The sequence below is a fragment of the Bacillus sp. NPDC077027 genome, from assembly GCF_050269555.1.
Taxonomy (GTDB): domain Bacteria; phylum Bacillota; class Bacilli; order Bacillales; family Bacillaceae; genus Bacillus.
Window position 1 is genome coordinate 115,344 of the sequence record NZ_JBNNIO010000004.1, and the last position, 115,343, is coordinate 230,686.

Annotated in this window: 104 protein-coding genes (2 of these 104 cut by a window edge); 66 read left to right on the forward strand and 38 right to left on the reverse strand. The window is 39.0% G+C overall.

Annotated features, from left to right (window positions below; genetic code table 11):
• The 4 genes from ACQKEZ_RS15135 to ACQKEZ_RS15150 form a co-directional block, all read left to right on the forward strand.
• On the forward strand, window positions 1-51 hold the final stretch of the coding sequence (locus tag ACQKEZ_RS15135) for a hypothetical protein (protein WP_427302169.1). Its footprint begins 684 nt before the window's first position; 51 of the gene's 735 nt are visible here — the last part of the coding sequence; the start codon falls outside the window, past its left edge; it ends in the stop codon at window positions 49-51.
• A gap of 127 nt (window positions 52-178) precedes the next feature.
• Window positions 179-838 (forward strand): DUF2705 family protein, encoded by a 660-nt coding sequence (locus ACQKEZ_RS15140; protein WP_427302414.1) that lies wholly within the window; start codon window positions 179-181, stop codon window positions 836-838.
• Between the two features lie 14 nt (window positions 839-852).
• Window positions 853-1,500, forward strand: coding sequence for an ATP-binding cassette domain-containing protein (locus ACQKEZ_RS15145; protein ID WP_427302171.1), 648 nt, complete (start codon window positions 853-855; stop codon window positions 1,498-1,500).
• The gene (locus ACQKEZ_RS15150; protein WP_427302173.1) at window positions 1,497-2,198 is read left to right on the forward strand and encodes a hypothetical protein; all 702 of its coding nucleotides are present in this window, start codon (window positions 1,497-1,499) and stop codon (window positions 2,196-2,198) included. The genes ACQKEZ_RS15145 and ACQKEZ_RS15150 overlap by 4 nt, the downstream gene beginning before the upstream one ends.
• A gap of 409 nt (window positions 2,199-2,607) precedes the next feature.
• Here ACQKEZ_RS15150 and ACQKEZ_RS15155 read toward each other — a convergent pair whose 3' ends face one another.
• Both ACQKEZ_RS15155 and ACQKEZ_RS15160 read right to left on the reverse strand, forming a co-directional pair.
• Window positions 2,608-3,852, reverse strand: coding sequence for an HAD-IIA family hydrolase (locus ACQKEZ_RS15155; protein WP_427302174.1), 1,245 nt, complete (start codon window positions 3,850-3,852; stop codon window positions 2,608-2,610).
• Between the two features lie 87 nt (window positions 3,853-3,939).
• Complete coding sequence (locus tag ACQKEZ_RS15160) at window positions 3,940-5,268, reverse strand: 6-phospho-beta-glucosidase (RefSeq protein WP_427302176.1); 1,329 nt, start codon at window positions 5,266-5,268, stop codon at window positions 3,940-3,942.
• Between the two features lie 198 nt (window positions 5,269-5,466).
• Here ACQKEZ_RS15160 and ACQKEZ_RS15165 point away from each other — a divergent pair, with 198 nt between their 5' ends.
• A complete protein-coding gene (locus ACQKEZ_RS15165) occupies window positions 5,467-6,213 on the forward strand; it encodes a MurR/RpiR family transcriptional regulator (RefSeq protein WP_427302178.1) in 747 nt (248 codons plus the stop codon).
• Between the two features lie 5 nt (window positions 6,214-6,218).
• On the opposite strand, the gene ACQKEZ_RS15170 is transcribed toward ACQKEZ_RS15165, so the two are convergent.
• Complete coding sequence (locus tag ACQKEZ_RS15170) at window positions 6,219-7,430, reverse strand: MFS transporter (RefSeq protein WP_427302179.1); 1,212 nt, start codon at window positions 7,428-7,430, stop codon at window positions 6,219-6,221.
• A gap of 148 nt (window positions 7,431-7,578) precedes the next feature.
• Here ACQKEZ_RS15170 and ACQKEZ_RS15175 point away from each other — a divergent pair, with 148 nt between their 5' ends.
• Window positions 7,579-8,055, forward strand: coding sequence for an aminoacyl-tRNA deacylase (locus ACQKEZ_RS15175; RefSeq protein WP_427302181.1), 477 nt, complete (start codon window positions 7,579-7,581; stop codon window positions 8,053-8,055).
• 36 nt (window positions 8,056-8,091) lie between these two features.
• Here ACQKEZ_RS15175 and ACQKEZ_RS15180 read toward each other — a convergent pair whose 3' ends face one another.
• Complete coding sequence (locus ACQKEZ_RS15180) at window positions 8,092-9,000, reverse strand: LysR family transcriptional regulator (protein WP_427302182.1); 909 nt, start codon at window positions 8,998-9,000, stop codon at window positions 8,092-8,094.
• A gap of 103 nt (window positions 9,001-9,103) precedes the next feature.
• Here ACQKEZ_RS15180 and ACQKEZ_RS15185 point away from each other — a divergent pair, with 103 nt between their 5' ends.
• The gene (locus ACQKEZ_RS15185; RefSeq protein ID WP_427302184.1) at window positions 9,104-10,309 is read left to right on the forward strand and encodes an MFS transporter; all 1,206 of its coding nucleotides are present in this window, start codon (window positions 9,104-9,106) and stop codon (window positions 10,307-10,309) included.
• 127 nt (window positions 10,310-10,436) lie between these two features.
• On the opposite strand, the gene ACQKEZ_RS15190 is transcribed toward ACQKEZ_RS15185, so the two are convergent.
• Together ACQKEZ_RS15190 and ACQKEZ_RS15195 are read right to left on the reverse strand one after the other, a co-directional pair.
• Window positions 10,437-11,513 (reverse strand): DUF3900 domain-containing protein, encoded by a 1,077-nt coding sequence (locus tag ACQKEZ_RS15190; protein ID WP_427302186.1) that lies wholly within the window; start codon window positions 11,511-11,513, stop codon window positions 10,437-10,439.
• A 199-nt stretch (window positions 11,514-11,712) separates the two neighbouring features.
• Window positions 11,713-11,862 (reverse strand): DUF1540 domain-containing protein, encoded by a 150-nt coding sequence (locus tag ACQKEZ_RS15195; protein WP_427302188.1) that lies wholly within the window; start codon window positions 11,860-11,862, stop codon window positions 11,713-11,715.
• A 346-nt stretch (window positions 11,863-12,208) separates the two neighbouring features.
• Here ACQKEZ_RS15195 and rfbF point away from each other — a divergent pair, with 346 nt between their 5' ends.
• The 5 genes from rfbF to ACQKEZ_RS15220 are packed head-to-tail and all read left to right on the forward strand — an operon-like array spanning window position 12,209 to window position 16,993.
• Window positions 12,209-12,973, forward strand: coding sequence for a glucose-1-phosphate cytidylyltransferase (rfbF, locus tag ACQKEZ_RS15200; protein ID WP_427302190.1), 765 nt, complete (start codon window positions 12,209-12,211; stop codon window positions 12,971-12,973).
• A gap of 4 nt (window positions 12,974-12,977) precedes the next feature.
• Complete coding sequence (locus tag ACQKEZ_RS15205) at window positions 12,978-13,949, forward strand: GDP-mannose 4,6-dehydratase (protein WP_427302192.1); 972 nt, start codon at window positions 12,978-12,980, stop codon at window positions 13,947-13,949.
• A gap of 15 nt (window positions 13,950-13,964) precedes the next feature.
• Window positions 13,965-14,876: a putative nucleotide-diphospho-sugar transferase gene (locus tag ACQKEZ_RS15210; RefSeq protein ID WP_427302193.1), complete on the forward strand. Its 912-nt coding sequence runs from the start codon at window positions 13,965-13,967 to the stop codon at window positions 14,874-14,876.
• Window positions 14,873-16,063 carry a glycosyltransferase family 2 protein gene (locus ACQKEZ_RS15215; RefSeq protein WP_427302195.1) on the forward strand — a complete coding sequence of 397 codons (1,191 nt, stop codon included), beginning with the start codon at window positions 14,873-14,875 and terminating at the stop codon, window positions 16,061-16,063. The genes ACQKEZ_RS15210 and ACQKEZ_RS15215 overlap by 4 nt, the downstream gene beginning before the upstream one ends.
• Window positions 16,064-16,993, forward strand: a complete 930-nt coding sequence (locus ACQKEZ_RS15220) for a hypothetical protein (protein WP_427302197.1) — start codon at window positions 16,064-16,066, stop codon at window positions 16,991-16,993.
• Window positions 16,994-17,022: 29 nt separating this feature from the next.
• On the opposite strand, the gene ACQKEZ_RS15225 is transcribed toward ACQKEZ_RS15220, so the two are convergent.
• Window positions 17,023-18,168: an MFS transporter gene (locus tag ACQKEZ_RS15225; RefSeq protein WP_427302416.1), complete on the reverse strand. Its 1,146-nt coding sequence runs from the start codon at window positions 18,166-18,168 to the stop codon at window positions 17,023-17,025.
• A gap of 240 nt (window positions 18,169-18,408) precedes the next feature.
• Window positions 18,409-20,448: a penicillin-binding transpeptidase domain-containing protein gene (locus ACQKEZ_RS15230; RefSeq protein WP_427302198.1), complete on the reverse strand. Its 2,040-nt coding sequence runs from the start codon at window positions 20,446-20,448 to the stop codon at window positions 18,409-18,411.
• A 275-nt stretch (window positions 20,449-20,723) separates the two neighbouring features.
• Between ACQKEZ_RS15230 and ACQKEZ_RS15235 the strand changes: the two genes are divergently transcribed.
• Window positions 20,724-22,106, forward strand: a complete 1,383-nt coding sequence (locus ACQKEZ_RS15235) for an SLC13 family permease (protein WP_427302418.1) — start codon at window positions 20,724-20,726, stop codon at window positions 22,104-22,106.
• Between the two features lie 23 nt (window positions 22,107-22,129).
• On the opposite strand, the gene ACQKEZ_RS15240 is transcribed toward ACQKEZ_RS15235, so the two are convergent.
• Window positions 22,130-22,465: a hypothetical protein gene (locus ACQKEZ_RS15240; RefSeq protein ID WP_427302200.1), complete on the reverse strand. Its 336-nt coding sequence runs from the start codon at window positions 22,463-22,465 to the stop codon at window positions 22,130-22,132.
• Window positions 22,466-22,548: 83 nt separating this feature from the next.
• On the opposite strand from ACQKEZ_RS15240, the gene ACQKEZ_RS15245 reads away from it, so the two are divergent.
• A complete protein-coding gene (locus tag ACQKEZ_RS15245; protein WP_427302202.1) occupies window positions 22,549-22,779 on the forward strand; it encodes a hypothetical protein in 231 nt (76 codons plus the stop codon).
• Here ACQKEZ_RS15245 and ACQKEZ_RS15250 read toward each other — a convergent pair.
• A complete protein-coding gene (locus ACQKEZ_RS15250; protein ID WP_427302204.1) occupies window positions 22,763-23,233 on the reverse strand; it encodes an Hsp20/alpha crystallin family protein in 471 nt (156 codons plus the stop codon). The genes ACQKEZ_RS15245 and ACQKEZ_RS15250 overlap by 17 nt on opposite strands.
• Window positions 23,234-23,300: 67 nt before the next feature.
• On the opposite strand from ACQKEZ_RS15250, the gene ACQKEZ_RS15255 reads away from it, so the two are divergent.
• Together ACQKEZ_RS15255 and ACQKEZ_RS15260 are read left to right on the forward strand one after the other, a co-directional pair.
• Window positions 23,301-23,561, forward strand: a complete 261-nt coding sequence (locus ACQKEZ_RS15255; RefSeq protein ID WP_427302206.1) for a hypothetical protein — start codon at window positions 23,301-23,303, stop codon at window positions 23,559-23,561.
• A 4-nt stretch (window positions 23,562-23,565) separates the two neighbouring features.
• Complete coding sequence (locus ACQKEZ_RS15260) at window positions 23,566-23,799, forward strand: hypothetical protein (protein ID WP_427302208.1); 234 nt, start codon at window positions 23,566-23,568, stop codon at window positions 23,797-23,799.
• 38 nt (window positions 23,800-23,837) lie between these two features.
• Here ACQKEZ_RS15260 and ACQKEZ_RS15265 read toward each other — a convergent pair whose 3' ends face one another.
• Both ACQKEZ_RS15265 and ACQKEZ_RS15270 read right to left on the reverse strand, forming a co-directional pair.
• Window positions 23,838-25,232 carry an amino acid permease gene (locus ACQKEZ_RS15265; protein WP_427302209.1) on the reverse strand — a complete coding sequence of 465 codons (1,395 nt, stop codon included), beginning with the start codon at window positions 25,230-25,232 and terminating at the stop codon, window positions 23,838-23,840.
• Between the two features lie 148 nt (window positions 25,233-25,380).
• Window positions 25,381-26,457 carry a tetratricopeptide repeat-containing glycosyltransferase family 2 protein gene (locus ACQKEZ_RS15270; RefSeq protein WP_427302211.1) on the reverse strand — a complete coding sequence of 359 codons (1,077 nt, stop codon included), beginning with the start codon at window positions 26,455-26,457 and terminating at the stop codon, window positions 25,381-25,383.
• Between the two features lie 133 nt (window positions 26,458-26,590).
• Here ACQKEZ_RS15270 and ACQKEZ_RS15275 point away from each other — a divergent pair, with 133 nt between their 5' ends.
• Complete coding sequence (locus tag ACQKEZ_RS15275) at window positions 26,591-28,477, forward strand: ABC-F family ATP-binding cassette domain-containing protein (RefSeq protein ID WP_427302213.1); 1,887 nt, start codon at window positions 26,591-26,593, stop codon at window positions 28,475-28,477.
• Window positions 28,478-28,832: 355 nt separating this feature from the next.
• Here the strand turns inward: ACQKEZ_RS15275 and ACQKEZ_RS15280 are convergent, their stop codons facing one another.
• Window positions 28,833-30,386 carry an ABC-F family ATP-binding cassette domain-containing protein gene (locus ACQKEZ_RS15280; RefSeq protein WP_427302215.1) on the reverse strand — a complete coding sequence of 518 codons (1,554 nt, stop codon included), beginning with the start codon at window positions 30,384-30,386 and terminating at the stop codon, window positions 28,833-28,835.
• Window positions 30,387-30,539: 153 nt separating this feature from the next.
• On the opposite strand from ACQKEZ_RS15280, the gene ACQKEZ_RS15285 reads away from it, so the two are divergent.
• Entirely contained in the window at window positions 30,540-31,682 is a 1,143-nt protein-coding gene (locus ACQKEZ_RS15285; RefSeq protein WP_427302217.1) for a DEAD/DEAH box helicase, read from the forward strand.
• Between the two features lie 46 nt (window positions 31,683-31,728).
• Here ACQKEZ_RS15285 and ACQKEZ_RS15290 read toward each other — a convergent pair whose 3' ends face one another.
• Window positions 31,729-32,739: an NADP-dependent oxidoreductase gene (locus ACQKEZ_RS15290; protein WP_427302219.1), complete on the reverse strand. Its 1,011-nt coding sequence runs from the start codon at window positions 32,737-32,739 to the stop codon at window positions 31,729-31,731.
• Between the two features lie 120 nt (window positions 32,740-32,859).
• Complete coding sequence (locus ACQKEZ_RS15295; protein WP_427302420.1) at window positions 32,860-33,048, reverse strand: DUF3212 family protein; 189 nt, start codon at window positions 33,046-33,048, stop codon at window positions 32,860-32,862.
• Window positions 33,049-34,414: 1,366 nt separating this feature from the next.
• Between ACQKEZ_RS15295 and ACQKEZ_RS15300 the strand changes: the two genes are divergently transcribed.
• The 11 genes from ACQKEZ_RS15300 (at window position 34,415) to ACQKEZ_RS15350 (ending at window position 49,891) form a co-directional block, all read left to right on the forward strand.
• The gene (locus tag ACQKEZ_RS15300) at window positions 34,415-35,074 is read left to right on the forward strand and encodes a class I SAM-dependent methyltransferase (protein WP_427302221.1); all 660 of its coding nucleotides are present in this window, start codon (window positions 34,415-34,417) and stop codon (window positions 35,072-35,074) included.
• A gap of 94 nt (window positions 35,075-35,168) precedes the next feature.
• The gene (locus ACQKEZ_RS15305; RefSeq protein WP_427302222.1) at window positions 35,169-35,894 is read left to right on the forward strand and encodes a GTP cyclohydrolase II; all 726 of its coding nucleotides are present in this window, start codon (window positions 35,169-35,171) and stop codon (window positions 35,892-35,894) included.
• A 30-nt stretch (window positions 35,895-35,924) separates the two neighbouring features.
• Window positions 35,925-36,728 (forward strand): formylglycine-generating enzyme family protein, encoded by an 804-nt coding sequence (locus ACQKEZ_RS15310; RefSeq protein WP_427302224.1) that lies wholly within the window; start codon window positions 35,925-35,927, stop codon window positions 36,726-36,728.
• Between the two features lie 3 nt (window positions 36,729-36,731).
• Window positions 36,732-38,489: a WD40 repeat domain-containing protein gene (locus ACQKEZ_RS15315; RefSeq protein ID WP_427302226.1), complete on the forward strand. Its 1,758-nt coding sequence runs from the start codon at window positions 36,732-36,734 to the stop codon at window positions 38,487-38,489.
• A 288-nt stretch (window positions 38,490-38,777) separates the two neighbouring features.
• The gene (gene ribD, locus ACQKEZ_RS15320; RefSeq protein WP_427302228.1) at window positions 38,778-39,869 is read left to right on the forward strand and encodes a bifunctional diaminohydroxyphosphoribosylaminopyrimidine deaminase/5-amino-6-(5-phosphoribosylamino)uracil reductase RibD; all 1,092 of its coding nucleotides are present in this window, start codon (window positions 38,778-38,780) and stop codon (window positions 39,867-39,869) included.
• Between the two features lie 113 nt (window positions 39,870-39,982).
• A complete protein-coding gene (locus tag ACQKEZ_RS15325) occupies window positions 39,983-43,180 on the forward strand; it encodes an exosporium glycoprotein BclB-related protein (protein WP_427302229.1) in 3,198 nt (1,065 codons plus the stop codon).
• A gap of 154 nt (window positions 43,181-43,334) precedes the next feature.
• Window positions 43,335-44,945, forward strand: coding sequence for an ATP-binding protein (locus tag ACQKEZ_RS15330; protein WP_427302422.1), 1,611 nt, complete (start codon window positions 43,335-43,337; stop codon window positions 44,943-44,945).
• Window positions 44,938-45,627, forward strand: coding sequence for a response regulator (locus ACQKEZ_RS15335; RefSeq protein WP_427302231.1), 690 nt, complete (start codon window positions 44,938-44,940; stop codon window positions 45,625-45,627). Before ACQKEZ_RS15330 ends, ACQKEZ_RS15335 begins: the two co-directional genes overlap by 8 nt.
• Before the next feature lie 76 nt (window positions 45,628-45,703).
• Window positions 45,704-46,612: a tripartite tricarboxylate transporter substrate-binding protein gene (locus tag ACQKEZ_RS15340; RefSeq protein WP_427302232.1), complete on the forward strand. Its 909-nt coding sequence runs from the start codon at window positions 45,704-45,706 to the stop codon at window positions 46,610-46,612.
• Between the two features lie 190 nt (window positions 46,613-46,802).
• Window positions 46,803-48,101 (forward strand): citrate:proton symporter, encoded by a 1,299-nt coding sequence (locus ACQKEZ_RS15345; protein ID WP_427302234.1) that lies wholly within the window; start codon window positions 46,803-46,805, stop codon window positions 48,099-48,101.
• Window positions 48,102-48,253: 152 nt separating this feature from the next.
• Complete coding sequence (locus ACQKEZ_RS15350; protein WP_427302235.1) at window positions 48,254-49,891, forward strand: M14 family metallopeptidase; 1,638 nt, start codon at window positions 48,254-48,256, stop codon at window positions 49,889-49,891.
• A 72-nt stretch (window positions 49,892-49,963) separates the two neighbouring features.
• Here the strand turns inward: ACQKEZ_RS15350 and ACQKEZ_RS15355 are convergent, their stop codons facing one another.
• A complete protein-coding gene (locus tag ACQKEZ_RS15355; RefSeq protein WP_427302236.1) occupies window positions 49,964-50,086 on the reverse strand; it encodes a phenolic acid decarboxylase in 123 nt (40 codons plus the stop codon).
• A 227-nt stretch (window positions 50,087-50,313) separates the two neighbouring features.
• On the opposite strand from ACQKEZ_RS15355, the gene ACQKEZ_RS15360 reads away from it, so the two are divergent.
• Both ACQKEZ_RS15360 and ACQKEZ_RS15365 read left to right on the forward strand, forming a co-directional pair.
• The gene (locus tag ACQKEZ_RS15360; RefSeq protein WP_427302237.1) at window positions 50,314-51,420 is read left to right on the forward strand and encodes a nitric oxide synthase oxygenase; all 1,107 of its coding nucleotides are present in this window, start codon (window positions 50,314-50,316) and stop codon (window positions 51,418-51,420) included.
• A 104-nt stretch (window positions 51,421-51,524) separates the two neighbouring features.
• On the forward strand, window positions 51,525-51,953 hold the full coding sequence (locus ACQKEZ_RS15365) for a hypothetical protein (RefSeq protein WP_427302238.1): 429 nt from the start codon (window positions 51,525-51,527) through the stop codon (window positions 51,951-51,953).
• Between the two features lie 11 nt (window positions 51,954-51,964).
• Here the strand turns inward: ACQKEZ_RS15365 and ACQKEZ_RS15370 are convergent, their stop codons facing one another.
• On the reverse strand, window positions 51,965-52,237 hold the full coding sequence (locus ACQKEZ_RS15370) for an acylphosphatase (RefSeq protein ID WP_427302239.1): 273 nt from the start codon (window positions 52,235-52,237) through the stop codon (window positions 51,965-51,967).
• Window positions 52,238-52,339: 102 nt separating this feature from the next.
• Here ACQKEZ_RS15370 and ACQKEZ_RS15375 point away from each other — a divergent pair, with 102 nt between their 5' ends.
• Complete coding sequence (locus ACQKEZ_RS15375) at window positions 52,340-52,996, forward strand: MOSC domain-containing protein (RefSeq protein ID WP_427302240.1); 657 nt, start codon at window positions 52,340-52,342, stop codon at window positions 52,994-52,996.
• Window positions 52,997-53,034: 38 nt separating this feature from the next.
• Here ACQKEZ_RS15375 and ACQKEZ_RS15380 read toward each other — a convergent pair whose 3' ends face one another.
• From ACQKEZ_RS15380 to map, 3 genes are all read right to left on the reverse strand, one after another.
• Window positions 53,035-53,172: a YflJ family protein gene (locus tag ACQKEZ_RS15380; RefSeq protein ID WP_427302241.1), complete on the reverse strand. Its 138-nt coding sequence runs from the start codon at window positions 53,170-53,172 to the stop codon at window positions 53,035-53,037.
• Window positions 53,173-53,309: 137 nt separating this feature from the next.
• Window positions 53,310-53,468: a hypothetical protein gene (locus ACQKEZ_RS15385; protein ID WP_427302242.1), complete on the reverse strand. Its 159-nt coding sequence runs from the start codon at window positions 53,466-53,468 to the stop codon at window positions 53,310-53,312.
• A 126-nt stretch (window positions 53,469-53,594) separates the two neighbouring features.
• Window positions 53,595-54,344: a type I methionyl aminopeptidase gene (gene map, locus ACQKEZ_RS15390; protein WP_427302243.1), complete on the reverse strand. Its 750-nt coding sequence runs from the start codon at window positions 54,342-54,344 to the stop codon at window positions 53,595-53,597.
• Window positions 54,345-54,534: 190 nt separating this feature from the next.
• Here map and nagE point away from each other — a divergent pair, with 190 nt between their 5' ends.
• Complete coding sequence (gene nagE, locus ACQKEZ_RS15395; protein WP_427302424.1) at window positions 54,535-55,899, forward strand: N-acetylglucosamine-specific PTS transporter subunit IIBC; 1,365 nt, start codon at window positions 54,535-54,537, stop codon at window positions 55,897-55,899.
• Window positions 55,900-55,919: 20 nt separating this feature from the next.
• On the opposite strand, the gene ACQKEZ_RS15400 is transcribed toward nagE, so the two are convergent.
• Window positions 55,920-56,681 (reverse strand): DUF817 domain-containing protein, encoded by a 762-nt coding sequence (locus ACQKEZ_RS15400; RefSeq protein ID WP_427302425.1) that lies wholly within the window; start codon window positions 56,679-56,681, stop codon window positions 55,920-55,922.
• 194 nt (window positions 56,682-56,875) lie between these two features.
• On the opposite strand from ACQKEZ_RS15400, the gene ACQKEZ_RS15405 reads away from it, so the two are divergent.
• Window positions 56,876-57,382 (forward strand): DoxX family protein, encoded by a 507-nt coding sequence (locus tag ACQKEZ_RS15405; protein ID WP_427302244.1) that lies wholly within the window; start codon window positions 56,876-56,878, stop codon window positions 57,380-57,382.
• A 318-nt stretch (window positions 57,383-57,700) separates the two neighbouring features.
• On the opposite strand, the gene ACQKEZ_RS15410 is transcribed toward ACQKEZ_RS15405, so the two are convergent.
• Window positions 57,701-59,677, reverse strand: coding sequence for an LTA synthase family protein (locus ACQKEZ_RS15410; RefSeq protein ID WP_427302245.1), 1,977 nt, complete (start codon window positions 59,675-59,677; stop codon window positions 57,701-57,703).
• A gap of 569 nt (window positions 59,678-60,246) precedes the next feature.
• Here ACQKEZ_RS15410 and ACQKEZ_RS15415 point away from each other — a divergent pair.
• From ACQKEZ_RS15415 to treR, 5 genes are all read left to right on the forward strand, one after another.
• Window positions 60,247-61,905, forward strand: coding sequence for a pyridoxal phosphate-dependent decarboxylase family protein (locus ACQKEZ_RS15415; protein ID WP_427302247.1), 1,659 nt, complete (start codon window positions 60,247-60,249; stop codon window positions 61,903-61,905).
• 31 nt (window positions 61,906-61,936) lie between these two features.
• A complete protein-coding gene (locus ACQKEZ_RS15420; protein ID WP_427302249.1) occupies window positions 61,937-63,661 on the forward strand; it encodes a methyl-accepting chemotaxis protein in 1,725 nt (574 codons plus the stop codon).
• A gap of 237 nt (window positions 63,662-63,898) precedes the next feature.
• The gene (gene treP / locus ACQKEZ_RS15425) at window positions 63,899-65,323 is read left to right on the forward strand and encodes a PTS system trehalose-specific EIIBC component (RefSeq protein ID WP_427302251.1); all 1,425 of its coding nucleotides are present in this window, start codon (window positions 63,899-63,901) and stop codon (window positions 65,321-65,323) included.
• Between the two features lie 34 nt (window positions 65,324-65,357).
• Window positions 65,358-67,061: an alpha,alpha-phosphotrehalase gene (gene treC / locus ACQKEZ_RS15430; protein WP_427302253.1), complete on the forward strand. Its 1,704-nt coding sequence runs from the start codon at window positions 65,358-65,360 to the stop codon at window positions 67,059-67,061.
• 20 nt (window positions 67,062-67,081) lie between these two features.
• Window positions 67,082-67,792: a trehalose operon repressor gene (gene treR, locus ACQKEZ_RS15435; RefSeq protein WP_427302255.1), complete on the forward strand. Its 711-nt coding sequence runs from the start codon at window positions 67,082-67,084 to the stop codon at window positions 67,790-67,792.
• 235 nt (window positions 67,793-68,027) lie between these two features.
• Here the strand turns inward: treR and ACQKEZ_RS15440 are convergent, their stop codons facing one another.
• Entirely contained in the window at window positions 68,028-72,314 is a 4,287-nt protein-coding gene (locus tag ACQKEZ_RS15440) for a multifunctional 2',3'-cyclic-nucleotide 2'-phosphodiesterase/3'-nucleotidase/5'-nucleotidase (RefSeq protein WP_427302256.1), read from the reverse strand.
• Between the two features lie 257 nt (window positions 72,315-72,571).
• Here ACQKEZ_RS15440 and ACQKEZ_RS15445 point away from each other — a divergent pair, with 257 nt between their 5' ends.
• Window positions 72,572-73,090, forward strand: coding sequence for a type 1 glutamine amidotransferase domain-containing protein (locus tag ACQKEZ_RS15445; protein ID WP_427302258.1), 519 nt, complete (start codon window positions 72,572-72,574; stop codon window positions 73,088-73,090).
• 45 nt (window positions 73,091-73,135) lie between these two features.
• Here the strand turns inward: ACQKEZ_RS15445 and ACQKEZ_RS15450 are convergent, their stop codons facing one another.
• Window positions 73,136-73,351, reverse strand: a complete 216-nt coding sequence (locus ACQKEZ_RS15450) for a DUF1128 domain-containing protein (RefSeq protein WP_427302260.1) — start codon at window positions 73,349-73,351, stop codon at window positions 73,136-73,138.
• A 69-nt stretch (window positions 73,352-73,420) separates the two neighbouring features.
• Window positions 73,421-74,776 (reverse strand): alanine/glycine:cation symporter family protein, encoded by a 1,356-nt coding sequence (locus ACQKEZ_RS15455; protein WP_427302262.1) that lies wholly within the window; start codon window positions 74,774-74,776, stop codon window positions 73,421-73,423.
• 173 nt (window positions 74,777-74,949) lie between these two features.
• Here ACQKEZ_RS15455 and ACQKEZ_RS15460 point away from each other — a divergent pair, with 173 nt between their 5' ends.
• The 3 genes from ACQKEZ_RS15460 to ACQKEZ_RS15470 are packed head-to-tail and all read left to right on the forward strand — an operon-like array spanning window position 74,950 to window position 76,610.
• Window positions 74,950-75,420, forward strand: a complete 471-nt coding sequence (locus tag ACQKEZ_RS15460; RefSeq protein ID WP_427302264.1) for a low molecular weight protein-tyrosine-phosphatase — start codon at window positions 74,950-74,952, stop codon at window positions 75,418-75,420.
• A 20-nt stretch (window positions 75,421-75,440) separates the two neighbouring features.
• The gene (locus ACQKEZ_RS15465; protein ID WP_427302266.1) at window positions 75,441-75,791 is read left to right on the forward strand and encodes a hypothetical protein; all 351 of its coding nucleotides are present in this window, start codon (window positions 75,441-75,443) and stop codon (window positions 75,789-75,791) included.
• Window positions 75,792-76,610 carry a YihY/virulence factor BrkB family protein gene (locus ACQKEZ_RS15470; protein WP_427302267.1) on the forward strand — a complete coding sequence of 273 codons (819 nt, stop codon included), beginning with the start codon at window positions 75,792-75,794 and terminating at the stop codon, window positions 76,608-76,610.
• Between the two features lie 240 nt (window positions 76,611-76,850).
• On the opposite strand, the gene ACQKEZ_RS15475 is transcribed toward ACQKEZ_RS15470, so the two are convergent.
• Window positions 76,851-78,014 carry an MFS transporter gene (locus tag ACQKEZ_RS15475; protein WP_427302269.1) on the reverse strand — a complete coding sequence of 388 codons (1,164 nt, stop codon included), beginning with the start codon at window positions 78,012-78,014 and terminating at the stop codon, window positions 76,851-76,853.
• A gap of 75 nt (window positions 78,015-78,089) precedes the next feature.
• On the opposite strand from ACQKEZ_RS15475, the gene ACQKEZ_RS15480 reads away from it, so the two are divergent.
• The 3 genes from ACQKEZ_RS15480 to ACQKEZ_RS15490 all read left to right on the forward strand — a co-directional run bounded on the left by ACQKEZ_RS15480 (window position 78,090) and on the right by ACQKEZ_RS15490 (window position 80,448).
• Window positions 78,090-78,467 (forward strand): OsmC family protein, encoded by a 378-nt coding sequence (locus tag ACQKEZ_RS15480; RefSeq protein ID WP_427302271.1) that lies wholly within the window; start codon window positions 78,090-78,092, stop codon window positions 78,465-78,467.
• 66 nt (window positions 78,468-78,533) lie between these two features.
• Window positions 78,534-79,598, forward strand: coding sequence for a calcium/proton exchanger (cax, locus tag ACQKEZ_RS15485; RefSeq protein ID WP_427302272.1), 1,065 nt, complete (start codon window positions 78,534-78,536; stop codon window positions 79,596-79,598).
• Between the two features lie 67 nt (window positions 79,599-79,665).
• Complete coding sequence (locus ACQKEZ_RS15490) at window positions 79,666-80,448, forward strand: YfkD family protein (protein WP_427302426.1); 783 nt, start codon at window positions 79,666-79,668, stop codon at window positions 80,446-80,448.
• Window positions 80,449-80,486: 38 nt separating this feature from the next.
• Here the strand turns inward: ACQKEZ_RS15490 and ACQKEZ_RS15495 are convergent, their stop codons facing one another.
• The 5 genes from ACQKEZ_RS15495 to yfkAB all read right to left on the reverse strand — a co-directional run bounded on the left by ACQKEZ_RS15495 (window position 80,487) and on the right by yfkAB (window position 84,079).
• Window positions 80,487-80,675: a hypothetical protein gene (locus tag ACQKEZ_RS15495; protein WP_427302274.1), complete on the reverse strand. Its 189-nt coding sequence runs from the start codon at window positions 80,673-80,675 to the stop codon at window positions 80,487-80,489.
• Between the two features lie 132 nt (window positions 80,676-80,807).
• Window positions 80,808-81,110: a protease inhibitor I42 family protein gene (locus ACQKEZ_RS15500; RefSeq protein ID WP_427302276.1), complete on the reverse strand. Its 303-nt coding sequence runs from the start codon at window positions 81,108-81,110 to the stop codon at window positions 80,808-80,810.
• A gap of 128 nt (window positions 81,111-81,238) precedes the next feature.
• Window positions 81,239-81,958: a YebC/PmpR family DNA-binding transcriptional regulator gene (locus ACQKEZ_RS15505; protein ID WP_427302278.1), complete on the reverse strand. Its 720-nt coding sequence runs from the start codon at window positions 81,956-81,958 to the stop codon at window positions 81,239-81,241.
• 155 nt (window positions 81,959-82,113) lie between these two features.
• Complete coding sequence (locus ACQKEZ_RS15510) at window positions 82,114-82,950, reverse strand: mechanosensitive ion channel family protein (RefSeq protein WP_427302280.1); 837 nt, start codon at window positions 82,948-82,950, stop codon at window positions 82,114-82,116.
• Between the two features lie 7 nt (window positions 82,951-82,957).
• A complete protein-coding gene (yfkAB, locus tag ACQKEZ_RS15515; protein ID WP_427302282.1) occupies window positions 82,958-84,079 on the reverse strand; it encodes a radical SAM/CxCxxxxC motif protein YfkAB in 1,122 nt (373 codons plus the stop codon).
• Between the two features lie 145 nt (window positions 84,080-84,224).
• Here yfkAB and ACQKEZ_RS15520 point away from each other — a divergent pair, with 145 nt between their 5' ends.
• Both ACQKEZ_RS15520 and pdaA read left to right on the forward strand, forming a co-directional pair.
• Window positions 84,225-84,416 (forward strand): SE1561 family protein, encoded by a 192-nt coding sequence (locus ACQKEZ_RS15520; RefSeq protein WP_427302284.1) that lies wholly within the window; start codon window positions 84,225-84,227, stop codon window positions 84,414-84,416.
• A gap of 110 nt (window positions 84,417-84,526) precedes the next feature.
• Window positions 84,527-85,318 carry a delta-lactam-biosynthetic de-N-acetylase gene (gene pdaA, locus ACQKEZ_RS15525; protein WP_427302286.1) on the forward strand — a complete coding sequence of 264 codons (792 nt, stop codon included), beginning with the start codon at window positions 84,527-84,529 and terminating at the stop codon, window positions 85,316-85,318.
• Between the two features lie 30 nt (window positions 85,319-85,348).
• Here the strand turns inward: pdaA and corA are convergent, their stop codons facing one another.
• Window positions 85,349-86,308, reverse strand: coding sequence for a magnesium/cobalt transporter CorA (gene corA / locus ACQKEZ_RS15530; RefSeq protein WP_427302288.1), 960 nt, complete (start codon window positions 86,306-86,308; stop codon window positions 85,349-85,351).
• 138 nt (window positions 86,309-86,446) lie between these two features.
• Window positions 86,447-86,953 (reverse strand): stress protein, encoded by a 507-nt coding sequence (locus ACQKEZ_RS15535; protein ID WP_427302290.1) that lies wholly within the window; start codon window positions 86,951-86,953, stop codon window positions 86,447-86,449.
• Between the two features lie 452 nt (window positions 86,954-87,405).
• On the opposite strand from ACQKEZ_RS15535, the gene ACQKEZ_RS15540 reads away from it, so the two are divergent.
• From ACQKEZ_RS15540 to ACQKEZ_RS15595, 12 genes are all read left to right on the forward strand, one after another.
• The gene (locus ACQKEZ_RS15540) at window positions 87,406-88,284 is read left to right on the forward strand and encodes a DNA-3-methyladenine glycosylase family protein (RefSeq protein ID WP_427302292.1); all 879 of its coding nucleotides are present in this window, start codon (window positions 87,406-87,408) and stop codon (window positions 88,282-88,284) included.
• A gap of 99 nt (window positions 88,285-88,383) precedes the next feature.
• Window positions 88,384-89,766 carry a 23S rRNA (uracil(1939)-C(5))-methyltransferase RlmD gene (rlmD, locus tag ACQKEZ_RS15545; RefSeq protein WP_427302294.1) on the forward strand — a complete coding sequence of 461 codons (1,383 nt, stop codon included), beginning with the start codon at window positions 88,384-88,386 and terminating at the stop codon, window positions 89,764-89,766.
• Between the two features lie 955 nt (window positions 89,767-90,721).
• On the forward strand, window positions 90,722-92,488 hold the full coding sequence (locus tag ACQKEZ_RS15550) for a hypothetical protein (RefSeq protein WP_427302295.1): 1,767 nt from the start codon (window positions 90,722-90,724) through the stop codon (window positions 92,486-92,488).
• The gene (locus ACQKEZ_RS15555) at window positions 92,472-93,065 is read left to right on the forward strand and encodes an NAD(P)H-dependent oxidoreductase (RefSeq protein ID WP_427302297.1); all 594 of its coding nucleotides are present in this window, start codon (window positions 92,472-92,474) and stop codon (window positions 93,063-93,065) included. Before ACQKEZ_RS15550 ends, ACQKEZ_RS15555 begins: the two co-directional genes overlap by 17 nt.
• Entirely contained in the window at window positions 93,065-93,745 is a 681-nt protein-coding gene (locus ACQKEZ_RS15560) for a class I SAM-dependent methyltransferase (RefSeq protein ID WP_427302299.1), read from the forward strand. Before ACQKEZ_RS15555 ends, ACQKEZ_RS15560 begins: the two co-directional genes overlap by 1 nt.
• A 4-nt stretch (window positions 93,746-93,749) precedes the next feature.
• Window positions 93,750-94,814 carry a pyridoxal phosphate-dependent aminotransferase gene (locus tag ACQKEZ_RS15565; protein WP_427302301.1) on the forward strand — a complete coding sequence of 355 codons (1,065 nt, stop codon included), beginning with the start codon at window positions 93,750-93,752 and terminating at the stop codon, window positions 94,812-94,814.
• Window positions 94,815-94,835: 21 nt separating this feature from the next.
• On the forward strand, window positions 94,836-95,744 hold the full coding sequence (locus tag ACQKEZ_RS15570; protein ID WP_427302302.1) for an NAD-dependent epimerase/dehydratase family protein: 909 nt from the start codon (window positions 94,836-94,838) through the stop codon (window positions 95,742-95,744).
• Window position 95,745: 1 nt separating this feature from the next.
• On the forward strand, window positions 95,746-97,857 hold the full coding sequence (locus ACQKEZ_RS15575) for a hypothetical protein (RefSeq protein WP_427302304.1): 2,112 nt from the start codon (window positions 95,746-95,748) through the stop codon (window positions 97,855-97,857).
• Between the two features lie 4 nt (window positions 97,858-97,861).
• Window positions 97,862-99,094, forward strand: coding sequence for an MFS transporter (locus ACQKEZ_RS15580; protein WP_427302306.1), 1,233 nt, complete (start codon window positions 97,862-97,864; stop codon window positions 99,092-99,094).
• Complete coding sequence (locus ACQKEZ_RS15585; protein ID WP_427302308.1) at window positions 99,091-99,642, forward strand: NADPH-dependent FMN reductase; 552 nt, start codon at window positions 99,091-99,093, stop codon at window positions 99,640-99,642. Before ACQKEZ_RS15580 ends, ACQKEZ_RS15585 begins: the two co-directional genes overlap by 4 nt.
• A 175-nt stretch (window positions 99,643-99,817) precedes the next feature.
• Window positions 99,818-100,648 carry a DNA alkylation repair protein gene (locus ACQKEZ_RS15590; protein WP_427302310.1) on the forward strand — a complete coding sequence of 277 codons (831 nt, stop codon included), beginning with the start codon at window positions 99,818-99,820 and terminating at the stop codon, window positions 100,646-100,648.
• A gap of 153 nt (window positions 100,649-100,801) precedes the next feature.
• Window positions 100,802-102,004, forward strand: a complete 1,203-nt coding sequence (locus ACQKEZ_RS15595; protein WP_427302312.1) for a DUF1835 domain-containing protein — start codon at window positions 100,802-100,804, stop codon at window positions 102,002-102,004.
• A gap of 176 nt (window positions 102,005-102,180) precedes the next feature.
• On the opposite strand, the gene ACQKEZ_RS15600 is transcribed toward ACQKEZ_RS15595, so the two are convergent.
• A complete protein-coding gene (locus ACQKEZ_RS15600; protein ID WP_427302314.1) occupies window positions 102,181-103,692 on the reverse strand; it encodes a helix-turn-helix domain-containing protein in 1,512 nt (503 codons plus the stop codon).
• Between the two features lie 683 nt (window positions 103,693-104,375).
• Between ACQKEZ_RS15600 and ACQKEZ_RS15605 the strand changes: the two genes are divergently transcribed.
• From ACQKEZ_RS15605 to ACQKEZ_RS15615, 3 genes are all read left to right on the forward strand, one after another.
• On the forward strand, window positions 104,376-110,558 hold the full coding sequence (locus tag ACQKEZ_RS15605) for a SpaA isopeptide-forming pilin-related protein (RefSeq protein WP_427302316.1): 6,183 nt from the start codon (window positions 104,376-104,378) through the stop codon (window positions 110,556-110,558).
• A gap of 18 nt (window positions 110,559-110,576) precedes the next feature.
• Window positions 110,577-111,179, forward strand: a complete 603-nt coding sequence (locus tag ACQKEZ_RS15610; protein ID WP_427302317.1) for a class D sortase — start codon at window positions 110,577-110,579, stop codon at window positions 111,177-111,179.
• A 67-nt stretch (window positions 111,180-111,246) separates the two neighbouring features.
• Window positions 111,247-111,513: a hypothetical protein gene (locus ACQKEZ_RS15615; RefSeq protein ID WP_427302428.1), complete on the forward strand. Its 267-nt coding sequence runs from the start codon at window positions 111,247-111,249 to the stop codon at window positions 111,511-111,513.
• Window positions 111,514-111,574: 61 nt separating this feature from the next.
• Here the strand turns inward: ACQKEZ_RS15615 and ACQKEZ_RS15620 are convergent, their stop codons facing one another.
• The 4 genes from ACQKEZ_RS15620 to ACQKEZ_RS15635 all read right to left on the reverse strand — a co-directional run bounded on the left by ACQKEZ_RS15620 (window position 111,575) and on the right by ACQKEZ_RS15635 (window position 113,559).
• Window positions 111,575-111,889, reverse strand: coding sequence for a DMT family transporter (locus ACQKEZ_RS15620; protein WP_427302319.1), 315 nt, complete (start codon window positions 111,887-111,889; stop codon window positions 111,575-111,577).
• Window positions 111,890-112,234 carry a DMT family transporter gene (locus ACQKEZ_RS15625; protein WP_427302320.1) on the reverse strand — a complete coding sequence of 115 codons (345 nt, stop codon included), beginning with the start codon at window positions 112,232-112,234 and terminating at the stop codon, window positions 111,890-111,892. It abuts the gene before it with no gap.
• Window positions 112,235-112,361: 127 nt separating this feature from the next.
• Complete coding sequence (locus ACQKEZ_RS15630; protein ID WP_427302322.1) at window positions 112,362-112,937, reverse strand: VanZ family protein; 576 nt, start codon at window positions 112,935-112,937, stop codon at window positions 112,362-112,364.
• A gap of 43 nt (window positions 112,938-112,980) precedes the next feature.
• Window positions 112,981-113,559, reverse strand: a complete 579-nt coding sequence (locus ACQKEZ_RS15635) for a TetR family transcriptional regulator (protein ID WP_427302324.1) — start codon at window positions 113,557-113,559, stop codon at window positions 112,981-112,983.
• 200 nt (window positions 113,560-113,759) lie between these two features.
• Here ACQKEZ_RS15635 and ACQKEZ_RS15640 point away from each other — a divergent pair, with 200 nt between their 5' ends.
• The 3 genes from ACQKEZ_RS15640 to ACQKEZ_RS15650 all read left to right on the forward strand — a co-directional run.
• Window positions 113,760-114,308 (forward strand): VanZ family protein, encoded by a 549-nt coding sequence (locus ACQKEZ_RS15640; protein WP_427302326.1) that lies wholly within the window; start codon window positions 113,760-113,762, stop codon window positions 114,306-114,308.
• Window positions 114,305-114,769 carry a DUF6884 domain-containing protein gene (locus ACQKEZ_RS15645; protein ID WP_427302328.1) on the forward strand — a complete coding sequence of 155 codons (465 nt, stop codon included), beginning with the start codon at window positions 114,305-114,307 and terminating at the stop codon, window positions 114,767-114,769. The genes ACQKEZ_RS15640 and ACQKEZ_RS15645 overlap by 4 nt, the downstream gene beginning before the upstream one ends.
• Window positions 114,770-114,915: 146 nt before the next feature.
• A protein-coding gene (locus tag ACQKEZ_RS15650; protein WP_427302330.1) for a rhamnogalacturonan acetylesterase crosses the window boundary here: on the forward strand, window positions 114,916-115,343 show its 5' portion. 202 nt of this gene lie beyond the right edge of the window; only the first 428 of its 630 coding nucleotides appear in the window; the start codon lies at window positions 114,916-114,918; the stop codon falls past the right edge of the window.

The window sequence follows — 115,343 nt, forward strand, 5'->3', positions numbered from 1 at the left end:
ATTTTCTATTTATGGAAAAGAAAAGACTTAACGCTAGAGAAGGTGAATTAACATCATTATTAAGTTTCCATTTAAAAATATAGCATTTGTATTTTTGGTTAGCTTGTTACTCATTTTATACCATTTTGACGGTTACCAATTCTATATTAATTCAGACAAAAGTATCGCTTATTTAACTATGCTCGTTTTAGGATATTTAGAACCTGATTCTATAATGCAGCTTGAAATCGTTCCTTTATTAGCATGGTTACTTCCACAATTTCTTTTCATCAGTATATTGGGTAATCATATTAGTAAAGAATTAGAAAAAAGCGCTGTTTATATATTTACAAGATCAAGCAAAAGGTATAATTGGTTAATTAAACGATACTCAGAGCTCTTTATATACATCATTTTATGTTACATAATATTCTTTGTGGCAATCATTTTATTTGGTTGTGTAATGCACTTGAATTTTAATTTTAATGATTTTTATGTTCTCTTATTAGTATTTATAATTCAAGTAGTTTCAACTTTTTGTGTTGTTTTAATCATTAATTCTATCAATTTATATCTTAAAATTACCTTCAGCTATATTGTTTTTTTTAGTGTCTATTTGTTTCAAACATTATTTATAGGAATGAATTTAAGTAACAAATCAATTATGATGACTTTACCTTTTCCTAGAACGATCATTGGTTGGCAAAATAATGATATTATTCGAGATATTCAAATGGAAAATAATTTTTTCTATATAAAAGAGTTAAATTTAAGTTCTTCTATACTCTATTTCTTTATTTTAAGCTTGATAATAATTTTTACGAATATAATTCTTTTTAAACGGAGAGATATAATTTAAAGGGAGGTTTTAAAATGATTGAAGTCAAAAGTTTAAGTAAAAGTATAAAAAAAACCAAAGTATTGAATGATATTAATTTAAAGTTAGAGAAAAATAAAATTTATGGTTTTTTAGGAAGTAATGGATCAGGTAAGACGATGTTATTTCGAGCTCTATGTGGTTTGATTCGTCCAAATACTGGGGAAATAAAAATTGACAATAAGATATTGTATAAAGAAATTGATGTTCCTCCAAGTGTAGGAGTTATTATTGAAAATCCTGGATTTTGGGATAATTTAAATGGTTTTGAAAATCTAAAGTTACTATCTAAAATAAAAAATAGTATCAATGATGAGGGAATTAAAGTTGCTATCGAGAGGGTGGGGCTTAATCCTGAAGATCACAGAACATATAAGAAATATTCATTAGGTATGAAGCAAAGGTTAGCAGTTGCACAGGCTATTATGGAGAAACCAGACCTATTGATACTTGATGAGCCAACTAATGCATTGGACGAAGATGGTGTCGAGTTAATTAGAAGTCTTCTTTTAGAAGAGAAAAAAAGGGGGGCAACGATATTAATAGCTAGTCATAATAAAGACGATATCAATATACTTTCTGATAAGATATTTAAAGTGAAAGCTGGATGTTTAAATGAAGTAGAGGGGGATACAATTTCATGAAATTTAAGGTGAAACTCTTATACTCGATTACATTTTTTTTATTTTTATTTAGCATAGTATACGGTTTTATTGTAAAGGCTTCTTTAAAAGATGATGTTCATATTCATAAGAGTTTAAAAGAGTTCGATTCTTTTATTGTATCTAATGATGATGCGTCCGAGTACACAGATATTTATTTTAATAATAATATAGTAAATGTAGACAATTTGTTTGCAAAATCAGAATTAGTAGTTGTGGGGAAAATAGCTGATAAGAGGCTTAATTATAATCAAGCAATTAAGTCGGAATTTAAAATCGAAAAAATTTTGAAGTCTGACTCTGATGAAAATAATCAACTTAAAAAAATTTTGGTTTTTGAACCAAGTTATTTTTCATTCGACACTTACAATGTACAATCGGGATATAATCTAATGGAATCAAACAGATCATATCTACTTTTTTTAAAACATTTAAAAACTCCTAAAGGGTATAAGTATAAAAAAGATGAGGAAATTACGTATATGCCTGTTTCGACTTTCTATAGTAAATATGTTTTTAAAACAAAAAAAGATAATACTAAATTAATTAGTGCTCAGGCTTTAAATAATTTGAAATATAGAGAAATTAAAGATTACGATCTTCTCACTAGCGATGCTGAAATTTTTAATATGTATAAAACTTTAAAAAATGAACTTTTAAAAAGAGGTATGGTTCATTAATATTGTCATGAATTGCTTGCTGAATCTCGTGAAGGAGTGTATTAATTTATCAATGCCGGGGCGACTCAGGCGTTTTTGAATCATTTCTCTTGTGGCACTTTGAAGCGGAAAAAGTGATTTTGGCAACAGGGCTAACAGATGTGTTAACTGACATTGAGGGAATACATGATTTTTACGAAAAGACGATGTTTAGTTGTCCGTTTTGTGATTCAAGATTTGATAAGTGAAGTGTTTGATGTTCAATGAATCTTATTGCTGTAATGGATTGATTATCTTGATGACATAACAGTTGGGCAAGTAGTCAAAAGGTGTTTTGGTCATTCGGCGAGCAATCGTACGTGTTAGATAAGGCGGCTAAGTGCGCATGATTAAAATAAAAAAAGCAATCGTCATATGACAATTGCTTTTTTTAACGAATAAATGCACTTTTTTGATTTGCCAAGGCATCCTTCAGCCAGTTAGGGTGCATCGTCATGAGGTTTTCAGGGAGAGCATCGACTTTGAAAAATGCGGCATCCAGGGTTTCATTTGTTTGTTTCAGTAACGTACCATCAGTAATCGTGCAGGCGAAATAAATCGTTACAAAATGGCTTTTTTGTCCGTTTGGATACGTGAAAATTTGTGAGGTGGGGTCTGAATAAACACCGATTAGGCGGTCAACTTTGACGGTTAATCCTGTTTCTTCTTTGATCTCGCGAATAATGGCTTCTTCAATGGATTCGCCTGGTTCGACGTGTCCTGAGGGAATGCCCCATTTGCCGTTGTCTGCTCGCTGTAAAAGCAACACAGATGAATGGGTGTCATCCATGATCCATCCTGCAACACCGGCTTTTAGTTGGTCTGCCCAAGGGTGACTTGGTGGGAGCCAATTACCGATTTGAATGGTGGAATCAAATAGTGAAGCCAAATTTGAGATGACGGCATCTGCGTGGCGAGCATCATGCCAAGATGGATACATTATTTGTTCTTGTTCAGCCGAGACGAGAATGGCAGGAATGCCCGCTTGATGAGCACCCATAATGTCTGTTAAGGGATTATCCCCAATCATGACACATTTGGCTTTCTGATTACATGTTGATATTGCTGTTTCAAACATTGCCGGTGCTGGTTTTCCGATGATGAGAGGCTCTTGCCCACATCCTGCTGTAATGGCTTTTGTGATTGCCCCAGCGCCTGGTGCAGGGCCATTTGGTGTTGGGAAATTCAAGTCAGCGCTTGCTGCAATAAATAAAGCGCCTTGATAAATGAACTCTACAGCCTGTCGGATGTCGGCAAACGTGATTTGGTCATCCCAACCGACAATCACCGCTTCTGGGTGGTCATTTGTTGCTTGAATGCCAGCTTGATGAAGCTCGTGATAGAGTGCATCATTGCCAAGTATGAATGCTGTTTTGATCTTCTGGTCTTTGAGATATTGAGCTGTAGCAACGCTAGCTGTTATAATTTCTTTTGTATAGGCTTCAAAGCCGAGGCGATTCAGGCGTTTTTGAATCATTTCTCTTGTGGCACATGGATCGTTTGTTAAAAATCGAAGTTGCTTGTTCTCACGACGAAGTCTGTCAAGTGCAGTCACTGCGTGATGGACGGGTTCGTCTCCGATATAAATGACGCCGTCCAAATCGAATAGAAATACGTCAAATTCATTTGCGATCAATGGTGGTGCCTCCTATATTTATTGTTAAGGTCATTATAGCAAAGAAAACCCACCATCTGCCGTTCATGGGCAATGGTGGGTTGTTTTTTATGCTTCTACTTTGTTGAAGAACTGTGGTAAGTGTTCTTTATGTGCTTCTAGCATTTCATCTAGGATGCTTTTTGCAGTGGCATCTGATGGCACAAGCGGATTAATGGTCATGGCAACAAGTGCTGTGTTGTAATCTCCAGTCACTGCTGCTTCCGCTGCTACTCGTTCAAACGATTTAATTTGAGTAATGAGCCCTTTGACGGCAACAGGCATTTCGCCAACAGCAATTGGTTTCGGACCGTCTTTTGTAATCACACAGTTGAGCTCAACGGCTGATTCATTAGGAATGTCGCTAATAGCACCATTATTGATCGTGTTGACTGGCTGAATATCATGCTTGTCATTATAAATCGAAGCGATTAAGTTACAAGCGGCATCACTATAGTAAGCACCACCACGTTTTTCAAGCTGAGGTGGTTTAATGTCTAGATCTGGGTCTTTATATAGTTCAAACAAATCATTTTCTAGTGCACGTACGACTTCTGCACGTGTGCCTTCATTTGCAGCTGCTTTTTTCTCTTCCGCAAGCATGTCGCTTGTTTTGTAGTAGTAGCGATGGTATGGACACGGAATGACGCCAAGTCCTTTTAAGAAATCTGCATCCCACGGTATCGCTTGAATGTTGTTCATCGACATTGTAGATTCTGGATTTGCCATATCTTCAATGACTTGATCCATAATGCTTTTGCCATCTAAGAAGACATTAAGTCCGAAGACCATATGATTTAATCCAGCAAAGCTCACTTCGACTCTGCTTGGATCCACATCAAGCCCTTTGGCAATTCCCATACGAATTCCGATCGGAACGTTACATAAACCAACGACTTTGCGGTGATTTGTGTAGCGAAGAATGGCTTCTGTCACCATACCTGCAGGGTTTGTGAAGTTGACAAGCCAAGCATCTGGGCAAAGCGTTTCAATGTCTTTAACGATGTCAAGAATGACTGGAATGGTTCGGAGTCCTTTGAACAGTCCACCAGGACCATTTGTTTCTTGACCAATGACATCATATTTTAATGGAATGCGTTCATCTTTCATACGTGCTTCAAGGAGACCTACACGGAATTGAGTTGTCACAAAGTCAGCGTCTACTAACGCTTTTTTGCGATCTAATGTTAAATGGATTTCGATTGGAAGACCTGCTTTTTTGATCATTCGTTTTGCAAGGTCTCCGACAATTTCGAGCTTCTCTTGTCCTTGTTCTATATCGACTAACCATAGCTCACTGATTGGGAATTCATCATAACGTTTAATAAATCCCTCGACAAGCTCTGGGGTATAGCTGGATCCTCCGCCGATTGTGACAACTTTTAATCCTTTTGCCATGTTCTGCACCTCCGAATATTGTAACGCACAATGTTATAATAGGGTGAAAGCTATTGTAAAAGCTATGTTCACTATTTAGCTTACATGGAAAGAAAGGCACTGTAAACGCTTTACGCATCTTTAGGGAACGGTGTCTGAATTTGGGATTTGTTACATAAATGAAACACCTTGTTTCATGCAGATATAGGGGGAAGCTGGATGTTTTCGAGTGAAGTCATTGCAAGCTTTAATGAGTTGGAAAGTTCTTTATACCGATATATCATGGAGAACAGTGAGAAGGTTGTTTATATGCGAATTCGTGATCTTGCCGATGCTGCCCATATGTCAACTTCTTCTGTGCTTCGCTTTTGTCGAAAAGTTCATTGTGATGGGTTTTCTGAATTTAAGGTGAAGCTCAAGATGTATTTAGAAACAGAGCATACTGCCTCCTTGAAAAGTACACAACATTTCCTGTATGAATTCATTGAGCGGACGCTCAAAGGGGACTTTGAGGATAAGATTAAGGAAGCGGCACAAATGATTGCAAAAGCGAAAAATGTGCTGTTTATTGGAACGGGAAGCTCTGGTATTTTAGCGCAATACGGAGCAAGGTATTTCTCCAGCCTTGAGAAGTTTTCGTTTTATATCAACGATCCGTTCTTTCCGATGAACATGCAGTACTTAGATCATAGTGTGACGATTGTGCTGTCAGTGTCAGGAGAAAATCGGATTACGATTGACCATATTAGCAAATTAAAAAGAGAAGGTAGTCAGATTATTAGTATCACAAATAACCAGCATTGTACGATTTCACGTATCTCTGATTTGAACATTGCGTATTATGTGACAGACGAACGTGTGCACAGGTCGAATATCACAACGCAAACACCGGTCGTGTATATATTAGAAACAATGGCAAGAGACATGTTTGCAATGCTAAAAGAAGAAAATGGAAGGAGCAACTGATTCATTCAGCTGCTCCCTTTTTGTGTGATGGATGCTTTTGCTAATAAATAAAGAATAGCAAAACTAGAACAAAGGAGTACAAAACTGCCTCCAAGGATGTACACAACCCTTACACCATAGATGTCTGCGATCACACCGACCATAAAAACAGAGAGTCCGACAGATACGGAAGAGAGTACATAATGTGCAGCATACACCTTTGATAATAGATGGACAGGTGCTTCCGTTTGAAGAATAGTTTGCTGAGACACATCTCGTATTTGGTAGGCAGGTCCCATGAGAATACAAAGGAAAATTGCTACCCAAGGTATGGCTGTAAAGCCATAGGTGATGGTCAGTATTGCATAAATGATTGAACCCATTGCCATATTGATTAGCAAATGTTTTTGAATCAATCGACTCAGAAGAGCGGCAACGACTCCCCCCAATATAGCTCCAACATAATAAGCCGCATTGATAAAGCCCCACCAGTCTTTTGTTTCGCCTAGCTCCTGTGTGACAAAGACGAGGGTGATGGCACCGATCCAGATGGCTCCTGCCATATTTTCGCAAAAATCCATGAAGGTGAGTGTGCGAATGGTTTTGTTTTGCCAAATAGCCATCCAACCTTCCTTCATACTTTGCCAGGCGTGAGCAGTCTGCTTCGTGTTCTCGCTTTTTAGCATTGGTAAGATAGGCAGTAAAAGAAGATACGAGGTCCCAGTGACGATTGCAGTCAATCCAAATGTGGGTGCAGGTCCAATGAACATGACTATCACACCAGTAAAGGAATATCCAGCAACTTGCACGATCTGATTAAGAATAGAACTGATACCATTTGCTTTGACCAACTGATCAGCAGGTATCAGAATAGGCATGATTGCTTGATTTAATGGGCTAACAATCCCGCCCGCAATGGATATGAGAATGAGTGCAACAAAAAGCAAGGAGGAGTGCTCCTGAAAAAGGTCAAATTGTATGGTAAAAAGGAATATCAATCCTAACCGAACAAGTGGAATCGAGTAAAGGAGCCGGTTTGCGCCAAAACGATCTGTCAAAACAGGTGAAACAAATCCAGACAGTAGCTGACAGAATGTTCTAATCAAAGGAAATAAGGCCGCATATGCAGCAGATTGTGTTTCTTCGTACATGAAGAATGTCATCGTCATGATAAATAAAATATCACTGAATATTAGTAAGCTTTTAGCGCTTATGTATAGCCAAAAAATCTTTCTCATCTATCGTAACTCCCCCCTATGAAAGCATGCTCAGTATAGCATGAAGACAGAATAGGAAGTAAGAACTAAAGCGAAAAATACATCTTAAGTATGAAGCGGATATGATAAAATGATTGAAGAAATCGTCAGTGAAAGGGGTGCTTTGGGATTGGAAAAACTACCAGCACACGAATACTTGGACAAGCATGGGATCGAATATGAAATGAGAGCATTCTCTTCTGAAACCGAAAAAGGTGCAGCAAATGTTGCAGATGCACTAGGGTTTAAAGAAAGACAGATGATCAAAACACTCATCTTTGAAACAGGGGAAGGCGAACAACTGCTAGTGATGGTCGGGGCTGATCAGCATATTAAATCAGGTAAGTTAAAGAAAGCCGTTGGCTCTCGTAATATCAAAATGGCATCACCTGAAACGGTAATTGAAGTGACGGGTTATCGCATTGGCTCGATCCCGCCATTTTGCTGGCAGCCAGAAGGTTTTCGAACCATTATTGAGGAGTCCTTGTTAGAAGAAGACATACTCGGCGTAGGTGCTGGTGTATGGGGAAATGAAATTTTAATCACACCTGACCGTTTGCTTAAAGCGGCAAAGGCTGTACCTTTTGATATTGTTCAACCTTCTTAATTCCCAAAGGTGCCTGAATCCTTGTTCAGGTACCTTTTATATAGGGGAAGGAGGCGTGAATGAATGGATGTTCTTCATATTTAAAAAAGCATTTACTGTCATACTTTCTTCAAGATCGTTGGCACGTTTACAAACGTAAATGGGGCGCACGACTTCAAGTCCTTCTACATGCACACGACCAATTTCTCCACGTTTAAGGCTCATACGAACTGCATCGTTTGGCACTAAGGCAATACCGTAGCCAGCTTTAATCATTTGAATGGCTTCATGCACCCCGCTAAATTGCAAATCAATGGTTGGCTTTGCGATCCCTTTAGAGGTAAATAAAGAAAATAATTTCTCTCTTGTGGAACTGCCTTCCTCTCTCATTAGAAACGGTTCATGCGCGAGGCGTTCTAGCGGAACGGTTCTTCCATTCAATGGATGCTGTGCTGGCACAATAAAATTGTAACTTAAATCGATTAAATGTGACGTTTGAATCCCCTCATGTTCTATATCTTCAATCACAGCAATCGCCACATCCGATTGATATTGTAAGAGATCATTTAATACCTTTGTGGAGTTACCACTGTTTAATTCAATTTCGGTATGAGGTGCTTTCATTTTGAAGACAGCGAGCCAGTTTGGAAGCAGAAAATTTAATGGCACATATGTAGCGGAAATTCTTAGTTTTCCTTTTTTGCCGTTTTGCAAAAGCTCAATTTGGTATTCTACTTCTTTTTCTGCTTCAAATACTTGTCTAGCATACGGATATAAGGTTTTTCCCATTTCCGTTAATGCGATGCCACGCCCGCTTCGTTTGATTAAAGGAAAACCAATGTCTCGTTCAATACTTCGCAATTGTGCAGTTACCGCGGGCTGTGTCAAGGATAGCTGTTCAGCCGTTTGTGTGACACTTCTTGTTTCTGCTACTTTCGAGAAAATTCTGAGCGCATGTAAATTCATCTTTCTTCCACCTATCAATTATTTTGATGATTCATTCAAAAACATTCATTAGATTTATTATAATTGATCCCTTATTGTAAAGATAGCTGGGGGGAATGTTTAAATGGATCGCCGTCGAAAGCAAGTCGTATTCATATCACTTATCACAGCACTATCAATGATTGGAGATTCAATGCTCTATATTGTGCTCCCCATTTATTGGAGAGAAATCGGTTTATCATCTATATGGGAAGTAGGCGTGCTACTGTCGATTAATCGTTTGATTCGCATTCCATTAAATCCTGTCGTTTGGTGGCTTTATCGGTATATGTCAATAAAAAAAGGAATTTTAATCGCCATTTTATTAGCCGCAAGTACAACGATGCTTTATGGAATAAGTGGATTTTGGCTGTTTTTACTCTGTCGTTGTACTTGGGGAATTTCATGGACTTTACTCAGAATGAGTGGAATGCGAATCATTGCAGAGATGGATGCAACATCACAGGGGCAATTTGCAGGGCTTTATAATGGATTGTATCGTTTAGGCAGCTTATTTGGGATGTTGTTTGGGGGAATACTTGCAAGTGTGATTGGGTTTCGAGAGGTTACGTTGTTTTTCGGACTGTTGACACTGACAGCTTTTATCTTCTATTTTCCATTAGCCGATGTTGAAAAGGATGGTCAGAAGATATCGAAAGTGAAAGCAAGGCAACGGGTGCTAGAACTTGATATGGTGAAATTACTTATAACAGGCATGCTTGTGGCACTTATAATACAAGGGCTGTTTGCTTCAACCTTAAGCAGTATCCTTGAAGAAAGGGTATCGGGAGGCGGGATTGTTCTATTTGGATATGTGTTGGGTGTTTCTGCTTTAAGTGGAGGCATTCAAGCGATGAGATGGGGATGGGAGCCATTTATTGCACCACGAACAGGGAAGTGGTTTGATCAATTAAAATCTAAACAGTTGGTGCTTTGTTGGATCTTTATTTTTTTTGGTATGATGAGTGGGTTCAGTATATTGCTCATGCCAATAGGTTGGTTCATTGTCATACTTTTGTTGCTTCAACTTCTTTCTACAATGCTTACCACCTTTGTTGATGCATTTGTATTAACGAAGATAGCATCAATGAAGACGAAGAATGGTTTGATTGCGAGTTATTCACTCGTTCAAGACGTTGGTGCAGCAATCGGTCCTCTATGTGGTTATTCATTGATTCAATTATATGGATCAAGCGGTGTGTTTTGGATGATGATCGTGATTTGTTTGCTGCTATTAGGTCTGTGGATGAAAAGGGGGCACGCTAAAGCTGTTTCTTCACCCTCACAATAATGACTACAACTAAACATGGAAGAATAACAGTACGAAACAGAGAGAGGCCCCTTTTAAAAAGTCTCTCTCTGTGAAACTGCCATGCCAACAAGCGATAAGTTTTAACAATTGGGAGGGCGGGTCATTTTTATTCATCTGTTTCGTATGCCTTTTGTGTGAGGTGGCTGACAACCTCTTTTAAGCCACTTGGTTTGTGGAATTCAACAGGGGTGCTTCCTTTTTCAAATAAGACTTGATCTGCTTCAACAAGCACAACATATCGATTATTGAGCTTTGCGATATGAATAGATTGACCGAAGTCAGCGAGAAGACCTTTGATTTCAGTTTCGCCAAGTCGCATTTTGATGGTGGCTTCTGGCGTTTGCTCAACAATATGTGCGGCTGCCATCGCAACTTGCTCTGTATCAAGTCTTTCTCTGATCTCTCTTTTTTCACTCGCTTCCCATATTTCTAAATCTTGCTCAAATTGTTTGAATTCCTCACTATTTTCTTCATAGGCTTCCACTACTTGCTCTTGTACCATGTTCATGACTTGTGTTTTCATGATTTCTGGCATGGACTCCCCATACTCGACAAACTTCAAAAAATCTTCAAAGTATCGTGCATGTGACGACTGATGAATCTTGACTTCAGCTTCCTCCGTCATTCCTTCTTCTGGCATGTATGGGTACTGAATGGACTTCATATTTTTCGTAGTGATGGCCATTTCAACTTTTTTAATTAACGTAGATGTATCTGAAATAGAGGCAACTTTTTGTTCAAAGTCACATTTCATGATAAAAACGAAAGACTCGTCGAAGTATTTTTTAGGAACGGCTGAAGCGACTAAAAAGACACCGCCTCTGACAGCACTTGTGTCTAAATATGTCCGAACAAAGAGCTCGCTGCATTCGTCAAAGTCTTCCTTTGTTTCAGCAAATCTTGTTTGATGAAATAAATTATAGTTAGGATTGGAATCAAACTCATGTCCAGGTTCCACGATAAAGCGCCCAATTTTGGTTGGCACTTGTTCTGATTTAGGATGTCTATCTACCTTCCGTTTGACGATTTTTTTTAGTTCACCGTCTAGAAAATCCTTTAGTTCACTTTGTTCAAATTCTTCTTGATCAAGAGTTTGGTAATGCTTAAATCTTTTATTTGCCTGCTCATCTTTTCCTTCAACTTCAATCACATAAAATGAAAGAAAACGTATTGTAAAATCCAATTAACTGTCACCACTTTTTCTTCGTCAGATATGTTGAGTATAGAAAAAGGAGCGAAACTCGTCAATGAAAGGGGAATGTTTTGTCATTATTTCCCGAGAAATGTTTATTGAAAACACTTGATAATAATTATCATTCTTGATAGAATGATAAAAGAAAAGAAGGAACCGGCAAGTTCCTTCATCTTTAGTAAGTATTAGATTATTTCGTTTCAAATGTTTCGCAGTCTGTATCTGCGTTACGAGTGACATCAGTGATTGTGCTTTTACCAATTTTAATGGTAGAAGCTGTACAGCTGTTCTCAGCCCAAAAACGGCAAGAGTTCACTTCACAAAGTACGTTTTGTGCCATAGGATTTCACCTCCGTTTTTCATATGAAGAATGAAGCAAGCTACCACTTGTATTCATTCAATTTAGTAGTCTCTTATTGCTAAGAGGCTGTTTGTTGTGCACATGCTTATCATACCACCTACCCTGAAAATATACAATTTAAACTTTTTAAGAGCGAGAGACGTATTTCTCGCTCTTTTTTGTTTGTCAAAAATAGTTGAATGCAAGGTTGCAGGTTCTCTCTCTTTTACATATGAATAGAGTAGATTCTAAAACCTGATGTCGGACAAAGTATGGAGAGATGTACTTGTTTTCTATAAATAAGAGGTTTTAAATCAAAATATTCATAGAGAGATGAGGGGAGAAGATGAAGGCAGTCATTCTCTGCGGAGGAAAGGGAACGAGAATGAGTGAGGTCACACAAGCGCTTCCTAAACCACTTGCTATGATTGGTAATCGGCCAATACTTTGGCACATTATGAAAATCTATCAGTATTACGGAGTAGACGAATTTATTCTACTGCTTGGATATAAAGGAGAAAAGATTAAAGAATATTTTCTGAATTATGATTGGCGGAATCATGATATGAAGCTTGACATGTCCAGCGGGGAGATGCAGCTTTTAGGGAAATCTGAGAATTGGAAGATCACGTTTTTAAATACAGGAGAGCACACGATGACTGGCGCACGGCTGAGGCAGGCAAAGGATTCTATTGGTGATGAGACGTTTATGATGACCTATGGCGATGGTCTTGCAAACATCAATATGTTTCATTTGCTCAAGCGACATCAAGACATCGGAGCGACTGCCACTGTGACAGGTATTGAAAAGATGTCACAGTACGGAACATTGAAGGTGTATAACGGGATGGCAGAATCTTTCTCTGAAAAGACGGAAAGTATTGGGATGATCAATGGAGGTTTTTTTGTTTTGTCTCCAAAGGTTTTTGATTATTTAACAGGTGATGAGGCGTGTGTGTTTGAGGAAAAACCCTTGCAACAGTTAGCAAAAGATGGTGAGCTTGCTGTTTATCATCATCATGGCTTTTGGACAGCGATTGACACGTATAAAAATTTAAAAGAAGTCAATGAGATGTGGGAGCAAGGAAAACAACCATGGAAGGTCTGGTGACGGAATGAGCGGATTTTGGAATGGTAAAAACGTTTTTGTAACAGGCTGTACGGGCTTACTTGGAAGTTATTTGGTGAAAGAGCTAGTGGATCAAGGGGCGAACGTGACAGGACTTGTACGTGATCAAGTGCCAAGGTCGAATTTGTATCAAGGTAGTCAATTTCAAAAAATAAATGTGGTGCACGGCTCACTAGAGGATATGCGGGTGATTGAACGCGCTCTAGGAGAGTATGAAATAGATACGGTGTTTCATTTAGCTGCACAGGCAATTGTAGGTGTAGCCAATCGCCATCCAATTTCGACGTTTGAGGCAAATATATTAGGTACGTGGAATGTTCTTGAGGCATGTAGACAGCATCCGTTGATTAAACGTGTGATCGTTGCATCAAGTGATAAGGCGTATGGAGATCAGGAGCAGCTGCCATATGATGAAAATATGCCACTTAACGGAAAACATCCGTACGATGTATCCAAAAGCTGTGCTGATTTGATTGCGCACACGTACTATAACACGTATGGACTTCCTGTTTGTATCACGAGGTGTGGCAACTTGTATGGGGGCGGTGATCTGAATTTTAACCGTATTATCCCACAAACCATTCAGCTTGTTTTAGAAGGTGAAGCACCTGAAATCAGAAGTGATGGGACGTTTATCCGTGATTATTTTTATATTGAAGATGCCGTAAAGGCGTATTTGCTGTTAGCTGAAAAGATGGAAGAGAAAGGGCTGATGGGTGAAGCCTTTAACTTTAGCAATGAGATCCAGCTTACGGTTCTTGAGCTCGTAGATAAGATTTTGAAGGCAATGGGAAGTGAGCTAAAGCCACGGATTTTAAATCAAGGAACACATGAGATTAAGCATCAATATTTATCAGCGGAAAAAGCAAGGAAACGACTCGATTGGAAGCCGGTGTATTCTATTGACGAGGGGTTAGAAAGGACAATTGAATGGTATCGAGAATTTCTTAAAAAGTAGAGGTGCAAAAGGCGGATGAACAGCATATTTTGTACGGTTCTATCAAGTGGAAGGCTGTATCAGGCGATTGCGTTTTTTTTATCATTAAAGCAAGTTGAAAAAGATGCTGTCATCATGACGCTCTGTATGGATGATGCGGCATTTGAACTACTAAACAAAATGAATTTTCCTCACGTTGAGCTTATTCATGTCAGTCAGCTTGAAACCCCTGAGCTGTTGCAAATAAAACAAGAACGCGACGATGCAGAGTATTGCTGGACGATGAAGCCAGTTTGGATTGAATGGTTATTTGAAAAGCATCGAGCAAGTGAGGTCACTTATTTGGATGCTGATCTGTTCTTTTATGAAAGCCCAATAGTTGTATTTCGACATCAGCCAACCGCTTCGGTTCTCATATCAAGAGGAGACATTGTGATCCCGAGCTTTGATCAAGAAGAAATTAGGATGTTACAGAAACTACTCGGAAGCTATAATTCTGGCTTCATTCATTTTAAAGGGGATGAGGCTGGAAGAGAATGTTTAAATTGGTGGAAGCAAGAGTGTGTCAAAGAGTGTAAAAATGCTCCAGGTGAGGGGAAATTCGGAGATCAAGGCTATCTTGATTATATGCCACAGCTTTTTAAAGGTGTGGAAGATATTCAAACAAAAGGTGTTAATATTGGACACTGGAATTATGGACAGTATACGTTTTCTGAAAAGAATGGACGCATTGTACTTGATAATGTATATCCACTAATTTGTTATCATTTCAGTGGTTTTCGTATCGTGAATCAGGATGAAATACACCAGATCCATGAAAAAGGGCGAACGGATCTTCCGTTTATACAAGAAGGATACAAACAGGTGATTCGTCATGTCATTGAGGCAGTAGAACAGACTGATCCAGCATTTGATGGTTATGCAAAAATGGAGGGGGATGGCGCATGAACAATCAACCAAAAGTAAGCGTCATTATTCCAAGCTACAATGCAAAGGAGCGCTTAGCGAAAAGCCTGCTTTCATTAGAGCTACAAGAAACGAATGTCACGTTTGAAGTCATTGTTGCAGATAACGGTTCTACCGATGGAACAATGGAAATGCTTGAAGAGTTAAACATGGCATTCCCATTCAAAAAAGTCCGCGTTCCTGTGAATCAAGGAATTGCTAAAGGACGAAATCGTGCCATTGTGGAGGCTGAGGGAGAACTACTGATTTTTCATGATAGTGATATGATTGCAGAACCGCAATTTATCCAAAAGCATGCAGATGCTCATGGCGAAAGCGATGATATCGTGATATGTGGTGTATGTTGGAAGCGAATCTATAGTCATTTTTATACCAAATTTGATTCAGACCATATGAATCGGATGAAACAGCAGGGACTCTATCATCAAAAATTGAAGGATTATGAGCCACTTTTAGCAGTGGAAGATATTAAAAATGGTTCGTTTTTAGAAAAAAGTTTTGATTTACAGTCAGATTTTATTGAAACATTGAAAGAGATTTTAACCGCATATGGCCATGATCTTAGTCGGTATGAATTGCCTTGGCGTTTTTTTATCACAAATCATTCTTCTGTCAAACGGAAGCATGTGATGGAGCTTGGGATGTTTGATGAAAACATTGTACGGTATGGATTTGAGGATTATGATCTAGGGATTCGTCTACATCAGCGAGGGCTGTCGTTTAAGCTGCGAGAGGATATCTTAAGTGTTCACCAAGAGCATCCAAGTAATTTAACTTCTTTTGAGGATATCAAATATAACATCATGTACATGTGTGAAAAATACAATCATATTGATGCCATTGATGTACACCTTGCGTTCTCAGGACCATTTACTCATACGGTGACAAATGATATTGTTGCAGAAATTCGCAAGTTACGTGGAAATTCAGAATATGATGGTTTGCTTTTGTATTTTTTAGAATTGCTTCACCTCGTGACCGAACGAAATGTAGGGATGATACGTGACAATAGAGAGCGTTTTTCTGCTGGAAAATTCCCATTAGCAAAGCTTGCAAAGGTGGCTGGAAAAGCAAGACAGGAGTATGGCTGTGCAGTATTTCTTGAGGCTGTTCAGGGATTAAGCAAAGAATTGTTGAACGTTGATTTTTTTAAAGCGGATGTGGTGTAGATGACGACTTATCACTTTACAACCATTGTGTCTAATACTCATGTGTTTAAGCTACTTGCAATGATCCATTCACTTGAACAAGTTTGTCGCTCTTTTCGTTTATCTGTTCTATGTGCTGATGAACTGGCTTTTCAAATATTGGGTGAGTTCAAAAATCCGTCCGTTCAATATGAGCAGGTATCATATGTAGAAGATGATGAGTTGCTGGAAGCTAAAAATAATCGCACGTTTCATGAGTATTGCTGGACATTAAAGCCTGTATTTTTATTAAAAGTGCTTGAAAGTTCTGATGCAGATTATCTAGCTCATTTAGATACTGATTTGTATTTTTATCATGATCCAAAGGTGATATTTGCTGAGAATCCACTAGCTCACTTGTTCTTGACGGATCATCATAATTCTGAGCGGTTTTATCACTATTACGATCTGTCTGGACAATTTAATACCGGCTTTGTTGGGTGCCGAAATACGGACATTGCCAAAAAGGCGGTAGCTGAGTGGCGAGATAACTGTATTGCTCGTTGTACAGTCGAAATGGATAAAGAAAAAATGACGTATGGCGATCAGCGTTATGTAGAAAGATGGGTTGAGAATTTTGAGGGTGTCCATATTATCCATTCACCAGGAGCCAATGCCGCTCTTTGGAATATTGAAAACTATGATATCACCTTACAGGATGGAGAGATTTATCTTCAAACACACCCACTGCTTTTTTATCATTTCTCTGGTTTTACGATCATTGATGAAACAACTTTTAACTTCAACTGGTATTTTTATATGGAGGATCAGAAACTAATTGATCATGTATACATCCCATATGCCAAGTTAATCGCAATGATTGTCAAACGTGTACAGCGTATTTTTCCAGAATTTAAACAAGGTTTTATTCCAAAAAAGTATGTGCCTGATACTCATTTTTATGAAGTGTAAGAAAACCGCTCATTTGAGCGGTTTTCTCTTTAATAACTGTTCCAACGAGTGACCGTTTGATCACTTGGGAGAAAGACAGCTAGGAGACCTAAAATCGGTAGAAGAGCAGCTCCAAACATCGTGGGTGTCAATCCAAAGGCATCAATAAAAGAGCCGAGTGCGACTGAACCAATTGCACCCATCCCGAAAGCGAGTCCAACGGTTAAACCTGACATTGTGCCAATTTTCCCGGGAAATAGTTCTTGTGCGTAAACAACTGTTACAGAAAAACTAGACATTAAGATGATTCCTATGAGTCCAAGAAGGACATATGCAAGAATTGGTCCAGCAAAAGGGAGAATAAGTGCAAATGGAAATGATGCAAGCAATGAAGTAAGGATGACATTCTTCTTGCCAAATCTGTCTGCAAGTGGACCACCTAAAAATGTCCCGACCGCACCTAGAATTAAAAATAAAAAGATATAGGTTTGTGATTCTTTAATCGTCAGCCCATATTTTTCAATGGCGTAAAACGCATAGAAATTCGAAATGGCATTGCCGTACCATGAACGTGCAAAAATGAGAAATACAATAATTCCAAGTGCTGTAAGAGCAGGTTTGCGATAGGCGGCAGGTCTAGTAGAGGTCGAGCCGCTCTTTTTATCCTGTGCTTTAACGATTTGTAATTTCTCTGCATACCATTTGGCAATGTATAAGAGGAAGCAGACAGCAACACCCCCAACAATCGTAAACCATGCAACACCTGATTGACCGAGTGGTACGAGCATTAAAGCGGCAATCAGTGGAGCAAAGGCTTGACCAGTATTGCCTCCAACCTGATAAATCGATTGGGCGAGTCCTCTTCTAGGACCAGCAGCCATATTCGCCACACGAGAACCTTCAGGATGAAAAATAGCAGATCCGAGTCCGATAAATAGAACGCAAAGCAAAATCATGCCAAAGGATGGTGCAAATGCAAGTCCATAGATGCCTATTGCACTTAAGAATAAAGCAATAGGAAGTGCATAAGGCATTGGACGTTTGTCTGTGTACCATCCAATCGCAGGTTGCATGACAGAGGAAACCATGTTTAAAGTGAAGGCAATAAAGCCTAACTGTGTAAAGGTCAGCCCCATTGAACGTTCTAAAATTGGAAACATCGCAGGAATAACTGCTTGTAGCGTATCGTTTAACATGTGACATATGCCAATAATCAATAAAATCGGATAAACTGTTTGCCCTGTTACGGATTTCTGGCGTTTATCCTTTGCTTCGACAGCGATACTCAATGAGACACCCTCCTTTAATTAAATGTTGTCATTTGACATTACTCTCATTTTATTCATAAGGTGAACAATGAATCAATAGGTATTCATAAATATCATGGAATAAAAACAGACACATTCCTTGCTAAATGAATGTGTCTGTTGATCCTATTATTGATAGAATGACGCAATAACTGGTTTCATTTTTTGAACGACAAGTCCGCTGCCGCCTCTGTCTTTTACGTCTTCAATCATACCGACTAATAAGTAATCTTCTTTTTTCGGATTGAATGCAAGTAAAAATCCATTTTCAGTTCCATCGGTTGCACCTTGTTTGCTTTTTAGTTCCGCAGTTCCTGTTTTTGCTGCAATGTCAGCTCCATTTATATTTAAAGAATGTGCAGTTCCATTCGGATTCGTCACTACTTGAACTAGGGCGTTTTTCACAGTATCAGCCGACGATTTTTTGATGATTTGCTTCGCTTCTGTTGTTTTTTGATCTTCCAATAGTTTTGGATAAACCAATTTGCCTCCTGAGGCAAAAGGGGAGTAAGCAAATGCTTGTTCAATTGGCGACATGAGCAATTCGCCCTGTCCGTAACCAGAATCGGCAAGTAAAATATCGGAGGTAATGCCATGATTTGATACCTGTGCTGTTTTCATGGTAAACGGCATGTTTAACTCTTCTCCAAAGCCGAATTTCTTCACTTCTTTTTCATACGCTGATTTTCCGATTTCAAGTGCTTCTTGGCCAAAATAAATATTGTCTGAGTAGACGAGCGCATCGACCATGTTGACAGTTTCTTTTTCGTGTACCCTCGTAATGCTATAATTCCCCCAAGATGAATCTTTCTGCCACTTTAATCCATTGATTGTGCGCACTTTATTAGGCTTGGTTACACCTGTTTCAAGTCCAATTGCGGCCGTCACTGTTTTAAATGTTGATCCGGGTGCATATCTGCTTGCATAACGTGCTTGGAAGGGCAAATTAGGATTTTCACTATACGATTTGTATTGCTTAGGCGTGATCCCATTTGTCATTAAATTCACATCATAGGAAGGTGTGCTGACAAGTGCTAGTAAATCTCCTGTTTTTGGGCTCAAAATGGTGACAGAACCTTTTTCATCTTTTAGCTGTTGATAGGCTTTCTTTTGCAAAGAGGCGTCAATTGTTAGCTTGATGGTTTTGCCGTCATTCCTCGCTGTTTTCTTTAAGGTTTGTTCAATTCCTGTTTCATCGTGAACAATGATGATGCTTCCACCATCTCGCCCTCTTAGCTCCTTGTCATACGTGAATTCTAGTCCTGTTTTTCCGATGATTTGATCGGCTTGTAGCGACGGGTTTCTTTTAATGTCATCGGCATTTGCTTTACCGACATAACCAGTTAATTGTGCGGCCGCTTCATTGTACGGATAATAGCGCATTTCCTTTGTTTGATAGGTCACGCCGCTCACATTACTTGGAATTTTGATCTGATCACGCATGACTTTAAGCGGTACAAACACGTCATCAGTCACCCATTTTTTGTTTAATAGATCATTAATTGAATCTTCGTCTAGGTCAAACGCTTGGCTGATTTTTTTGATATTGCTTGTTTTTTCCTCACCAGTGCCAAGCTTACTAGGAATGATTCCGAGCTCGCTTCCCTCGATGGTTTCTGCAATTGCCTGGTCGTTTCGATCGACAATGTTACCACGAACAGCAGGGTCTGTTTTGACTTTGAGTGTATCTCCCTTTTCCATTTGCGGAAAGATGAGATTTGGTTTCCATTCAACCTTCCATTGATCATTTTCTTCGGAGATGAGACCTTGATAGGATTGTTTTGATAATTTTCCAAGTGATGTCGTCAAGGTCATATCGTAGGTGAATGTATACTGATTTGATTTCTCTTGTTTTTCAACTTTCACATTTGATACGTTGATGTCCGTAGCACCGATTCCATTAAAAATGTTGTTATATTTCTCGGTTAGTTGTTTTTTTGTGAAATCATTTGTTTTTAATGAAGAGGCAGTCACGTTGTCTGCTAGTTTCGTATAGGACTTCTTCTCAATGTTCTGTGTAAATGACTTGACTGCATTGAGTGCACCCTTATCATTTGAAAAAATGGCGTCTTTAAAGATAAATAGAACGATAGCTGTCAGTACGGCAAATAAAAGAGGTAAGATGACTTTCTTTTGTTTGAGTAATGACTTACGTTGGCTTGTGTACAAGCAAAACACCTCAATTTGTATTAGATATCATATATTTTACAGTTTTCGAACGTGCTTTGTATAGTTTCTTTCCAACAGACAGCCTCGTTCTTCTCCCAAAACAGATCAAGAAAATCTGCATAGAATCATTCTTTTCTCCTAGTTTTTTGAAAAGGATATGCCTTTATTTCATCGAATGTTAAAAAATTAGAGAAAATTTTATTAAGCGTTTACACAATGGGGGGATTCTTATCGCTTACAACAAAGTGAAATTGACGGGATTACTGCTTGGACCTATGCTATTTTTCATGACGATGCTTCTCATACCAGAAGCAGAATTAGATCATGCACCAAAAGTGGTGCTTGGCATTACCGCTTGGACGGCGACATGGTGGGTCACAGAAGCACTACCTATACCAGTATCATCTCTTTTGCCCATTATTTTACTCCCGACACTTGGCGGTCTTGATATGGAACAAACGGCAAGGTCGTACGGAGATCCGATTGTCTTTATGTATATGGGTGGCTTCATGATTGCGATTGCGATTGAAAAATGGAATCTCCATAGAAGGATGGCCTTACATATTCTGAGGGTCATTGGTACGAGAAGTCACCGAATTGTACTAGGGATCATGATTTCGACCGCTTTTTTATCTATGTGGATATCTAATGCGGCCACTGCACTGATGATGCTACCAGTTGCACTTGCTGTGATCAAACAAGTAAAGGAGAATCAAATTTTAACCGGTGAGTCACTTGATCGGTTCAGCAAAAGTATTTTGCTCTCTGTTGCATATGCTGCGTCAATTGGTGGATTGGCAACGCTAGTCGGCTCTGTGCCAAATGCAGTGTTCGCCGCAATGTCAAAAAAACTATTAGACCGAGAAATCATGTTTTTTGAGTGGTTTTTATTCGGATTTCCTGTCGCTGTGATTTTGCTGATTTCACTATACTTCTACTTAACAAAGGTTCAATTTAAAGTGGAACACACGAGTGACATCGAGCCTGAATTTATCAAAAAGGATATGCAGCAGCTCGGAAAAATGAAACGAGAGGAAAAATGGGTGTTTACTGTTTTTTCGATGACCGCATTTTTGTGGATTTTTAAAGCCTTTCTATTTGGGCATTTTCAAGTATCCGATACATCGATTGCCATCTTTGGGGCAATGCTTTTGTTCCTCATCCCAGCTTCGTCTGGCGAGAGAATATTAGAGTGGAACGACATGAAACAATTGCCTTGGGGGCTTTTGCTGTTATTTGGCGGAGGGCTTTCCCTTGCGACCGGTTTTTCTGAAACAGATTTAACGGGCTGGATTGGTCAAAATCTTCAACACTTGCAAGGATTCTCTTACTTTATGATTTTGCTGATGTTAACGGGGGCTATTTTGTTTATGACTGAAATTATGTCTAATACTGCTGTCGCCAACATGATGATTCCGATTACGGTAGGCTTGGGGCTTGCCGTCGGTGTTGAGCCATATGGATTGATGGCTGCCGCTGCGCTTGCGTCTTCCTGTGCATTCATGCTACCGATTTCAACTCCGCCTAATGCGGCTGTATTTAGCGCAGATGTGTTAAAGATTTCGGATATGATCAAGGCAGGATTTTGGTTGAATGTCATCAGTATTGTGATTATTGTTCTCGCTGTTTTCTTTTGGCTACCTATTGTTTTAAACTGAATATGAAAATGAGTGAACGAAATTTACTCCGGCTTAGAACGAATGGAGACAATGGGGGATGAGGACTCCTTCGTTTTTGGCTTGGGCTTTTTTTGTTTTTCTTTTTTTGGCATATAGTAGGTCGCGCCAATATTGAGCCTGCCTTGTAGCTGATCAATAGATAATTCTCCGAATTCCACATGATAGTCAATCTTGTCAACATGAAGTGAGTCAATATGTATATGGGTATCTTCAGAAACCGGTGCGCTACATTTCTTTTCTAGTGCTGCTATTCTTTTTTCGATTGCAGCGAGTTTTTTGGCATCATCACGTCCAATTTTTTGGAAGAGTGATTGAATCATTTTTTTCAAGTACACCACGACCTTTTCTTACTCCTTCTTTTATTCTATGGAAAAGCTATCGGAAATATACTGTATAGATGACCATGAAAGGAGAGAAGGGTATGCTTCCAACACGAATCAACATCGCTTATGTGAAAAATAACTCCTTTGGTACTGGATCGACCATGACATTCGGTTCTACTGTTGTGAAAAACAGATGCTGTACAGTAAAAAGAAACAGTGGCTTTGGCGAGCAAAATGCAGATGGTGTGGTCACACTCCTCCCGATTGAAACCATTGATGATCGCGATCAAGTGGACGCTGTCAGTATTAAAATTAATCATCTATTATAATGGCGGTTGCCTTTCCTTCATCCTTTTGCATACGAATGTAAAGAACACCATCTTTAAATGCCGCATTCATTTTCCCGAGGACGATGTCTGGTAGACGAATTTTCTTTTCGAAGTTTCCGTATTTGCCTTGCTTTTGCCTGAAGTCTTGCTCATTAAAAAAAGAAATGCGTTGCCCTTTGATGACCAAATATTCTCCGTATGATAACACCTGTACATCCTCTTTCCGGTAACCAGGCAAATAAATTAAATATTGAAATTCCGAAGCGGTTTCGACAATGTCCATCATGGGAAAGGAGTCGGCACCTCTATGATCTTGTTGAGTAAAAGCAAATGGAGATTGTCCATTTGTCATAAAAGGCGATCTTTGTTCATCGTCAAAGATCATTTTCCAGAAATCATCACCATGCATTTGTTGGGCAATATCCATCCACTGTTTCATTTTTTCGAAGTCCATTTGAAGGCCTCCCGTTTTAACATACTTGATTGGTGCTGGCATATAACTATAAAAAGGAGGTTTATCTGTGGTTCAACCAACTCCGTATATCAATATTAATATTTTCATGTTGAAAATTAATTCCTTTGAAAATGCTTCGGCGGTCAATGTCGGGCAAAATTTATTAGCAGAATGGCATAACTCAGACAAAAAAAACCAAGGATACGGGCAGAATTTTGGAGATGGAAGCGGCTTTGTCGGAACGAAAAGTCATGTTGATGATAGAGATCAAGTGGATTCGCCTGCATCTTTTACACCAGCAACGAACAAACCAACTCAAAGGAAGTGATCTCATGTTATTTTCGCCCTCTGTCGTCAATGTCGGTGCTTTTAAAGTCAATGCAATGGATCGAGGGGCTTCACTGACACTTGGTCCATATCAGCAAGTCGATTATTTTTTATCGATGAAATTAAATCAGGGATTCGGTGAAGACAATGGGGATTGCTCCCCGCTTGTAATTCCGATTTCAAGTGTTTTAGATCCCGATTTAAACGACTCCAACTCAGCTAAAAACAGTATTATTTAATGAAAAAAAGACTAGGGGAAATGTCCTCTAGTCTCTTTTTAATGGTTCGCATCATTTAGATGGCTTTTACGTCTTGCATATGTGAAATAAACAACTACACCTATTGCAATCCAAATGAGGAACGCTATTTGGGTCATTGGCTGAAGCGTTGTTGCCAGTTTGATGCAAATTATTGCGCTAATGATAGGAAGTACTGGGACAAACGGTACTCTAAAAGCCGCTTTAATGTGCGGGTACTTCTTTCTTAACACGATGACAGAAATGGAGATGACCGTAAATGCGGCAAGTGTACCAATACTCACTAAGTTTGCAAGTGTTGACAGATTCACAAAACCAACAATACACGTCGCAATGAGTCCAGTGATCCAGGTGTTTGCAAATGGTGTTTTTGATTTTGGGTGAACCTTTGAAAAGATCCTTGGCATCAGCCCATCATGACTCATCGCAAAGGTTAAGCGTACTTGTGCGTAGACAAGTGCGATAAGTACAGTTGTAATACCAACTATTGCTCCTGCTGAAATAATACCAGCCACACCATTTAAGCCAACGACTTGCAGGGCATAAGCAACAGGATCACTTACATTTAGCTTCGTGTAATGAACCATTCCTGTTAGTACAAAGGAAACGCCGATGTACAAAATCGTACAAACACCAAGAGCAGTAATGATGCCAACTGGCATTGCTTTTTGAGGATTTTTCACTTCTTCAGAAGCGTTCGCAATGGCATCAAACCCAAGATACGCAAAAAACACGGTTGCTGCTCCAGCGATAACTCCATCAATGCCCATTGGCATAAACGGCGTCCAATTTTCCGGTTTCACATAAGCGATACCTGAAATGATAAAGAGAAGGACGATGGCAATTTTCAAAAGAACGATGATGTTGTTAAGGCGTGTACTTTCTTTCACACCTCTCGACACAATAAATGTAATCAGCAAAATAATGAGTGCCCCTGGTAAATTGAACATGGCACCATCAGCAGCTCCTGGTGCTGCCGATAAGGCTTTTGGAATATGAAGCCCAAATCCGCTGAGTAGCGATTGAAAATAAGATGACCATCCGCTTGCAACAGCTGAAAGTGCCACGACATACTCAAGCATCAAATCCCAGCCCATTAAAAAGGCAAGGAATTCACCAAGCGTTGCATAAGAGTAGGTGTAGACACTGCCTGAAACCGGAATAGACGATGAAAATTCAGCATAACAAAAAGCAGCGAGTGCACATGCGATTGCGGCGAGAATGAAAGATATAATAATCGCAGGCCCTGCATCTTTTGCAGCAGCAACCCCTGTTATGACAAAGATACCTGTCCCGACCACACAGCCGATCCCAAGTAATATTAGGTCAATCGTATTAAGTGAGCGACTGAGTCGGTTCGTTTGGCTTTCAAGCATGAGCTGGTCAAGGGACTTTTTTCGAAATAAAGAACTCATGAAGACCTCCTAATGGATAAAGCTTTTCTTAAGATGAGTGTTAGTATATGCGTAATTAATGATTTAGTCAATTGCTTGAACGATGCTTTAAATCACTAAAGTTTTAAAGGATATTGTCATGTAAAAGAAGAAAAGACCCCGTAAGGTCTCATTTCTCTTGATCTTTGAAAAATTCACCATTATGAATGACGCTAGGATGCGTCGGGTAGTGTTGTTCGGATTGCACATGATGCTTTTTCGCTTGGTCTAAGTTTCCAAGCTGCCAGTAGCAGTAGCACAATTGGAGGTGCGGATACCAAGTGGTATATTGGGTTAACGTAAATGCTGTATCATTTACGGGTACAGAAAGTGCAAGCTGATACCAGAAGATCGCTGCTTCATGTTTGCTTTTTTCTTTGAAATAATCACCAAGACGGCAGCAAAATTCAGGGCGTGGTTGGTCAAACAAAAATGATCTTAAAAGTGATTGCATTGCGCCCTCTTTGTAATCGACAGCCAAATAACAGTCAGCTAAATATTGACAGGCTCTAATCTCATCTTCGATCCAGCATTGCTTTGTCGCTAAGAACTCATTGTAAAAACGGATTGCTCTTAAATGTTGACCGTGATCCTTTAATTCATTTGCAAAATAAAAAAGGTCACGTGGCGTCATCTCTTCATTTCGTTCGAGCATGCTTTCATAAATACGAAGATTTCGTCCTGGCTCGGAAGGGGTCGTTTTCTTTCTTTTTTGGTGAGTGACGGCAATGTCCACAGGTATGATGTGTCCATATACATGAAGATATTCATGAACCGCCCCATGCCACTGAAAGTCTCGCTCACGCTTCACTAGTCGATTTCTTCTATATTTAAAGTTCACATTCCCTTCGGCATCAAAGCCAACATGATAAAACATCGACACTGCATCAATTGTTGTATTGAGCGTTTGTTTGAGTTGAATGAATTTTTCTTGATCTTCTTTGAGAAATACATCATCTGCATCCATCCATAAAATATACTCTTTCGTTGCATGAGAGAATGCGAAATTCCGAGCTTTGGCGAAATGATTGACCCACTCAAAGTCGATTACATGCTCTGTATATTTTTGAGCAATCGCTTTCGTTTGATCGGTTGAGCCTGTATCCACAATAATGATCTCATCTGCAATATCTTGAATGGAGGACAGGCAATCGTCCAACACTTCCTCTTCATTTTTGACAATCATACATACGCTGATACTGATCATCGTTTGATCACCTCTTTTTAGTGTATAAACACTTGAATGGAAACATTCTTTTTAAAGAGGTTTTTTTAAAACTAGTTTTCTGCCTGATGCTGATTTAAAATAAGGAAAGAACATAGGTAAGGGCTGATAAAAAATGAGTTTAATGAAAGTAGAAGGATTATTTAAAACTTACGGCGAAAAAACGTTGTTTGATCATATTTCATTTCATATTGAAGCGCAGGAACGAATTGGGTTAATCGGTCCAAATGGTACTGGTAAGTCAACATTGCTTAAGGCGATTGCGGGGCTTGAATCAGTTGAAGCGGGCGAGATAACGAAAGCAGGTACGCTTGACATTGAATTCTTGGAACAAGAGCCTGTGATGGACGGGGATGAAACCGTTCTATCCTATGTCTTTTCTGGAACTGCACCGATGATTCAAACGATGAAAGCATATGAACAGGCACTCCTTGATTTAGAGCTTGATCCCCAAAACGAAATGAAGCAGGAAGCACTGCTGCGCATGCAAAATCGTATGGATCAAGAAAGTGCTTGGGACACTAATTTAGCAGCAAAGACCATTTTGACAAAGCTCGGTGTTCAGGACATTCATCGACCTGTCAAAGCGCTGTCTGGTGGACAGAAAAAGAGAGTAGCCATTGCAAAAAACTTAATTCAACCAGCGGGTTTATTGATATTAGATGAGCCGACCAACCACCTTGATAATGCAACAATTGAATGGCTAGAGGGTTATTTAAGTCAATATCCAGGTGCAGTCATACTTGTAACGCATGATCGGTATTTTCTAAATCGAGTCGCTAACCGTATTTATGAGCTGAATCAAGGTCAGCTTTATACGTATAAAGGCAATTACGAGGTCTTTTTAGAAAAAAGGGCAGAGCGTGAAGAAGAAGCACAGGTAAAAGAAACGAAGCGCCAAAACTTACTTCGTCGTGAACTGGCATGGCTAAGAAGGGGTGCTAAGGCAAGAACAACAAAGCAAAAAGCAAGAATTGGGCGCGTTGAGGATCTGAAAGAACAGAAGGCGCCTGAAGCGAAAGGCGATCTTGATTTTGCTATCGGCTCGCATCGTCTTGGTAAACAGGTGATCGAGGCGGAAGATATCACGATTGCATTTGGTGGCAAAACATTGGTGCAGCAATTCAATGAATTGATTATGCCAGGAGATCGTATTGGCTTGATTGGGCCGAATGGTGTTGGAAAAACCACATTGCTCAATTGTCTTGCGGGCAAGATTGAACCAGCATTCGGTCATTTGACGATTGGACAAACGGTGAGAATCGGCTATTACACTCAGGATCATCGGGAAATGAACGATGAATTAAAAATGATTGACTATATAAAAGATACAGCTGAAATTGTCAAAACTGTTGATGGTGCAGTTGTGACTGCCGAGCAAATGCTAGAGCGGTTCTTATTCCCAAGGTCCATGCAAAGAACACTGATCCGCAAGCTATCAGGTGGAGAGAGACGCCGGCTTTATTTATTAAAGGTGCTCATGGAAGAGCCGAATGTGCTTTTCTTAGATGAACCGACAAATGATTTGGATACAGAAACCTTAAGTGTACTTGAAGATTATTTAGAACAGTTCCCAGGTGTTGTGATTACCGTATCGCATGATCGTTATTTCTTAGATCGTGTGGTTGATCGCTTGCTTGTGTTTGAAGGTGATGGACAAGTTTCTCATTTCCAAGGAGCATACAGCGATTATATCGAGCAGGAAAAGCATCAGAAAAAGGAAGAGGCAAAGCCTGTGGCGATAGAGCAAGTATCTGCGCCTAAAAAAAGAAAAAAATTATCGTATAAAGACCAGCTTGAATGGGATGGAATTGAAGATCGTATTTCAGCCCTAGAAGAGGAACACAGTCAGCTAGAATCACGTATAGCGGAAGCAGGAAGTGATTTTGGAGAAATTCAAGAACTAATGGAAAAGCAAACGGCAGTTAGTACAGCGCTTGAACAAGCGATGGAACGTTGGACAGAGCTATCCATGATCATTGAAGGATTAGAGAAAGAATGATGCAAGGCTGTAGACAAACGTTTTCAACATGATCGTTTGTCTACAGTTTTTTTATCTTTGTTTTTGATAAGTGAGCTTGGCAACGGCATCACGTAGGTGGATGGATTCCTCGTTTCGGGATTCGATTAGAGAGCCAGACCCGAGAATTCATGGTACACCGACTTGTTCAAGATCGACTGTTCTACGTTTTGGAAATCGGGCATTCTTTTTTTGGGGGAAATCATGATTTAACATCAAGTGCATAAAGGAAAAGCTTGTTTTACTTTTAGGTAGGAAGCATTTGATGGACATCCAACCAGAATACTAAAAAGGAAAAGCCTTAGTTCTCAACAAATGAGTTCTAAGGCTTTTTTGTTTATAGTACTTTTGTTGTCCAAGATTCACAATTCCATGTGTCTGTTGCGATATCTTGATAAAATTCTGGTTCATGGGATATGAGTAACACGCTACCTTTATATTCTTTGAGGGCACGCTTTAATTCTTCTTTTGCATCTACGTCTAAATGGTTTGTTGGCTCGTCAAGGATAAGAAGGTTGGTTTCTTGGTTAATGAGCTTACAGAGACGTACCTTTGCTTTTTCGCCACCACTTAGGACAGAGACACGGCTTTCAATGTGTTTTGTCGTCAGACCACATTTCGCAAGTGCTGCTCTGACTTCATATTGCGTGTAGGAAGGGAACGTATCCCATACTTCTTCAATGCAGGTATTGCTATTTTTCTCTTTTACTTCCTGTTCAAAATAGCCGATATGCTGAAATTCACCACGCTCTACATGACCAGATATTGGCGTAATTTCTCCAAGCAAACTTTTTAATAAGGTCGTCTTACCAATTCCATTTGCACCATAAAGAGCAATCTTTTGGCCGCGTTCCATTCGTAGATCCAGTGGACGCGATAATGGTGCGTCATAGCCAATGACAAGATCCTTTGTTTCAAAAATAAGCTTGCTAGATGTTCTCGCTGGCTTGAAATGAAATTCAGGTTTTGGCTTTTCAGCAGCCAATTCAATCATGTCCATTTTATCGAGCTTTTTCTGGCGGGACATCGCCATATTCCTTGTGCTAACACGCGCTTTGTTACGTGCCACGAAGTCCTTTAGTTCAGCCACTTCTTGTTGCTGACGTTTATAAGCGGATTCGAGCTGTTGCTTTTTCACTTCGTATACTTGCTTAAATTGATCATAGTCGCCAACGTAACGAGTCAGCTCTTGATTTTCCACATGGTAAATCAAGTTGATGACACTGTTTAAGAACGGAATGTCATGTGAGATCAGAATAAACGCATTTTCGTATTCCTGTAAATAACGCTTCAGCCATGCAATATGCTGTTCGTCTAAGTAGTTGGTCGGCTCATCCAAAAGAAGGATTTCGGGCTTTTCAAGCAATAGCTTAGCAAGCAGAACCTTCGTCCGTTGCCCACCGCTTAGCTCTGTTACATCTCGGTCAAGTCCAAGATCTGCTAGACCAAGACCTCTTGCAATCTCTTCTACCTTAGAATCAATGACATAAAAATCATTGTTAGTTAAAGCATCCTGAATGATTCCAACTTCCTCAAGCAACTTTTCTAGCTCATCTGGGTCAGCGTCACCCATCTTGCCGTAAATATCGTTCATTTCCGCTTCCATTGAAAATAGGTAATGAAAGGCATCCTGAAGGGCTTCACGGATGGTTTTCCCTTTTTCTAGGACCGTATGCTGATCAAGGTAGCCAACACGGACATTTTTTGCCCATTCGACTTTTCCTGCATCAGGTTCAAGCTTACCAGTAATAATATTCATAAACGTCGACTTACCTTCACCATTGGCTCCGATCAAACCGACATGCTCGCCCTTTAGTAAGCGGAAAGAGACTTCGTGAAAAATGGCTCTATCTCCGAAGCCATGGCTTAAATCTTTAACAGATAATATCATGTTTTCACACCTCAAATAGATTCAAAACGGCTAATGCCTCTCATGATTATATCGAACTGTTCGTCAGGATAAAAGCATCAAAAGAAAAATTGCGTTTCAAAGCTGATTTTGAGATACTTGGGAGTAGACTGAATGAGAATAAAGGAGAACGACATGAAGGAAACTTGGGCATTTTTCAATCAAGCAAAGCCATTTATTAAGGAAAACTTTGAAGCATCAGGCTTTGAGAAGCCAACAACAGTACAAGAGAAAACAGTAGAATGGATCATGAATAAACGAGATGTCGTTGCAGAGTCACCGACAGGGACTGGGAAAACACTTGCTTATGTACTGCCGTTATTAAATAACATACAACCTGATATTAAACATCCACAGGTGCTTATTTTGGCACCATCACGAGAGTTAGTGATGCAGATTTTTCAAGTGGTGCAGGACTTTAAACAAGGATCTGATGTAAAAGCCATTTCACTTATCGGCGGAGCGAATATCAAAAAGCAGCAAGAAAAACTAAAAAAGCATCCGCATATCATTGTTGCGACACCAGGACGTGTGCAGGAATTAATCAAGATCAAAAAGCTTAAAATGCATGAAATCAAGACAATTGTTTTAGATGAAGCAGATCAGCTTCTTGTGCCAGAGCATATCAAAACAATTCAAGCGATCATTAAATCGACATTAAAGGAAAGACAGCTTCTTTGTTTTTCAGCGACATTAAAAGAAGAAACCATTCAAATGATGAGAGAGCTTGCTTCTGAACCTGAGGTGCTTAAAATCGGCAGAAGCCAGGAAGAAGCAAAGAAGGTAAAGCATTATTATTTATTATGTGATCAACGTGATAAAGTAAAATTACTGCAAAAACTTTCTCGTTTTGAAGGTATGCAAGCACTCGTCTTTGTCCGTGATATTACGAATTTGAGTATTTATGCCGAAAAGCTTGTGTATCACCATGTTGATCTTGGTGTACTGCATAGTGAAGCGAAAAAGACAGATCGTGCGGTCATGTTACAGTCGTTTGAACAAAGAGAATTCCCACTCTTATTGGCAACAGATATTGCGGCACGAGGAATTGATATTGAGGACTTGCCTTATGTCATTCATGCTGATTTGCCAAACGAAGACGGCTATATCCATCGTTCAGGCAGAACAGGCCGAGCAGGGAAGGAAGGGACTGTCATTAGTCTTGTCACACCACAAGAAGAAACAAGGCTGAAGAAGATAGTGAAGAAGCTGAATGTGACAGTGGAAGAAATCATTTATAAACAAGGACAGCTTCAGCTTGCGATAGATACGAAGTAATCCAAAGCAAAGACCCAAAGTTATACTCTGGGTCTTTTGCTTTGGATTAAATCTTCACAAGTTGTTTCCCAATATTCTCTCCTTTAAATAAGCCGAGGAAAGCATCTGGAATCTTTTCAAAGCCTTCAACAATTGTTTCTTTGTATACGAGTTTGTCTTCTTTTACCCAATGCGCTAAATCCTTCGCTGCTTCTCCAAATCGATCAGCATAATTGCCGACGACAAAGCCTTGCATAAGCGCACTTGTTTTGATGAGTTTTGTTTGGACACGTGGACCGATATCTTCGTTCGCATTACTGACATTATAAGCAGAAATTGCACCACAAACTGGAATCCGTGCGAATTGATTGAGGTGGTTCATGACCGCATCGGAAATTTCTCCGCCAACGTTATCAAAATACACATCGACCCCATTTGGACATGCTTTTTCAATTGCCTCGTTCATGTCTGGGGTTGTTTTATAGTTAATGGTTTCGTCAAAGCCAAGCTCTTTTAAATAAGCGAGTTTATCATCTGAGCCAGCAATTCCTACGACATGTGCTCCTTTGATTTTCGCAATTTGTCCGACAACTGAACCTACAGCGCCTGCTGCACCTGATACGACAACCGTTTCTCCTTCTTTTGGCTGACCGATTGACAGTAAGCCAAAGTAGGCTGTTTGACCAGGCATTCCTAATAGACCTAAATAGTAGGATAGTGGTGCAATTGAGGGATCAATTTTGGTGAGTGAATCAGCACTTGCAGTTGAATATTCCTGCCACCCGAGAAAGCCGAGAACGAAATCACCAGTTTGTAGTTGATCTGATTTCGATTCTATGACTTCTCCAACGACGCCCCCCTTTATCACTTCATTTAGTTTAAAGGGCGCTGTATAAGATTTTGTGTCTTGCATTCTGCCTCTCATATAAGGATCGACGGAGACGTACTTTGTTTGAATAAGGACTTCTCCATCATTTGGAACCGGTATATCGACTGTTGTAAAGTGGAAAACCTCTTTCGTTGGCATACCCTTCGGACGAGATGCCAATTGAATTTGTTGTTGTTTTTGATCACCCATGTAAAATCCTCCCTTTCATTTGATCCTAGGATTACATTAACATGATGCTACTTATCATTCAAAACATACGGTCTTTTATGGACACATACAAAAAAGCAGCCTAAACGGGAGTTCGTCAGACTACTTCTTATGAATGGATACTGTTAAAAACGGCGGAAGTGATACGAACAACTTGTACATGTTCGCATCGCGCTTTTTTAGCAAATATTCGTTGGCATTTTCTATGGAGGCTGTCATCATATCGCAAGTCACAAAAGGAAAAAGAATATTCAAGTATGTGGACAACATGTCTTTAGGGTCTTGTTCAATCGTTTCGAATCCATGCTGTTAAGATGAACATTAGAAATGAAACGGTTCGATGGAGGCATTATCAGGTGACGTCCCTTTGCGGGATATCCTCATGATAATGCCTTTTGTTTTAACAGATTCCGATCTTCTAGTAAGTTTCTATTTTATATAATAGAAACTTACTAGAAGATCGCGGGTTGAATTGCTAATTGAAAATGTAGAAAGAACAAGGAATGGGGCTGTAAAACGAGGTTTTTTAGTTATATGGATACTGTTTTTGCATTGGGAAATAATTATTACATTTTTACTTTTTAAACCAAATACTTATTATGTTACATGTAAAATGAAAGATAAAAAAGTTGGTTATATTGGTTTAAGAAGATATTTTTGTGTGTTTTAAGGTCGGGAAATCTTGAAAACCCCACATTTTTTCAATTAAAAATTAAATTTAATGTTTAGGAAATAAATTTGTTGACAAAACAATAGTAAAATTTTATATTTGGTTGTAAATAAAACGATATGGAAGGAGTTGTTAATTTTGTTCGATCAAAATTGCCTGTTGCGAATCGAGTGTTTATCTCGCAAACAAGTAATGATTGGCTTTGATATGAGGGATTGACATCATGAAATTGAGTCTGGATTTTTACAAGATTCATTTTTCACCCGTAGTATCCAATGAAAAACGAGAAGCGAAAGATAATGAAATGGAGATGTTAAATTGAAAAAAAGAAGATGGAGGAACGGAAGGTGTTGTTGTTTTCCAAGAATATGAGAAAAGCATATTTACTGATTGGGGATCAATAAATATTGAAAGCGTTATCATATCATTCTTGTAGCAATGTTGCTAGACTTGACATGGTTTTTCGAATGAATCCGCTAGTTTTTTTATAGGCGTTTCTTCCGAATGCAAGGCTGATAGATTTTAAAAAAAACCTTTCGAACGATTAGTGATTGCGATTACAAAACAGAGGTGATATTTCCACGAAGGTCAGGACTAAGGGTGTTTATTACACTGTTGCTTGAAAGGGGGTGAAACACAATGTAAAAGGATGAAATAAACCAATCGCCGTATGGTTCAACTAGTTGGCTAATTTGTTCTATGCCTTTCTCTTTCTTATCCCAAATCATGAGAGGCAAGCTACTTTAAAAAACACAACGACCACATCATTCAATTAATTGGTTAAAGTGTCGTTCCAAAAATGGAGAGTTTTCAAGTGAGAGTGAAGGCTCTCCATTTTAAAAAATGAAGACAAATACGTAATCTAGCATAAACATTTTCCATCATATCATACGTTTATTTGATTTAAAACCCTAAAAAGCGAAAAAATACAAAGTTTATTCACATATTAGGAGAAGCTGACTTAAAACATGGCGAAGGAGGTCCCATATGATTAAAAAGGTTTTATACCATGAAAACAGTGTTTTGTATTTGGACAATATGCGTTTGGCGTTCGAGGAACACTATCAGAAGAATACAGATATGTGGTCAAATGATACGTCCTTAACGGAAGCTGCAGCTATCGCACTTTCTGCTTGGCGCTCAAAGCAAAAGGACACACTTCCTTCTGTTTTAGATATAGGCTGTGGTAATGGCAGGGGACTGAGCCGATTAGATAAGCTTTTGGCTTATACCGGTATTGATCTTTATCGACATGAAGGGTGGAGCCAATTAGAAAGAACTGCTGATTTTTCAGTGCGATTTATTCATGGAGATTTTCTGTCATGGGCTTTAGAGCAAGACGATAAGCCGTTGTTTGATCTAATTTTGGACCATGGCTGTTTTCATCACCAGCATCCAGATGACCATGAAACCTACTTACAGCAGGCGGCTTCTGTGTTACGTGAAGGCGGTGTGTTCTCTCTCGTTGTATGGGGAGAAGAGTGGAAGTCTGGTTTGATTGGAGAAGACGGCAGATTTCATTTTTCATTTTCAGATTCACAGATTGGCGAAAAAATATGTACATCAGGCCTTGAGCTTGTCTCTATTCATCAAATCAAGGCGAAGGCAGGGTTAAATCAACATCATGTTATCGCTGTGAAGGTTTAGTGCAAAGGAGGCGGTGAGTTATGACGCCATTTTTCTAGGCGCACATCCCATCCTGAACGGAGACTGCTGAATGGTTATGAAGAGGGGGAGACATATGAACGAGTTTATATCTGAATTGCAATCGGTTATTGACCATTTTACATTTCGGCAGAAAAACTATTTGCTGATAGGACCGGTGAATTTGCCCATCTCCATTGCCAATGAAGAAAAGGTTTTTCAATGGTATGCATTTGCTCCAATAGAAAAAGGCGTTATTCCTACTGTCGAAACAGTTGTACAAATGAGTGTGATGCAGCAGACGTTTTCTTCATGCTTGATGCTCGGTGATTTTGAAAATGAGGTGCCGCCACTAGTGAGAATTCACAGTGTCTGTCAAACAGGTGATGTGTTTGGCTCACTAAAATGTGATTGTGGCCCACAGCTTGCGTCGTCATTGGAGAAAATTGCAGATTACGGCAAGGGAATGCTAGTCTATTTGGCCAACCAAGAGGGGCGCTCTATCGGTCTTTTGGCGAAGGCACTTACTTACAAGCTTCAGGAAATGAAGGTCAATACATTTGAAGCGAACCGCATAATCGGTTGTGGCGATGATGACCGCCATTACGAGGAGGCGGCTGCGGTGCTGAACTTTCTTAACAAAGGAAAGCCGCTTCATCTTTTGACCAACAATCCAGATAAAGTTGATTCTATTATGGCATATGGTATTCCTGTAGTGCGAAGTGATCACACGGTTGAGGCATCTGAATACAATGAAGCCTATTTAAAAGCCAAAGTTGCTTCTGGACATATGGTGGATGAAAAAAAGTTAATCAATCAATAGCAGATTTTGAGATAAAGGCGGGAGAAAATTGTGAAATCTGAAATCAAATGGATTCATATACCTAGCGGCTATGCGACGATCGGAAGCAATGAAGATGATATGAAAAAAGCAGCTGAATTTTGGAAGGACAAGCTACTAAATCCAACCTATGGCCGTGAAAAAAAATTTCAGAAATGGCTTTATAAAGAATATCCATCCTATCAAAGGTATATGGCTGAATTTTATATATCAGACACGTTAATAACCAATGATCTGTTTCAGTCCTTTTGTGATGATACAGGCCATCCCTACCCGGAGAGCCTGACAAACCCTGAGCTGGGCGGAGGCAAGAGCCACCCTGCATGGGGGATGGACATTGAAGAGGCTCTTGATTGTTGCAAGTGGCTAAGCGGAAAGCTCGGTTATGACATCTCTATTCCCAATGAGGAACAATGGGAGTATGCAGCACGAGGAAGTACGAGAAACCAATATCCATGGGGAGATGAATTTAATTCGGCTTTTTGCAATACGCACGAGTCGGGTATCGAAAAAACGACGCCTGTTCGTCATTTTGAGAAAGGAAAATCTTATTTTGGACTCTATGACATGGGAGGCAATGTGGAAGAATGGGTGAACTCCACTTATCACGTGTATGAGGGTGGGCATGAAGTAATTGATGATTTGACAGAAACACTTGGACGTAACTATCACATTTTAAAAGGCGGGTCCTTTGCAAGAGGTGGTGATTTGTGCAGGGTTGCCAGAAGACATGGCAAGCATCCAGATCCAGTTTTCCGCTTTACAGGCTTCCGCTTGATCACACAACAAAAACAAAAAATAAAAGTAGGGGTGTAAAAAATGCATAATGGACCAATTACGTCAGTTTTATCTTGCCAGCATGACAAAGTAGTATACACAGGTGGTTATGATCGATGTATTTATAAATGGGATCGGGCAACGGGTGACTATACCTTTGTAGGAAGTCATAAGCACATCATCAATTCACTGTCCCTGTCTGAAAATGAACGACTGCTTGCAAGTGCCTCTTCTGACTACACGATTAATCTTTATGATACTGAAACAAATAAACTGATTAGAACATTATATGGACATGCGGATGATGTTGAGGCTGTTGCATTTGCAAAGCAGGATACACTGCTTATCTCGGTGTCAAGAGACCGAAGATGCTTAGTGTGGGATATAAAAACAGGTGCGATTTTAAGTGAATTTAACGGTCACAGTAAAGATGTTTTATCTATTTGGATACATGGTGACAAAGCATTCACAACAGGCGATGATGGCTATGTGCTTGTTTGGATTATTGAGACTGGGGAAGTGGTTGGCGAAATCGGGCCTTTCGACTATGAGCTTGATACAATAAGCGGCAACAATAAAAAGGAAGTGTTTGCCCTTGGGCGCGATGACGGAACGGTTATTATTTATGATGCAGTCACTTTACAAATGAAGAAAACGATCAAGGCTCATTTACAGGGAGTCAAGCGAGTCAATTTTTCCCCAAGTGGGAACTATTTGCTGACAGCAGGCTATGATCATTTGATCAAACTGTGGGATTATGAGACTGGAGAACTGACAAATACTCTGTTTCCACATATTTACCAATGGGAACGGTCACTTGTTTGGACAGAGGATGAACAATCTATTTTAGGCGCAAGCTTTGGGAGAACGTATTGTGAATGGTCGATTGCGGAAGGGAAGATTGTCTCAAACGATATTGAGATGGCGACACCTTCTATTAACGATATTGCCATCACTGCCGCCGGTGATATGATCACCGCATCAGATGATGGAAAATTCAGAAAAAACGGACTTGAAATTGTGAAGTCAACAGGGGTTCTGACGAATGGAGTTGCGGCAGCTAGCGATGGAAGCTTTTATGCGTGGGGTGACCATGCAAGCCAGGTTCATATTGTGAGAGGTGATAATGAACAAATGACATCATTCAATCTAAATACTGGACCGGTGAACAGCATCTATTTTAATGAAAAAGACCGACACTTTTACATTGGCACTTATGGCGGATATGTCCATATTATATCGACAGAAACCATGAAAGAAACAGGCAGAACAAAAGCACACGAGTGCGCAGTTAAAGCATTGAAGGTTGACGATCGCTTCATTGTGACTGCGGCTGTGGAAGGTGTCGTCTGTATTTTTGATAAACAGGATTTGTCATTAAAAGCAGAGTATGTAGGTGCAACCGAGTTGCTCAATGATGTTTTCATCGAAAGTGAAAAAGAACGCATTACGATTGTGAGCCGTGACAAAAATGTCCGAATCTTTGATCTAAATACGGGGAAAATCATCGCTCAGCATAACAAACATCAATATTCAATCAAGTCAATTGCTGTCACAGAATCAGGGTATATCGTAAGCGGGGATTACTGGGGATATGTTGTTGTGTGGAATCCAGATTTTGACATCATTACTGGTCCGTTCAGAATCGCCCAAAACGGCATTAGTGCCATTCGAAATTTGAAAAATGACGTCTATGCTAGCTCATATGATGGGGGGATTTTTCATATTAAAGAGGATGGAACGCATACGGAAGTGCTTCGCTTGTTTGAGCAATTTCCTGAAGAAGTGGTCTCTCATTAAGAAAACAGATTGAAGCGGGGGATTTCTCATGATAAGTGTTTGCAAGGAACATATGAAAGAAGGACTCTCAGTCCTCAACTGTCCACATGTTCTCTTGATCAATAAATACGAAATGCGCAAATGCTGCTTCTGCAAAAAAAGAGCATCATATAAATTGTTTTATTCGCTACCTTACTATGATCGTTCTGAGAAGAAGCGAATTATAAAAGTGTAGAAAGTGAACATGAGAATAGAGCTCCTTCTTGATATGAAGGAGCTTTTTCCCTTTGATATTGAAAGGAGATTAGGATGAAGGACGATTCTTATTATATGAAACTAGCTATTGAAAATGCGAAGGCGATGAAGGGACAAACTTCTCCGAATCCGCTTGTTGGTGCGATACTGGTGAAGGATGGGAAAATTGTTGGGATTGGCGCCCATTTGCAGGCTGGCGAACCGCATGCTGAAATTCATGCACTACAAATGGCTGGACAAAAGGCAAAGGATGCTGTCATGTTTGTCACACTTGAACCATGCGCACATCACGGAAAAACTGGTTCCTGTACAGAGGCACTAATGAAAAGCGGAGTGAAACGAGTTGTAATCGCCTCTAAAGATCCAAATCCGCTCGTTTCAGGGAAAGGTGTAGCCATGCTGAAAAAGGCAGGAATAGAAATAGAGGAAGGTTTGTGTAGGGAGGAGGCAGTTCGGTTAAATGCTCCTTTTTTTCACTCGATTCAATACAATCGTCCCTTCGTGACATTAAAAACGGCCATTTCATTGGATGGAAAGATTGCGACATCGAAAAGGGAGAGCAAGTGGATCACAGGTGAAGAAGCAAGGCAAGATGTGCAATGTATACGTCAAGAATCAGATGCCATCATCACTGGAGTCGAGACGGTCATTCAAGATGACCCTAGTCTCACCGTCAGGAGGAAAGAGGTCATACAGCCTGTTCGTGTCATCCTGGACTCCAAGCTGAGAATCCCGCTCTTTGCGAAATGCCTGACTGATGGTAAAGCAGAAACCATTATTTGTACGTCTCGCCAATATGATAAAGAAAAACGTGAACAACTAGAAAATAAAGGAGTCAATGTATTTGTAACGAGCGGAAGAAAATATACAAATCTTCCCGATGTATTGAGGATGCTAAGAGAGCGCTCCATGATGTCGGTTCTCATTGAAGCAGGTGGTCATGTCAATGCATCCTTTCTTGAAGCGGGATTGGTGAATGAAGTAGTGATCTATATGGCACCCATATTCATAGGTGGACAAAAGGCACCGACATTTTTCGAAGGAAATGGTTTTGAAAGACTAGCTGAAACAATCCGTGTCACAGAAATGAAGTCAGACATGATGGGGAGCGATATGAAACTCACACTTCGGCTTTCGTCACATTAAATGAATAAAATCTTGCGCCATGTGTGTAAGGTTATTTAAAAGTTTCGTAACATAATTAAATTGTACAAACACCTTTCTCTAGATGCTTGAATACGATGGAGAGGGGTGATTCTATGAAAAGATGTAGACAATGTGGAAAAACGTTTCCGCCTCATCCAAAAGACGCCTACCAAAAAGGCAGTTGGTATGATGCGTATAAGGATGATGGTTGGGAATGTGATATTTGTAAGAAAGGTAAGCATGTAAAGCAAGTGAAAAAGACTTGCTGTGACAAAGATCCTTGTACTTGTGTGATACGAGTACCATCAGGAGGACGAGGAAGACGAGGCCCAGTGGGGCCAGCAGGTCCAGCGGGTCCAACCGGCGCAACAGGTCCAACAGGACCAGGAGTTGGAACGACAGGAGCCACCGGAGCAACAGGAGCCACAGGTCTCACTGGATTACCAGGAACTACAGGTGCAACAGGAGATCCCGGAGCAACAGGCGCAACAGGTCCAACGGGAGTAACAGGAGATCCCGGAGCGACAGGAGCAACAGGTCCAACGGGAGTAACAGGAGATCCCGGAGCGACAGGAGCAACAGGAGACACAGGTCTCACTGGATTACCAGGAACTACAGGTGCAACAGGAGCCACCGGAGCCACAGGTCCAACAGGAGCAACAGGAGATCCCGGAGCAACAGGAGCCACAGGTCCAACAGGAGTAACAGGAGATCCCGGAGCTACCGGAGCAACAGGAGCCACAGGTCTCACTGGATTACCAGGAACTACAGGCGCAACAGGTCCAACGGGAGTAACAGGAGATCCCGGAGCTACCGGAGCAACAGGAGCCACAGGTCTCACTGGATTACCAGGAACTACAGGTGCAACAGGAGCCACCGGAGCCACAGGTCCAACAGGAGCAACAGGAGATCCCGGAGCGACAGGAGCAACAGGAGCCACAGGTCTCACTGGATTACCAGGAACTACAGGAGCCACCGGAGCAACAGGAGCAACAGGAGATCCCGGAGCCACCGGTCCAACGGGAGCCACAGGTTCAACGGGAGCAACAGGAGATCCCGGAGCCACAGGAGCCACAGGTCCAACGGGAGTAACAGGAGCAACAGGTCCGACCGGTCTCACAGGATTACCAGGAACTACAGGTGCAACAGGAGCAACAGGAGATCCCGGAGCCACAGGAGCCACAGGTCCGACCGGTCTCACAGGATTACCAGGAACTACAGGTGCAACAGGAGCCACCGGAGCCACAGGTCCAACGGGAGCAACAGGAGATCCTGGAGCCACCGGAGCCACAGGAGCGACAGGAGCCACAGGTCCAACGGGAGTAACAGGAGATCCCGGAGCCACCGGAGCAACGGGAGCAACAGGAGCAACAGGAGCAACAGGAGCCACAGGTCCAACGGGAGTAACAGGAGATCCCGGAGCCACCGGAGCCACCGGAGCAACAGGGGCAACCGGCGCAACCGGAGCAACAGGAGCAACGGGAGCCACCGGAGCAACAGGAGATACAGGTCCAACCGGCGCAACCGGAGCAACCGGTGCAACAGGAGCCACCGGAGCAACAGGAGCAACAGGAGTTACAGGAGCCACCGGCGCAACCGGAGCAACAGGAGCAACGGGCGCAACCGGTGCGACAGGAGATACAGGTCCAACCGGAGCCACCGGAGCAACGGGAGCCACCGGAGCAACGGGAGCAACCGGTGCGACAGGAGATACAGGTCCAACCGGCGCAACTGGAGCAACAGGTGCAACCGGAGCAACGGGAGCAACAGGAGTTACAGGTGCAACCGGAGCAACAGGAGTTACAGGTGCAACCGGAGCAACGGGAGCAACAGGCGCAACCGGTGCGACAGGAGATACAGGTCCAACCGGCGCAACGGGAGCAACAGGCGCAACAGGTGCAACCGGAGCAACCGGCGCAACGGGAGCAACAGGAGTTACAGGTGCAACGGGAGCAACAGGAGTTACAGGTGCAACCGGAGCAACGGGAGCAACAGGCGCAACCGGTGCGACAGGAGATACAGGTCCAACCGGAGCAACGGGAGCAACAGGCGCAACAGGAGCAACAGGCGCAACAGGAGCAACGGGAGCAACAGGCGCGACAGGAGATACAGGTCCAACCGGCGCAACCGGAGCAACCGGTGCAACAGGAGCAACCGGAGCAACCGGTGCGACAGGAGATACAGGTCCAACAGGCGCAACCGGAGCAACCGGCGCAACCGGAGCAACCGGCGCAACCGGAGCAACCGGTGCAACAGGAGCAACCGGTGCAACAGGAGCAACCGGAGCAACCGGCGCAACCGGAGCAACAGGTGCAACCGGAGCAACCGGAGCCACCGGAGCAACAGGTGCGACAGGTGCGACAGGAGATACAGGTCCAACCGGAGCAACCGGTGCGACAGGAGATACAGGTCCAACCGGCGCAACGGGAGCAACAGGCGCAACGGGAGCAACAGGCGCAACAGGTGCAACCGGAGCAACAGGAGCAACAGGCGCAACCGGAGCAACAGGAGCCACCGGAGCAACCGGAGCAACAGGCGCAACCGGTGCAACCGGAGCAACCGGAGCCACCGGAGCAACAGGAGTTACAGGTGCAACGGGAGCAACAGGAGATACAGGTCCAACCGGAGCAACGGGAGCCACCGGAGCAACCGGAGCAACGGGAGCGACAGGAGCAACCGGAGCGACAGGAGATACAGGTCCAACAGGCGCAACCGGCGCAACAGGAGTCACGGGAGCAACAGGAGCAACGGGAGCAACCGGAGCGACAGGAGATACAGGTCCAACCGGAGCAACTGGTGCTAGTGCCATTATTCCATTTGCATCAGGTTTACCTGTTGCTTTGACAACAATTGCAGGCGGTTTAGTTGGAACTTCTAGTTTAGTTGGATTTGGTAGCTCTGCGACAGGTGTTACTATCGTTGGTGGAATTATCGACTTAACCGGTGCAGCAGGGACACTTCTTAACATGGCATTTTCTGTTCCAAGAAGTGGAACGATTACTTCATTTGCTGGATATTTCAGTACTACAGCTGCTTTAACCTTAGTTGGAACAAGTATTACAGTGACAGCTAGACTGTTTGCTTCACCAACACCAAATAACAGCTTTACCGAAATAGCAAGTGTCGCATTATCACCACCATTAACGGGTATTTTAACACTTGGAGCCATTTCAAATGGTATTGCAACTGGTTTAAATATCCCAGTCACACCACAAACAAGATTGCTTGTTGTTTTCTCAGCAACGGCAACAGGGTTATCTTTAATAAACGCAGTTGCAGGCTATGCAAGTGCGGGATTATCCATCACGTAAGACTAGCAAAGGGATGACTCATTTTTGAGTCATCTTTTTTTATCCGTTCTTTTAGTGGGATTTTTTTCTCTCAATCTTGAAAGAAAAAGTGATATGATTTTCTTATACGATATACTTTTCATCTATTTGGGCTAGGGGTTGTGGGACGGTGAAGATGGAGCAAAGAAAGGTATCCTTACAAACAAGAATATTGGTGCTCATCATTGTGCTTTTGCTCTTTGTCATTGCTTTACTTACCATTTGCTTCGGATTTCTTCAATCCTCAGCGAGACAAAAGCAGGCAGAGCAATTAGCCGTACAAACAGCAAGAACAATTTCATATATGCCACCGATTAAATCATCTATGGCAGCATCATTGGCATCTGCGGGAGAGGAGCAGGCAGTTCTTGAACAGATGAAGGAACAGGTGTCAGCTCATGCTATTTTTATCACAAATCAAAAGGGGAGGGTGCTTTTACATACTGATGATGAACATGTTGGAAGGACCATTAGTTTAGCTGATGGCAGAAGTACTTTACTTTTTGGTGGGACATCTATTTCAGCAGGCACTTCTAATGGAGAGACCGTGTTAAGAGGTAGTGCGCCAATCATGAAGGAGTCAGATGAATTTGAAAAAATTATTGGAACAGTTACGGTTGAATTCTTAAAAAAGGATATCGATCGTGCCACGACAAAGCAGCTTTTTACGTTAAGTTATTTGGCATTGCTTGTCTTACTTCCAGGGATATTCGGTGCTATTTTTTTAGCGAAAAGCATTCGTAAGGACACGCTAGGACTTGAACCACATGAGATCGCTTCTTTATATCGAGAGCGGGAAGCGATGCTTCTTGCGATTAAAGAAGGAATCATTGCCTTTGATCGAAAGGGGCGCATCACCATGATGAATACGTCAGCAGAAAAAATGTTGCGCGTTCATTCTACACAATCGCTTCATATTGATCAGGTGCTATCAAAAGCAGATGTGTTATCATTGCTCACTTTAGAATCAATTGAACCTAATATAGAGACAGAAGTTAACCAAAAGACGTTTGTATTGAATGTCAAAAAGGTGGTTCAAGGGAGTATAGTGTATGGGGGGATTGTGAGCTTTCGTGAAAAAACGGAGCTGACGAAGCTATTGGATACTTTGACTGAGGTCAGCCAATATTCAGAGGATTTGCGGGCGCAAACACACGAGTTTTCAAATAAACTGTATGCGATTTTAGGTCTTCTAGAGCTAAAGCAATTTGATGAAGCAATCGAGTTAATCAAAGACGAGTATACATTGCAAAATAGGCAACACGACTTATTGATGAAGCAAATTCAATCTCCCAAAATACAGGCCATTCTCCTAGGGAAACTTGGCAAGGCATCTGAGAAAAAAGTGAATTTTCGAATTGATGAAAACAGTTCATTGGAACCGCTTCCGAATCACCTGAGTCTATCCCATTTTATTACGATTATTGGCAATCTCGTAGATAATGCGTTCGAAGCAGTCCTACATAAAGATAAGCGAGAGGTAGATTTTTTTATCACAGATATTGGGCTTGATATTATTATTGAAGTCTCTGATTCTGGTGATGGAGTAAAAGAAGCAGAGCGCATAAACATTTTCACAAGAGGTCATTCAACAAAGGGAGAAGCCCGCGGTTATGGACTAGCCAATGTGAAAGAAGTGTTAGATGAGCTTGGGGGCTGGATCGAAGTCACCAATAAAAAAGAAGGCGGCGCATTATTCACTGTATACATACCGAAAGAAACAAAGGGGGATTTAAGCAGTGATTAAGGTATTAATTGCAGAGGATGACTTTCGTATCGCGGCGATTCATGAGTCATATATTCAGCAAATACATGGATTCCATGTCATAGGCAAGGCAAAGAGTGCACAAGACATGTGGTTCGTCTTGCATAAAGAGCATGTTGATTTAATTTTACTTGATGTGTACATGCCGGACGAACTTGGAACAAATTTATTGCCATTGCTTCGTGAGCGTTATCCAGAAGTCGATGTCATTGTGATTACAGCGGCAACGGAAATAAAGCATTTGAAGGAAGCGCTTCATTACGGTATTATTCATTATTTGATTAAGCCGGTCACATCAAATAAATTTTCACAGGTTTTAACAGCATATAAAGAGAAAAAAAACTTGATCAATTCAAAAAACGAAGTGAGTCAGACGATGATCGACTTATTTTTTGGTCAAATGCAGCAGGAGCAAAAGGATGAACGGGACTTACCGACGGGAATTAATTCACTTACACTTGAAAAGGTGAAAGAACTGATGATGGTCGAAAGAAGAGGGATAACAGCAGAGGAGCTTGGAGAGAAAATGGGGGCATCTCGGACGACTGCAAGGCGTTATGTAGAATACTTAGTTTCTACGGGAGAATGTCGAGCGGAATTGGCGTACGGCATCATCGGCAGACCTGAAAGAAGATATTATCCAGCGATGAATAAAACGGAGTGAAGATATGTTGAAAAAGGTCATGTTGTTCGTCTTGGTGATGTGTGTATGTATATCCCTTGCTTTTGAGGAGAAAAAAATGAATGGACCATTTTTGAAAAATAAGACACTATTCATTGTCGTCTCTGGTGTGCCAGATGGAGGTTTTGATCAAACGGCTCATGTCATGAAAACAGTGCTTGAAAAGGAGAAGCTTGTCGATCAGCCTGTACATATCCTCTATCAACAAGGTGGAACCGTTGATAAGGGGTGGAAGTATATGATGAATCGTGATGCGAATTATTTAAGTTTAAACTCTAGCCTTCTTTTAAGCCGTAATTTACTAGGGAGTAGCAACGTGACAATGAATGATTTCATGCCGATTGCTATATTAGCACAGGAATGGCAAGTGCTTGCTGTTCACAAACAATCCACTTTTTCAAATGGAAAAGAACTGCTGGACGCTTTAAAACGAAACCCAGATTCATTGACCATTGGATTTGCCCCAGACTTTGGGAATGATGATCAGATTTCAATTGCGCGTGCAGCTGAAATGGCTGGAATTGATCCCTATCAAATCCAATTTTTAAAATTTAATAGTGCGGATGAACTGTTTGATAGCTTGATGGAGAATAAAATAGATGCTGCTTCAACGACCATTACGGAGGTTCGCGATTATTATGAAACAAAGAAGTTGAAGCTCATTGCGACAACGACAAGCAAACGATTAGACGGATTTGAAGATGTGCCTACATGGAAGGAACAAGGAATTCCGCTTGTCTTTTCTCACTGGCGTGGTGTGATGGGATCTAACCATATGAGCCAAAGCGAAGTACAGGAATGGGATCGATTGTTGCAAAAAATGACGCATTCAAAAGAATGGAAAAAGATCCTGAAGCAAAAAGGCTGGTCTGCCTATTATATGAATAGTAAAGAAACGAAGCTGTTTATGGAAGATCAGTTAAAACGATATGAACAATTCATTCAAGGTGAAAAAGCAGTCAAATAAAGCTGCTTTTTTATTTTGTCTCGCAAAAAGCGATCATTTGAACAAAATGAACAAAACGTATTTAACGCCCAAAAAAGAATTAAAATTCACAATATTTACTTCAATTTCACCCTCATATAAGATGACAGAAAGGATTGGGAAAAGGATGTAAACATTAATGAAAGCGTATACAAAATAAGGGGTGAATAAAGTGTTAGCTATTTTAGGATTTCTCATGATGCTTATTTTTATGGTTTTAATTATGACAAAACGCATGTCAGTTTTGACAGCACTTGTATTAACGCCAATTATCTTTGCACTTTTTGCAGGTTTTCAATTCACAGATATTTCTGAAATGATTGTACAAGGGATTCAACAGGTCGCACCAACAGCTGTGATGATCATGTTCGCTATTCTTTATTTCGGTATTATGATTGATGCGGGTCTATTTGATCCGATGGTCGCTAAGATTTTAAAAATTGTAAAAGGTGATCCGTTAAAAATTGTGGTCGGTACGGCAGTATTAACGATGCTGGTCGCGCTTGATGGAGACGGCACAACAACATATATGATTACAACAACTGCGATGCTCCCGTTATTTACACTACTCGGTATTCGTCCGATCATTTTAGCAGGGATTGCAGGTGTTGGGATGGGGATTATGAACACGATTCCGTGGGGAGGTGCAACGCCAAGGGCGGCAAGTGCACTTGGTGTCGACCCATCTCTTTTATTTGGTCCAATGATTCCGGTGATCGGTGCAGGGTTTCTAAGTATGGTTGTGGTGTCTTATTTTCTTGGGAAAGCTGAAAGAAAGCGTCTTGGTGTCATTGAACTAGAGCAACCGATTCATGCAAATGAAATGGCAGCAGCCCTTCAAGATGACATCAAACGCCCAAAGCTATGGTGGTTTAATCTTGCGCTAACACTTCTATTAGTAGCCCTATTGGTTTCAGGTAAAGTTAGTTTAACAGTGCTCTTTGTGTTAGCCTTTTGTGTTGCCATTATTGTCAACTATCCGAATTTGGAGCAACAAAGGGAGCGAATTGCGGCTCACTCAACAAATGTACTTGCGATTGCATCAATGATTTTTGCAGCGGGTGTTTTTACAGGCATTCTCACTGGGACAAAAATGGTCGATGAAATGGCGATTTCGATTGTATCTGCGATTCCAGAACAATTAGGTGGGTTTATTCCTGTGATTGTAGCGCTAACAAGTGGTATTTTTACATTCTTTATGCCAAACGATGCATATTTTTATGGGGTGCTACCGATCCTATCAGAAACAGCGACAGCGTATGGGGTCGATAAAATTGAAATTGCACGAGCATCTATTATTGGACAGCCAATTCATATGTTAAGTCCGCTTGTGCCTTCTACACATTTACTCGTTGGACTTGTCGGTGTGTCACTGGATCAGCATCAAAAATTTGGGATGAAATGGGCTGTTCTTGCAGTTGTCGCCATGACAGTTGTATCCATTCTGATTGGAGCCATTTCCATAGGTTGATGAGGGGAGTGTTCTGCTGTTTGTGGCAGACGCTCTTTTTTTAGGTCAATTTTCAGAGTGTTAAAGTCATTCATAAGATTGATTTTCAGAAATATTCGACATGCAAGACGGATTTTTCTTTATCATGCAAACGAACGAAGGGAGAGGATAGCATGTCTTACAAAAATGGTTTGATTCTTTTTGTCGCAATCGTCATGATTGCCGCCAGTATTTCTGTTGGAACACCAGCAAGAGCACAGAATACGCCTTATTATGGAAAAAATTATGAACAACCAGAGGTAGTAAACAAACTCTATCCAGATTATCCAGAACCAGAAGTGACATTTCACACGCCAGCCTTTGTTAAAAAAGAAGAAGCTTTTACAACACAAGAAGAACTGCAAAGCTTTCTAAACGACATTGTCCGCAAAAGCCCATATGCCACGCAAAAATCCATTGGAACGTCGATTGAAGGTCGCCAAATTCCAGCCCTCTATTTCACAAAAGATCGCCAAATATCTTCACTTTCAAAAAAACCAACCATATGGCTTCAAGCTCAAATTCATGGAAATGAACCAGCATCAGGTGAATCAGCACTTGTCATTGCAGAAAAATTAACAGGTACTTATGGAGAAAAAATATTGAATGCTGTCAATATCATCATTGTGCCACGAATAAATCCTGATGGTTCTTATCAATTTGACCGAAGGCTTTCAAACGGTATTGATGGAAATCGAGATTATATCAAATTAGAGTCTAAAGAGCTACAAGCTTTACATCGGGAATTTAATAAATACGCTCCAGAGGTTGTCATTGATGCACATGAATACGATCTGGGAGAAAAACAGTTTCAAGATATGGGCGCACAGGGAGCGTTGAAATATCATGATCTGTTGATTCTGTCAGGTAAAAACCTCAACATTCCAGAAAGCATACGCCTCACCTCTAACGAACTTTATGTCAATGGGGTTAGAGAAACCTTAACGGAGAAAGGATTCTCAAATGATTTATACTATACGTCCTCAAGAGGAAAGGATGGAGAAATTCAAATTTATGAGGGAGGAACAGCTGCACGAATTGGTAGAAATGCATTTGCATTGTCTCCTGCCCTATCATTTTTAGTGGAAAGCAGAGGAATCGGCATCGGTAGAGAAAATTTTAAGCGCCGAGTTGCTGCTCAGATCACAACACATGAAAAGATCATTGATACAACCGTAAAGTATGCCGCTCAAGTAAAGAAACAGTTGATGTCTGAACGATTAAAGCTCATTGCAAAAGGATTAAAAACAAATGATGACGACAATGTCGTGATTCAGGATGCCTTCAGTCAACCTGTCTGTGATCAGCTTGAAATGGTCGACATTGAAGAAGGAAAAACAATTGAAGTTCCTGTTCGTTATTATAGTTCTAGTGAAGCGACTCCCGTATTATCAAGAGAAAGACCGACTGCATACATTGTTCTCCCTGGTCATGAAGGGATAGAGAAAAAATTAAAGACGCTTGGGTTAAAAAGTGTGACACTGCCAGCGGGTATAAAAGTACCGGTAGAAGCATATCAAGTCACATCAAGACAGGAGAAGGGCGAGATGGAGATAGCAGTTCAAACAAAAATTGTGGAGAAGAAACGGCAACTATCTAAAGGGACAAAGATTTACTTTACAGCACAGCGAGCCACAAACATACTGACTTTGGCACTTGAGCCAGAATCACCTGACAGCTACGTATCAACTGGTTTTATTGCGTCAAAAGATGGGGATGAGCTCCCGATATACCGTTTTACTCTTGGTAAGCGAGCTCTTGGACTCGAATAATAGGACGGCACCAAGCGTGCTGTCCTTACTTTTCTTTATCGTCGTCCTGCTCGAATTTCATTTGTTATACTTTCATATGTCTGATATAAGCATTTCACCATTGATCCCTGCCTGATTGATATAGGTAATATCCGCAAATTCTGCAACAACATATTTAAGATACGTTTCATATCTATCACGAGTGTCCAAATTCAAGGAACCAGACTGGAGAAAAATGTGTATCAGATGGCTGAGTCAGGATGGTCTGAATTAAGAAAGGAGGCTACAAATGCCGCTGAAGTAAATGAACAAATTGCGTATAAGCAAAAGTGAAATTCCCATTCATTTGTTGACATCTGGAAAATGACACATCAGAAAAACGTGAATTTATACGAAGAAAAAGCTACAATGAATATATTCGTATTAAAGTGAGGCGAGTATGTTTGTTCAAACAAGAAGTGTTATGGAATGAAGCGAAAGACTTTATTTCTTTATGCTATGAAGAATTAAATAAATCAGATGATGAAAAAACAGCACGGCTGGTTCAGATAAAAGAAGAAATCGAAGAAACAGGCTATTATTCCCATACAAAAGAAGAGCTGGAGCATGGGGCAAAGATGGCGTGGCGTAATAGCAATCGCTGTATTGGCAGGTTATTTTGGTCAACTCTTCATGTGCATGACTGTAGACATGTCAAAACAGAAGAAGAGGTGAAAGATGCTTTGTTTCACCATATCGAATATGCCACAAATGGTGGGAAAATCAGACCGTCTATTTCGATTTTCCCGCCAGAACGTCATGGCAAAAAACAAGTTGTCATTTATAACCATCAGTTAATTCGGTATGCAGGCTATGAGACCGAGTATGGCATCATTGGCGATGAAGCGTCGCTTGAACTGACAAAGCTATGTGAAGCGTATGGTTGGAAAGGAAAAGGAACTCATTTTGATTTGCTGCCCTTGATGTTTCAAGTAGGGGACAAGTCGCCAGTACTTTATGACCTTCCACAAGATATGGTCATGGAGGTAGACATTATCCACCCTGAATATGAAGGATTTCATGATTTAGGCTTAAAATGGTATGGTGTTCCAATCATAGCCGATATGAAGCTTGAAATTGGCGGTATTCATTATCATGCCGCACCTTTTAATGGCTGGTATATGGGAACAGAAATCGGTGCGCGTAATTTAGCTGATGAAAACCGGTACAACATGCTCAAAAAAATCGCTTCTATCTTAGGGCTGGAAACAACGAAAAATGCATCCCTCTGGAAAGATAAAGCCATTGTTGAATTAAATGTAGCGGTACTTCATTCGTATCGAGAGGCGGGCGTCACCATTGTAGATCATCATACAGCTGCTCATCAATTCAAACAATTTGAAAAGCAGGAAGAAAAAGCGAGTAGATCGCTAACAGGAGATTGGAGCTGGCTCATTCCACCTGTATCACCAGCAGCAACTCACATTTTTCACAAAATGTATGACAATACCATCGTGAAGCCGAACTACTTTTATCAAAAAAAGCCCTATCATAGCGGTGAAGAAGCCTAGCCTTGTGCTAGGTTTTTTAATGCTGAAAATGATTCATTTGCTCTATGGGAGCGTGTGGGAGTTTATGGTTTAATGAAAGTGATTTCAAAATAGGAGGTTTTTGTATGAAAAAATGGTTTTCTGTCATGCTCACTGTTGTTCTGGGCACTGTTGGTTTTTTCACCATTTCAACTGAGCCAGTACATGCATTAGATGGACAAGCAAGTGTACAAAATAATCTCAATCTTAAGGTTTCAACTGATCGTTCTGCTTATTCACCACTTCAATCTCAAGTAAAAGTGAAACTTGAATCAAACACGAATGAGCAGTTTTATTATACTGCGGGTATTCGAAAACTCACATTTCCTGTCACACATGTCTTCACACAACAAGGAACGTTAGGTACACAAACAGAATTCACTGCACCTGTCAGCACACTTCTTCCACCAAGCGGCACAGTGAACTATGATGTACATGTAAGTGTATACAAGGACGCTTCTCGTTCAACACTTGTCGGTTACTACGTATCAAATCCATTCTCTGTATCAAGATAAGCGAGTGAAGGCTACCCTTTGATGCGGAAGCTTGAATAGGATGCAAGCTGTGTAAGCTGCACAGTTTGCATGTCTGTCACTTTTGAGAAAAGACTTCCTTTTCGAACCGTTGATAGGAAGGGACTGACCTGCTGTTCATCACCTTCAACCTTGATTTCAACATCGCCATCCTCTGTATTTCGCACCCAGCCTTTCACACCATATGTGGATGCTTCACCTTGCACGAAATAACGGAATCCTACGCCTTGTACACGTCCTTTGACGATGACATGATAATGTATCACGCTCTTTCCTCCTTTTCTTTCATCGTAACATAGCCAGTCATGCCTGTCTTTTTCGATGGAAAAAATGTAAAATATAAAAAATGAGACAAAAGGGAGTCACAAATGGAGCAAAAGACTTATGACATTCAAGGCATTCAAGTAGGTTTGCCTGTCACTACCTGTGTAAACGGGAGAGAAATGAAAACAGGCATACATAAAAACCGTATAGCAGGACCCATTTTATTAAACAAGCTACATTTTGACGGAGATGGACAAGCAGACCTTGTCCACCATGGCGGTTATGATAAAGCGGTCTGTGTCTTTCCGTATGATCACTATGCTTATTTTGAAACATATCTTGGCTGCCAATTAGAGGCTGCTGCTTTTGGTGAGAATGTCACGGTTCATCAGCTTGTGGAGACAAAGGTATGTATTGGGGATGTATTTCAGTTGGGGGAAGCCATCGTTCAAGTGAGCCAGCCTAGACAGCCATGCTTCAAGCTCGCTCAGAAGCATGGGGAAAAGAATCTGGTGAAAGAGGTGCAAGAAACAGGTTTTACAGGCTATTATTTGCGTGTACTGGAAGAGGGAATTGTGCAAACAAATAGTCAGCTTATTCAATTAGAGCGTGATCCTCATCAGGTGACGGTTCATGAAGTCAATGAATTGAAGTATCGTCACACAAGTGATATAGAAAAGCTCAGGCGCGTCCTTCAAGTCGAGACGCTTGCTGAACATATGAAGAAATCGTTTGAAAAACGTCTAAAACAACAAACGTAAAAAAGCCGTACATATCGAAAATGTACGGCTGAAGTAGTTTACGAGCTAGGTTTTTTTTGTTCGAGCAGATTGGCTAAAAAATAGGTTTTAAAGCTTTGAAGCTTTCTGCCTTCATGATTGGTGACACCAAGCTTTTTCAATTCTGCGACATACCAGCCTTTGCTACCATAATGCACGATAGAAAACTCCTTTCAAATGAAACTGCCTGCATAGTAACATCTCCAGAAAGGGAGTGAAAAGTGGGCAGGCTGTTCAAATAGAAAACTGAATCTATTTGCCTATGGTCTATGTATATGCTGGAAAATGAAAAACATCACTTAGACGTAGTCAATGAGACAATGATCATACCAAGTGTCATGATCATGAGAATCACACCGATATACGTCATCATAGATTGTTTCTTTTTAATGCCGATGACAGTAAGCACAATACTTTCGATGAAAAAGATAAGACCGATGATAATAAACCACATAAAAATATGAACCCCTTTCACACATCTTTGCTTATTTTACCACAGCGCTTTTTGTTTAACCGTGACAGATTCGTGAAAGCCATTCATGCAAAAACCCTCCCGATGCAATCATGAGGGTTTGTCTGTTTATAGCTTTGTTAAGATGATTGGCTCGTCTTTTGTGATCACGATGGTATGTTCAATTTGTGCAACAAGGCTTTTATCTGGTGTTTTAAAGGTCCAGCCATCATCTGTTTGTTCAACTGTTTCTGCCTTCGTCGAGATGAATGGTTCAAATGCAATCACAGTTCCGTTTTTAAAAAGTGCATTATCAAACGGATCATAGTAATTTAGGATATGGTTTGGAGCTTCATGCAGACTTTTTCCAATCCCATGTCCTGTTAGGTTCTTAATGACCGTAAAGCCATGCTCTTTTGCGGTATGATAAACAGCACGGCCGATTTGGTTTTGTCTTTTGCCTGCTTTTGCCTGTTTTAACCCTTCAAGGAAAGCGACTTCTGCACATTGACAGAGTGCTTCTAGCTGAGGGTCACCTTTCCCTAATACAAATGAGATACCTGTATCAGAATAGTAGCCATCGAGCTCAGCAGAGATATCAATGTTGACGAGGTCACCTTCTTGCAAGATCGTTTTCTCGCTCGGAATTCCGTGCGCCACTTCATCATTCACACTAATACATGTTGTACCAGGAAAGTCATATTCCTTTTCTGGTGCTGAGTTTGCTCCATGTTCTTCTAATATTTTTTTCCCAATAAGATCTAATTCTTTTGTACTCATGCCTGGTGTTGCTTTGCTTTTCATTTCCTCCCGTGCTAAAGCAACAATTCGGCCTACTTTTTTTAATGCTTCAAGCTCATGGTCATGTTTGACGATCACGATTCATTCCCGCTTTCTTTATCTAAATTCTGCTTATAGCTTACCACAATTTACAGTAAAAGAGTAAAAGTCAGTTTTTGATCTAAAGTGGACAAATTGGTATAGATAACTAGACGTGCATATGATATATTTTTTATGAACATCATGGAAATAGATCATGATGACGATATAAGGGGGGAAAAGACAAGTGATATTTCAATTTTTTCAAAAATTAGGAAAGTCATTCATGCTTCCGATCGCTGTGCTTCCAGCAGCAGGAATTATTTTGGCCATTGGACGTGAAGATGTCTTTGATTTACCGTTTGTTCACGCAGCGGGTAATGCTATTTTTGCAAATTTGGCACTGATTTTTGCAATGGGTGTAGCCATAGGAATTGCAAAGGACGGTAATGGAGCGGCTGCGTTATCCGGAGCGATAGCGTATTTTATCTTATCCGCAGGAACAACTTCGATTAATTCCACAAACAATATGGGTGTTTTAGGTGGAATTCTGTGCGGGTTACTTGCAGGATATGTTTACAATAAGTTCAAGGATACAAAGATGCCTGAATATCTAGGGTTCTTTAGCGGGCGACGACTTGTACCCATCATCACGGCACTCTTATCTATTATATTAGCAGCTATATTCGGGTATGTTTGGCCACCGATTCAAGGGATTATTAATGAACTAGGAGAGTGGATTTTAAGCTTAGGCGCAACAGGAGCTGGATTATTTGGCTTCTTTAACAGACTTTTGATCCCACTTGGCTTGCACCATGTACTGAATAATTTATTTTGGTTCCAATTTGGTGATTTTAATGGGGCATCCGGTGATTTAGCGCGGTTCTTTAAAGGAGACCCAAGTGCTGGAGTCTTTATGACAGGCTTTTTCCCAGTCATGATGTTTGGGCTGCCTGCTGCATGTTTGGCTATGATTGTCACAGCAAAACCCGAGAAACGGAAAGCAACTGCTGGACTTATGATTGGGATGGCATTGACTTCTTTTATCACAGGGATCACTGAACCGATTGAATTCTCATTTATGTTTTTATCCCCACTATTATATGTTGTTCATGCGATATTAACGGGCTTATCTCTTTTTATTGTGAATGTTCTCGATATTCATAGTGGTTTTGCCTTTTCGGCGGGCGCGATAGATTATGTATTAAGCTTCGGCATTGCCCAAAAACCAATTCTGTTACTAGTTGTCGGGCTCATGTATGGAGTGATCTATTTTGCCGTTTTCTATTTCTTAATCAAGCTTTTAAAATTAAAAACGCCAGGAAGAGAAGACGACGATTTGCTTGCAGATGTGGAAGAAGATGACGATGACAACAAGCAAGGAACACACCCACTTTTAGAAGGATTAGGCGGGAAAGCGAATGTAACAACAATTGATCATTGTGCAACGCGCTTACGGCTAACTGTTGAGGATACAAGTGTGATTGATGAAGCAAAACTAAAAAAAGCAGGGGCAAAAGGTGTTTTAACCTCTGGTAAAACCGCTGTTCAAATTATCATTGGGACAAATGTAGAATTCGTGGCGGATGATTTACGTAAGCAAGTAGAAGAATAAAAAAAAGACATTCAGCATCTTCATCTATGCTGGATGTCTTTTTTTCTTCTGCGTTGTTCAAGGACAAGAACGATACTAATAACCACAAGCAAAAGCCAGGAGCTGATTTTCCCGAGATGAACAATCGACCAAGTTTGCTGTTGGTTCGGATATTGCCATGCACCAAGAAAGGTCGTTACATTTTCAGCAATCCAAATGAAAAAGCCAATCAGCAAAAAGGATAGAGTAAGAGGCATTTTAAAAGGTACTGCTCCTACTTTAAAATGAACAATCGTTCTCCAAAAAATGAGCAGGAGGCAAAGTGTGAGCCACCATCTAAAGTCGTATAAGAAGTGATGAGCGAAAAAGTTTATGTAAATACATACACTCACTCCAAGCGTGAGAAGCGGTTTTGGCCAATTGACTACTTGAACGTTTAGACGAGAGAGGGCTTGGTATATATAGCTGGCGACACTTGCATACATAAAGCCACTGTAGAGCGGTACGTCGAATATTTTTGAATAGCCTTCCTCTGGATAAGACCATGAGCCCATATGAACTTTATATATCTCCAAACAGATGCCAATGAAGTGAAATAAGCAAATTATTTTCAGCTCATCCAACGTTTCAAATCGAAAGATAAGCATGATAAGTTGTGCAAGCAAACAGAGCAAAAGAATAAAGTCATATCGATATATATGCGGGACAGATATGACTTTGGATAAGGCAAGTGCAGTAAAAATCATGACTGGAAATAGACACGAAATCGCTTGTAAATAGGCAAAATGGAGGAGGGTTTTCATCAAGCATCAATCTCCTTTTGGATGATTACCTTATTAAGACGTAATAAAAATGGGAAAAGTTTACCTCTATTATAATATTCGTGTACATTTTGTGAATTTATATGTGAAAAAGATCACAAATTAGAAAAAAGGTAGTATAATAAAATCATAAAGAATATGTGAAATAATTCACATAAATAAGAGGAGGCAACATCATGTTTACAAAATTTCTACAAACGAACCTTTGGGCAGCTATCCTACTTTTTGCAGCAAGACTCTATATTGGTTGGACTTGGCTTACATCTGGAATTGGCAAGCTAACAGACGGATTCGATGCAGCTGGATTTTTGCAATTTGCGGTGTCTGAACCAGTTGTGAAAGAAGGGCAAGTTGTTTATCCGTTCTATGTGTGGTTTTTAGAAAATGTCGCACTTCCAAATGCCGGGCTATTCAGCTACATGGTCATGTGGGGAGAAATCTTGGTTGGTCTCGGACTTATCGTTGGTTTATTTACGACGACAGCTGCCTTTTTCGGTGGCGTGATGAATGCCTCTTTTTTACTTGCAGGGACAGTCTCTGTGAATCCGATTTTACTTATCATTGCAATTATCATTATGGCAGGTAAGCACAATGCAGGAAAAATTGGTGTGGATTATGTAGCAAGACCAGCCATAAAACGTATCATCAAAAGAAAGTCACATGTACAAGTGGCACCACAATAAATAAACAGGCCTCCTCAAGTATGTCGAGGAGGCCTGTTTTTGAAAGGTGAACGTTTGTGTTAATCTTCATCTTTTATGAGGTTGATGTGTCGAACAGTCAGGTGTCTTGTGCTGACATGTGGAGCGTGTCCTACGATGAATTCAAGCTCATAATCTCTTGTTCGGTATACATATTTCTTTTCTATCGTTTGCGTCATATCACTGGCTGAATCAGCAGGACCCAGTTGATCCTTCCTTGTTCTAATTATTTACCAATTAGATGGAGTAAAACATAAAAAGAACCAGATGGTGCTCATCTGGTTCTTTCGTTTGTGCAGATTATTTTGTTGAAGAGCTTGACTGGTCTTCAGTGGAAGAAGTGTTCTCTTCATCCTGCACTTTCTTAGTATAGTCATAATCATTACGGTTAATTGGTGTGTAGCCTTTTGGTGTATAGAAACGTAACAAGTCCTCTGTGACAATCTTATCTGACGTTTCTAGCCTCTTTTTGACCGCTTCATTTTCTTGTGTTGTTTTGTCAGTCGGCTCTATTTTTTCACCTGATTTGTTACTGTAATAGTTGTTTCCAACTTTCGTGTAATCCTTTGAAACGAAGTCGCCATTTCTGAAAGGAACGAGCTCTTTAAAGTTTTGAGACAAGATGTCAGAGCCGGACATTAAATAATTCTTTGTTTCGTAGCCAAGTAAGTGTAAGAGCGTAGGTGCAACATCCACTTCTCCTGAATACTTATGAATCTGTCCACCCTTGACGCCAGGGACATGAATGAAAAGTGGCACACGCATGAGTTGTGCATTTTCATAGTCGCCAATCTTTTGTCCAGTCACTTTTTCCATTGCTTCATTGTGGTTTTCAGAAATGCCGTAATGATCACCGTACATAACGATGACCGTATTGTCATAAAGACCAGACTTCTTAAGATCTGTAAAGAACTGCTCTATCGATTCATCTAAATAATGAGCAGACTGGAAATAGTTGTTAACGACGGAATCGCCGAAGTCTCCTGGCTCAAAATCAGTGTCACCTTCATCCATACCGAATGGGAAATGGTTGGATAATGTAATGAACTTCGTGTAAAACGGCTGTTTTAAGTTCTCTAATAGTGGCATGGATTCTTTAAAAAACGGTTTATCTTTTAATCCATAGTTTTTCGTATTTTCCTCGTTCATATCGTAATACTCAGAATCGTAGAATTTGTCATACCCAAAGGATTTAAACATCTCGTTACGATTCCAGAACGTTTTTGTGTTTCCGTGGAACTCCGCTGATGTGTAATCATCTTTCTTCAAGATGGCTGGGAGTGCCTGATACGTATTTTGTGCCTTATTAATAAATACAGAGCCTTGGGAAAGCGGGAATAAGCCAGTATCCACCATAAACTCAGCATCAGACGTTTTACCTTGTCCTGTTTGATGATAGAAGTGATCAAAATAGAACGTTTGATTGTCATGCGCAAGTGAGTTTAAGAATGGGGTTACTTCTTGACCATTCACCTTATAGTCGATCACAAAGTTTTGTAGCGATTCAAGGGAAATATAGATAACGTTCATCCCTTTTGCTTTGCCAAAATAGGCTGGGTTTGGATCAGCATTATTGGCTTTTAGATAATTCTCTACATCTGTTACATCACTAGAGTTCGCTAATGCACGTTGGCTATTTGATTTCACGTTTTGAATAGCATCAAACACCGTGAAGTTATAAGTCCCTAGATATTTCACAAGGTAATTTCGGTCAAACGCTCTAGATAAAAGCTCTGGACGATCAATTTCCGCAGCGACCAAATTTAAAATAAAAATAAGAACAGATGAGACAAGAACCAACCTAAATGATTTCGGTTTTGGAACTGGTACTATGTTTGTCTTTTGCTGACGTCTCATTCGAATCGCCAGTGCAATCAAGATGATTGTATCGATAAAGTAAAAAATATCAGCAGCGTGCATGAGAGAGAATGCACTATCTCCTAATTGTCCGCCATTCGTTCCAGCCTGCATTACGACAGGCAACGTGATAAAGTCATTGAAAAATCGATAATACACAATGTTTGCGTAAAGTAAAAAAGACATGAAAAAATGAATCACAATGATAGCAGCAGGCTGCCATTTTTTCTTGAATAATAAGGCAAAGCCAAGAAAAAATAAACTGGAGCTAATAGGATTCACAAAAAGCAAAATCTGTTGGAGCAGATTTGATATACCGAGTTTAAATTCAATTAAATATGCTGTATAGGTTTTCAGCCAAAGTAAAATGACTGCAACGGCAAAAAAGCCGAGACCTCTTTTTTGAATAAATGTTTTCATATAAACACTCCTTTTCTCCGAAACACGGAAGAGGGAACGAAAGAAAACGAACCATTAAAATATATCATGAAATGAAGGAATAGAAAAGTCATAACCAGTCAGCTACGTATGAGGCCTGTCCCTTTGTAGAATATGTGAACAAATAAAAATTTTAAATCGTCTTCCCTTTATTAACTGAAAATTCTTTATTTTACAATAATAGAAACTTTTGCTATACCGCTAAAGCAGGTAAATAGACTTAAGTCTAAAGATATATCTATTCAGCTACAGGGGGATTTTTATCAGTGTTACTATGATTTATTGAAGTTTATGCATTCTATTCTAAAAAAATGATTGAAATGAAGAGGGGAATCCTTTGGATAATATTAACTATTAAATAGTATTCAAATATATCTTACTGTTTAACTAAATTAAATATTTTTATCTTATAATGTAAGGGTTTTATTGAAAAATGTTAACAAACAAATTATCTGAATATACTTAAGTGGACAATTCGGCACTATAAACTTTTCGATATAGGTCGATATAAAATTTGACAAGGAATCTTCCATTGAAAGGATTGATAGTATATGACTGTACGAGCAACGAATCTCGTTCAGAACTGGTTTCCGAGTGAGGACGGAAATGAGACAGAACGCCAAGAGTTAATGCAATTAATTGAACAAATCGTTTCAGGGGTAGATCGTCTGAAAGATCCAGAGCGTGCTCATCTTAAAGGAGAGAAGAACCGCGATGATAATTTCTACCAAATGCTTACTGAAACAAGTGAAATTCCAGCATGCAGCAGTGAAGCTGAACTGGTGAATGATGAACTACTCAAACTACTGCATAACCATCCATATCATACAAAGTATTTCTTCACCAACATTTTGCCGATGGCAAGTACGCCAGGAATTCTTGGGATGCTGACTGCCATGCTCGTCAACGGTAACAATTTGTGGGATGTTTATGGGCCTGCTGGTGCTGAAGCAGAAGTCAGAGTCGTCTCAATGATGTCTAAGCTTATTGGATATGATCCATCTGTGAGCGGGGGCTACACCACATGGGGAGGCCAAGGTGCTATTTTCTCTGGCCTTCGATTGGCGGTTGCCAAAGTTGCACCGGAGTCGTTAAGGAAAGGTGTTCCACAAAATCTTTATGCTTTTTGTTCTGATGCAGCGCATTATAGTTTGTTCAAGTCTATGGAGGCGACAGGGCTTGGGACTGACAACCTGATCAGAATCAAAACGAATAAAGATCATTCAATGGATATGGAAGATTTGCAATGTCAAATGGAGCTCGTTGCACAAAATGGCGGGATTCCCGTTTATATTGTTGCAACAACTGGGACAACAGATGCAATTGCTATTGATGATGTGAAAGGGATTCGTGAAACCGCAGAGGCAGTCGCTGAAAAGTATGGATTTAACGTGCCGCACATTCATGCCGACTCTGCTCTTGGAGGATTTTTTGCCTTCTTTAATGAGTATGATTTAGCACTAAATCCATTACAGTTTTCAGAAGGTGTCCTGCACATGCTAGAAGAAATTCAGACGAAGTTTCGTCACCTTTACCTTGCGGATTCGATGTGTTTTGACTTTCAAAAGCTTGGTCAAACGCCATATACATCAAGTCTTTTCTTGGTGAAACAGGCAGCAGACCTTAAGCGGATCGACCTAGAGGAAAAGGAAACACCGTATGTCGGACACAGAGGCTATGGTGAGTATCACACTGGATATACACTGGAGTGCACGAGAATGGGAAGCTCAATTAGTATGCTTAGCGTTCTATTGACACTTGGTGTAGAGGGCTACCAACGCTTGCTTGGGCAATTTTTAGAAGTGAATGTTCAATTTAGAGCGGCGATGAAAAGAGAGATTCCACAGGCTGAAGTTGTGAATTCAGACAACGTCGGAATGTCAACATTGTTCCGTATTTATTTGGAGGATTCGCCTCGATTTGCAGCAGAAATTTCAGGACAAGCAAGTTCACTTGAGATTGAAAGAAATAATGACTTAAACAAAATGCTCTTTGAAAAACTTGGGGAAATGCGAGAGCGGATGTTCTTCGGCGATACAACGAAGTTTTTACTTGTGAAATCAAAAGAAGATAAAGAATTTTATTTAAGTGTAAGCAAGTTCTTTGTCATCTCGCCGTATACAATGCCAGAGCATATTCCTCATATTATTACCTATTTAAAAGAAGTGATTGCATCTGTTTGTGGACAATTTGAAAGTGCATATGCTTAAACCTAATTTGAGAGTGGAGATGTAGAAAAAAATGACGAAACAAAGGAAACTTGGAGGATTAACGATATCCTCCAAAATCATGTCAGTCGTTGTCGTAATACTATTCGTAACTGTTGCATTATTTGTACTTACTTTTTATATGGTGAGTCAAGACTTATCATCTCAGCTGCTAAAGCAATTTGATTATCGTTTAACAACTGATATTGACACTGCTGAGCATGAACTTGAAAGCATTGATGGAAATGTCCTTGATATTACTGGAAAGGACGACCCAATTTATGTAGAAGTGAAGAAAAAAATCTCTGAACTTCAAGAAAATCATACGCTTGAAAATTTATATGTGTTATCAAAAGAAGGTGGAAAGGAAAGAATCATCGTCTTAACTGGAGAAGACGATGATTTTAATCAAGATTACCCTTTTACAAAGGAAATGAATGAAGCTATATCTGATAACAAAGTGGTCAAAAGTGATATATACAAGGATTCCTACGGAACTCATAAATCTGTCTTACTTCCAATAAAGGACTCAAGTGGTGAAGTTACAGGTATTCTAGGTATTGATCTTGATGCATCAGTTGTTCCAGAGACGACGAAAAAGCTCACAATTTATATTATCATTGTTTCAAGTATTATTCTGATTGGTGGACTCATTTTCTCTTATTTTATGGGAAGAAAAATTGCTAGACCTGCTCGCTCATTAATGGAAACAGCGGATCTGATTGCAGATGGGGATTTGACTGGAAAAATTGAGGTGCAAAGCAAGGATGAAATTGGTCAATTAGCAGAGGCCTTTAAGAAGATGCAAGAACGGATCAAAGAACTCATTTCCAAGATTTCCAATTCATCTGGCGAAGTATCAAGGATGTCCTCTCAGCTTAGAACAGTGACAACTGAATCTAGTCAAAGTGCTCAACAAGTGTCTGAAGCGATGGCGAATATGAGTGAAGGAATTAACGATTCCGTTGCGAATATTACGGATTGTACAACATCAGTGGCTGAAATTGATATACAGATTGAGGGCGTGACTAAAGAAGTAGATGAAATGAAAGCTGTCTCATCAAACGTCCAAGAACAATCTGAATCTGGTCAAAATCTTGTTAAAAACGTCCTAACGCATTTGGATGTCTTACATGAAATGATGAGCAATTCAAAACTGGCAGCAGTCGAGTTGCAGTCACATTCTAATAAAATTGAAAGTGTCATTTCCATTATCACAGATATTTCAGCACAAACGAATTTACTTGCGCTCAATGCCTCTATTGAAGCGGCACGTGTAGGAGAAGAAGGAAAAGGCTTTGCTGTCGTTGCTGGGGAAGTCAGGAAGCTCGCAGAACAATCGGCAGACGCAGCCAAATCCGTATCTGAACTTGTTATTGGGACGCAGGAAAACAGTCAGCGTGTGCTAGAAAGCGTGGAAGAAAGTAGCCGCGCGGTTGAAGAAGGACGTCAGCAAATGCAAGGGACGTCTCAAAACTTTACTGGCATTTATGATGGCGTTTCTCAATTTTCCGAAAGAACGAACAATCTGCTTGAATCTATACAGCAAGTCAAGCGTGCATACCAAACGATTTCAACTTCGATTGAACAAATCTCTGTTGTATCAGAAGAACAAGCCGCAAGCTCTCAAGAGGTTGCCGCAGCGTCAGAACAACAAAGCGCAGGGATGCAGCAAATTTCAAGTGCGATTGAACAGCTCTCTGAAATGTCTGATGACTTAGCACAAATGATTTCGACCTTTAAAACAGATCATAAATAAGTAAAAAAGCTGGCTCCTGTGATAGGGAGTCAGCTTTTTTTGCTATGCTAAACGACACGTGAAGACAGAGAGGGATAAGCAGTTTGACAGATAAAGAGGGGTAGCTTTTTTTTATGTAAGCGTTATATTTTTAATTGACTACATGTATATACAAGTATAAAATATATGGATAACATGTATATACAAGTATGCGGGTGTTTTTTTCTGATAAAAGAAAACGGTTTCGGAGGGGATAATATGGCTGATTATCAGACATCTGTCGTTCAGATTGTGGAAGCCATTGGTGGCAAGGAAAATATTGCGCAAGCGACTCATTGTGTAACAAGGCTTCGATTTGTGTTAAAGGATGAAGGGAAAGTAGATCAAGAAGTATTAGAGCAAATTGAAATTGTAAAAGGCTCATTTGCGGTAGGCGGTCAATTTCAAGTTGTGATTGGTCAAGGTGTCGTCAATCAGGTTTATGCGGAAATGGTCAAACAGACAGGTATTGGTGAAGCGACAAAGGAGGATGTCAAACAGGCATCTACTCAAAAGTTGAATCCTGTTCAGCGTGCTGTGAAAACGCTTGCGGATATTTTTATTCCGATTTTACCAGCGATTGTGACAGCTGGCTTATTGATGGGGATTAATAATATTTTAACTGCGACAGATATCTTTTTCACCGATCAATCAATTGTGGATGTATACCCAGCGTGGGCCGGTTTGGCGAATATGATTCAATTAATTGCAGGCACTGCCTTTACTTTCTTGCCAGCATTAATTGGTTGGTCAGCGGTCAAGCGGTTTGGGGGGAATCCACTTTTAGGTATGGTTCTCGGCTTAATGCTTGTTCACCCCGATTTATTGAACGCATGGGGATATGGAGCGGCTGAAAAGGCAGGGGATATTCCGGTCTGGAATCTATTCGGACTTGAAGTGCAGAAGGTCGGCTATCAAGGGCAAGTGCTTCCGATTTTGGTTGCTTCATATTTATTGGCAAAACTTGAAATTTTCTTAACGAGACGTACACCAGAGAGCATTCAATTGTTAGTCGTAGCTCCGATCACACTTCTTCTCATTGGCTTTTTATCATTTATTGTGATCGGACCGATTACGTTTGCAGTGGGGAATGTTCTCACATCTGGTTTAGTGGCAGTCTTTCAGCATTTTGCTGCACTTGGCGGATTGCTATACGGTGGTTTGTATGCAGCCCTTGTGATTACAGGTATGCATCATACGTTTCTTGCTGTTGATATTCAGCTTATTCATTCAAAACTACACGGAACGTTCCTATGGCCAATGCTAGCATTGTCAAATATTGCACAAGGGTCTGCGGCACTTGCGATGATGTTTGTTGTAAAGGATGAAAAGCAAAAAGGGCTTTCGCTTACATCGGGTATTTCAGCTTATCTAGGTATTACAGAGCCAGCGATGTTTGGGGTTAACTTGCGCTATCGTTTCCCGTTTATCATTGCCCTAATTAGTTCAGGTATTGCAGGAATGTTTATCGCCTCCCAAGGCGTGCTTGCAAGCTCTGTTGGTGTCGGTGGTATTCCTGGGATTTTCTCAATCATTCCACAATATTGGGGTGCATTTGCCATTGGTATGGTCATTGTTTTGGTCATCCCGTTTGTTGGAACACTTTTATTTGCAAAATTAAAGCGAAAGAAGGAAGAGGCTTAATGTCTACTCTATTTTTAGTTGGTGGTGAAGTACATTGAAAAAACAACAAACAAATAAACCTTGGTGGAAAAAAGCAATTGTCTATCAAATTTACCCGAAAAGTTTCCTAGATACGACCGGATCTGGTACAGGTGATATTAATGGAGTCACTCAAAAGCTAGACTATATTCAGCAACTTGGTGCGGATTGTATTTGGCTAACACCGATGTATGAGTCACCTCAGTATGATAATGGCTACGATATTAGTGATTACCGAAAGATCCACGAGGTGTACGGAACAATGGCTGATTTTGAGCGGTTGTTAGATGCAGCACATAGCCGTGGCATTCGAGTGATCATGGATATTGCTGTCAATCATACATCGACCTTGCATGAATGGTTTCAAGCATCTCGTCAGTCAAAGGAAAATCCATATCGTGATTTTTATATTTGGAAGGAAGAGAAACCTGATGGTTCACCGCCAAATGACTGGCAATCGAAATTTGGTGGTACTGCCTGGCAACTTGATGAAGCGACAGGGTCCTATTATTTACATCTATATGATGTCAATCAAGCTGATCTGAATTGGGAAAATGAAGAGGTGCGTAAGCAGGTTTATGACATCATGCATTTTTGGTTTCAAAAAGGAGTGGATGGCTTCCGTTTAGATGTGATCAACAACATTTCAAAGGATCAGCGCTTTTTAGATGATGCGGGGCAATCTGTTCAGAGGGATGGGCGAATGTACTACACGGATGGGCCTCGTATCCATGAGTTTCTCCATGAAATGAATAAAGAGGTCTTCTCAAAATACAACAGTATGACAGTAGGTGAAATGTCATCTACTAATATTGCAGACTGTATCCGCTATACAAGACCTGACCGAGAAGAGCTTGATATGACCTTCAATTTTCACCATTTAAAAGTCGATTATCCAAATGGAGAGAAGTGGGCGGTTGCTCCTTTTGATTTTCTTCAGCTAAAAGCTATTTTATCTGAATGGCAGATAAAAATGCATGAAGGTGGGGGTTGGAATGCGCTGTTCTGGTGTAATCATGATCAACCTCGCATCGTGTCACGCTATGGAGATGATGGCAAATATCACAAACAATCGGCAAAAATGTTAGCAACAACCATTCATCTGATGCAAGGAACGCCTTACGTTTATCAAGGAGAAGAAATTGGGATGAGTAACCCCGGATTTCGTTCTATTGCTTCGTATCGTGATGTCGAATCATTAAATATGTATGAGCTGATGTTACAAGAGGGGAAATCTGAAGAAGAGGCACTTCATATCTTAAAGATGAAATCAAGAGATAATTCACGTACGCCGATGCAATGGACAAATGAAGCACATGCTGGTTTCACAAGTGGAACACCATGGATCGAGGCGGCGACAAATGAAATTTCTGTTCAGAGGGCACTTTTAGAACCTGACTCGATCTTTTATCATTATCAGGCACTTTGCCGTTTGCGTAAAAAATATGATGTCATCACATATGGAAGCTACAGGCTGCTTCTTCCTGATGACCCGTCGATTTTTGCTTATATGAGAGAAACGGCTGATGAGTCCTTACTTGTTGTCAATCATTTCTTTCCTGGTGAGGCAACCTTTCAGCTTCCATCTGAAGTTTTGGATAAAATGGAGGGCATGAAGGTGAACGTTCTATTATCAAATTATGAGGATGTCACCCATGATTTCAAGGCCTTTACGTTGCGTCCTTACGAGTCGATCGTTTATCATTTAACCAAACGTTAGTAAATGGAGACGGAGGAAAAATGAAGGAGAACAAATTTAGAACGATCTATGAGCAGTTGGCAAGACGAATTGAACAAGGCGAATGGAAGGATAAAGGGATACTCCCGTCAGAGCACGAATTATCCGTTATGTACGGTACATCAAGAGAGACGGTGAGAAAGGCATTAAGCATTCTTGTGCAGAATGGCTATATCCAAAAAATCAGAGGGAAGGGCTCTGTTCTTTTAAATAGAGAAAAGATGCCGTTTCCTGTTTCTGGCCTTGTCAGTTTTAAAGAGCTGTCACAGACGCTTGGGCGAAAAACCGTTACAACCGTACATGAATTTGCTTTAAAGAAGCCAAATCATTACATTCAGTCTCAATTGAAGGTGAATGAGAACGAGCAAGTGTGGGAGGTCGTTCGCACTCGCAATATTAGTGGAGAAGAAGTGATCTTAGATAAGGATTATTTTCTTCAAAAGTATGTGCCGACACTATCGAAGGACATTTGTGAGGGATCAATTTATGAGTATATCGAGGGAGAGCTTGGTGTATCAATTAGTTATGCTCAAAAGGAATTTGTCGTTGAGCCATGTACTGAAGAGGATGCCCGCTACCTTGATTTGAATGGCTTTGAACACATTGTGGTCGTGAAGAACTATGTCTTTTTAGAGGATACTAGTCTGTTTCAATATACAGAAAGCAGGCATCGGTTAGATCGATTTCGATTTGTTGATTTTGCAAGAAGGTAAAAAGCGGACAGAGCATAGGCTCTGTCCGTCAGCTTTTTGACAAAGGTCTAAAATGATGTTTATTTTAGACCTTTGTCTTCTTTTCAGCGTAATTGAAAACCCTTGAAGTCTAGGAAGGACGAGCACTGGAGCGGATCGAATGTGTGATTCGTGAGCACCAGCGCGCAGGCCTGACAACGAATGCGAGGGTTTGTCTACACGCTGTGGACAGAGCATAGGCTCTGTCCGTTTGTAGTTATGATGAGACATCCTTTTTTGTTCGTTTGCGCTGATAATAGTAAAGGATTCCGCCAGCTGAGAGCATAAGTACTCCGATCAAAAGAGCCGTGTACATTTTGGTGGCTGTGTTAGGAAGGGTACCGCCAGGAAGTCCTGTCCCGTCACGATCCGTTTCGTTGCCCCCAACTCCGCTCGTTGCGTCATCATCTGTCCCGTTGCCAGGCGTAGATGCAGCTACTTCTTCTTTGTTTAAAACCGTATATTCGCTAAAGTGTTCAGTATATCCTGTGACAACACCATTTTCAAAGGAGCCATTGTTCGTTTGAGACAGGCGATTATTCTTCCGATCCACATAGTAGACCGCAGGCTTCTTGGCTTTTGCTGTGTCAGTTAAAAAGAACGAAAGTCCGACAGCTTCTTTAAATGTAGAGATGTTTTTCTTGTTTTGCATGATCCGAAAATCGTACGTATCTGTCAGTGCTTTCTCTACTTTTTTTGTTTTGGCAACATAAATATCGGTGTTTGCTTTCGATACATTAGAAAGCGGTAGTTCAAGTCCAAGTATGTCATTATAGATTGTTACACGAGGATCTTGCTCTCTTTCCAGCAATTGCGTGATTTGTGTTTTAGATAAAGACAGTTTGATGTTTTTGGCATCGTTTGTTTTATCTAAATAGAGAAGCGCTTTGTTTGTATTTTGAACATATGTTTGAAATTGTTCATTATTTTGAATGTCGAAAGCGCCTTTTCCTTTTGCATCAGGAAGAAATACTTCTTTCACGCGATGATCAATGGCTGGGGAAATACTTCCGCCAGCTTGCTCGATTTGTTCCTTGAAGATTTCATAATCAACATAACCTAAATCTTCTCCGTAGGCTGCTTCTGTAAAGACGCTATAACCATCTCCGCCAGTACCGACAAATGCATTTGTTGCCACACGATAGGTTTTGTCATCATCTATATTTGATAACCGACCATCTTTGTCTTTTAATTTGACATCAATGAGCCTCTTTCCAGCTGGTCTATTTAACGTGAAGGTATACTCGATGCCTGAGACATGTGGGAATGCGCCTCCACCTTCCTCGATACCTGAGAGACCTTGTTCAAGTGCTTTTTTAATTTGGCTGCCTTTTAGGTCAGCAACATATAAGGTGTTACCAAATGGCATGACTGTTAAAATATCACCAAGGGTGATATCCCCTTTTTCAATGCTACTGCGAATGCCTCCACCGTTTGTAATTGCTAGATCAGCACCAGCAGATTCTTGGGCTTTTTTCAGCATTCCATCCGCAATAAAGTTCCCGAGATTTGTTTCTTTCGTACGGACATGTTCACGCTGTCCATCTAGCAGTACATCTGTCTTTCCAACCTTTTCTGTTTTTAAATCATGAATGTCCGCTTTATATTGATCCAATATCGCTTTTGCTTCAGGGTCCTCTTTGACTGAATCATCAATGGTGATGAGATCAAAGGAAGATTCTTTTGTTTGAACGACCCCTTTTTTATCAAAGGCAAGATTTACTTTTCCTAAAAATTGACCGTAATCCTTGACCTGTGCCACAATTGTAGGCTCTTTATTGTCAACGACCTTTAACTTGTCAACTAATGTGTGGGTATGACCACCTATGATTAAATCAATGCCTTTTACCTTTTTCGCAAGCTCAAGGTCACGCTGATATCCAATATGAGTCAATGCGATGATTTTATTAATTTTTTCTTTTGATTGAATGTCTTTGACTGTATCTTTTGCTTTTTGATACGCATCGTTAAATGTAATATTTGGACCGCTACTAGACGTAATCGCTGTGTCCTCTGTTGTTAAACCAAACACTGCTACCTTTTCACCGTTTACATCCAAAAGAATGTACGGATAGATACCAGATTTCTTCTTTTTACCCGCTTTAAAGGTTGTCGGTTTTTTCACTAAGTCACGTAGCTGTTTTTCTTTCGATACATCAACGTTTGAACTGACGATTGGGAAATCAGGTTTTTCAAAACCATGTCTATTGTTTGCGTCAACTGTAGATGCATCCCCTGTGAGAAATTGGCGCAGAGTCGATGGCCCTTGGTCAAATTCGTGATTTCCGAATGTCATGGCATCGTATTTCATCAAATTCATCAGCTTCATATCTGCAAGTCCTTGCCACTTTGTGAAATACAGGTCACCTGAGAATACATCACCTGCATCTAATAGAATATTGTTCTCATTGTTTGCGCGTACTTCTTTTACTTTTGTTGCTCGTCTTGCTGCATCATCTAAGTGGGCATGTGTATCGTTTGTATGCATCACAGTCAGTTTCCAATGATCGCTGTTACTAGGCGGCTCTGTTGTTTGATCTTCATCGAATGAGAGTTGATATACACCTAGACCGTCTGTATCTGCATTGCGCACAAATTTTACTTCACTTGATTTTTCAGCAAAAGGTTTAGCAAGAACAGAAGATTCAAATGTTAATGTTGCACCTTTCACAGGTGAGATCGACCAGTTTTGATCTGCTGCTGGATTGATCGTTTTTTGATCAATGATGTAATCCATTAACACTTGACGGTTTTCATCCGCAGATGCTAAGACAATTTTGTCTTGCGTAAGGTGAGGGAATCCACCACCCCCAGACGCACGATAGTTGTTTGTGACGACTAAAAACGCTTGATTGTCTGTTACTGGTTTGCCGTTATAAGACAGGTTTTTGACCCGGTTTGCTTTTGAATGGACCAATGTCCCGCTTGTACTATATTTTGCTGGCTCAGTCACATCAATTTGATAAGTAACGCCATCAATGACATCAAAGTTATAGGAGCGGTACTCTTCATTTAAAAGAGCTTGTTCACTTGTTTCGTTTGCTTTGATTTGATTGAATTGGCCTGCAGACATTTCAAGCCAATCTCTGACTTCGCTGCCTTTTAATTTGACGATTTGCACGGTGTTGTCATAGAGGTACAGGTCACCAATATTTTTAATGGCAAGATCACCTTTGGCAATATTCGTGTAATAATTTACGCCATTACGGCCACCAGCTTTAAATGGTGCGCCTGCTGATAAAATTGGCAGGTTTTCATATTGTGTATTTTTCATTTTCTCTTGTGCATACCATTTTTGAGCATCTGTCACAATTTGAATAGAAGGATCGTCAATGACTTGTGCAAAAAAGCTGTTAATATCAGCTTCTGTTTTACCAACAGGTTTTCTGACATAATCAAGCGTGTTCTGATGTGTTGACTCGATTGCTGTTTTGACATCACTGTTTTGGGAGGTGACTTGTGCAACGGATTCAATCTTTCCTGTTCCGTTTGTCACTACCCATACGTTATCTTCTTTTTCAATTGTTAAATCAATCACACCGAGGTAGCTTCCCCAGTTTTTAGACATGACGACAGGAATGCCGTTAATTGTGCCTTTTGCTACATCAAATTTGTCTACACCACTGTATGATGCATCTGGGAAAGTACCATGCTGATGTCCAGAGACAATGGCATCAATGCCATTGGTTTTCGTTGCAAGATCGAAAACCATATTTTCTGAGCCTTTAGGTTGTGCTGTTTTCTCAATACCAGTATGGGCAAGTGCGATGATAATGTCAGCGCCTTCTTCTTTCATTTTAGGAATCGTTTCATTGGCAGATTCCACAATATCTTGTACTTGAACTTGGCCATCTAAATGTTTTTTGTCCCATGTCATAATTTGTGGAGGGACAAATCCTATGTAACCTACTTTGACTGTTTGGGTTTGACCGCTTTTATCCTGAAATGCTTTCTCTTGAATGCTATAAGGCGTAAAGCGATGCTTACCATTTAATGTTTTGACGTTGGCATTTACAATTGGGAAGTCAGCACCAGCGATTGTTCCATCGAGAAAATCAAGTCCGTAATTGAACTCGTGGTTTCCGAGTGTGCCGGCATCATAATTCAGCTTGTTTAGTGTACGCATGATAGGATGAACTTTGCTTCGGTTGATAATGTTATTTTTGTCGTTTTTGTAGACATATTCACCAAGGGGTGTTCCTTGAATGAGATCCCCGTTATCGACAAGAAGGGTATTAGGGTTTTCAGAGCGGTGTTTTTGAATCAATTCAGCTGTTTTGGCAAGACCGAATTCATTCGACACTTTGTCGCTGTAATAATCGTAATTCATCATATTTGCGTGAACATCAGTTGTTGCTAAAATGCTCACATGAACGGATTGCTCGTTTTGTGTATCTGCAGCCTGAATGGGTACTGCTGGGAGAATGAGACTAATCAACATGATTGAAGTGAGCAGGATGGACAGGTTTTTCTTTAAGTTGGTCCTATATTTTTGTTTCTTCACCTGATCTCCGCCTTTCCTATTTTTTTGATCACAATACCTATTGTAGAAGTGTTTCATTAACTTTTGTAGCTATTTGTTGCAGATTATTGTAAAGATTGCATAAATGATACAAAATACCTTAATATTCTGAAAGAATGAGTCTATATGCTTATTTTATGAAAAAGGAGAATTTTTTGGATATACGTCACCATGTTTGATTCATTTTACAGGGGGTATATTGTGTAATGTGAACAAAATTGATGCAGGAGGGTTTTTACATGGGCAAGAAAATTGCAGTTGTATTAACAGATTATTTTGAGGATGTTGAATTTACCGAACCTGTGAAAGCTTTTAAAGATGCAGGGCATGAAGTGACAGTCATCGAAAACGAAAAGGGAAAAACGGTTAAAGGTAAACAAGGAGAAGCAGAGGTGCGAGTCGATGCCTCTATTGATGATGTAAAACCAGAAGATTTTGATGCACTTCTGATTCCAGGCGGGTTTTCACCGGATATTCTTCGTGCAGATGATCGCTATGTTCAATTTGCAAAAGCCTTTATGGACGAGAAAAAACCAGTCTTTGCGATCTGCCATGGTCCACAGCTTCTCATTACAGCCAAAACATTAGAGGGAAGAGGAACTACAGGCTACACATCCATTAAAGTTGATTTGGAGAACGCTGGTGCGAAATTCCAAGACAAAGAGGTTGTTGTCTGCCAAAATCAGCTTGTAACTAGCCGTACACCTGAAGATATTCCAGCCTTTAACCACGAGTCGTTAAAGCTGTTAGCATCATAAATAAAAGAGCGAAGGTGTGCTTCAATTGCACATCCTTCGCTCTTTTTATTTTCTTAAATTTTTCAATTCACTTGCAATGGCTTGCATTTCACTTGGGCTAAACGAAGATTTTTTCATCACCATTTGGTGAAGGAATTCAATATCTTCGTATTTGTCCGGACTGAAGTCTTCAGCTTTAATAACTCCGATGTTTAACATATTTAACTTTTGCGAAATTTCTTCAATAAGCTGATTGACTTCAGCCGCTTTTTGTTCTGACAAGGGCGGCACGTCCTTTCCTGCATGTGTCGAATAATATTCTAACAGAAATGGGGCAGAAGAAAAGGGCTTTTAAGAGGAGACGCTAATGTTTTTTTCTTTTTTCTCTTGTTTGATTTTTTCGATGATCCGTTTGGATTCAAAAACGACAACGCCAGAAAGACCGATAAGCCCAATTAAGTTTGGTATTGCCATGAGTCCATTCAGCATATCAGCTACACCCCAAACAAAATCGTTTTTAAAGATTGCACCGAAAAAGACAGCGGCTACAAATACAAGGCGATAATACACCACATATGAATCCTTTACTAAATATGTAAAGCACTTCTCGCCATAATAAGACCATCCAATAATGGTTGAATAGGCAAATAATAAAAGACCAATCGCCACAACGATTGAACCGGTAGGACCAAGGAAATGGGCAAACGACATAGAGGTCAGTGCATCACTTTTTTCTGTTTGATACATATTTGCCATAACGACCGTGATACCAGTAATTGAACAGACAATCAATGTATCAATAAATACTTGTGTCATGGAAACAAGGGCTTGGCGTGCGGGCATATCTGTTTTTGCTGCCGCCGCTGCGATTGGAGCAGATCCAAGACCTGCTTCGTTTGAAAATACACCACGTGCCACACCCCAACGAATGACTGTACCAATTGCACCACCTGCAACAGCTTGACCTGTAAAGGCATCAGAAAAAATAAGTCCCACTGCACTCGGGACAAGATCAGCATTCATCATCAGAATGATTAATCCACAAATGACGTAAAATAAAGCCATCACTGGGACAAAAATGGCGGTGACACGTCCAATGCTTTTAATGCCTCCAAGAATCACAAGGGCTGTAAAAGCAGTAATAATGATTCCAGTAAGCCAAGTTGGAATTTGAAAAGTCGAATTCATGACTCCTGAAATAGAGTTAGACTGTACAAGGTTGCCGATACCAAAGGCAGCAAAAGCACCAAAAATAGCGAATAACACCCCAAGCCATTTTTGCTTTAAACCATGCTCAAGGTAATACATCGGTCCACCTGACATTTCACCTTTTTCATTTTTTACACGATATTTAACGGCAAGCACTGCTTCCGCATATTTGGTCGCCATTCCGAAAAAGGCAGCAAACCACATCCAGAATACGGCGCCAGGACCACCAGCAATAACGGCAGATGCAACGCCTACGATATTACCGGTACCCACTGTAGCAGCAAGGGCAGTCATTAATGCTTGAAAGTGAGAGATATCTCCTTCTGAGGTCTTGTCTTGTTTTGAGAACGCAAGCTTTAGAGAATAAGGGAGCAATCTAATTTGAATGAAGAGAATTCTAAAGGTGAGGTAAATACCAGTTCCGACGATAAGGACTAAAAGAGGAGGTCCCCATAAAAAATCATTCATTCTGTTAACAAACTGTTCAATGAATCCCATATAATATCCCCCTTTGTTTGTGCATATCTCCTAAAGTGTCGCTCTTTTTTGTATAATTTGTCAATGACGCTGGGAGTTTTTTTGCAAAGTTTAAAAAAGAAATGGGGATTGGTATGATAAAGAAAAGGTTTCCTTTGTAAGAACTCAGGGAAAAGGTAGGAGGAGAATGAAGGATGATTCGTGTATTATTTGTTTGCTTAGGAAACATTTGCCGATCACCAATGGCAGAGGCGATGTTCCGCAAGCTCGTTTCCGAGGAGGGGCTATCTGAGCATTTTGACATCGATTCAGCGGGAATTGGCGGATGGCATAAAGGGAATCCACCACATGAAGGTACAAGACAATTGTTAGATCAAAAAAGAATTAGCTATGAAGGAATAACGGCAAGACAGGTGGTCGATGAGGACATGACAACGTATGATTATATCATTGCGATGGATGCAGAAAATGTCGGTGCACTTCGTAGTCAAGCAGGTTATGGGAAGCACCATTTCATAGGACGTCTGCTGGATTTTGTTGATGACGAAGACAGAGATGATGTACCAGACCCGTATTACACAGGAAACTTCGAGGAAGTACATGATTTAATTGAAAAAGGATTAACGCAATTTCTCACATATGTGAAAAAAGAACAAAACCTATAGCTGAAAGGAGATCAGATGAGATGGAAGAGAAGAATCAGATTGTGCTTCGAGGGGCGATGATCGGTGCCGCTTGCGGAATGCTACTGACATTGTTTCATCAGCCAACAAGAGCGGCTTTAAGGAAAAAATGGAACACTTGTCAGCAAACAATAGAGCAATATCGTCATGAGCCTGGCAGCTTAACTAACTGTGTGAAAGAAAAGATGGAAGAGACGAAGCAACTGGCACGCTCTGTCTCAGATGATTTGTCATTTTTAAACGAGCAATTGAACCAGCTAAAAGAAACAACACCAAAAGTGCTTGAAATTATCGAAGAAACGAAAGATCATTTTCGTTCAAAACAAAAGGATTCATCATTGGAGCTGAAATGAATGGGATTTGTTAAAGCGTTAATAGAACGCTTTCTACTTCACGAAGGACCGGCAAAATCAGCGGAACTTGCCTATTTCTTTTTGCTTTCCTTGTTCCCCTTTTTAATCTTTGTGCTCACCCTTGTCGGGTATTTGCCACTGACATCAACAGATGTTCTAAGTGTCATTTCTGGATATGCTCCAGAAAGCGCCTTATCAATGATTGAATCGATTGCAGAGGAGACGCTTAATAGCCGAAACGGTGGTCTTCTGTCATTCGGGATTATTGCAGCACTTTGGTCTGCGTCAAATGGGATCAATGCTGTGGTCAGGGCATTTAATCATGCATATGAAGTGGAAGAAAATCGTTCCTTCATTCTCGTTCGTCTCACGTCTATTATCTTAACGATTGCCATGGTACTCACGATCATCTTCGCATTAATGCTTCCTGTCTTTGGGAAGGAGCTAGGCTTGTTTATAGCCAAGCTGATTGGTCAGTCTGATGCCTTTTTGACAACATGGTCTACTTTAAGGTGGATTATTAGTCCATTCATTTTAATGATCGTGTTTACAGCACTTTATTATTTCGCCCCAAATATTCGGCTCAAATTGAAATTTGTCCTGCCAGGTGCCATCTTTGCATCAATTGGCTGGATTCTCGTCAGTATGCTGTTCTCATTTTACGTAGGGGAATTTGCAAACTACAGTGCGATGTACGGCAGTATTGGGGGAATCATCATATTGATGATTTGGTTTTATTTAACCGGTATTATGATTATCCTTGGCGGAGAACTAAATGCGCTTTTACATAAACGTAAAAACGTACCAGGGAACATTTAATCTTCTAATGGGCATTCTAAATGTGAACGTCAAAAGTTCATTTGAAGATTGGGGGAAAAACGAATGGCTAAACAATCGAAAAAAGACGGTAACCATACGAAACAAAGCAAAGGTCATAAGCCAAAACAAAAAACAAGCAGCGGTGCCAACGGCCAAAATGGGTATCACTAAATCAATTAACCCTGCAACAACGCGGATCAGCAGTTGTTGCAGGGTTTTTTTATGAAGGAAACTTTTGGATCATTGACTTATTTTAACGTGAGCTGAAGCTTTACCAAACCGTACGCAACAAAAGACGAATAAAATCACCAAGCTGACCAAGTAGAGCAAGTTCGCTTTTTCAAAGGTTTGAACAAAGAACCCGCCGAGTACTGGACCTAGAATGCTCCCAGCGCTAAATGCCATACCGCACATAAGGTTGCCAGCTGGTAGTAGCTCTATTGGCAGTAAATCCGTCATGTAGCTAATACCAAGTGAGAAAGTAGAACCGACTGCCATGCCAGCAATAAAGAAACAAATGGCAACAGCCAGAACGGATTGAATCAAGAGTCCTGCGATTAAAAATAAAAGTGCCCCAATGAGCGTGACATATAAGATGATGCGTCGTCTGCCAAACTTATCACTTAACATGCCAAGAGGAAGCTGAAAGACAATACTGCCAATTGCAAACGCAGGAAGAATAAGAGCAACGGCATCCACACTTACTCCGCTTCGCAAGGCGTAGACAGGGAAGTTACTATTTAAGGTTGTTTCTAAAAAACCGTAGCAAAAGGGCATCATAAATGCCACCCAGCCATATTGGAATGCCTTTTTAAACCGCTGTAGGCTGTTGAAATGATCTGTTTGTACTTCACCAGTGTCTGGATATGTATTTTTTAACAAAAAGGCAAGAACCCAAATACATAAACTGACAGCACCTGTGACAATAAACGGTAGAGATGGACTAATCTTAATCAGTGGCGTTAAAAACGGTCCTGCCGCAAACCCAAGACTAAAGGATATACCATATAAAGAAATGTTGCGCCCTCGATTCCGTGAAGTAGACGCATAAGTCACCCAAGTTTGTGTGGAAAAATGAAGCATATGATCACCAACACCAATGAGCAGTCGTAAGAAGAACCAGACAAGGTATGATTCAAAAAAGACAAAACCAAATAAACCGCTAAATACAGCAATGCCTCCAATGACAATGAGCGGTTTAAAACCGAACCTTCGTAAAGGAGCCTCCATAAAAGGAGAGGCGATAAGAACCCCAAGATACAAGCCAGTTGCATGCAAGCCATTTAAAGTTGGAGAGGTACCTGCATGCTCGAAAATAATGGAAATGACAGGTAAAAGGGCCCCCTGTGAAAAACCTGAAACGGATACGAGTAAAATTAAAATCATAAAATGAATACGTGACATAAGTAGCTCCTTACAAGTTCATACTTTCATCGTACAATGTTCATAACAGGGTTTCAATAGAAAGGTGGATGAACGATGGAGTTTCAATTTGAGAATGGGCGTTTCTTTGCGGATGCCTCATTTGGAAAGCTTGTCATTTCTTCAAAAGACGAATGGGGATTTAGACCCTATGAGCTGTTTGTGTCTGCGATTGCAGGCTGTAGCGGAGAAATGCTCATTCATTTATTACGGAAAAAACGCATGTCATTTGATGAGCTGACGATTCAACCGAATGTGACGAGAGAGGGGATAGCACAAAAGATCAAAAGCATTCACCTGCATTTTGTGATTCAAAATATTGACGTAACTGCTGACAAGTTAGAAAAAATAGTGAACCTAGCAATGAAACATTGCTCAATGGCACAAACAGTGAAGGGAAGTTTAGAGCTGACGGCATCATTTCAAACGATCTGAGTGTATACTCAAACAACGCTCGTCAAAGAATAACAGTCAGAATCTATGTTAAAGGAGATTGACTGAATGAACCGTTTATTTCTTTTGATTGTAATAGTGGGTGTACCATTATCCGTCATTGGTAGCATGATGCATTTTTCTCAGGCTGTTTTGTTTGCAATATACTGTGTGACGATCATTGGTTTAGCAAGTTTTATGGGAAGGGCAACTGAGAGCTTGGCGATTATTACAGGTCCTAGAATCGGTGGACTACTTAACGCAACATTCGGTAACGCAGTTGAACTGATCATTTCTTTTTTTGCTCTAAAGCAGGGGTTAACCGGCATTGTGCTTGCTTCTCTAACTGGTTCTGTCATTGGCAACCTGTTGCTTGTCGCAGGCTTATCATTTTTTATCGGTGGTTTAAAATATAAACGTCAAGAATTCAGTGTTTATGATGCCCGCCATAATTCGGGGCTACTGATGTTTGCGATCATTGTAGCATTTGTAATTCCAGAAGTATTTTCGGTTGAAATGGTTGAGGAGAAACAATTTGTTCTAAGTATTGGGATTAGTATTGTGATGATTCTTTTGTACGTAGCCGCATTATATTTCAAGCTTGTCAGCCATCGAGGGGTGTATGTGACAAAGTCAGAGCACTCAGAAGAGGGGATAGAAACAGAAGAAGTGCCAGAATGGTCTGGTTTCTTTTCAACGGGTGTTCTACTACTGTCAACCATTGCTGTTGCTTATATTTCTGAACACCTCGTGCATACGTTTGACACCGTTGCAGAGCAATTTGGCTGGAGTGAGCTGTTTATTGGGGTGATTATCGTCGCCATTGTCGGAAATGCGGCTGAGCATGCGTCTGCTGTGATCATGGCGTATAAAAACAAAATGGACGTAGCAGTTGAAATCGCCTTTGGCTCAACATTACAGGTTGCCATGATGGTTGCACCTATTTTAGTCATCAGCTCTCTTTTTTTCGAGAAGCAGATGCCTCTCATTTTCTCATTACCTGAACTCATTGCGATGTCATCGTCTGTTCTCCTCACCGTCATTATCTCAAATGATGGTGACACGAACTGGTTTGAAGGAGCGACCTTACTCGCTGCTTATTTCATCATTGCGATTGGATTTTTCCTTCTGTAATCTTTTTTGGATAATGGACGTATTTAGGGAAAATACTAAGGGAAAATGAATGAGAAAGAGTGATGATATGAAAAAGACGCCTCGCATCATGTTATTTGTTCTTCTATCCTTAAGTCTTCTATGCAGTCTGCCAGCACAAGCGGCAAAGCCATTTAAAGTTCCATCATCTGTTGCTAGTATTTCAAAAGAGAACACCTATCCGAATGCTTCACAGGATCAGCCTCTTCTTCAGCCAAGCGATCTAACTACAGAGTTGTTTAAAACAACAAATGTACCTATCGAAAATACGCATTTGATTAAGATGCTAAATGAATCGAGTATTTCAGGATCACCGCTTGCAGTCGGCTATCGGGCCACCATTTTTCTTGGAAGATGGGCACTGAGTTATGAATCAAATGAAACGGTTGCCAATTGGGAGTACAAAAAGGTCAATACAAATCATATAGATAACCGTGGCGGCAACAAAACAGCCCTTGCAAAATATGTGCAAAAGCAGCAGGTCAAAATAAGCGGGGGACTAACGGCGAAAGTACCAAGTCCGGAAGATGTGAAAAACTTAATGATGCAAAAAGCCATTCAAAAAACAAAATTGCCTTTAGCCTTTGATACAGTGATTGGTACTGGTACAAAAAGAGAACAAACGTATCACGTCCCAGCGAGAAAGGCGGCAGCTCTAAATGCCTATGCACCTGCCATTAATGAAAAAGGGAAGGTGACGTATGGCGAGGTTTACCTTGTCTTAAAGGGAAATAAACGCAAGCTCGTTGTCAAAAATGTGACGTCACAAGGCATTGGCGCTTGGATTCCTGTACAGGATCACCTTACTTTTGGGTTTCAGGGAATGAATTAAATCAAATGAAACCTCTTTAACGGTTAAAGAGGTTTTTTTCATTTTACCATTTTGATTTCGTATCGATAAAAGGAGAAGGCATTCAATACAATCCAGCCTAACAACGCCACAAGGAACAAGTAGGAGAAGCCAGAGTGCTGACCATCAAGTGTTATATATGCTAGAGTGACAAAGGGTATGAGCATAAAACCGAAGTAATCGAACCACCAACATTTGAATTTTTCCATAGGAACACTCCTAAAAAATGACCATAATATTCTATATTTTTCCTTATTATATTCATTAAAAGAAAAAACTGCAATGATATTCATCACAGTTTTGAAAACTCATTTAAGACGATTGTCATATTAAACCTCTGATCAATCCACATGAATTCTAAAATGAAGTTGTTTTTGGCCAGGTGATCCAGTAAGCGCTTGATCTTTAATCAAAAGCTCATTTTCCCCAGTTTTTTTAGCCATAAAACGAAATAGTTTTAAGCCAGGGGCACCAACTACATCTGCTCCTTTAATAGAATCCTCCAATGTTATTTCTAATAAAGGTGATGGGTCAATCCTCCAGCGATACCCTATAGAATCATTATCTTCTAAAGCTAAAAAAAATACTTCTCCAACTCCTAACTGTAGAAGTTTTCCTGAGTCATGTTCAGTTAAAATGTACATCTTTTTATCCCTCTATTCAGTATTTTAATCATCATTAGGTTACCGTATTTTCGTGATCCTATTTGATGAATAAAATGGAACATGGGGAAATGAAAAAACAGACCTCGTGCCAAGGTCTGTTTTTTCATTTATTCACCTAAATCGACATTATGATACACTTGCTGAACATCTTCAAGTTCCTCTAACACATCAATCAATTTCTCAAATTGTGCTTTGGACTCATCATCTAATGTGACTTCGTTTTGGGCAAGCATGGTGATTTCAGCGACGGTAAATTCTTCAACGCTGGCTTGCTTAAACGCTTCTTGGACAATGTGGAATTGATCAGGTTCTGCGTAAACAATCACTGTGTCATCCTCTTGGACGATATCCCGTACATCAATATCTGCTTCCATTAAAAGCTCAAGGGTTTCCTCTTCATTTTTTCCTTCGACACCGATGACAGCCGTTTGGTCAAACATATAAGCAACAGAGCCGCTTACGCCCATGTTTCCGCCGTTTTTCCCAAATGCCGCCCGAACTTCTGATGCAGTACGATTCACATTGTTTGTTAGTGCATCAACGATGATCATTGATCCATTAGGACCAAACCCTTCATATCGCAGTTCATCGAAGTTTTCCTCTGAACCACCCTTTGCCTTTTCAATTGCTCGGTCTATGATATGTTTTGGGACACTATATGTTTTTGCACGCTCTAGAACGAAGCGAAGTGCTTGGTTTGATTCTGGATTTGGCTCACCTTGTTTGGCTGCCACATAGATTTCACGTCCGAATTTGGCGTAAATACGACTTGTGTTGGCATCCTTTGATGCTTTCTTTTCTTTAATGTTGTTCCATTTACGACCCATCTTTTTCACTCTCTTTCACTTAATAAAATACACAGTATGAGAGGGTCCCCATGCTGTTTAAAATGAATCCTGCTCTTTATTATACATGAATCATGCAAGTGGATAGAAGTAAGAGTACTGAAAAAAATGGAATGACCCCTTCACAAAAGATAAAATTATTTTGCAGGCTGAGGATAGGCAAAATCTTCTAACAGTTTTACCTGATGCTTGTGAAGCTGTTTGATCATTTCTTTACGGACGGCAAGAGCGGCTTCGAAGTAGCTTTCATCCTCAACCATTCCTTTGACGGTCAGTTCAATGCCGCGGTTCACCTTATTTAAGCCCATAATCCCATGAACTTGAAAGGGTTCAATGGCTTCTAGGAACTCGTCCTTTTTTAACATTGAATGATAATGTAAGTTCAGCTCACGGCATGCTTCTTCAAGTGCTTGAAAGGCAATGTCAGGATCTTGATTTGCACTAATCAAAACGGATTCCGTAATTCGCATAAATTGGATATTGTAGTTTTGAATTTGTCGAATGTCTCCATTTGAAATCGTTAAAAGCTTACCACTCCACTCTCTAATTTGAAGAGAACGAAGCCCAATTTCTTCAATCGTGCCATTAAACAAATTATTAACGGTGACATAATCACCTTTGTGAATTTGTCGTTCATAAATGAGAAAGATACCTGCTAAAATATCGCGTATGAGCGTCTGGGCACCGAAGCCAATCACAATACCTGCTACGCCTGCTCCAGCAAGTACTTTCCCAAAGTCATGAAAGAAGAGCGAAATCACATAAAACACAAAACAAATAGAAGCTGTATATTTTGTAATGGATCTGACCAAACTCACAATGGTTTTCTCTTTCTTTTCTTCAATAAAGTCAGTTCGTTTAAAGAAGAGCTGAAGTGCTTTATTGATGATGAAAACAGCCGCCCATAGAATCAATCCAACGATAAGAATTTCAATGTATTTGTTCTTAATAACAGTCAGAAATGTATCTTCCATCTAATGGTTACCCCCTGGCAGTGCGTGAAGTAAAGTCAACATCTTGATAATAGCTGTTTTTGACAAGAACATTTGGTCCGAGGCACTGAACATTTGGGCAATAACAATTCAGCTCTGTTGCGAGCTTTGAATTCATCCAACGTTGATACGCATCTTGTAGCGTATCTGTTTCAATATTACCAAGCGATGGTGTATCACCAAAGTCAGTAACGATAATATTCCCATCAAAAATATTCACATTCAGACGAGAACGACCATCTGGATCATTTCTGACTGTCACATTTTTTGCTTCGCGCAATCTTTGTAGCAATCGCTGATCTTCTTCATTTGTGTTACATGAATAAAATGGTAATGTCCCGAATAACATCCATGTATCTTGGTCACGAATATCTAATAGGTGATGGATGGCATCACGCATTTGTGAGAGACTTAATGACTCTAGCGCACTTGCGAAGTCACTAGGATACATCGGGTGTACTTCATGTCTTTGGCATTTCATCTCTTCAACAATTTGGCGATGAATATGCTCAATGTATGGAAGTGTTCGCTTATTCAGCATCGTTTCTGCTGATACCGTCACACCTGCTTTGACAAGCGCTTGGCTATTAGCGATCATTCGATCAAATAACTTAGTGCGTTGTTCGAAGGTAGGTTTCCTATCCATCATTGCAAAACCAACCTTAGCAAATTCTTCAGCCGTTCCCCAGTTATGCGAAATGTGCAATACATCTAAGTAAGGGATGATCTCTTCATATCTTGCCAAATCTAATGTCAAATTAGAATTGATTTGTGTGCGCACACCACGTTCATGTGCATATTTTAATAAAGGAACCACATACTCTCGAACAGATTTTAGTGAAAGCATCGGTTCTCCGCCTGTAATACTAAGTGAACGGAGCAAAGGAACTTCATCAAGGCGGCGAAGAATTAAATCGAGCGGAAGTGCACTAGGGTCCTTCGGCTGCAAGGTATAGCCGACCGCACAATGCTCACATCGCATGTTACAAAGAGTTGTTGTTGTAAATTCAATATTTGTCAGCTTCATTTCTCCATATTCCTGCACATCGAGATAGGCTTCCCAAGGGTCATATGCAGTTGTAATTGGACGAAGTGCTATTTTTTGACTCATGACTATCTATCTCCTTTTCATTCGGGCAAACTAAGACCCGCCAACAGTTAATTTTAAGCCTCATTTCATTTGTACGCAAGTATTCGACGCGATTTGAAACCGAAAAGAATGTAAGTTACGATAGTGAAGGAAAGGAGTTGTCTCCATGGGAAAGGCAGCGAATAGCAAAGAAAAGCAAGTTGATTACTTAAAGAACCGATTAGATATGTTTATGAACGTGATTGATTCATTAGATCCTGAATCGACAGTCGTAGAGGATATAGACAGATTGATTCAAATGATTGATGACTTAGAAGCGAAATATGAACGCTTTAAAAATGATTGGAAAGATCAGTAGCCCGAGCCCGCACATGAGTTGCGGGCTTTTTCTTTAAATTGGCAGGAGATCTGTCGTATGAGTCTTGCGATAATACTGCACAATATAAGAAAAAGCGGGAAGTGAAGAACATGAGGAAACTCTTTTTAATGTGCATTTGTGCTGTGATGATGTTGCTACAAGGTCAGGTTGCATTGGCTGTTTCAAACAAACCAATTCATTGGGGTTTTGCAAAAAGTAAACATCACGAGCCAGCAGACGCTGGAAAAGAACTAAAGGCACTATTGAAAAAATATGATGCTTTTTATTTAGGAGATACAAAACAGAAAGTCATTTATTTCACCTTTGATAATGGCTATGAAAATGGCTATACACCAAAGATTCTAGATGTTTTAAAAAAACACAAGGTTCCTGGTACATTTTTTGTCACGGGTCATTTCGTGAAGGATCAACCTCAGTTAATTAAACGAATGGCAAATGATGGGCACATTATTGGAAACCACTCGTATCATCATCCGGATTTAACGAAAAAGAATACAGAAGAAATGAAAGAGGAACTAACGAGTGTGAATGAAGCGGTCTACAAGATCACGGGAAAACAAGATAACTTATATTTGAGGCCTCCACGTGGTGTGTTTAGTGAAAGAGTGCTGAATGAAACAAAAAAGCTAGGGTATCAAACCGTTTTTTGGTCTGTCGCGTTTGTTGATTGGCATATTCATCATCAAAAGGGAAAGAAATATGCCTATGATCAAATGATGAAACAAGCGCATCCTGGCGCTATTTATTTGCTTCATACGGTCTCACGTGACAATGCTGAAGCGTTAGATGATGCCATTACTTCTTTAAAAGAAAAAGGCTACTCGTTTAAAAGCTTAGATGATCTCCTGATCGAAAAAGTATGGGATCTCCCTCAATTGTAGAAGAAAAAGCTTGCAGTGATGCAAGCTTTTTTACTTGAAAATTTTAAACCAGCCTTTATGCTTAAACCAAAGAAGCATCCCAAATACGATGAATCCCATCAAAATAAGAACCGCAAAGTAACCATACTTCCAATGAAGTTCAGGCATGTTATCGAAGTTCATCCCATACACACCAACGATAAAGGTAAGCGGAATAAAGATGGTCGAGACGATGGTGAGTGTCATCATAATCGCATTCATCCGATTGGAGTTAAGTGTTTGATAGCTATCTCTAAGGTCTGATGTCATCTCTCGGTTTGACTCAACAATTTCAGTTAGTTTTAGCAGGTGATCATAAATGTCGTTGAAATAGGCCCGCTGATGCGTGTCATTTCTTATCACTTCTATATTCACAATGCGATAGAGCAAATCCCTCATTGGAATAACGGTTCGCCTGAGCTTCAATAGGTCTGAACGAATATTAAACACTTCATTCATTAACGTTCCATAAGTTTTGTGTCCTTCTTCATCTTCGATTTCATTCAATCGGTCTTCAATTTGATAAATAATCGGAAAATAGTCATCAACAAGCTGATCAATCAATACGTAGGCAATATGCTGTGGTCCATTTTTGCGAGCCGTTTCAGATGTCTTTAATTTTCGCATCACCCGATCTATATATGGTGCTTCTTTTAAATGAAATGTGACAATATAATTTTCACCAACAAAAAGATCGACTTCTTCTGAGCCTAATGTTTTTTGATTGAGCGCATGAAGAACAAAAAATAAATAACCCTCGTAAAAATCCAATTTTGGTCGTTGTAAATAATGGAAACAGTCTTCAATCGCAAGTGGATGGAACTGAAAATATTCTTTCAGCATGGCTGCTTCTTTTTCAGTTGGCGCGTCAAAATCAATCCAATACCATGCAATGTCGGGGCTTGAAATCTGTTGCATAGTAGCATGTTCTATCAAGTCACCGTCTTTTGTTACTGCCATTTTTTTCAGCATGAGCACCCCTCCAGACTTGCATTATATCATGAAGCAGAATGAAGCAACTTATACGTTTGATCAGAGAAAAACAAAAAAGCCGACCCCATGAATGAGGCCGGTCGATGTGCGTGTATGATTGATGATAAATAAGATGGATTAAGGGCGACGGAAGTTAACGAAACCGCCGTTACGGTCGAACCAACCTCTGAATGCCCAGTTGATGTAGCCGCCATCACCTTTGTTTGTGAAAGATCCGCTTTCAAATACCCAAACGCCGTAAGTGATGTTTCCATACTTAATTGTAGCAAAAGTTTTTACACCGTTAAAACGAGTTTCATACCCCTGACTCAAGTTAAATACCATTACATTGTACTTAGCACCTGAAGCATAAAATGCAGTTTCCATTAAGCCTTTTACAAAGCCTTCACGGTTTGTGTTTGCATTAGCAGCATTGATCAGTGCATTTGCAATACCAAGGACGTCAAAGTTAATATTGACATTAGTTGCGTTAGTAGTTCCTTTTCCTTCAGCAGCTTTGTTTAGAACAGTTTGTTGCAAAGTAGTTGATACTGGAGCTGTTTTTTGCTCAGCAGCATCAGCGAAGACAGGTAAAGTAGAAGAAACAGCAGTGGCAAGGGCAATAGAAAGAATTGTTTTTTTCATTGGTCGGATCTCCTTTGTTTTAAAAAATTTTAGGGTCTTCATTTTGTAAAACGTGATACTAGGTGAAACCGGTAAATCAATGAGGTAAATATGTTCCTACAATATGATACAAATGATTGCCTATTCCGCTAATTCCTTTTTTCACCTCCTTGATATGTCATAATTATACAAAAATTTCATAGAGTTTTGATATCACCCGTAATATCTATTTCTAATTTAAGGAGAATCTAACTAAAATCACAGAAGAAGTGTCGATTCTTGGTGTTAATTGACTAAAAACAATCGGTGAATGAAAGGAAAAAGAGGTGAGAACAGGAAGATTTAACTGATAAATTCTTGTACTCTTTATATAAGACGTTATTCAATTTAGAGAATAATTCGTCTAGAGTGAATAACCATATGGGGTGAAAATAGTCTATATATGCCTTCACATGAGAAAGGGAGAGGAAAAAATGTGGGAGAAAAAATGCACCATCGAGCCACCGTACAATTTTGATCGGGTACTTGAACGGTTATCAAATGATCCACTGAAAGCAGTTGATATGCAAAAGCGAGAAATAAAAGTGCCAATAAGGCTTGCAGATGGTGCCAATATCGCATCTGTTCAAGCGATCGGTACAACAGAATCGCCTTGTTTACTGATTAAAGGAGAGGGACCGCAAACATTAATGGTCGCACAAATAGAACGGATTTTTGGATTGAATCATGACCTTCGTTCAGTGACGGTGCATTTTTCAAAGACAAAGCTTGCTTCCATCTTCGAAGCTCATATCGGAACACCGCTCATGCTAGACTTCAACCTGTACCATTGTTTGATGAAATGTATCATTCATCAGCAATTAAACCTTTCCTTTGCCTATGAGCTGACACGAAGATTTGTACAAACCTACGGAGAGCAAAAGGACGGCGTCTGGTTTGATCCGCTACCAGAGACTATTGCTGAGCTCCACCCAGAGGATTTACGCCAGCTTCAGTTCAGTCAAAGGAAAGCCGAATACGTCATTGATCTATCTAAGGTGATTGTAAATGGCGAACTGCGTTTGGATGAATTTGAGCACATGTCAGATGAAGAAATCACACAGCGCTTACTTCCTTTTAGAGGTATTGGACCTTGGACGGTACAAAATGTACTCTTAAACGGACTAGGCAGACCCAACCTTTTTCCTGCTGCAGATATTGGTATCCAAAATGCGATCAAACAACATTTACAATTAGAAGCTAAGCCGACAAAAGATGACATGGCAGAGATGAGCAAGGAATGGGAGCCCTATTTAAGCTATGCTTCTCTTTATTTGTGGAGAAGTATTGAATCAAAAATAGAGCACATATAAAAAGGTATTTTTTCTCTTATAAAAAGACATGGTATACTAAAGAGATGGAATCAAATCATTACACCCATTAGGGGTTTAAATAGAACGGAGAGAACCGAAGTGAATGAGCAACAAGGTGCATTATTAAAGAACGGTCAACAGTTCCCACTAACGATTAAACGTCTTGGCATAAATGGTGAAGGTGTCGGGTATTTTAAAAAGCAGGTTGTTTTTGTCCCAGGAGCACTTCCAGGTGAGGAAGTTGTCGTAGAAGCAACAAAAGTACAACCGAAATATGCTGAAGGAATGGTGAGAAAGGTGAGGAAACGCTCGGAACATCGGGTGAAACCACCTTGTCCTGTGTATGAACAATGTGGAGGATGCCAGCTCCAACATTTAGCATATGAACAACAATTAAAAGAAAAAAGAGATATTGTCATTCAATCACTTGAACGTCACACGAAACTCAATATCGAAAAATTGGATATTAGATCAACAATTGGTATGGACAACCCTTGGCATTACCGGAATAAAAGTCAATTTCAAGTTGGTCGTTCCCAAAGTGGCGATATCATTGCAGGGCTATACGGAATGGATTCTCATAAACTTGTACCGATTAAAGAATGCATTGTCCAGCATCCGAAAACAAACAAAACGACAGGAGTTATTCGGAAGATTCTGGAGAAATTCGGTGTCTCAGTCTACAATGAACGCACGAGAAAAGGCGACATCCGTACGATTGTAACGAGAGTCGGCTTTGAAACAGGAGAAGTACAGGTCGTCCTTGTAACAGCCAAACATGACTTTCCACAAAAGAAAGAAATAGCTCAAGCCATTAAACAACGTCTGCCAGAAGTGACGTCGATTATGCACAATGTGAATGGCGAAAAAACGTCTGTCATCTTTGGACATAAAACATCGAATCTTGCCGGAAACATGGTCATACAGGAATTTCTCGGAGATATTTCCTTTGAATTAAGTGCACGTGCTTTCTTTCAATTGAACCCAAGACAAACATTAAAGCTTTATAATGAAGCGAAAAATGCAGCAAAACTGACAGGGAAAGAAAAAATTGTCGACGCATACTGTGGTGTTGGAACGATCGGCATGTGGCTCTCAGATGGAGCGAAAGAAGTCAGGGGAATGGACGTGATCAAAGAATCCATTGATGATGCCAAGAAAAATGCCAAAAAGCACGGTATGAAAAACGCCACATATGTGACAGGTACAGCAGAACATTGGTTGCCAAAATGGGTGAATGAAGGCTTCCGCCCAGACGTGATCGTCGTCGATCCGCCACGTACAGGCTGTGAACAAACTTTCTTAGACACAGTGAAAAAAGTCAAACCAAAACGATTCGTCTATGTGTCTTGCAACCCATCAACATTAGCAAAAGACCTGCAATACATCTCAAATGAATACCGAATTGACTACATTCAGCCAGTCGACATGTTTCCGCATACCGCGCATGTGGAGTGTGTTGTGTCGATGACGTTGAAATAATCTAATTAAAATAAACTCTTCCCAGTAAAAATAAATGAATCATTTCCTAAACAGATCTGGATTTCGGTAAAATAAACAATTCCGATTTCTGGGTCTTTTTTGTGCTAATTTCACGACTCTCTTCTTTTGATTTTCTCTTTCTTCTTTTTTTCGAAAATCTTTTAAGATTGCTAATTAAATATGGACTTGTTGTTAAAGGTAACAAGCTAATCAGACACGTTTGATACTGGCACTGAGGTGCTTGTGCTACTTGTAATAGTTATTATGTATAAGAATTATTTAATAGAATTGTGGAGGAGATTGCAGGAAAATAATAGTAGTCAGAATTCTCGGGAATGACTTCACCCTTGTACAGATATCCATGCTTGAAGTTTTTCAGAGATATGTACTATCGAAATCAGAATCGGGTTGATTCAATGCTAATGATATAGATATTCAGAATCCCAAGAAGAGAAAAGTTAATACCTAATTTGAGTACTATTCGTAAGGAGGAGATAATGAATTAGTATAGTAGGAGAATTTTTTACTGTATCTGAGAAAAAAATGTTAGAAAGAATCTCAATCCTATACTTCAAAATACCAACAACATAGTTTACTCCAAAAATATAGCTATTAGAATACAGCACATTTAGATTGATAATAAAGTCAAAAATATATGCATTTTGATATTGATATATTACCAATTATGCATTTTATTTGAATAAATTTCATTAAATGGGTTGAAAAAAATATTTGGAAATGTTTAAATAATTAATGTATTAAGAAAATTCACTGAAGGAGGTGAATAACATGAATGAAGAACTACTTAAACAGTTGGATCAACTAGGTTTTGATAACTCTCAGGCAACTGAAGAAGAAATTGAAGCTGCACTTGTAGTAGTTGAATGGTGAAAATAGGAAAAAGAGTACAAGGATTATGACCTTGTACTTCTTTTTATTGAAAGGATTGAAAAAATTGAGAGAGAATAGTTTCTATTGGAATCCTGCAAATCTAGATTTAAAAAACTCTAATATTATAAATGTAAATTTAGATAATAATTATTATAATTCTTATGAATCCTTAGAAATATTGTTGGACAGACTCAATGAAAATTATAAAAAAAAATATCTTTCTGAGATTCGAAACATAAATTCTATAAAACAAAGCCTAAATGAATACATATCGAGTATGGATGTTACAAGTGATTCTGTTTTATACAGTGTAATAAGGAGAATAAGTAGAGAATCAAATGCAAGTATGAATATATTAAATGATTTGTGTATGGCGAACTTAGATCTAATTTATAAGGTAATAGAAGACACAAAGAGTAAATTTGCAATTATCGTAAATAATGCTGAATTGCTAGACAGAGGTAGTTTAAGATTCTTTACTCAGTTAATAAAAATTTCGACGAAAAAAGAGTTTGTTTTAATATGGAACTTTAAACAAAATGTCTTAAACGATAGTACTGTGGAAAGTTCTAATATAGAAGACATTTTTATTAATGGGAGATTTGACATCTTTAAAAGAGTTGCAAATAATGCGAATCCAGCTATAACCATGTCTGCGGATATTCCAGCATATGGAGAAAAAATTAACTGGGGTGATTTTCCTTTCGGATCCTCACTAATAGACGAATCTGCTAAAGCACTTATTACGCAGAACTATGATAGGGCATTACTTATCTGTAAGAAACAACTCGATTCAGAAAAGAAATCGGATACCTTTAAAATTATAGGGCTTGTATGCTCTAATATCGGCTATTACAAAATAGCATATAAATACTTTTTGATGGCACTTTCATGTTGTGAAGAAGCAGAAGAAAAGACACATTTAAACTACTTATGCGGGTTAATTGCTACAAAGAGATTATACGATTTTAAATTAGCTAGGAAACATTATAATACTGCTTTAGATATTATTAAGACTTGTGAGACAAGCCAAGGTAAATTAGAAAAAGCATGGGTATACAACGGGCTAAGCTTTCTGGATGTTCTGGAAAATTCAACTGGATACAAGCTTCATAAATTTACAGATATCTTACAAAGAGAAATTGAAGCAATGGATTTAATAAAGTCTTCTAAAGGTTACGGCCCAGTGTATCTAAGATTCAATTTAATTTCTAATATTACATTTTTACTTGAAATAAATAAAAAATATGAAGAGGCATTTACTCTATGGTCAAACAAAATGGGAGAGTTCTTCTCAAACCGTCAATCTGATTTAAAGGTAGCTTACAATTATAGGCTTGCGATGTTAGCTTACAAATGCAACAAAGTTGATTTCTCAATTTCAATCCTAGAAACTATTTCTAATCTTTTGAAACCCAAAAACAATTTCTATACCTTGGAAAAGATATATTACTCTTTGGGTTACATTAATCTTGGCTTAGAACGTTACGAAGAGGCAAAACAATATTTCCAATTGGGTATAGATGCTTGTTTAACTGTTAAAGAAAAAATTGGTGCCTACAAGCATTTTGTTGGATTTAATAAAGCTATTAATAGAAAAGTGAATCAAAATGGTCATATAGAAGAATTAGAAGAATATTACGATAAAATATTCGAAAATTCGGAGGGGAACTTTAAACAATATACAATAAGTAGTAACCTTGAGGCACCTAAGACTAAACTATCTTCTTATAATCCAATTATTGATTTAGAGGATACACCTAAGGTTGATTTAAATAAATATCTCATCTCAATTACAAAAAGGAGCATAGATAATGTCCAATCAAGCTAAAAAAGCTATTCTTATATGCGGAAGTTACAAGCCATCAAAAGAAAAAAAAACAGCCTCAGCTACTCGAAGCTACCTGAATTTATTAGCTAGCGCAATTGAAAAAGAATCTAAAGACAGTTGTATCATTTATGATATTCGAGAATCTAACTTACCTTTTTATGATGGTAGAATGCCACATGAATATAATAATGAATATTTAGATAAGTTATATTTGGATATTAATGAGAATGATCTAATCGTTATTGCTTTACCTTCTTATTGGAGCACTATTTCAGGTGGAATAATTAATTTAATAAACCTACTTACGGGCCCCTTATATGATAAAGAAGATGAATATACAATTTTTAAGGAAAAAATAATTATCCCTATCATTGTAGGAGCACAATATAGAGATGCAGAAGAAGCTTCTAAACAAGTAGAATTAATTTTCTCGAGTTTATCAGTTAAAGAAATTACGCAACCGATCAAAATCGGGAATGTTAGGGAAATGGAGGGGTCTGAAAAGATAGAAATAAGCAAAAAAATTTACAGAATTGGAAAGATTATCGGAAATAATATGGGAAGGGCCTCTCTTTAATGATGAAAAACCTAAACGATAAAAAAATTAGTTTGATAATAGAGTGGGCTAATCGTCAGAAAGTATTAGAAAAAGAACTTAATTATAATAATGATTTGTTTTGGAGATATAAGGAAATGTTTTCTGGAAATATTTCTCTTCCTTCAACAACTATATCTCCTGTTATGGAAAGGTTATTATTCACAATATCCTCTGAAATCAATATTCAGAATATTGTGGTGTTGGGCAGTTATTATGGTTACGCTCAATTGTTTTTGGCATTAGGTTTAGTGGGAAAAAAAGAAAATACAATAGTAGGCTATGATTTAAATAAAGAAGCATGTAAGCAAGCAGAATTAAATATGAGAACTTTAAGTAATGACGTAAAAGGTAATATTTACTGCATGAATGCTTTTGAAGCGCATGCTAATCATGACAAAAATTCAATTGACTTACTATTCTTGGATGTTGAAATAAATAATAGTAAGAGTGATTACTATAAATTATTAGATCTATGGTTGCCAAAACTTAAAGATAATTCTTTAGTGCTTGCACACGATAGCGTAGTTGAGAAATACAAATCAGACTTTAATATCTATAAATATTACCTAAATAAATGTGCAGATATTAAGAAATCTATTGATTTTCCTATCGATAACTGCGGCTTATTAGTTAGCCGGGTAAACAAAGAAAGTGGGTGAATTTATGAATTTTATAAACTCTTCTATGGGAGATATAAACATAGATCCTCCCATAGATATTAAAGAAACAGGAGCTTCCTTTTTATTAGGAAAGTGGAAAGGATATCAACCCCATAAAGGTAATACAATACTTTTGGATAACATAACAGAATGGATAAACATACACCAATTCACTAATATGGATATAAAAAAAGAGAATATACTGATTGTTCCAGGGGCATCACTAGGACTTAGTGTTTGTTATAGCTTGGTAGGGTCCAGAGATCCTGGGATTGCGATTCCCGATTTTGCTTTTCCCTTATACAAGAGAGAAATTATGTATCAAGGAATCAATAGGTATGAATACAATATTTCGAGTTGTGATTGGAATAAAACTTTAAGTGATATAGAGTTATCTCTGAAGCAGGGGTGTAAGCATATACTATGGAATGTACCTCATAATCCTACTGGGAAAATTGCTCCTTTATATGTTACAGAACAACTATGCAACTTGGCTAATCAATATAATTCTTTCATTATAAGTGATGAAGTATATTCTTCATTCCACCATACAAATAAGGTAGTAAGCCCATATGCTATTGATCCAACTAGAACTATTGTAATAAGCAGTTTCTCAAAAACATTTTTAATGTCGGGATTTAGGATAGGATATATTATTGCTAATAAAGATTTGATAGATGAATTAGCGTCGAGGATCTGGAATAGACACATGTCTACAAGCTTTATTGCACAAGATATAGCCAATTTATTTATTGAGAAGTATCCCCACTTTGGTGAGTTGTTGAATGGTTTAACAATCACAAACCTTTCTATAGCGATGAAACTCTTAGATGCAAAGAAAGTACGGTATATAAGGCCAGATGGAGGCATATTTATTTTAATAAATGTAAGAGATCTAGGATTAGATTCAGTTAGTTTCACTAAATTATTCTATAAAGAGAAGAATGTATTAGTTATGTCGTGTTCTGAGTTTGGAGATTTCGGAAATGATTGGATTAGAATTAATCTTTGTATGAATACAGAAACATTGAAACAGATGTTGAGACGTCTCCTATACTACTTTAATTAAAATTAAAAAAAGAGGCATTATATGAAAACACTTATTATCGGTTCAGGAATGATTGGAAGTCATTTAGGTCTTGTACTAATAAAAAATCTAAGTGATGTAATAATAGTTGATGGAAATATTGATTTTGATTATATTAATAAAATTGGATTACAAGACGTGCAAATTATTGAAACATATTTAGATACTCCTAACAAACTGGATGAAATCATAAATATGTTTAATGTAGATAATATTGTTGTTTGTGCAGGAGCATTAACACCTTCTCTTATCATAGACCCTCAGCGAGCAATAACAAACGAATCTAAATTGATAGGGAGTTTAATTAGATCAAAAAGATTGTTGAAGCTTAAAAAACTAATCTATATTAGCAGTTTTGCTATATATGGAAATGGAAAAAGGGACGAAGAAAAGGAAGTGTTTCCTAAGTCAAACTATGGATTTGTTAAATTATATAATGAAAGATTATTAATAGAATGTATTCCGGAAGAAATACTTATCATTCTACGGCCAACAGGCGTAATTGGTCCCGTAAGTAGCAGGAGCGGTAACTGGATGAGTAAATATATAAGGGAAATGTTTAAAGAAATACCTGGAAATGCAGAGGATTTTTTTCAGGAGAGAGAAATGATAGATGTAAGGGATATTGCTAATATTATTGAATTATTTATAGCAACTAACAATGTAGCGGGTATTTATAATGTTGGTACTGGAAATGTCGTGAGTGCAAAAGAGTTATTAAAATCTTTTATTGAAGTAACTGAGAATACTGGGAATACTCAACTGATGAATATAATGACTGATTCAGAAAACCAAGGATCTATTATTAAAACTAATGTCGAAAAGCTATTTAAAAAAATAAAATATACACCTCAATATGAAATTAAAGATTCATTAAAATATATACAAAAAATGCTAACGGAAAGTGATTGAAATGATAAATAACATAAGAACACAAGTTATAAACAATTTAAAAATAGGTATTGTATGCTTTGAACTCCCAATTGGCTCAGCACATTTAAATGGTGGTGAAGCCCATATGTTAGAACATTTGATTTGTAATCACATAGCAAACAAGCACGGGATTGGTATCGAAGGTAAAACCTTTAGAGATAAAACATTGTATTGGAGTATAGTTTTAGAAAATGAGGTTCATTTGTGTAAAAATATTTTATCCTCTATTAAGGATTTAGAGGTAAGTATAAAAGATTTAAATAAAGAAAAGATGATTATTAAAAATGAAATTGAATTAAGAGAACATAATAAAAAAATAGTATTACTTGAAAGTTTATATAAGACGATCTTTTATGGGACATCCCTTGAGAAACCTATTCCTGGAACATATCAAGATGTCGATAGAATTCGTTTAGAAAGGTTAAATTCTATAATTAAAAATAAATATTGTTCTTCTGTTAATATTTATACAATAGGTCCATGGACATTTAAAGAAGTATTAAATGAATTGGATATTAGTGAACCTATAAAGAAGTATGAAAACGAACAATCTGAATTGTTTAACCAATCTAAGCACAATAATAATAAATATATCAAAGAAAGCTATCAATTTAAATATACGTACACATGGGTATTAGATACTGATTCTTTAAAAGAAGATACTATATTAAAAAAAAATTTTTTAGAATATGTGCTTAACAATCGTTTATCAGTGGTGAAATTATCTAATAATTCAAGAATTAAAATCGATAAGATATTAGATAAGCTTATTATAAATTTGCATACTGATATAAATATAGATCAAAATTACAAAGAGTATTTTAGTGTATTATTCAATTCTACCATGTCTGAGAACGAGTATTCATCAGCGTTGTTGCATATTAATAAAGTGAGAAAATCCCTATCTTGTAGTTTAAGATCCATGGCAGAGAATTATAACCTATTGTTCGTTGAGATTCCAAGATATGAATCTATAAAAAAATTTATGGGAGATATAATTAAATTCCTTAAAGGATCATATAATTTCAAGATATCCTGGGGGAAGAAGAATAGAAAAAGCACACAAACAAATATAAATAAAGGTAAGCATGATGTTCTCATAACGGGTCTAAAATCTACTATTGAAAAAAGTATTATAAAACCCAAGAAGCATCTTGTAAAATCTCCATTTACAAATGTGTATAGAGTCTTAGTTCGATTTAATTGTATTAGCCTTGGACATTATATGCCTATTAAATATATAAAAAAAATATTATCTCCTGGTATTTCTTTAACAGGTATAAGATTTGAAGGGATAGATACTTTATTAGAATTTTCTTTTAACGAAGCTAAAATTGGTAAGAAGTTTATAGAAGATTTACCAATAGCAATTGCTGTTGATGAAGAAATAACACCCCAAGACCAATACTATATAAATAACGACAACTTTTTAAAGTCTAATATGTTAAAGTTGATAAATAGTTATTATATATTCGATGTTTATGAGATTTGTTTAAAGAACCTTTTCATACTTGCTAGTCCAGATAGTGTTGAGAAAGATATGATTGATTTAAATGAGGCTGTTGAAAAAAAACTTTCTCATTTGAAATTTGAAGAGTACCATAGAACAAATAAATCTGTAAATGTTAATCTTAAAGAATCCCTTTCTGGAATATTAATTCAACTACCGCCCAACTCTAGTTTAAATTTACTGTTACAAGAGGCTGCGATTGCCAACGGTTCTCCATTTAAAACATTGAGTGATTTTATGAGAGTTAATATGTATATTTATAATATTTCTCATAGTATGTTTAAGTTAGGAGAAGATTATTATATATATTGGGTTTCAAACTTTTCACTTACTTCACACAAATTCAAAAACACAACTATGAATTGGCTTTATTATATTCAAATGAATGCAACAAAAGTGATAAATTGGAATAGAATTTTATTTTTGTCTCAGAATAGCTCATATCAATATTCAGTAAATCAAGTTTTAAGAGATAGCGAAAGAATTAATTACTTTTGCGTAGATTTTTCTAGAAAGCCTAATGGAAGTGATGTTTCTAAACATATAGAAGAAATATTTTCTATTAATTTTAAAAGCAGGTGACAAAATGAATAGAAATTCAAAACTTCTTTGGAGTGCAGATTTCACATCCGTATTTGGAAGTTCACTTTATAGCTTAGCATTGACACTCTTGGCATTTGAAGTTACAGATAATGTTTTCTCATCAGGGATTGTTTTATTTCTAACAACAATTCCGTATTTTGTATTTGGTTTTATCAGTGGAAGTATTATCGATAAAGTAGATAAAAAGAAGATAATGTTATTCTGTGATTTCATCCGAGCGATTTTAGTACTATCGATTCCTTTGCTAGATGCATTAGGTTATCTAAACTATGGATATATTATTTTAGTGGGTATATTAATGACAGTATTTAGAACTTTATTTTTTCCTGCTAATCAAGCATCAGTTAAACTACTAGTTACCAATGATAAGGAACTCAATACTGTTAATTCTTATCTAAGTATGACCAGAAATTTAAGTTCTATGTTAGGTCCAGCTTTAGGGGGAGTATTGCTTATTTTTAATTGGTCAACCATAACACTTTTCTTAATAAACTCCTTTACATTCTTATTATCAGCAGCTTTCATTAGTAGGATTCATTTTGTTGAAGACTCTAACTTGATAAAAACTAAAAAAAATGTCTTCTCCTCAACAGCAGAAGGTTTTAGTTATGTTTTTAGTAAACATAAGTTACTAGGTATCATGATGTTTGCTTTTGTAATTCAATTAATTGTAAGTTCAGGAATAGTTCAGCTAGGAGTTCCAACAATTTTAAGAAAAGCTCAAGTAGAAAATGTAGAATCTCTATTTGGATATATTACGGCCTTTATAGCGGCTTCATCAGTTGTCATGACTATTATTTTTTCAAAGATAGATATTAAAAATCCTCACAAATGGATTTTTGGGGGGTATTTTATAAGAGGAATATCCTTTATTGTAATATTATTTTTGCCCAATTTAATGGGTCTTTTTATTATGAGTTTTATATTAGGAATTAGTTATGTCATCAGCGGAGTGACTCTCACTACTTACATACAATCAAATACACCAAATAATATGTTAGGGAGAACTTTAGCTTTAAGATCAACTTTAGGAAATATAGGTGATTCATTGTCTTACTTGTTTGTAGGAGTAGTTTTATCAAATATTTCTGCTAATTTAGCGTTTTTAATCTTTGGAGTGATTTCTGTAATAGGAACTTTTATAGCAATATCTTTGTGGAATAGTGGAAACAAAAATGAACTCAAAATACCTAAAAAGAGAGAGGTTAACTTATGAAAATTGTCTTAATATCTGGAAGCGCCTCACCACATTCTCATACAACTAACTTATTAAATTTCTTGGATGAGATAATATCAAGTAAAGGAATTGACACTGAATTAATAGAATTAATACAATTTGTTATGCCGAACTGTAATCCAGAATTCCATAGGTCCCCTGAAGATCATTCAGATACAAATGTTAAAAAGTTTGTAAATCTAATTCATAAAGCAGATGCTATTTTAATAGGGACACCAAATTATCATAACTCTTATTCAGGAATTCTTAAAAATGCACTAGACCATTTAAATTTCGATCAATTAAAAGGAAAGGTTGTAGGATTAGTGTGTAATGGGGGAGGAAAACATAGAAATGTTCAACCATTGGATCATTTGCGTATAGTAATGAGAGCATTTAATTCAATCGTTATACCTAATCAAATTGCTACATGTAGAGCTGATTATATCGGTGGAGAGTTAGCAGCAGAAGATATAAAAAGAAGGTGTCAAGCTTTTGTAAATGAGTTAGTCTCATTCCATTATTCATTAAATAGTATTAGTGAATAGATATAAGGTCAAGAGACATTTTTATTTCTAAATTTGGTAAATTATCATTCTGTTTGTCTAATTAAATTAAACTTCTCTCAGTCCTTTTGATACGTAGTCTGTAGCCAAAATAGCGAGCTCAGTAATTCAAGCTGAAGAATGCAAACAACGGAGATAGTCGAAGGGAGAAAACATCATGCTGATAAGTGAGGATATTTTAAATCGAAAAGGGACCAGAAAAGTTAGTGACATTCCTGACGAAGTCTTGAAGCTTTTGAATCAAGGCAAAATAGAGAGTGTGAATCTAACTGAATGGTTGGCTGTTCATCATATTTCTTTATTGCAACATGTCTTGCCATCCATCGGCTTAGAAGATCAGTTAGGCTATATTTCATCTCAAGTTACCAAACAAAAAGCGGAGTCTGGAATGAAAGCAATTCGTTTGATAGGGAACTTGCTAGATGAAGTGATGATGGGAGAAAGTGAGAAAAAACAAGCGGATGTGATGCAAGCATGCGCTCATCATGTATCAGATAGCGTTCGTTGTTGGGCTGCATATATGAACAAACAACATCCATCTTCGCTAGAAGAAAAATTGGCATACATCCAGCCTTTTGCAGCCGATCATCATTTTGGCGTTCGGGAAATTTCTTGGATGTCGGTGAGAGAAAGCCTCACCCATCAGCTTGATCAAAGTATAGAACAATTAACGGAATGGGCAAAAAGTGAAGATGAAAATATTCGTCGATTCTCTGTAGAGGCTATTCGCCCAAGAGGTGTATGGACAAAGCATATTGATCTATTAAAACAAGAACCACAAAAAGCACTTCCTATTTTAGATGTATTAAAATCTGATCCATCGACATATGTTCAAGATTCTGTAGGGAACTGGCTAAATGATGCGAGCAAAACGCAACCAAAGTGGGTAGAGAGCCTGTGTGAACAGTGGTCAAAACAATCTGATACAAAAGCGACAGTCAGAATTGTGAAGAAAGCCAAGAGAACCATCGTGAAGGATAATTTGTAAAAATAGACTAGGTGAAAGCTGAGATCCTTTAGGAGGGGAAGTGAGGAAAATGCACTTTCCCTATTTGTGTTGGTTTTTGAAGTGATTGCTTGACGAACCATCAATCTATACAAGAAGATAAGGAATAAATGTGAGATAAAAGGGAGTATTTACATGATACATATTTTATTCGGTGCATCACCTGCTGGATGTTTTCAAATGACATTGAAAAAAATGAAGAGACATCAAAAAGAACAGATCATTGCATTTGATGATATATATTCGATTGGGCCCTTGTGGCAGCTACATGAAGCATCAGGAAGAAAGAAGCGAGTTGAATGGTTGAAACAAGTAGTCACAAACGAGTTTTATCAGTTCGATGACATGGTTGAAATGGAGGACAAAGCACGTGAACAAGTAAGAGCTATTTCAGGTGGGGAGAAAATTATCATATGGACGTGTGATAGTGCCCATGAACAAATTGGTTTAAGATACGCTCTTTATTTGTTAAAGGGGAAGGACGTAGAGATCACTATCATCAATACGTCAGAGGCTTATGAACAGTTATTACAAGTAGAACGAAGTAGATTTACACCAAGAAACTCAAGTGAAATCTCTCACGAAATATTTCAACATATCTATGAAAAATGGCCTCATACTACATTAACTGGTGACGAAAGAAGAAAATTTGAAAATGAATGGGTCCCTTTTGCTCAGGAACATCATACATTGAGAATTTGGAGAAGCGGAGAAATCATCAGTGTATCGGAAGATGAGTTTGATGGATTTATCATCAAAATGGCAAAAAACATACAGTCTACACAGAAACCAGATGAATTCATGGTGGCTACTCGGCTGATTGGTGAGGTAATTGGTCGTTTAGAGCAGTATGTCAGCGATGAATTTTTGCAATATCGGTTGAGACAGTTAATTAATCAAGGCGCATTTGACATGAAAGGTCGTTTAACATCAATGCGCTATTATCATATCAAACTGACAGAACATGCTGAGAATCAAAATGAATATGTATGCTGTAGTACGTTTGAAAAAGAAAAAAGTTTAAGAATTGAAGGAGACTATGGTGCTGATCCTTTTTGGTGCGGTCATTGTGGTTGTAATTTAGAAGTTGAAGACTTTCCAGTGAGCGATGCGCTTTATCAGGAACTATTTAGCTGGGCAATGGCATATGGCAGGTGGTTTGATGAAGAAACAGATGAGCTTCTGCCAAGCGGGGTTGAATTAGAAGATGAATATAATCAGTCAGGTGTTTTGTTAACAGAAAAGGTGCGTAGTGAATTAGGTTCAACTTATCATGTCGAATATGCCCCATCTGTAACGGCAAAGCATATTGCTAAACATTTATCGAAAGAGCAGTGATGAACTGCTTTTTTTTGATTATATTTTGAGGTGTATTTTCTACGAATTATGCCAATTATCAAATATTTTATTCTAGTTCATCCCACAGGAGTCGCCAGTCTTCGATTCCAGTGGAATATCAATTGCAGATGAAGCAGCCTCACCAATGTTTTGTAGCGAGCGATCAATGATTCTATTTACGAATTGGTCATTTCAGATAAAGTGCGATGTAAGTTGTCTAATTCTTTCTTTGTTGGGAAAGAACTGATCATCAAAGTGGGTCGGTCACAACGATCTGAAAGATCCGTATCCGTTACGATTAAATCGATTTGAGATTGAGCCATATAAGATTCATTTAAAAAATTTTCCGGACTGGTAAAAATTTGAATGGGGTGAACCGCACTCGTTTTGATCAAATCCGCAATAAACAGGCTGTGATTATATCCTAAAGTCGAAGTGACGAAGATATTGACATGTGTTTTTCGTTCCATTTCTAATTGAACAAGTCCTCTCCAGTTTGAAGTAATCATACATATCAATTCTTGCTGATTTCTGACAAAGGGTGCTAATATATCATCTGTTTTTAATTGTTGGATCATATTAGTGATCCTTGAATAGAAGTATGGAAGCTGCTTTTTCACCTCTTCCACAAAACGTGCTTTCTTTTTGAAAAGGAAGCCGTCTCTTCCAGTAATTTCGTTCGTGTATACATGATATTGTAGCAAAAGTAGTGACAGTAATTTGCGATTACTGATTTCTTTATGATAAATCAACTCCAGTTGATCAATAAATGATTGAATAGCTTCATATAGACGAGGTGTATGCAAACGGAAAAATGCGAGCTTCTCTTGAATGGACTCAATTGATTTAAAGTGCCCAATGGATGGCTCAATTAAAAATAAGAATACAAATTCATGATGATCCAACGTAATATTAAATTTTTGTTTAGCCTTTTCGCGAATATGTTCTTCCCATGCACTAATCTTATTGGATACGACCTTTGCTTCTGATGTTTGTTTTTCTTCAAGCATGGAGTATGTAAACTTGCGTTTGATTGTAAAATTTTGTCTGATTCGATGAACAAATACTGCAAACCACAGACAGTATTTATCAATGGCGACATCAGGAACATTTACTCCAAGAATCTGAAATAAGTCTTGTAAGAGGTCAGCTGTGTCTTGTTTGTTAATCTGATCGAATGGCCAAAGTCTGTTACCGTAAATTTCAAAGAAGAATTCGACAAAGAAATGCCGTATTTCTTTCTCATTACCATAGAATTGCATGCTATCCGGACGTAATTCGATGTCATATTCTTCAAGCGCGGTATTGATTTTATTTATCGTGTTATACAAAGTGGATCTGCTAATATTTAGCGTCTCCATCCATTTGTGGAAAGACATTTTATGTTCGAAAAAAATGCCATGTATCAATCGAATTTCAATATTATCTTTTAAAATTTCTTTTATATAGTAGTCCACTCGTAAGTTCTGTTTAAAGCAAATAGAGACACCCTGTCTTGGCTTCATGCGAATTAAAGGCTCTCCATCCTCTGTTTTAAAGGTCTTCATTTGCTCTAGATCACTCTGAATGGCACGAACAGAGCCAATCTTCTCATCAGCTATTTCCTGAAAAGTCCACCACTTATTTCTGGATACAAGCAGTTTTAATATTTGTATCCATCTTTTTGATTTATTATCAATGAGTTCCATTAAGGTCATAACTCCTTCCCATTTTTTATTCTCAAACCATATGTTGATGTCAGAACAAGCATGAAATGATTGTAATCTCTGGTATATATCCTTTTGTCTTTTTTTTTCATTATAAGAGAGAAAAATTTTAGACGAAAACAAATGTTATTGGTTTATTTGGCATGTTTTTCTTATAAAAGCATTAAAAAAAACCATAAATATAATAAAAATGGATCTGTTTAGAATTATTGTTTAGTTTTTTGCTAGCAAGATGGCAAATGTAAGAATAAAAAGCTTGAGATTTTTGATTAACATATTGTAGGGGGTCAGCGAAATGAAAGATCGCTGAATGCTGCTGCTGTTATCGAAGTTTCACTACACTCAAAATAATCTGGATTTTCATATTTCTGAATAGTACATGAATACATGCTTATATAAGCATGTATTAAATGTTGTAGATGATGAAAATTTTGTTCATATCATGATTCCTCTTTATCCCCCCATTTTTACACAACCACAAACAGGCCAATTCAAATCAATGTGCATCCTGAATATGAAGTATTATTCACCTCTTAGAATGCATAAGGTCTTTAAGGGTGCTATCAATTTGAAAAAATAACATATAGAGGCGGAGTGAGTCTATAGATCAATCATAAGTGATTTTACATTGTTTGGAAATTAATTTTTAAAAAAGGGTGGTCGTATTGAAAAGAATTTTATCGCTGTCTCTCATTGTGTTATTAATCATACAGTCGAGTATATTAGGAATCTTCCCTTTAGGGAATGTAAAAGCCGAAGAATTCCACAAAGAAATTTATCGCGGCATTGAGTTTGCTGATGGCGAAGGAAACATTGTATCAAACAATGAAGAGCAAAACATCAGTAAAGCCATTGTTCATTGGTCACTGAAAGGAATCGACGCGAAGAAAGGGCATCCGTATGTCCTATCTCTGCCTTCGTCGATACAGGTAGAAAAAGAACAAAAAGATTCAATCATCGTCAATGAAATACATGTTGGAGATTACACAATTTCTAAAAAAAATGAAGTGACGATTATATTTAAAGAAGATATTGAACTTGATCCAAGTATAGAAGGTTCAATAGACATTGAAGTAACCAATGTAGAAGAACAGGAAAAACAAACAAATAACAAAGAAAAACAAGATCAGTCTGCAGAAGATCATTCCGCAGACGATACAGATTCAAGCACGATACATGAAGACACTCAAACTGAACAAAAACAAAATAATGAAGAAGAGATTCTCACGAATAAAGTAAAGCTCTCTCAACAAATAGGACTACAAAATGCTGTGCAAAATAGTCTTATTACAGAAAATATTCTCACCGATGCTCATTTAACGTATGAAGATCAGCAAGGAAATCCAGTGGATGCCCCTGATATCAACTCGCTCATTTCGATTAACTATGAGTGGGCGCTTCCAAATGGTCATGGTTATAAGGGCGGAGATGAATTCCATTTCAAGGTCCCAGAAGAATTAGTGATTTATGAAAAAATAAATCGTCTTGAGATGAAATTTAACCAGGTTACCATTGGTTATTTTTCTGTAGATGAAAGTGGAAATGCCTCTATAGAATTTACGGATTTTGTAAAACAATATTCAAACATTCATGGCACGCTACAAATCTGGACGCAACTAGATAAACAAACAGTGATCACAGAAGAAAAAGAAATAGAGATTACCCCGATTGAAGGTAAGGATATCGTCACTATTCCAATCACTTATATCCCAAACGGTCCCAACGTTTCGAAAAAGGGAGAGCCAAATCGAGCTTACAATGCTGAAACCATTCAATGGACAGTTGACTTTAATATGGACTTAGATGATATCAAACAAGCCAAGCTGATGGATCCTATTCAAGACGGTCAGGCATTAAAGAAAGATTCAATCAAGCTTTATCGCATTGACACAAAGCTAAATGGTGAAACATCAATTGGTCAGGAGGTTGATCAAGACCATTACACAATTGGTCAAACAGCAGACGGTCAAGATTTCACGATTGAATTTAAGGATGATATGCACCTCGCCTATCGTTTGGTCTATGAGACCGACATTACTGATCAAGATCAGTCTACATTTCGTAATAAAGCATCGCTTGTCTCTGCTGACAAGGTGATCAGTTCAGCAGAAGGAACGGTGAATGTGACGAGAGGAAGTCCTTTAGATAAAAAGGCTGTACATTATGATCCCGTGACTCAGACCATTACATGGGAAATTCGTTATAACTACAATGAAAAAACCATTGCCAAAAAGGATGCCCTGTTGGAGGACTTTTTTAATGGCACGCAGGAGCTCATTTCTGATTCGTTTCGTGTGAAGGAAGTCACGATTGATCAGAATGGCGCTGAATCAGGGACTCAGGATTATCACGATTACACAATTCAAGATCAAAAAAATGGAGATCAAAACGGGTTTACTCTTCAATTCAACCATGATATTCAATCAGCATATCTCATCACATATCAAACAAAAGCCACTGAGCGTATTTTTGATGCTGAAAATATTGTGAATACCGTTACGACTGGCAAGGAGACAAAACAAGCAAATCAAAGAATTGATCAACAAATTCTGACGAAACATCATGGAACACCGAACTACAAAGACAAAACCATATCGTGGAGTATTACATTTAACAAAGACCAAAAAATCATGAAGAATCTTTTGTTAAAAGATACATTCACGAATGAAGGGTTAACGTTACAAAAGGACAGTTTGAAGATCATCACAGGCAATACGGTTCTTGAGAACGGAATTGATTATGACATTGTCGAACATGATAACGGGTTTGATATTCAATTTTTAAAAGAAATCAAGACCGAGCATACAGTGACGTATACGACTTCGTTTGATTATGAGAAAAGAGCAGATAAGGATCAAAAAAATCTGCGAAATCATGTGAAGCTTGAATGGATTGATGAAGATGGAAATGATTTTTCTAAGGAAAATCAATCGGTTTTCACGCCTGACAACTATACTCAATCCAATGGCTTTAAGAACGGTTCATACAATGCGGTGACAAAAGAGATCACATGGAACATTGGTGTGAACTACAACTTGAAAAATCTAAATGAGGCGAGAGTCGAAGATTTCATTCAAGGAAATCAGAAATTGTTAAAAGATTCGATTACCGTTTATTCACTTGACCTAAAGGGTGAAGAAAACGGTACAGAAGAGAAAGAGGTTTTACCAGAAGAAGATTACGAGATCAATTTCCTTGAAAATGCTAAAGGAGAGACAGGATTTGAAGTTATCTTCAAAAAAGCAATCGACTCACCATACAAAATCACATATAAAACGAGTCTCGAAGGAATGGATCTAGTAGAGAAAGCATATGAGAATACAGCTACACTCTATGAAGGAAAGACGAAAGAATCTGATGTGAATGCGACTGTACCTATCCCTAATGGTGGGAAATATACGAGCAAATCAGGAAGTCAAAATGGGAAAATCATCGAATGGAAGCTGAATATCAATTTCGGTCAATCAACGGTTCAAGATGCAACAATCATTGATAATCCGAGTGGTAATCAAGCATTAATAGAAGATTCCTTTCATCTTTATATGACGACAATAGATGAAAGTGGGCAGGTCACAAAAAAGGATAAGCTAGAAAAAGGGAAGGATTATGAGCTAAACCTAGAACTAAATCCAGATTCCTTTCAAATCCAATTTACAGAAGAAATCAACCGGCCGTATATTCTAGAATACCAATCTCTTATTCTCGATAAGGTTGGAAGTACGCTTCAAAATGAAGTGACTTTTAAAGGAGAAAATGTTCAAGAAATAAAGAAAGAATCAGAAGCATCCATTATAGTAAAACGTACGGCTGGAATGGGAGATGGAACGGGTGACATTGGCGCTTTAACCATCAAAAAGACGGACGCAAGCAGTGGAAAAGCGCTAAAAGGAGCGAGCTTCTCCCTGACAGATGCTGCTAGTGGGGTAGTCATTGGAACAAAGACGACAGATGAAGAGGGAAGCCTCATATTTGATCGCCTTTTGTACGGTGATTATACGGTCACAGAAGTGAATGCACCTGATGGTTATCTAAAGAACAATGAAACGATGTATGTGACAATCGACCATCCATACGAATCAGGAGATCAAACAAAATCTGGGACTGTGATCACAGTACAGAACCAAGAAATTAAACAGCATGTAGAATTGACGAAAAAAGACAAAGAAACTGGTGTCACGTTAGAGAATGCAGAATTTGAACTGCAAAATGAAGCAGGAGATCCATTACAAACAAATTTGAAAACGGATGAAAACGGGGAAATTCTCATAAAAGACCTTGAACCTGGGTCCTATTATTTTGTTGAAACAAAAGCGCCAAAAGGCTATCAATTAAATGTTCAAAAATGGCCGTTTACGATCAAACAGAATCAAACCGAAACGACACTTGTAACAGCCATGAATGAAATTCGCACAGGTTCAGTGGAGCTAAGCAAAACCGGTGAAGGCGGAGAATTACTAGAGGGTGCACAATTCAAGCTATTAGACGAAGATGGGCATGAATTGCAAAGTCAGCTTGTGACAGGAGAGAAAGGGAAGATCGTCATCGATCACCTCAAGCCTGGGACGTATCAATTTGTGGAAACAAAAGCACCAGAAGGATATGTATTAGATGATACACCGCTCAAATTTGAAGTGCCATTCGATCCGAAAGAGCCGGTGGTAATCTCGAAAAAGAACATGTATAAAACGAGTGAATTAGAGATAACCAAAGAGGGAGAAGATGGTAAGACGCTTCAGGGTGTTCACTTTGAAGTCCATGATCAGAATGGAGAAGTCATTCGCAAGGATTTAAAAACAGATCAGGATGGCAAATTGCTGATCGACAACCTCAAACCAGGCAAGTACCAGTTGGTAGAGACAGAAAGCATTGAAGGATATAAAAGGAAGGCTACACCGTACCTATTTACAATCGAATTTGCACAAGACACACCAACAACTCTTAAAGTCATCAATGACCTGAAGACTGGAGCAGTCCAGTTAATCAAGTTTGGTGAAAAGAATGAAGCGCTTGCGGGAGCGGAGTTCAAACTTTTAGATGCAGATGGAGAAGAACTGCAAACCAATTTAATGACAGATCAAGATGGAAAGATCATGATAAGTGATCTCAAGCCAGGAACCTATCAATTTGTTGAAACAAAGGCTCCATTTGGTCATGAATTAGATGAAACACCTGTGACATTCGCCATTCCATTTAATCCTCAAAAGATGGTGGAAGTAACGAAGGAAAATACCCGCAAAACAAGCGGTGTCGTTTTACAGAAAAAAGGGGAAGATGGCAAGTCATTAGAAGGTGTCGTCTTTGATTTATTTGAAGAAAGTGGAAAGGTTGTTGCAGGAGGAGAAGGACTAACCACGAATGAAGAAGGAAAGATTACTTTCTCAGGTCTCAAACCGGGAACGTATCAATTTGTCGAAACAAAAAGCATTGATGGTTATGAGTTAAATCAAAACCCACTTACATTTGAGGTTGAGCTTGGTCAAAATGAACCCGTACTCGTTGAAGCAATCAATCAACTGAAGAAAGGTTCAGTTGAATTGACAAAATTAGGGGAAGAAAAAGAAGTGCTAAAAGGAGCAGAATTTAAGCTCTTGAATGAAAAAGGAAAAGAATTGTTGTCTGGTTTGAACACTGATGAGAAAGGAATCATCACTGTAAACGATCTGAAGCCTGGGGCATACCAATTGATCGAAACGAAAGCACCATTTGGTCACCAATTGGATCAATCACCAGTCGAGTTTAAGATCAATTTTAACCCGCAGAAGATTGTAAAAGTCACAAAGGATAATGTCCGTATGACCAGCTCTGTGACACTTCAGAAAAAAGGGGAAGATGGCAAGCCACTAGCTGGAGTGACCTTCGATCTAATAACTGACAAAGACAAACAACTAAAGAAAGGGCTGAAAACGGATCGAAACGGTCAGTTGACTGTCGATCACCTAAAGCCAGGGCATTATCAGTTTGTCGAGACATCTAGTATTGCAGGCTATGACTTGGATGAAACACCGATCCCATTTGCAATTCAATTAGGGCAAGACAAACCGACGCAAGTAGAAGTCATCAACAAGCTAACGACAGGCTCAGTTGAACTGACCAAAGTAAATGAGAAGGGGAATGCTCTTGAAAAAGCGGAATTCTCTCTTCTGAATAAAGAAGGAAAGTCATTGAAGAGAGCACTTGTGACAGATCAAGATGGCAAAATAACTGTCGATGACCTGAAACCAGGAGCATATCAATTTGTTGAAACAAAGGCACCTTATGGCTATCAGCAAGATGATAAACCGATTCCATTTAAAATTGCTAAAAATCAGCAAGAAACGCTTAAATTGACGGTGAAAAACCAATTGGTATTAGGAAGCTTACGCATTTTAAAAGTAGACAGCGAAACTGATAGAACCTTAAAAGGGGCAACATTTGAAATCAGTCGACAAGACGGAAAAACGATCCAATCTGTGACGACTGGAAAAGACGGAGAAGCAATCACGAAAGGGCTTGAACCAGGTGACTACACGCTCATAGAGACGAAAGCACCGAACGGCTATGTGGCTTTGAAAAAGCCAATCCGGTTTACGATTGAAATGAACCAAGTGGATGTCAAGACCATCATCGTTAAAAACACAGCGGTGGAGATCGAGAAGGAACAGCCAAATCCACCTAATTCAAACAAAGGTGATCAAAAACAGCCAAATCCACCTAGTTCAAGTAATCAAAAACCACCTTACAACACAAACGGTGAACTTCCGAAGACCGGAGAAGAATGGATGCGCTATTTCATGTATGCAGGTATTTTCTTTGTTGCCATAGGGACAGTTCTTCTTGTTGTCAGAAGAAAAAGAAGAACGGACCAGTAAAAGAAAGGAACGAGTCTATTGTGGAAACCGAAAATCTTGGTAGGTAGTTTACTTGTACTCGTAGGTCTTATTGTGATATCGGTCCCTCTTTTGTATGAATGGCAAAAAAATAAAGAGGTCATTGCAATGGAACGTGCATTAGACATGATCGAAGGGAATAACAACGACACTGCTGATCTTTCTTCAATTAAACATTTAACAGTATCAGAGGAAGAGCTAAACAATGTCATGGAGCTAGAGATTCCCTCTATTGATTTAATTGAAAAGGTGCTGCCTGTCACGTCAGAAGAGAATCTGAGTATTGCACTTACACAAATCAAACCTCATCAAGTACCAGGGCAAGGGAATTTTGCGATTGCAGGTCATAGAGGCTATAGAGGGGATCGGCTTTTTCGCAAGTTGCCAGAAGTGCTTAAAGGAGACAAAGTGCTATTGCGTCATGGCAACGAGACATATACGTATCAAATTGTCAGATCTGCCATCATTGAACCGAATGAGGTTGATGTGTTAAAGGATCAGCAAAAAAATGAAATCACCTTGATCACTTGCACACTTGATGGTAAGCAACGTTTTGTCTTAAACGGGATACGAATAGACGCCAAAAAAGGTAAGAGTATGTAGCGATGATTGTACACAGCCTAATTGATTTCAATGACAAGGAAGTGAGTGTCTCTTGCGTACAAAGGAAATGTTACACCAATTTTTAGATGAGCATTATCCATCATTAAAAGGTGAGCATTGGCTAGTTGATGTTGATACCATCAGAACATCACCAATTCTTCACCCTTTATTGAAAAAAAAGCTGCCGATTGGCGTCGAAAAATTCACCTGTGTTTTGTTCACCCAGCAGACAACATACATGGTAGATCCCTTGATGGTGTACTTGTTATTAGATGAAAAGGGCGAGTCATTTTACGCAATTGATATCTTGAATGAGCAGGGGATGGTTCATTAAATGCAACAAAGAAAGGAAGGGAGTAGATGCTCCTTTCCTTTTTTTTGTGTAGTAAAGACGTTTACGCATACAATTTCAAACCAACAACACCAACGACGACCAATAGTAAACTCAGCAATCGGATCAGGTTTTTCGGCTCATTGAAGAGCAGCATATTAACGAGTACTGATCCAGCAGTGCCAAGTCCGATCCAAGTTGTATAGGCAATAGACACTTGAACGGAAGAAAATGACGCATATAAAAATAAAAACGATGCCGCAAAGCCGCCGACAAATAATAAGCCAGTGCTCACTTTCTTTTGTTTACTAAATAAATTGAGTCCAACCGTACCGCCGATTTCACAGACGGAGGCTACCAGGACAAAAAGCCAACCCATTTATATCGCTTCTCCTTTTTGGATGTTTTCTGGCACATCTGATACTTTTAAACCGATAATGCCGACAATTAAAATTCCCATAAACAGCAGTTTTTCTACTGAAAAAGAACCACCAAACAATGCAAAATCCATAATAGAAGTTCCAATTGTACCGACACCTGCAAAGATCGCATATACCGTTCCAGTCGGTAATTTTTCGCAGGCCTTCATTAAAAAATAAAAATCAACAGGAATGAGGCAAATAATAATAGCCCACTGCCATAGGGCATCTGCTTTATTTAGGCCAAATACCCAAATTAATTCAAATAAACATGTTAATCCAACATAAATCCAGCTTCTTTTCACAGGAGCTCCTCCTAAACTGACGATTCGTCATTTTTGAGCCATAAAAGAGAGTACAGCACAAGCTGTACTCAGGCTGTCGAGATTTTCTGGACAGCCTGAGGTTGCCATTTTGGCAACCTCATTTTGATTATTCAAAAATGAAATTTCTTAATGGATAAAGGTATTTAAATGATAAGTAACCTAGACAAAAACCAATTGTATTTAAAATGAAATCATCTACATCAAAACTTCTGTAAGTAAAACCAATTAAAAATGAAATCATCAACTGGCTCATTTCAATGATAAATGAAGCAAAGAAACCAATTATTAGTACACCTTGAATTTTTAAAGATGATTGATTAAAAAAGAATGGTATAAATATACCCAAAGGAAATAGCAATATTAGATTTCCACCTATTTGAGTGACTATAATAGATAAGGAACTTGCACGAATTGTCTTTATTATGGTTTTTAACGGTATCAAATTATTTTCTTCTGCAAATCCCTCGGAGATTCGATCATTCATCAAATCCATATCTATTGGGATAGGGAATAATGTAACACATAGAAGTCCACTAAGATAAGCAAAGAAGCCGAAAATAAAGATACTTTTTTCAATTGGATACCGTTTTCCTTTCAAAAATACAACTTTACAAATTCTGAACAAAATAAATAGAATGTACATCAATAAACCAATAAAAATCGCTAAACCATTCGTCATCATTCAATCACCTTCAAAGTCTCAGTACAGCTTGTGCTGTACCCATTTAAGAGGCCTCAATGCCAAGTGCGTATATGAGAAATTGTTTGACCTCTCGTTTTTGAATGAGCACCTCGTCTGTATCTGTTTCGGTAAACAAATACATTTGCTCGGCAGATGACTCTAGTAAGCCAATAATAAATTTCGCCGCATATTGACAGTTCAAATTTGATCTAACGCGCCGTTCTTGCTTGGCTTTTTCTAAAAACGATGCAATCCATTTGTAAATAGGTTCATAAATATCTTCCCACTCTTTTAAATGCTCAGTTGCTGCAAGTCCTGAATAGGTGAGGGCGAGGACATCCCGATATTGCCTTGTGAAAGAGAAAATAAATTCAACTAGCGCATTTGCCTGATCAAGCACATCAGCATGCTGCGTTAATTCTGTTTCAATAGCAGGAACCATTTGCGAAATCAGGTGCTCAGCAATGGCTGGCATCACCGATAACTTAGAGGGGAAATACAAATAGTATGTTCCTTGTGCGACACCTGCTTTTTTCACAATGTCTGAAATAGTCGTCTTTTCAATCCCCTTTTCTTGAAAAGCATCTATGGCTGCGAGCATAATTTTTTCTCGTTTAGACATTTCATCATCACCCCTTAAATGAATGAATGTCATTCATTTTATGTAGAAACTGACGATTTGTCAATAGCCCTTTTGAGGTGCTAACCTCATATAGGCTGTAGTACAATCAGGGATAAGCTATGAATAGATGATGGACTGTATGAATAAGCTGTAATATGTCCAAGCAATCTAATAAACAAATAGAAAGGAGCTACACATCTATGAAATTATTATCATCACTTCCAATCGGCTCCTTACTGCTACTTGTTTTATTGTTTGTTTACATGCGATTCAGGTATGCGAAGAAGCGCAATCAATCCATGTATTTGTTCACAGAAACTGCCCTTGCATTTCTGTTTTTTTATACGAGCACACTGCTTTATTTAACGGTATTACCCAATCAATTTTCCGCAGCAAAAGATCAAGTGAGTATCAACTTCATTCCATTTCATTCGATCTATCAAAATTTTCATGCACTGCATCATGGTTACCCTGCACTCGTTTACTTAAATATCATTGGGAACATTTTGCTATTTGTACCGATTGGCTTTTTGCTTTTTTGCGGTTTTAAAAAAATGACATGGCAGAAAGCGGTCTTGTCAGGTTTTCTGTTATCGACAAGTATTGAAATGTTGCAATTTTTGTTTTCTACATATGGCATCATTACAAGAAGTAGTGATGTTGATGATATGATCTTAAACACGCTTGGTACAGCGATTGGCTGCATGTTCTACATCTTATATCGAAGCAAAAAGGGGGTGTTAAGGTGAAACGAATTTGTATCATTCCGTGCGGAGCTAAGAAAATATGGGATGTGTCACAAGATGCCGGTAGCCAGCCAGCGCACCTTGTGTATTTAAGCCCACTACATCAACGAACAAAAACCTATGCACAAATGTTTTTTGATGATTGGATGATTCTATCAGGAAAGTACGGATTCTTGCGTGAAGGCGACATCATTCCTGCAAATTATGATGTGACGTTCGGTACAAATCATATAGAGCTAATTACAGAAGAACAGCTCCGACGCCAATTTTATGAAAAACAGCTAACAGCCTTTGATGAGTTGGTGCTGCTTGGCGGGAAAAAATTTAGAAAAGTCATTGATCCACTTCTACTAGACCATCAGCATGCGAATTACCCGCTCGCACCATATAAAGGAATTGGATATATGTTAAAAGCACTAAAAGAAGCAACTGAAACTGGGACAGAACTAACAGCACATGAATAAAATGATATCTTATTGTCTTTCTATGCAGGGTTTTAAAGAATGAAAAGCGAATTGTTTGTTTGTAAGCGATGCCAAAAAAGATCAGCTCACCTTTTCTACCGACGAATGAATGGAAATTGATCCTATATTAAAAGGGGGCAGTACTCATGACAACAATCTATTTAGCTGGTGACTCGACCGTTTGTTCTTACCCAGATCGTCCTGTTCAAGGAGGTTGGGGGGAGTATCTCCACTTATATACTGCAAATGATGTGACGGTGATCAATAAGGCAATTGGAGGCAGAAGCTCAAAGACGTTTATTGAAGAAGGACGGCTCGACGAAATATTAGCCGAGATTCAGCCGGGAGACTGGCTTTTTATCCAAATGGGGCATAACGATGCGTCCACCAAAAAACCGGAGCGACATACTGACCCTTTTACTACGTATAAGGCCTACTTATCACAATACATTCAAGGGGCAAGAGAAAAAGGAGCAAACCCTTTACTCCTGACGCCAGTTGGCCGCTTTCACGAAGAGAATGGGGTATATATCAATGATTTTCCTGCATATTGTGAGGCGATGAAGGAGCTGGC

Excerpts from the sequence above, each read along its gene's own strand:
- ACQKEZ_RS15140 (WP_427302414.1), top strand. The coding sequence starts at position 179 with ATGCTCGTTTTAGGATATTTAGAACCTGATTCTATAATGCAGCTTGAA.
- ACQKEZ_RS15145 (WP_427302171.1), top strand. The coding sequence starts at position 853 with ATGATTGAAGTCAAAAGTTTAAGTAAAAGTATAAAAAAAACCAAAGTA.
- ACQKEZ_RS15150 (WP_427302173.1), top strand. The coding sequence starts at position 1,497 with ATGAAATTTAAGGTGAAACTCTTATACTCGATTACATTTTTTTTATTT.
- ACQKEZ_RS15160 (WP_427302176.1), bottom strand. The coding sequence starts at position 5,268 with ATGGCAAAAGGATTAAAAGTTGTCACAATCGGCGGAGGATCCAGCTAT.
- ACQKEZ_RS15165 (WP_427302178.1), top strand. The coding sequence starts at position 5,467 with ATGTTTTCGAGTGAAGTCATTGCAAGCTTTAATGAGTTGGAAAGTTCT.
- ACQKEZ_RS15170 (WP_427302179.1), bottom strand. The coding sequence starts at position 7,430 with ATGAGAAAGATTTTTTGGCTATACATAAGCGCTAAAAGCTTACTAATA.
- ACQKEZ_RS15180 (WP_427302182.1), bottom strand. The coding sequence starts at position 9,000 with ATGAATTTACATGCGCTCAGAATTTTCTCGAAAGTAGCAGAAACAAGA.
- ACQKEZ_RS15185 (WP_427302184.1), top strand. The coding sequence starts at position 9,104 with ATGGATCGCCGTCGAAAGCAAGTCGTATTCATATCACTTATCACAGCA.
- ACQKEZ_RS15195 (WP_427302188.1), bottom strand. The coding sequence starts at position 11,862 with ATGGCACAAAACGTACTTTGTGAAGTGAACTCTTGCCGTTTTTGGGCT.
- rfbF (WP_427302190.1), top strand. The coding sequence starts at position 12,209 with ATGAAGGCAGTCATTCTCTGCGGAGGAAAGGGAACGAGAATGAGTGAG.
- ACQKEZ_RS15205 (WP_427302192.1), top strand. The coding sequence starts at position 12,978 with ATGAGCGGATTTTGGAATGGTAAAAACGTTTTTGTAACAGGCTGTACG.
- ACQKEZ_RS15210 (WP_427302193.1), top strand. The coding sequence starts at position 13,965 with ATGAACAGCATATTTTGTACGGTTCTATCAAGTGGAAGGCTGTATCAG.
- ACQKEZ_RS15215 (WP_427302195.1), top strand. The coding sequence starts at position 14,873 with ATGAACAATCAACCAAAAGTAAGCGTCATTATTCCAAGCTACAATGCA.
- ACQKEZ_RS15220 (WP_427302197.1), top strand. The coding sequence starts at position 16,064 with ATGACGACTTATCACTTTACAACCATTGTGTCTAATACTCATGTGTTT.
- ACQKEZ_RS15225 (WP_427302416.1), bottom strand. The coding sequence starts at position 18,168 with ATGTTAAACGATACGCTACAAGCAGTTATTCCTGCGATGTTTCCAATT.
- ACQKEZ_RS15235 (WP_427302418.1), top strand. The coding sequence starts at position 20,724 with ATGCTATTTTTCATGACGATGCTTCTCATACCAGAAGCAGAATTAGAT.
- ACQKEZ_RS15245 (WP_427302202.1), top strand. The coding sequence starts at position 22,549 with ATGCTTCCAACACGAATCAACATCGCTTATGTGAAAAATAACTCCTTT.
- ACQKEZ_RS15250 (WP_427302204.1), bottom strand. The coding sequence starts at position 23,233 with ATGGACTTCGAAAAAATGAAACAGTGGATGGATATTGCCCAACAAATG.
- ACQKEZ_RS15260 (WP_427302208.1), top strand. The coding sequence starts at position 23,566 with ATGTTATTTTCGCCCTCTGTCGTCAATGTCGGTGCTTTTAAAGTCAAT.
- ACQKEZ_RS15265 (WP_427302209.1), bottom strand. The coding sequence starts at position 25,232 with ATGAGTTCTTTATTTCGAAAAAAGTCCCTTGACCAGCTCATGCTTGAA.
- ACQKEZ_RS15270 (WP_427302211.1), bottom strand. The coding sequence starts at position 26,457 with ATGATCAGTATCAGCGTATGTATGATTGTCAAAAATGAAGAGGAAGTG.
- ACQKEZ_RS15275 (WP_427302213.1), top strand. The coding sequence starts at position 26,591 with ATGAGTTTAATGAAAGTAGAAGGATTATTTAAAACTTACGGCGAAAAA.
- ACQKEZ_RS15280 (WP_427302215.1), bottom strand. The coding sequence starts at position 30,386 with ATGATATTATCTGTTAAAGATTTAAGCCATGGCTTCGGAGATAGAGCC.
- ACQKEZ_RS15285 (WP_427302217.1), top strand. The coding sequence starts at position 30,540 with ATGAAGGAAACTTGGGCATTTTTCAATCAAGCAAAGCCATTTATTAAG.
- ACQKEZ_RS15290 (WP_427302219.1), bottom strand. The coding sequence starts at position 32,739 with ATGGGTGATCAAAAACAACAACAAATTCAATTGGCATCTCGTCCGAAG.
- ACQKEZ_RS15300 (WP_427302221.1), top strand. The coding sequence starts at position 34,415 with ATGATTAAAAAGGTTTTATACCATGAAAACAGTGTTTTGTATTTGGAC.
- ACQKEZ_RS15305 (WP_427302222.1), top strand. The coding sequence starts at position 35,169 with ATGAACGAGTTTATATCTGAATTGCAATCGGTTATTGACCATTTTACA.
- ACQKEZ_RS15315 (WP_427302226.1), top strand. The coding sequence starts at position 36,732 with ATGCATAATGGACCAATTACGTCAGTTTTATCTTGCCAGCATGACAAA.
- ribD (WP_427302228.1), top strand. The coding sequence starts at position 38,778 with ATGAAGGACGATTCTTATTATATGAAACTAGCTATTGAAAATGCGAAG.
- ACQKEZ_RS15325 (WP_427302229.1), top strand. The coding sequence starts at position 39,983 with ATGAAAAGATGTAGACAATGTGGAAAAACGTTTCCGCCTCATCCAAAA.
- ACQKEZ_RS15330 (WP_427302422.1), top strand. The coding sequence starts at position 43,335 with ATGGAGCAAAGAAAGGTATCCTTACAAACAAGAATATTGGTGCTCATC.
- ACQKEZ_RS15340 (WP_427302232.1), top strand. The coding sequence starts at position 45,704 with ATGAATGGACCATTTTTGAAAAATAAGACACTATTCATTGTCGTCTCT.
- ACQKEZ_RS15350 (WP_427302235.1), top strand. The coding sequence starts at position 48,254 with ATGTCTTACAAAAATGGTTTGATTCTTTTTGTCGCAATCGTCATGATT.
- ACQKEZ_RS15365 (WP_427302238.1), top strand. The coding sequence starts at position 51,525 with ATGAAAAAATGGTTTTCTGTCATGCTCACTGTTGTTCTGGGCACTGTT.
- ACQKEZ_RS15375 (WP_427302240.1), top strand. The coding sequence starts at position 52,340 with ATGGAGCAAAAGACTTATGACATTCAAGGCATTCAAGTAGGTTTGCCT.
- ACQKEZ_RS15385 (WP_427302242.1), bottom strand. The coding sequence starts at position 53,468 with ATGTGGTTTATTATCATCGGTCTTATCTTTTTCATCGAAAGTATTGTG.
- ACQKEZ_RS15400 (WP_427302425.1), bottom strand. The coding sequence starts at position 56,681 with ATGAAAACCCTCCTCCATTTTGCCTATTTACAAGCGATTTCGTGTCTA.
- ACQKEZ_RS15405 (WP_427302244.1), top strand. The coding sequence starts at position 56,876 with ATGTTTACAAAATTTCTACAAACGAACCTTTGGGCAGCTATCCTACTT.
- ACQKEZ_RS15410 (WP_427302245.1), bottom strand. The coding sequence starts at position 59,677 with ATGAAAACATTTATTCAAAAAAGAGGTCTCGGCTTTTTTGCCGTTGCA.
- ACQKEZ_RS15415 (WP_427302247.1), top strand. The coding sequence starts at position 60,247 with ATGACTGTACGAGCAACGAATCTCGTTCAGAACTGGTTTCCGAGTGAG.
- ACQKEZ_RS15420 (WP_427302249.1), top strand. The coding sequence starts at position 61,937 with ATGACGAAACAAAGGAAACTTGGAGGATTAACGATATCCTCCAAAATC.
- treP (WP_427302251.1), top strand. The coding sequence starts at position 63,899 with ATGGCTGATTATCAGACATCTGTCGTTCAGATTGTGGAAGCCATTGGT.
- treR (WP_427302255.1), top strand. The coding sequence starts at position 67,082 with ATGAAGGAGAACAAATTTAGAACGATCTATGAGCAGTTGGCAAGACGA.
- ACQKEZ_RS15445 (WP_427302258.1), top strand. The coding sequence starts at position 72,572 with ATGGGCAAGAAAATTGCAGTTGTATTAACAGATTATTTTGAGGATGTT.
- ACQKEZ_RS15455 (WP_427302262.1), bottom strand. The coding sequence starts at position 74,776 with ATGGGATTCATTGAACAGTTTGTTAACAGAATGAATGATTTTTTATGG.
- ACQKEZ_RS15460 (WP_427302264.1), top strand. The coding sequence starts at position 74,950 with ATGATTCGTGTATTATTTGTTTGCTTAGGAAACATTTGCCGATCACCA.
- ACQKEZ_RS15465 (WP_427302266.1), top strand. The coding sequence starts at position 75,441 with ATGGAAGAGAAGAATCAGATTGTGCTTCGAGGGGCGATGATCGGTGCC.
- ACQKEZ_RS15470 (WP_427302267.1), top strand. The coding sequence starts at position 75,792 with ATGGGATTTGTTAAAGCGTTAATAGAACGCTTTCTACTTCACGAAGGA.
- ACQKEZ_RS15475 (WP_427302269.1), bottom strand. The coding sequence starts at position 78,014 with ATGTCACGTATTCATTTTATGATTTTAATTTTACTCGTATCCGTTTCA.
- ACQKEZ_RS15480 (WP_427302271.1), top strand. The coding sequence starts at position 78,090 with ATGGAGTTTCAATTTGAGAATGGGCGTTTCTTTGCGGATGCCTCATTT.
- cax (WP_427302272.1), top strand. The coding sequence starts at position 78,534 with ATGAACCGTTTATTTCTTTTGATTGTAATAGTGGGTGTACCATTATCC.
- ACQKEZ_RS15490 (WP_427302426.1), top strand. The coding sequence starts at position 79,666 with ATGAAAAAGACGCCTCGCATCATGTTATTTGTTCTTCTATCCTTAAGT.
- ACQKEZ_RS15495 (WP_427302274.1), bottom strand. The coding sequence starts at position 80,675 with ATGGAAAAATTCAAATGTTGGTGGTTCGATTACTTCGGTTTTATGCTC.
- ACQKEZ_RS15500 (WP_427302276.1), bottom strand. The coding sequence starts at position 81,110 with ATGTACATTTTAACTGAACATGACTCAGGAAAACTTCTACAGTTAGGA.
- ACQKEZ_RS15505 (WP_427302278.1), bottom strand. The coding sequence starts at position 81,958 with ATGGGTCGTAAATGGAACAACATTAAAGAAAAGAAAGCATCAAAGGAT.
- ACQKEZ_RS15510 (WP_427302280.1), bottom strand. The coding sequence starts at position 82,950 with ATGGAAGATACATTTCTGACTGTTATTAAGAACAAATACATTGAAATT.
- yfkAB (WP_427302282.1), bottom strand. The coding sequence starts at position 84,079 with ATGAGTCAAAAAATAGCACTTCGTCCAATTACAACTGCATATGACCCT.
- ACQKEZ_RS15520 (WP_427302284.1), top strand. The coding sequence starts at position 84,225 with ATGGGAAAGGCAGCGAATAGCAAAGAAAAGCAAGTTGATTACTTAAAG.
- pdaA (WP_427302286.1), top strand. The coding sequence starts at position 84,527 with ATGAGGAAACTCTTTTTAATGTGCATTTGTGCTGTGATGATGTTGCTA.
- corA (WP_427302288.1), bottom strand. The coding sequence starts at position 86,308 with ATGCTGAAAAAAATGGCAGTAACAAAAGACGGTGACTTGATAGAACAT.
- ACQKEZ_RS15535 (WP_427302290.1), bottom strand. The coding sequence starts at position 86,953 with ATGAAAAAAACAATTCTTTCTATTGCCCTTGCCACTGCTGTTTCTTCT.
- ACQKEZ_RS15540 (WP_427302292.1), top strand. The coding sequence starts at position 87,406 with ATGTGGGAGAAAAAATGCACCATCGAGCCACCGTACAATTTTGATCGG.
- ACQKEZ_RS15555 (WP_427302297.1), top strand. The coding sequence starts at position 92,472 with ATGTCCAATCAAGCTAAAAAAGCTATTCTTATATGCGGAAGTTACAAG.
- ACQKEZ_RS15560 (WP_427302299.1), top strand. The coding sequence starts at position 93,065 with ATGATGAAAAACCTAAACGATAAAAAAATTAGTTTGATAATAGAGTGG.
- ACQKEZ_RS15565 (WP_427302301.1), top strand. The coding sequence starts at position 93,750 with ATGAATTTTATAAACTCTTCTATGGGAGATATAAACATAGATCCTCCC.
- ACQKEZ_RS15570 (WP_427302302.1), top strand. The coding sequence starts at position 94,836 with ATGAAAACACTTATTATCGGTTCAGGAATGATTGGAAGTCATTTAGGT.
- ACQKEZ_RS15575 (WP_427302304.1), top strand. The coding sequence starts at position 95,746 with ATGATAAATAACATAAGAACACAAGTTATAAACAATTTAAAAATAGGT.
- ACQKEZ_RS15580 (WP_427302306.1), top strand. The coding sequence starts at position 97,862 with ATGAATAGAAATTCAAAACTTCTTTGGAGTGCAGATTTCACATCCGTA.
- ACQKEZ_RS15585 (WP_427302308.1), top strand. The coding sequence starts at position 99,091 with ATGAAAATTGTCTTAATATCTGGAAGCGCCTCACCACATTCTCATACA.
- ACQKEZ_RS15590 (WP_427302310.1), top strand. The coding sequence starts at position 99,818 with ATGCTGATAAGTGAGGATATTTTAAATCGAAAAGGGACCAGAAAAGTT.
- ACQKEZ_RS15595 (WP_427302312.1), top strand. The coding sequence starts at position 100,802 with ATGATACATATTTTATTCGGTGCATCACCTGCTGGATGTTTTCAAATG.
- ACQKEZ_RS15600 (WP_427302314.1), bottom strand. The coding sequence starts at position 103,692 with ATGGAACTCATTGATAATAAATCAAAAAGATGGATACAAATATTAAAA.
- ACQKEZ_RS15615 (WP_427302428.1), top strand. The coding sequence starts at position 111,247 with ATGTTACACCAATTTTTAGATGAGCATTATCCATCATTAAAAGGTGAG.
- ACQKEZ_RS15620 (WP_427302319.1), bottom strand. The coding sequence starts at position 111,889 with ATGGGTTGGCTTTTTGTCCTGGTAGCCTCCGTCTGTGAAATCGGCGGT.
- ACQKEZ_RS15630 (WP_427302322.1), bottom strand. The coding sequence starts at position 112,937 with ATGATGACGAATGGTTTAGCGATTTTTATTGGTTTATTGATGTACATT.
- ACQKEZ_RS15635 (WP_427302324.1), bottom strand. The coding sequence starts at position 113,559 with ATGTCTAAACGAGAAAAAATTATGCTCGCAGCCATAGATGCTTTTCAA.
- ACQKEZ_RS15640 (WP_427302326.1), top strand. The coding sequence starts at position 113,760 with ATGAAATTATTATCATCACTTCCAATCGGCTCCTTACTGCTACTTGTT.